The sequence below is a fragment of the Streptomyces sp. NPDC006430 genome, assembly GCF_040612395.1.
GTDB lineage: Bacteria > Actinomycetota > Actinomycetes > Streptomycetales > Streptomycetaceae > Streptomyces.
Map to the genome: position 1 here is coordinate 335799 of NZ_JBEXQA010000002.1, position 112881 is coordinate 448679.

Below are 112881 nucleotides of genomic sequence, written 5' to 3' on the forward strand. Positions count from 1 at the left end.
GCCTTGCTGCCGTACCCCACCCGGACGATGCCGAGTTCGGCGGAGTGCGCCACCGCCCAGTGGGCGATCTCCCAGCCGTGCCGCTCGTCGATCTCGCCCTTTTTGCCCGTCACCGACAGCGTGACCTCGGACTGGTCGGTCCCGCCCGCATGGAACGGAGACTTCGGCGGACCGGCCTTCGGCGTCGCCCCGGCCCCGAGCACCCTGACCAGCTCCGCCTTGACCTTCTCGGGGTCCCCGGTCCCCGGCCGGGGAACCGGACCCGTGCAGGTCAAGGTGCCCGGCGCGGCGCCGGTGAGGGCCGCCGTCACGACGGTCGCGTCCGGCTCGTGCTTCGCGTAGGCCTGCGGGAAGCCGCTGAGCTGCACCTGCTGCGCGGCCTCCGTCAGCGGAAGCCGCGAGTAGCCCTTGATCTCGGCCAGGCGGTCGTAGAAGATCCCGGCCGAGTACACCGGGTCCATGATCTGCGCCGGGGTGCCCCACCCCTGCGAGGGCCGCTGCTGGAACAGGCCGAGCGAATCCCGGTCGCCGTGGTCGAGGTTGCGCAGCGCCGATTCCTGCATGGCCGTCGCCAGCGCGATGGTCACCGCCCGCTCGGGCAGGCCCTTGGCGACCCCGACCGAGGCTATCGTCGCCGCGTTCGCCGCCTGTTCCGGCGACATGTCGTAGGACTGGCGGGTGCCCTCGTGGCCGGGGTCGGGGACCATCGTGGCAGTGCAGTGCGGAGCACCGGCACCGCCCGTCGAGTTGTACTGCACGGCGAAGTAGCCGATCAGTGCGAGCAGGACGAACACGCCGGCGGTCGTAAGCAGCGGCCGGCGACGGCGAGGGCGGGGGTGATCGCTCTGGGACACGCGGCCCACCGTACTTGAGCCATGCGACGCGTCCACCGGCCGGACGTGAAAGCTTCGTCGCAGTCCGGGGCGTTAGGGTCGGGGGCATGTCCGAATCCGAGCTGGACCTCACCCTGGACGCCGCCGAGCTGACCGCCCGGCTCGTCGACATTCCGTCCGTGAGCGGCGACGAGAAGGTCCTCGCCGATATGGTGGAACGCGCGCTGCGCGCCCTTCCCCACCTCACGGTCGACCGGTACGGCAACAACGTCGTGGCCCGCACGAACCTCGGCAGGGCCGAGCGCGTCGTGCTCGCCGGCCACCTCGACACCGTCCCGATCGCCGACAACGTCCCGTCCCGCCTCGACGAGAACGACGTCCTGTGGGGCTGCGGCACGACCGACATGAAGTCCGGCGTCGCCGTACAGCTGCGCATCGCCGCGACCGTGCCCGAGCCGAACCGCGACCTCACCTTCGTCTTCTACGACCAGGAAGAGGTCGCCGCCGACCTCAACGGCCTCGGCAAGGTTGCCGAGGCCCACCCGGACTGGCTGACCGGCGACTTCGCGGTCCTGCTGGAGCCGTCCAACGCGGAGGTCGAGGGCGGCTGCCAGGGCACCCTGCGCGTCCTGCTGCGCACCTTCGGCGAGCGGGCCCACTCCGCGCGCAGCTGGATGGGTTCCAACGCCATCCACGCGGCGAGCCCGATCCTCGCCAAACTGGCGGCGTACGAGCCCCGCAAGCCCGTCATCGACGGCCTGGAGTACCACGAGGGCCTCAACGCGGTCGCCATCGAGGGCGGCGTCGCCAACAACGTCATCCCCGACGCCTGCACGGTGACGGTCAACTTCCGCTTCGCCCCCGACCGCAGCATGGACGACGCGATCGCGCACGTCCGGGAAGTCTTCGCGGACTGCGACATCGACGAGTTCGTCATCGACGACTTCTCGGGCGGCGCCCTCCCCGGACTCTCCCACCCCGCGGCGGCGGCGTTCATGGAAGCCGTCGGCGGTCGCGCGATGCCGAAGTTCGGCTGGACGGACGTGTCCCGCTTCAGCGCGATCGGCGTCCCGGCGGTCAATTACGGCCCGGGCGACGCCCTGCTGGCCCACAAGGTGGACGAGCGGGTGGAGACGAAGGCGATCCTGCACTGCGAGGAACGACTCCGCGCCTGGCTGACCTCCTGAATTCCGCTTCCCGTCACCTTCGTGCGCCTACCCTGATGCAACGATCAGCAGGAGGGAGCACGTCATGGGCAACCACCGCAATCCCGAAGGGGACGCTCGCAGTCGGCCCGAGGAGCAGCAGCTCGGGCCGGTGCTGCGCAGGCGGGGCCAGGTGCAGGCGGGCAGTACGACGGACCAGCGGCTGCTGGATTCGGCCGGGCCCACCGAGTGGGTGCACACCGATCCCTGGCGGGTCCTGCGCATCCAGTCGGAGTTCATCGAGGGCTTCGGCACCCTCGCGGAGCTGCCCCCGGCGATCAGCGTCTTCGGCTCGGCCCGTACGTCCGTCGGCTCGCCGGAGTACGAGGCCGGCGTACGGATCGGCGGCGCCCTCGTCGAGGCGGGCTTCGCGGTGATCACCGGCGGCGGCCCCGGTGCGATGGAGGCGGCCAACAAGGGAGCCCGGGAAGCCAACGGCATCTCGGTGGGCCTGGGCATCGAGCTCCCCTTCGAGCAGGGGCTCAACCAGCACGTGGACCTCGGGCTGAACTTCCGGTACTTCTTCGTCCGCAAGACGATGTTCGTGAAGTACAGCCAGGGCTTCGTGGTCCTCCCGGGCGGACTCGGCACGCTGGACGAGATGTTCGAGGCCATGACCCTCGTCCAGACCCAGAAGATCACCCGGTTCCCGATCGTGCTGTTCGGCACGGAGTACTGGGCCGGACTGGTCGACTGGCTCAAGAACACGGTGGTCGCGCAGGGCAAAGCCTCGGAGCACGACCTGTACCTCTTCCACGTCACCGACGACGTGGACGAGGCCATCGCGCTGGTGACGAAGGAAGTCGGCAAGTAGCCCCGGGCGGGTCCCGGCGGGCGACCGCCGGGACCCGCCGGCGTCGGTCCCCGGGCCTCGGGCCGTACGGGGACCGGTCGTTGAAGGAGCCCGGGCCCGCGGCCCGGGCATGGCGCCTCAGGCCAGTCCGCGACGTGCGACCGCGGGCGGTCGCAGGCCCTGGATCGAGCGGACCATGTCCAGGACCTGCCGGGTCTCGGCGACCTCGTGGACGCGGTAGACCTGTGCGCCCAGCCAGGCCGAAACGGCCGTCGTCGCCAGGGTGCCCAACAGCCGCTCCTTGACCGGCTTGTCGAGGGTCTCGCCGACGAAGTCCTTGTTGGACAGGGAGACCAGGACCGGCCAGCCGGTGTCGGTCATCTCCGTGAGGCGTCGGGTGGCCTCCAGGGAGTGGCGGGTGTTCTTCCCGAAGTCGTGGCCCGGGTCGATCATGATCGCGTCGCGGCGGACCCCCAGCGCGGCCGCGCGCTCGGCCAGCCCCACCGTGACCCGCAGGATGTCGGCCATCACGTCCTCGTACGCGGTCCGGTGCGGCCGGGTACGGGGCTCGACGCCGCCCGCGTGCGTGCAGACCAGCCCCACGTCGTGGCGTGCGGCGACCTCGGCCAGCTTCGGATCCACGCCGCCCCAGGCATCGTTCAGCAGGTCGGCCCCGGCCTCGCAGACCGCCTCGCCGACCTCGTGCCGCCACGTGTCGACGCTGATCACCACGTCCGGGTGGCGGCGGCGCACCTCGGCCACGAAACCGACCGTGCGCCGGGCCTCCTCGTCCGCGTCCACGTGCTCGCCCGGGCCCGCCTTGACCCCGCCGATGTCGATGATCGCGGCGCCCTCGGCGACCGCCTGCTCGACCCGGTCCAGCGCGGGCTCGTCGCGGAACGTCGCACCCTGGTCGTAGAAGGAGTCCGGAGTCCGGTTCACGATGGCCATGATCACCGGCTCGTGGGTCTCGAACTCGCGCCTGCCCAGTCGCAGCATCCCGTTCTTTCCTCCTCCGGCGGCCCTCGCGCCTCGCTGCGACCTTAACCTGGTGACCGGACGGGCCCGCAGTCTCTCAGGGAGTTGATCGTGTTCTGGTTCTTGCTGATCGCGCTGGTCGTGGTCGTCGCCGCGGTCACCCTGGCCGTGGTGGGCGGTGGTTCCGAGGCCGTGCTGCCGGAGGCCGAGCCGGACCGGGTGGCCGACGGGCTGCCGGAGAGCCGCCCGGTCGTCCGGGCCGACATCGACGCGCTGCGGCTGCCCGTCGCCCCGCGCGGGTACCGGATGGCCGAGGTGGACGACGTACTGGAGCGGCTCGCGGCGGAGCTCGCGGAGCGGGACGCGCGGATCGCGGAGCTGTCGGCGGCGGCCCGGGGTCGCACCCGGCCGGCGGGCACGGTCGACCTGCACAAGGAGGGCCAGTGACCACGGTGGCCGGTCCGGACGGGGGCCTGCGCTGCCCGTGGGCGCTGGCCACCGAGGACTACATCGCGTACCACGACACGGAATGGGGCCGCACGCTCCACGGCGACGACGCCCTGTACGAGCGGCTCAGCCTGGAAGCCTTCCAGTCGGGCCTGTCCTGGCTGACGATCCTGCGCCGGCGGGAGGGCTTCCGCAAGGCCTTCGCGGAGTTCGAGATCGAGGCCGTCGCCCGCTTCGACGAGCGGGACGCGGAGCGACTGCTGGCCGACGAGGGGATCATCCGCAACCGGGCCAAGATCGAGGCGACGCTCGCCAACGCGAGGGTCCTGGCGGAGTGGGAGCCGGGCGAACTGGACGCGCTGATCTGGTCGCACGCCCCGGAACCGGGGCGCCCTGCGCCGCAGACGATCTCCGAGGTTCCGGCGGTGACCCCCGAGTCCACGGCGCTCGCCAAGGCGCTGAAGAAGGCCGGCATCCGTTTCGTCGGCCCCACGACGGCCTACGCCCTGATGCAGGCCTGCGGCCTGGTCAACGACCACCTGGCCGCCTGCACCGCCCGTACCCCGGCCTGAGCGGCGGCCGGGGTCGGCGGCGTCGGGTCAGCGGCCCAGGTACTTCGGCGGCTGCTTGGCGAGGAAGGCCTCGACGGCGATCGCGTGGTCCTCGGAGGCGCCCGCGCGGGTCTGGAGGATGTCCTCGTGCTCCAGGGTCTGCGCGAGCGAGTGGGAGGCCCCGTACGCCAGGGACTCCTTCAGAGCCGCGTAGGCGACCGTCGGGCCGGCCGCGAAGGTGCGGGCCACCGCCTCGGCCTCCGCGTGCAGGGAGTCCGAGGGGACCAGACGGTTCACGATGCCGAGCTCGTACGCCTCCTGCGCCTTCAGGGAGCGGGGGAAGAACAGCAGGTCGGCGGCGCGGGAGGCGCCGATCAGGCGGGGGAGGGTCCAGGAGACGCCCGAGTCCGCGGTCAGCGCCACCCCCGCGAAGGAGGTGTTGAAGGAAGCCGTGTCGGCGACGACCCGGTAGTCCGCCGCCAGCGCGAAGCCGAAGCCGGCCCCGGCCGCGACCCCGTTGACGCCCACCACCACGGGCTTCGGCATCTCGGTCAGGGCGCGCACGATCGGGTTGTAGTGCTCCGCGACCGTGTTCATCGTCAGCGAGGTGCCGGTGTTGCGGTCCGAGGCCAGGTTCCCGATGTGCTCCTTGAGGTCCTGGCCGACGCAGAAGGCCCGGTTGCCGGCCGCGGTCAGCAGCACCGCCCGGACGGCGGTGTCCGCGGCAGCCGCCTGGACCGCGTCGCGCAGCGCGACCTTGGCCTCGGTGTTCATGGCGTTCATGGCGTCGGGACGGTTGATCGTGATGGTGGCGAGTCCGTCGGTCACTTCGTAGAGCACGCTGTCGGCCATCGTGGGGGTCCCCCTTCGTCGCGGGCTTGGCTACCGGCCGGTACCGGCGGTGCAAGGGCCAGCATGGCGGACCAGCCGCCGCCGGGGTGTGTGATGTGCGTCAAAGAAAGCGGAGGCCGGTGGCGGGGCGCGGCGGCGAAGTATCGCAGGCACATCCCCGAAATGAGTGGTTTTGGCCGAGCGCGTTGCGCAAGCGTTCCCTGCCGATGTTGGTCATCGGGTCCTGACATGCGGGATAATGGCCAAGAAGCAATGTGTTCGATGCCGGGTTCCAGGCGCCTGAATGGGGCCGTCGGCTGACGATGAGCTGGTTTCAGGAAGGGGAACGAGCATGGCGGCCATGAAGCCGCGGACGGGCGACGGCCCGCTCGAGGTCACCAAGGAGGGGCGGGGCATCGTCATGCGCGTACCGCTCGAGGGCGGCGGTCGGCTCGTCGTCGAGCTGACTCCGGACGAAGCGGACGCCCTGGGTGACGCCCTGAAGAAGGTCGTCGGCTAACCAGTCGGCAGCACTTACTGCACCCTCTGCATTTCCTGCATTCTCTGCGCTGCCCCGATCCGCTCCCGCGGTCGGGGCAGCGTTGTTCTGTGCGGTCGGGTTTTCCGTGCGGTCGGGCCACTCCGGCGTACGGGATCAGCGCCGGACCGCGCACAGCAGGCCGTCACCCACCGGGAGCAGGGCCGCTTCCAGCGCCGGGCTCTCCCGCACGCTGCGCAGCAGCTCGCGCACGCGCAGCACCTCGACCTGCTGGGCCGCGGAGTCGACGGTGCGGCCGTCCGAGAAGACCCCTTCGAAGCACACCAGCCCGCCGGGCCGCAGCAGGCGCAACGATTCGGCGAGGTAGTCCAGGGACTCGGACGGGTCCCCGTCGCAGAAGACGAGGTCGTATCCGCCGTCGGCGAGCCGGGGTAGTACGTCGAGTGCGCGGCCGGGGATGAACCGGGCGCGGTTGCCCGCGAAGCCGGCGGCGCGGAAGGCCTGGCGGGCGAAGGCCTGCCGGTCGGCCTCGGGATCCACGGTGGTCAGCACCCCGTCGGGGCGCATGCCGTGGAGGAGGTGGATGCCGGAGACGCCGGTGCCGGTGCCGATCTCGGCGACCGCCTTGGCGTCCGCGGTGGCGGCGAGCAGGCGCAGCGCGGCCCCGGTGCCGGGGGAGACGGAGCGCAGGCCCGCTTCCCTGGCCCGGTCGCGGGCCCACCGCAGAGCGTCGTCCTCGGCGACAAACGCGTCGGCGAACGCCCAGCTCGTCTGCCGGTTGCCGGTAATGACCCTCTCCTGTCCCCATAGTTGGCGCAACGGTGACTGTATCCGCTGACGTCGGGAACCCGCAGATGGGACCGGGCGTTGGAGAGGGGGACGGCGAAAAGACCAGCGAGGCAAAAAGGACGTTCGGGCGGGGCGCGGGCGGGATAGATGGGACGGCATCGGGCAGATCGACGGCCCGACGGACCGAAAGCGCGTGCAAAGTTACTGCAAAAATGCTTATCCGGAGCTGACGGGAGGGGTGGCTATGGTAGGGACTCCACTGGACTCCACCAGAGCCGATAGGGGAGGTGCGGCTGCGCCTGTGGATCGTGGGGGCGTATTCAGACGCCTCTTCTGGTCGGCGGGTGAGCCGAAATCCGTGACCGACATTGCTGACCGCTTCCACACCGCTGCCGCAACCACCGCGACCTTTGCCGCCGATGCGGGCCCCCAGGCGTGGACCCCTCCCTCATGGGAGGAGATCGTCAGCACGCACAGCGCGCGGGTCTACCGCCTTGCCTACCGCCTGACGGGCAACCAGCACGACGCCGAGGACCTGACCCAGGAGGTCTTCGTCCGCGTCTTCCGCTCGCTGTCCACGTACACGCCGGGCACCTTCGAGGGCTGGCTGCACCGGATCACCACCAACCTGTTCCTGGACATGGTCCGCCGCAAGCAGCGGATCCGTTTCGACGCCCTCGGCGACGACGCCGCCGAGCGGCTGCCGAGCCGCGAGCCGTCCCCGCAGCAGGTGCTCCACGACACCCACTTCGACGCGGACGTGCAGCAGGCGCTGGACACCCTCGCGCCCGAGTTCCGCGCCGCCGTGGTCCTGTGTGACATCGAGGGCCTGTCGTACGAAGAGATCGCCGCCACGCTCGGCGTGAAGCTCGGTACCGTGCGCAGCCGTATCCACCGTGGCCGTTCGCACCTGCGCAAGGCGCTCAAGCACCGGTCCCCCAAGGCCCGTGCGGAGCAGCGTGCGCTGGCGGGCGTGGCAGTTGGGGCGCCGGGTACCGGGGGAGAGGGCGGAGCCGAGTGAGCGGAGTCAGTCCGTCCCCTGCCGAACAGCACCTGGGCGATCGTCTCGCCGCCCTGGTCGACGGGGAGCTGAACCATGACGCGCGCGAGCGGGTCCTGGCGCACCTGGCCACGTGCGCCAAGTGCAAGGCCGAGGCCGACGCGCAGCGCCGCGTGAAGAACCTGTTCGTCGAGAGTGCGCCGCCGCCGCTGTCAGCCGGGCTGCTCGCCCGGTTGCAGGGGCTGCCGGGCGACGGCCCCGACGGGCCCTCGGGACCGCCCGGGGCTGACCTCTTCGGGTACGTGGCTCCGAGCGCACCGCAGCAAGGTTTCCGCGTCCACGACGTGGGGCGGCCACGGCGCCGGCTCGCGTTCGTGGCGGCCGGCGCGGTCTCGCTGGCTGCGATCGCGCTCGGCGGCTCGCTGCCGGTGGACACCCTCGAACCGAACGTACGGGGCGAGGCCCCGGCGACGCGGCCCGGTCCAGCGGTGCCGGTGTCCGATGCGGTGGTCCGGGACCGGATGCCCACGCCCGGGTTCGCCGCCAGCCCGCGGCCCTCGGGCCCGCTCGCTCCGGTCCAGCCGTCCCTGTCCGCCTCCCCCCGCCCGGTCTCCCTGACCCGCTGACCCCGGTCGGCCCGGGGGATCGGGGGTGCAGCCCCCCGGCGGCCGGGGGACCTGGTTGAATCGGCGGCAGATGCGCCGCCCGGCGGTGCTACAGGTACCCCCGGGGAGCGCCCATGGCCGACCAGCAGCAGTCCGATCCGGCTCCGTCCTGGTGGAGCCGCCCCGCCGGCACGGCGGAAGCGGCGACGACAGCGGCGCAGCCGGGGACCGAGGCCGACCCGGCGACGGCGTCCGAGGTGCAGGAGCCGGGGGCCGCGGAGCAGCGGTACGACCCCTGGGCCGATGCGCCCCTCCACGTCACCGACCAGGGCAAGGCGTCGACCGGCCGCGGCGTCCGGCTGCGCCACGTCCTGGCCCTGTGCCTCGGGACCGCCCTCCTCGCCGGCGGCGTCGGCGGCTGGCTCGGGGTACTCGCCGAGCGGCAGAGCAGCACCCGCCTCGAACTCCCGCAGGCCGCCGTGGAGGGCAAGGGCCGCGCCCCCGAGAGCGTGGCCGGGATCGCCGCCACCGCGCTGCCCGGCGTCGTGACCCTGCACGTACGCGGCAGCGGGGGCGGCGGCACCGGCACCGGCTTCGTGCTCGACCCGCAGGGCCACATCCTCACCAACAACCACGTGGTCGCTGACGCCAAGGACATAACGGTCACCTTCAGTTCCGGTGAGAGCGTCACCGCCGCACTCGTCGGGCGCGACAGCGGGTACGACCTGGCGGTGGTCAAGGTCGAGGGAGTACGGGGCCTGCAGCCGCTGGCCCTCGGGAACTCCGAGAACGTGAAGGTCGGGGACCCGGTGGTCGCCATCGGCGCGCCCTTCGACCTCTCCAACACCGTCACTGCCGGCATCATCAGCGCCACCGGCCGGCCCATCACCGCGGGCGGCGACAAGGGTGACGGCAGCGACATCAGCTACGTCGACGCCCTCCAGACCGACGCCCCCATCAATCCCGGCAACTCCGGCGGGCCTCTCCTGGACGCCAAAGCCCGCGTGATCGGCATCAACAGCGCGATCCGCGGGGCAGACAAGCAGGACTCCGAGAAGCAGAGCGGCAGCATCGGGCTCGGCTTCGCCATCCCCGTCAACCAGGGCAAGCGCGTGGCCGAGGAGCTCATCCGTACCGGTCACGCCACCCACCCCGTCATCGGCGTCACCCTCGACATGGAGTACACGGGCGACGGGGCCCGCGTCGCGGCCAAGGGCGAGGACGGCAAGCCGGCCGTCACCCCCGACGGCCCCGGGGCCCGGGCCGGGATCCAGGGCGGCGACGTGATCACCAAGGTGGACGGCCGGCGGGTGCACGGCGGCGACGAGTTGATCATCAAGATCCGGGGGCACCGCCCGGGGGACCCGCTCGCCCTGACCGTGGTGCGCGACGGTCGGGAGCGCACGCTGGAGCTGGTGCTCGGCTCGGCGAACGGATCATGACCAGCAGGAGAAACCACGGCTGATGCGGCACCGATGTAGGGGTCGGCCGACGGGGCCGGGTACCGTGTGTCGTGGCCCGAAGTGAAGAGAGCCGAGGAGCGGCAAGGTGTTCAACGACATAGGCGCACTCGAACTGGTCACGATCGTGGTGCTCGCCATCCTCGTCTTCGGCCCGGACAAGCTGCCCAAGGTGATCCAGGACGTTACGGGCTTCATCCGGAAGATCCGCGCCTTCTCGGACAGCGCGAAGCAGGACATCCGCTCCGAACTCGGCCCCGAGTTCAAGGACTTCGAGTTCGAGGACCTGAACCCGAAGACCTTCATCCGCAAGCAGCTGACGGAGAACGAGGACCTCAAGGAGATCCGCAGCACGTTCGATCTCCGCAAGGAACTGAACGAGGTCACCGACGCCGTCAACAGCAGGGAAGCGGCCCCCACAGGCGCCTCCGCCGAGCCCGCCGCCTCCGGCCCGGACCTGCTGAAGAAGCCCGCCGCCCCGGCCGCCGACCAGCGCACGCCCTTCGACGTCGACGCCACCTGAGTTCGAGCCTTCCCGGCGATCCGGGGTCCGGTGGCTATCCTCCATGAGTCCGGACGCAGGCCGCCCGAGGGTTGGGGGTCCCCCCACCGGAGCGAGGGGGAGGGTCCCCCAGCGAAGTGGGGGAGGGCCGTTCCGGACCCGACGGAACGAGAGGCCGCTCAGATGGAGACGACGAGCAGTAGCCGGGTAGGGGTGCAGCCCGCCGAGGCGCCCGCTCCCGCTGGCGCACCAGCCGCACCGGTTGAACCAGCCGCTGCACCCCCGCAGCCACCCTCCGCACCGCCCCAGGACGCCGCCGCGCCCGTCCCGGCGGTCCGCCGGATGGTGGAGGGGTACCTGCGGGCAGACTTCCCCTGGTACGGGCTGGACGGGGCCTTCACGGGCCCCCGCTGGCTCATGCAGGTGGGCACCGGCGCCGACGGTACCGTCGAGCACGGTTCCACCGGCCACGGCGACGAGCCCTCCGCACGCGGCGAGATCGCCACCGGGGAGAAGGAGCGCTTCGCGGTGGTCGTCACCGTCGCGAGCAACCCGCTGCGCCGCAGCAGCGACGGCACCGGCGTCCTGGAGGCCACCTCGGTCTCCTCGGCGGCCTGGTTGGCCGGCTCCGGGCTGCTGGCGTACAGCTGGCCCGGCCAGATGGACCACAGCCTGCGCGACGACTGGTTGGAGCAGCAGACCGAGGCCGCGTGGGAGCTCGCCGACGACCTCGACGGCTCGGACTGGTCGACGCTCTCGCTCCCCGTCGACGGGGAGCCGACGCCGTTCCACTACCGCGAGTCCGAGTTCGGCTGGGTGCTCGCCGGCTCCACCCGGGGCGGGGTGCACCTGGGCGCCTACGGGCGGGGCATGAGCGCGTACGGGCTCGGCTTTTCGGTGATCGGGGACCTCGCCGCGTACGAGTAGACGTACGGGCGTACGGACGTACGGACGTACGGACGTAACGGTGCACGGGGAGACGTACGAGGAATACGGGAAAGGGCACCGCCGGCCGGCGGTGCCCTTCGTGCTGCGCGGCCCGGGCGCGGGCCGGCGGGCGTACCGCCCGCCCGCCACCGGGCGGATCAGAACTTGTTGCGCGGGGTGATGCCCAGCGACATGCCGGCCAGGCCGCGGGCCCGGCCGCCCAGCTTGCCCGCGATCGAGCGCAGCGCCGCACCGGCAGGGGAGTCCGGGTCCGACAGGACGACCGGCTTGCCCTCGTCGCCGCCCTCGCGCAGCCGGACGTCGATCGGGATGGAACCCAGCACCGGGACGGTCGCGCCGACCGTCTTGGTGAGGCCGTCGGCGACCTTCTGGCCACCGCCTGAGCCGAACACGTCGACCATCTCGTCGCAGTGCGGGCAGGGCAGCCCGGACATGTTCTCGACGACACCGACGATCTTCTGGTGGGTCTGCACGGCGATCGAGCCGGCCCGCTCCGCGACTTCCGCCGCGGCCTGCTGCGGGGTGGTGACGACCAGGATCTCCGCGTTCGGCACCAGCTGGGCCACGGAGATCGCGATGTCGCCGGTGCCCGGCGGGAGGTCCAGCAGCAGCACGTCCAGGTCGCCCCAGAACACGTCCGCCAGGAACTGCTGGAGCGCGCGGTGGAGCATCGGGCCCCGCCACACGACCGGCGCGTTGCCCGGGGTGAACATGCCGATGGAGATGACCTTCACGCCGTGCGCGGACGGCGGCATGATCATGTTCTCGACCTGGGTGGGGCGGCCGTCCACGCCCAGCATGCGCGGCACGCTGTGGCCGTAGATGTCCGCGTCGACGACGCCCACCTTCAGACCGTCGGCCGCCATCGCCGCGGCCAGGTTCACCGTCACCGACGACTTGCCGACGCCGCCCTTGCCGGACGCGACCGCGTAGACGCGGGTCAGCGAGCCCGGCTTGGCGAACGGAACCTCGCGCTCGGCGGTGCCGCCGCGCAGCGAGGCCGCCAGCTCCTTGCGCTGCTCGTCGCTCATCACGTCCAGCGTGACGGCGACCGAGGTGACGCCCGCGACCCGCTCGACGGCCTCGGTGACGTTCTTGGTGATGGTCTCGCGCATGGGGCAGCCCGACACCGTCAGGTAGACCGTGACGGCGACCGCGCCGCCCTCGCCGATCTCCACCGATTTGACCATGCCGAGCTCGGTGATCGGCCGGTGGATCTCGGGGTCGTTCACCGTCGCCAGCGCGTCCAGGATCGCGTCCTGCTCAGGCACGGCGGCGGAGCTTGTGTCGGTAGCCATGCACCGATGGTACGGCTCGGTAGCGTGCCTCAGGAAAGGCCGCTAGCGGTCGCCTTCGTCACTCTCGATCGGGAATAGGCGCCGCTCGTCCATCTCCTTGATCAGGTCCTGGAACTCGGAGCGGATCCAGTCGCGCGTCGCGACCTCGCCCAACCCCATCCGCAGGGCGGCGATCTCCCGGGTCAGGTATTCCGTGTCGGCGATGGAGCGCTCGTTCTGCTTGCGGTCCTGCTCCAGGTTGACCCGGTCTCGGTCGTCCTGCCGGTTCTGCGCGAGCAGGATCAGCGGAGCGGCGTAGGAGGCCTGCAACGACAGCATCAGCGTCAGGAAGATGAACGGGTACTCGTCGAACCGCAGGTGCTCGGGCGCGAAGATGTTCCACAGCACCCACAGCACGATGACCAGGGTCATCCAGACGATGAACCTGCCCGTGCCGAGGAACCGCGCCACCCGCTCCGACAGCCGCCCGAAGGCCTCCGGGTCGTACTCGGGCAGCAGCGACCGGCGCGGCGCCCGCGGCTGGTCGAGGCGCACGCGCGAGCGCGTCAACGCGCTCGACCCGGTCGTCTGGCCCATCCTGGCCCTCTCCGCCCGCTCGGCCGTCCGCTCGGCGGCCCGTTCGGAGGCCCGCTCCGCCGACCGCTCCGCCCGTTCCGACGCCTCGCGCAGCGCGTGCTCACGCGCGTGCTCACGCCGCTGGCGGATCTGCTCCCGGCGCCGCTCGCGCCCCTGCTCCCCGCGTCCCCGCTCAGTGGCCACGTACGGCCTCCTCGGAGGGGAAGTCCGTCTCCCGCCAGTCGTCCGGCAGCAAGTGGTCCAGTACGTCGTCCACGGTCACCGCGCCCAGCAGCGAACCGCTCTCGTCGACGACCGGCACCGCGACCATGTTGTATGCGGCCAGGTAGCTGGTCACCACCGGCAGCGAGGCGTCCGGCCGCAGCGGCGGCAGGCCCGCGTCCACGATCGAGCTGACCAGGGTGAACGGCGGGTCCCGCAGCAACCGCTGGAAGTGCACCGTGCCCAGGTACTTGCCCGTCGGCGTCTCGTCCGGCGGCCGGCACACGTACACCTGGGCGGCCAGCGCGGGCGACAGGTCCGCCTGCCGCACCCGGGCCAGGGCGTCCGCGACCGTCGCGTCCGGCCGCAACACGATCGGCTCCGTGGTCATCAGACCGCCCGCGGTGTTCTCCTCGTAGGACAGCAGACGGCGCACGTCGGCGGCGTCGTCCGGCTGCATCAGCGTCAGCAGCCGCTCCTTGTCGTCCTCCGGAAGCTCCGAAAGCAGGTCGGCCGCGTCGTCCGGGTCCATCGCCTCCAGGACGTCGGCGGCGCGCTCCTCCTTGAGCTTGCCGAGGATCTCGACCTGCTCGTCCTCGGGCAGCTCCTCCATGACATCGGCGAGCCGGTCGTCGTCGAGGGCGTTGGCCACCTCGGCGCGCCGCTTCGGCGTCAGGTGGTGCAGGACGTTCGCCACGTCGGCCGGGCGCATCTGCTCGAAGGTGGCCACCAGGTTCTCGGCGCCCTGGCCCTCCTCCTCCAGCGAGAAACCGGTCACCGCGGACCATTCCACGGTCACCGTCTCGCCGCGCCGGCGCAGCGCGCCGGCCTTGCCCTTGCGCACGAAGATCCGGTCGATCTCCCAGTCACGGCGGGCGGGCAGCTGCTGGATCGCCACGTCGAGGACGGTGACCTCCTCACCGGTGGCCACCAGCGTCACCCGACGGTCCAGCAGTTCGCCGAGGAGCAGCCGTTCGGTGGGGCGCTGCTCGAAGCGCCGCATGTTGACGACACCGGTGGTGATGACCTGTCCGGACTCCACGCCCGTCACCCGGGTCATCGGGAGGAAGATCTGCCGCCGGCTGACCACCTCGACCACCAGACCCAGCAGCCGCGGCGGCCGACCGCCGACGCGCAGCATCGCGACGAGGTCACGGACCCGGCCCACCTGGTCGCCGTTGGGGTCGAAGACGGGCACACCCGACAGATGCGAAACGAAGATCCGCGGGGCGCCACCAGCCATATGAGCGCCTCCTAGAGCGTCGGTCCACAGTCCTACCGCCCCTCAGGCTAGCCCGTGCCCCACGAAGGCGTCCTGGTGGGGCGGTCTGCTCGGGCACTCGTCCGACCCACCCGCCCGGTGCGCGAGCTACGGGCGGGTACGCTGCCTGCTGCTCGAAGACGTACGACGAGAGGCACCTGCCCGTGACCGCCCACCTCCCCGCCGCACGGCTGCGCCGGGCGGCCCTCGTCGGTGTCCTGTTCGCAGGCCTGGCCGTCACCGGCAGCGGCTGCGGGGCGGACCCCGACGAGGGCACCAACGGGGTCGGCAAACTCTCCGCCGACCAGATCGAGGACAAGGCGAAGGCCGCGGCCGGCGCCGCCGACTCGGTGCACCTGTCCGGGACGCTCGTCAGCGGCGGCACGTCCTTCACCCTGGACATGCGGCTCAAGAAGGACGGCGGCTCCGGCGAGGTGAAGTCCAAGGACGACACCTTCCAGGTGCTGCGCGTGGGGGAACAGCTCTACCTGAAGGCGAGCGCGGCCTTCTGGGGGAAGTCCGACTCGGCCGGCAAACTCGGCGACAAGTACGTGAAGGTGCCCCAGAGCGACCCCACCTACAAGCAGTTCCGCGGCTTCACCGACATGCACGTACTGCTCGACGGCCTGCTCGGACTCGACGGCAAGCTCGCCAAGGGCGACTACACCAAGGTCGGGCCCACCCGGGCGGTCCAGGTCACGGCGAACAAGGGCAAGGGCGGCAAGCTGTCGGTGTCCCTGGAAGGGACCCCGTACCCGCTGCGCCTGGAGCGCGCCGGAGGTGGCGGCCAGGTCGACCTCGCCGAGTGGGGCAAGGCCTTCCCGCTGGACCCGCCCGCGCAGGACCAGACCGTCGACTACGGGTCCCAGCTGCCGACGACCAAGGAGCAGGGCGGTGGCTCCGCCCCGGCTCCGAGCCCGAGCAAGGGCTCCGGCCAGGGCTCGAACCCGACGCAGTAGGCCCGGCCCAGCGCTGTGACCGGAAGGGTTCACCGGCGAACCCTTCCAGTCACAGCGTTAGCGGGCCGCCTTCTTCCGCTTGAGCAGGAGCTTCGGCAGGCCCGCCGGCACGGGACGGCGGGTGATCGCCGGTGAGTCCAGCGGGGCCGCGGCCAGCGATCCGCCCGGCAGATCGGTGCTCGCGGTCACCGGCTCCAGCCGCAGCAGCCGGCACTCGCGCGCCCACCGCTCGGTCATCTGCTCCGAGTCGGGCGCGTTCAGCCGCTTTCCCTTGAGTTCGGCGACCGCGGCCTGCCACTGCTCGCTGCGCGGCGCGAGCTCCCGCACGGTCGCCGTCCAGGCCACCAACCGGCCGCCCTTGTCCTTGCTGCGCACCGTCACCTCGGCACGCGTGCCGTCCGTGAGCCCCGGGAACGGCTGCTCCCCGGGCCCGTCGCCCAGCACGTGGGCCGCGCCGTCCACCCAGGCGTGCCACAGGGCCCGGTCGGCCCCGGAGCCGCGGACCCAGATCAGGCCGGACTTCTTGGTGGCCTCCTCGACGAGGGCCAGGTCGAGCGCACTGAGAGTCATGCGCAACAGGGTAAGGGGGTGCCGGTGCCGCGGGTGCCGGTGCGGGCGAAGGCCCCCTAGAGCCAGCCGTGGCGGCGCAGGGCCCGGTGGATGGTGAAGCAGATCCCGACGATCGTGGCCATCACCATCGGATAGCCGTAGCGCCACTGGAGCTCCGGCATGTGCTCGAAGTTCATCCCGTAGACCCCGCAGATCATCGTCGGCACGGCGATGATCGCAGCCCAGGAGGTGATCTTGCGCATGTCCTCGTTCTGGGCGACCGTGGCCTGCGCGAGATTGGCCTGGAGGATCGAGTTCAGCAGCTCGTCGAAGCCGACGACCTGCTCGTGCACCCGCGCCAGGTGGTCGGCCACGTCGCGGAAGTACTTCTGGATGTCCGGGTCCACCAGCCGCATCGGGCGCTCGCTCAGCAGCTCCATCGGCCGCAGCAGCGGGGCGACGGCCCGCTTGAACTCCAGGACCTCGCGCTTGAGCTGGTAGATGCGGCCCGCGTCGCCGCCGCGCGCACTTCCCTTGGCGGGGGCGGCGAAGACCGCGCTCTCCACCTCGTCGATGTCGTCCTGTACGGCTGCCGCGACCGCGATGTACCCGTCAACGACGTGGTCGGCGATCGAGTGCAGGACGGCCGAGGGCCCCTTGGCCAGCAGCTCGGGGTCGCCCTGGAGGCGGTGGCGCAGGCCCCGGAGGGAGCCCTGGCCGCCGTGCCGGACCGTGATGACGAAGTCCGTGCCGGTGAAGCACATCACCTCGCCGGTCTCCACCACCTCGCTGGTGGCCGTCAGTTCGGCGTGCTCCACGTAGTGGATGGTCTTGAAGACGGTGAAGAGCGTGTCGTCGTAGCGCTCCAGCTTCGGCCGCTGGTGTGCGTGCACCGCGTCCTCCACGGCGAGCGGGTGCAGCCCGAAGGTGGCGGCGATCCCCGCGAACTCGGCCCCGGTCGGCTCGTGCAGGCCGATCCAGGCGAACCCGCCACCCTCGCGGACCCGGCGCATCGCCTCGCGCGGCGTCAGGCACGGCGACCCCAACTCCCGTGCGTCGCGCCGGCCGTCGCGGTACACGGCGCAGTCGACGACCGCGCTGCTCGCGGACGGGTCGCGGGTGGCGTCGTAGCCGGGCTGGGCGGGAGTGGACCTGCGCAGGGCCGGACGTACGGCGGCACGCAGGTAGGGCAGCATCGACATGGCAGGCTCCTTCGCACGCACGGCTGCGGACCGTACGGGTGGGAGGTCCCTTCCGGGTGGCGCGCTCGTCGCCGGCGGGTCAGGCCCGGGCAGCCGGAAGGAAACAGGACGGGAGGACAAAGTTCTGCCGTCGCTCTTCAACTGATCAGATCGATCAAACGGGCCGGAACGTGCCCGTACAAGGAGTGGAAGAGCGGTTGGTACTGCACGATCGACTTCGATCCATTGCAGCCCCACCTCCTCCGGCCGGTCCCCCGTGGGAGACGTCCTGTCGCCGGATGCCCCGAAACGCCCCCAGCCACCGCTGGGAGGCCCTGTTCAAGAGTGTGGCCCCGACCAGCGGTCAACATTATCAGCCGACGGATGGTCAAGAGTCGTCCTTTACCCGGCTGATACGAGTTCTATGCTCGATCCATGGCAGAAATTCTGGCTCTCGTCGAAGCCCGGCTGCGCAGTGCGCTCGGCGAACCCGACGCCCGCGCCGCCGTCACCTTCCTGGGCACCGACCGCATCGAGGTGCTCCGTTTCGTCGAGGGTGACCTCGTGCGGTACGCGACCCTCGGCATGTCCGCTCATCCGATGACCGACCCGACCGCCGTGGTCGCCGACCCGCTGCGCGGGCCGCGCGCCGAGCTGCTGCTGACCGTACGGGCGGGGCTGGCGCCCACGGACAAGCTGCTCCGACCGCTTGCCGTGCTCGGGGCGTCACCCCAGGTGGAGGGGCTGGTCGTGGCCCCGGGCGCCTCGCTCGACGTCGGGGGACCGCTGTGGGACGGGGCGCCCTTCACCTCCGTACTCGTCGCGGAACCGGGCGGGCTGGTGGAGGACCTGGAACTCGACGAGCCGATGGACCCGGTGCACTTCCTCCCGCTCCTGCCGATGACGGCGAACGAGGCGGCCTGGAAGCGGGTGCACGGGGCCGCCGCACTTCAGGAGCGCTGGCTGTCGCACGGAACGGATCTGCGGGACCCTCTGCGTACCGCCGTGGCGCTGGACTGAGGCATCCGGACGGGTGATCGTGTCTTGACGGGGCGCCGGGCGGGGAGGAGCGTGGCATCTTATGAGGGGCGAACCAAGTTGCCCGAAGTGCGGTGGCCGGGTCAGGGCGCCCGGGCTCTTCTCCGACTCGTGGCAGTGCGCCGTGCACGGCACGGTGCACCCCTTGCAGCCAGTGATCCCACCCAGCGTCGAGGGCCTGGGCGTGGTGGTGAACCGGGCCAAGGTGCCGGTGTGGATGCCCTGGCCGCTGCCGGTGGGGTGGCTGTTCACCGGAGTGGCGGCGGCCGGTGACGACCGCAGCGGCGGCCGTGCGACCGCGGTGGCCTGTTCGGGCCCCGGACCCCTCGGCGGGATCGGGGAGCTACTGCTCGTCGCGGAGGAACTGGGCGTCGGCCTCGGCGCGCGGTACGCCGGGATGGACGGGCCCGACCCCGGTGCGCACATCGACGTCTCGTCCCCGCCCCACGCCAAGGTCGTCGCGGCGGGCCGCCCGACACCGCTGTGGCACGTCAACGGAGCACCGGACGACCGGGCCGTGTTCGCCGGCGAGGCGCGCGGACTGTGGCTGTGGGCCATCGTCTGGCCGGAGCAGTCGGGACTGCTGATGTACGACGAACTCGTGTTGACGGACCTGCGGGACGCCGGCGCCGAGGTCGAGCTCCTCCCGTGCGGTGCCCTGAGCCCCCGCGTCCTGGGCCTCTAGTGCCGTGCCGGGCGTCGCGGGCCGGTGAACCCCTCCGGTCGTCACGGCAGGAGACCCCGGCGGCGGGTGGACGTGCCGTCCGGGGGACGGGCGGACGGTATCCTGGGGTGTCCCCCCGTACCCGCGAACCCTGGAGCCCCGGCCGTGCGCATCGACCTGCACGCCCACTCCACGGCGTCCGACGGGACCGACACCCCCGCCGAGCTGGTCCGCAATGCGGCCGCCGCGGGGCTCGACGTGGTTGCGCTGACCGACCACGACACCGTCCGGGGATACGCCGAAGCCATCGCCGCGGTGCCGCAGGGGCTGACCCTGGTCACCGGTATGGAGCTGTCCTGCCGCCTCGACGGCATCGGGATGCACATGCTCGCGTACCTCTTCGACCCCGAGGAGCCCGACCTCGCGCGGGAGCGGGAACTCGTCCGCGACGACCGCACCCCCCGCGCCCACGCCATGATCGAGAAGCTCCGTGCGCTCGGCGTCGGCATCACCTGGGAGCGGGTGGCCCGGATCGCCGGCGGGGGCTCCGTCGGGCGGCCGCACCTCGCCACCGCGCTCGTCGAGCTGGGCGTCGTGCCCACCGTGTCGGACGCGTTCACGCCCGAGTGGCTGGCCGACGGCGGTCGCGCGTACGCGGAGAAGCACGAGCTCGACCCCTTCGACGCGATCCGCCTGGTCAAGGCGGCCGGTGGGGTCACCGTCTTCGCGCACCCCGGCGCCGCCAAGCGCGGCCGGTGCGTGCCCGAGACGGCGATCGCCGAGCTCGCGGCCGCAGGCCTGGACGGCATCGAGGTCGACCACATGGACCACGACGCCGAGACGCGCGGGCGGCTGCGCGCACTGGCCGGCGAGCTCGGTCTGCTGACGACCGGATCGAGCGACTACCACGGCAGCCGCAAGACCTGCCGCCTCGGCGAGTACACGACCGACCCCGAGATCTACGGCGAGATCACGCGCCGCGCGACGGGGGCCTTCCCCGTGCCCGGCGCCGGCGGAGCCAGCGGCGCGTAGCCGCCCCGCCCCCCTTCTTCCTTCGTCACACCCCTCTCTCCTGCAAGGCATCACTGTGTTTGACTTCGCCGTCTTCGGATCCCTATTTCTCACGCTTTTTGTGATTATGGACCCTCCGGGGATCACGCCGATCTTCCTCGCCCTGACCTCCGGTCGACCTGCCAAGGTGCAGCGCCGCATGGCCTGGCAGGCCGTCTGCGTGGCCTTCGGCGTCATCGCTGTCTTCGGTATCTGCGGCCAGCAGATCCTGGACTACCTGCACGTCTCCGTCCCGGCACTGATGATCGCCGGTGGTCTGCTGCTCCTGCTCATCGCGCTCGACCTGCTCACGGGCAAGACCGACGAGCCCAAGCAGACCAAGGACGTGAACGTCGCCCTCGTGCCCCTCGGCATGCCGCTGCTCGCCGGGCCCGGCGCGATCGTGTCCGTCATCCTGGCCGTGCAGAAGGCCGACGGGCTCAGCGGCCAGCTCTCGGTCTGGTCCGCGATCATCGTGATGCACGTGGTGCTGTGGATCACCATGCGCTACTCGCTCGTGATCATTCGGGTCATCAAGGACGGTGGCGTCGTCCTCGTGACGCGTCTCGCCGGCATGATGCTCTCCGCGATCGCCGTCCAGCAGATCATCAACGGCGTGCTCCAGGTCGTGCACGGCTCCTGACCGGCCGTAGGTGCGCGAACGCCCCCGTACCGGATCGGTACGGGGGCGTTCGCGCAACTCGGTGCAGAAGTGTCAGGAGGACGCACTCTCGGCCGGTCGGATCAGAATGCGCTGGCCTACGGAGGCCGCCTGCTGCACGATCCGGTTGACGGAGGCCGCGTCCACGACGGTGCTGTCCAGGGCGGACCCGTCGACATCGTCCAGGCGCAGAATCTCGAAGCGCATGGGGCTTCTCCCTTCGTCAGTGTTCTCCTTGCACTGTTCCAACGAAGTGTAAGAGTCGAACATTCCCTACGCTAAGGAAATTTTTTCACTGGCTAACTAATGGCGCTGCCGGGCGTCCCAGAACGTAGCCAGAGCACCAGCCGTGACCTGCGGATTCTCTGCATTGGGGGAGTGCTCGGTACCCGGCACCACCACCCGCTCCGCGCCCAGGCGATGTGTCATGTCGTCCATCAGCGGGACCGGCCACGCGTAGTCGACCTCGCCGGACAGCACCAGCTTGGGCAGGTCCACCGCATTCAGCTCGTCCACCCGGTCCGGCTCGGTGAGCAGGATCCGGCCCGTGGCGATCAACTGCTCGGGCACCGTGGCCAGCCACCGCTCGCGCAGGAACTCCGCCAGCTCGGGGGAGTCGGGCACGGCGTCCTCGGGGTCGTGCGCACGTATCGCCGTCCAGATCGCCGGCATGTCCTCGCGCATCGCCTCCAATGCCGCGACCAGCAGTTTCGTACGCTCCTGCTGCTCCTCGGAGATCGCGGCCGGCCCGCTGCTCATCAGCGTGAGCGAGGCGAAGGGCGCCGCGTCGCGCAGGACGGCGGCCCGCGCGATCAGCCCGCCCAGGGAGTGGCCGACCAGGTGGACCGGCCCCCCACCCAACGCGGCGACCTGGGCGAGGACGTCCTGCGCCAGCTCGTCCAGCCCGTACGCCGACTCCTCGCGCGGTCCGGGGCTCTCGTGCTGGCCACGGCCGTCGACCGCGACCACCCGGTAGCCGGCCGCGGCCAGCGGCTCCAGCAGGCCGATGAAGTCCTCCTTGCTGCCCGTGAAGCCGGGAACCAGCAGGGCGGTGCCGCGCACGGGCTCGCCGGCCTCGTGCACGGCGAAGGCGCCGCGGGCGGTGGACAGGCGGTACGTGCGGGCGTCGGACGGCAGCGTGAGGCGGGGCGGCTTGCTCATGGCCCGAGGTTACCGGCCCGTAGGGAGCTGTCCACCCTCCCCCGACCACCCCGGAGACCTCTCCCGGGCCCCAGGCGCGGCCCCCGGGTACGCCGATGGCCCCGGCCCCCTCGGAAGGGGAGCGGGGCCACCGGACGGTGGAGCGGGAGGGTCAGGCCTCCGGCGTCTGCACGGCGGCCTTGCGGGTCCGGGTGCGCTTCGGCTTGACCGGGGCCTCCTCGGCGGCCGGCGCGGCCGGAGCCTCGACGACGGCAGCCGCGGCCTTGCGGGTGCGGGTGCGCTTCGGCTTGACCGGAGCCTCCTCGGCGACCGCAGCGGACTCGACGACCGGGGCGGCTTCCGCGACCTTGCGGGGCCGGGTGGTGCGCCGCACCGTGGCGGGCTCGACCGGCGGGGCCACCTGGAAGTCCGGCTCCGGGGTCGCGTCCACGACCTTGCGGGTACGGGTCCGGCGGGGCTTGACCGGGGCCTCCTCGACCGGAGCCTCGAAGACCGGGGTCACCGCGGAGGCGAGCACGGACTTCTGGGTGGGCACGCGACGGGGCTTGACCGGTGCGGCGGGCGCAGCCGTCTGGGACTCCGGCTCCGCAGTGACCTGGGCCACCTCGGTGACCTGGGCCACCTCGACCACCTTGCGGGTCCGGGTCCGGCGGGCCCGGACGGGGGCCTGCTCGACGGCCGGAGTCACCGCAGTCACCTCAGCCACCGTGGACTCGGACACCGGTGCCGCCGCAGTCTCGGCCACCGCGGCGGCGGCCTCCGCCACCGTGGACACCGAACGGGTGCGTCGGCGGCGCGGCTTGCGCGACTCGTCGGCGCCCGGAGCCTCGGGAGCCTCCGCCACCGGGGTGGCCACTGCGGCCTCGGAGCCCACCTCGGCACCGCCGCGCGTACGGCGGCGCTGGCGCGGGGTGCGCGTACGGGCAGGACGCTCCTCGACCACCGCCGCGGCGGCCGGGCCGCGACCGCCACGGCCACCGCGGCCGCCGGTCTCGCCCAGGTCCTCAAGGTCCTCGGCCTTCAGGCCGGCCCGCGTGCGCTCGGCGCGCGGCAGGACGCCCTTGGTGCCGGCCGGGATGTTCATTTCCTCGAACAGGTGCGGGGACGTGGAGTACGTCTCGACCGGGTCGTGGAAGTCCAGCTCCAGCGCCTTGTTGATCAGCTGCCAGCGTGGGATGTCGTCCCAGTCGACCAGGGTGACGGCGATGCCCTTGTTACCCGCGCGGCCGGTGCGGCCCACGCGGTGCAGGAAGGTCTTCTCGTCCTCGGGCGTCTGGTAGTTGATGACGTGGGTCACGCCCTCGACATCGATGCCGCGCGCGGCGACGTCGGTGCACACCAGAACGTCGACCTTGCCGTTGCGGAACGCGCGCAGAGCCTGCTCGCGTGCACCCTGGCCCAGGTCGCCGTGGACGGCGCCGGACGCGAAGCCGCGCTTCTCCAGCTGCTCGGCGATGTCGGCCGCCGTGCGCTTGGTGCGGCAGAAGATCATGGCCAGCCCGCGGCCCTCGGCCTGCAGGATCCGGGAGACGAGCTCCGGCTTGTCCATGTTGTGCGCACGGAAGACGTGCTGCTTGATGTTGGCGACGGTCACGCCCTCGCCCTCCGGCGAGGTGGCGCGGATGTGCGTCGGCTGCGTCATGTACCGGCGGGCCAGGCCGATGACCGCGCCCGGCATCGTCGCCGAGAACAGCATGGTCTGACGCTTGGCCGGCAGGTAGTTGATGATCTTTTCGACGTCGGGCAGGAAGCCCAGGTCGAGCATTTCGTCGGCCTCGTCCAGGACGAGCGCCTTGACCTTCGACAGGTCGAGCTTGCGCTGACCGGCCAGGTCCAGGAGGCGGCCCGGCGTGCCGACGATCACGTCGACGCCCTTCTTGAGCGCCTCGACCTGGGGCTCGTACGCGCGACCGCCGTATATGGCGAGGACGCGGACGTTGCGGACCTTGCCCGCGGTCAGCAGGTCGTTGGTGACCTGGGTGCACAGCTCGCGCGTCGGGACGACGACGAGGGCCTGCGGGGAGTCGGTGAGCTGCTCGGGCGTGGCCCGGCCTGCCTCGACGTCCGCGGGAACGACGACCCGCTCCAGCAGCGGAAGGCCGAAACCGAGCGTCTTGCCGGTTCCGGTCTTGGCCTGGCCGATGACGTCCGTGCCGGAAAGGGCGACGGGGAGGGTCATCTCCTGGATCGGGAAGGGGGACACAATGCCGACGGCCTCAAGGGCTTCGGCCGTCTCGGGAAAGATCCCGAGGTCTCGGAACGTAGTCAGGGTGCTGCCTCTTCTGTGAGACGCGGCGCGAGGCGGCGAGGGGGGTCGTACCGTGCCTGGCTTGCAGTACTGCGCCCTCCCAAAGCTCGGGAGGGTCGTACGAAGCTGCGCGGGACCACTAGCCTTCGCTCAAGCGCTTGTGCCGCTGAGGGGGCCCCTCGTGGAGAGGCGGTACGCATGAACGTACGCATCAGCCGAGGGCGGTCGGGTGGAGCCGATCGGGCCACCGACCGGGCATCCTCATTCGGATGGCCCGCCGAGTATCCGGCAGGCGCATTACCACTGTACCCCGGAATCGCGCAGCTGTGTCGGGTGAATTCACCTGGTAGTCGCGTTTACACAGACCAGTAGTGACCGGATGCAGTGCCTTCGGGCGCCGTCCGGCGGGCTATTGTGCGGAGCATGTCGACCGTTGAAAACGCATCGCCCGCCGACGACAGCTCCGCCGCCGAGGCGACCGGGATCGCTGCCCAGGACTGGGCGACCGCCTCCGCCTCGCCGCAGTACCGGGCCGCCGTCGTGGACCTGCTGGGCGCACTCGCGTACGGAGAGCTCGCGGCCTTCGAGCGCCTCGCGGAGGACGCGAAGCTCGCGCCCACCCTCGACGACAAGGCCGAGCTCGCGAAGATGGCCTCCGCGGAGTTCCACCACTTCGAGCGGCTGCGCGACCGGCTGGCGGCGATCGACGCCGAGCCCACCGCCGCGATGGAGCCGTTCGCCAAGGGCGTCGACGACTTCCACCGTCAGACCGCTCCGTCGGACTGGCTGGAAGGCCTGGTCAAGGCGTACGTCGGCGACTCGATCGCCAGCGACTTCTACCGCGAGGTCGCCAGCCACCTGGACACCGACACCCGGGCGCTCGTCGTGAGCGTGCTGGACGACACCGGCCACGGCGGCTTCGCCGTCGAAAAGGTGCGGGCCGCCATCGAGGCCGATCCGCGCTGCGGCGGCCGGCTCGCGCTGTGGGCCCGCCGGCTGATGGGCGAGGCGCTCTCGCAGGCGCAGCGCGTGGTCGCCGAGCGCGACGCGCTCTCCACCATGCTGGTCGGCGGGGTGGACGGAATGGCGGCCGGCTTCGACCTGGCGGCCGTCGGCGAGATGTTCACGCGGATCACCAAGGCGCACACCAAGCGGATGGCGGCCCTGGGCCTCGCCGCGTAGCCCTGTACACCCTCGTACGTCCTGTACGTCCCGTACGTGCGCGTGCGTCGGCCCCGGCACGGAACCGTCCGCGCCGGGGCCGACGCACGTTTGCTGGAGGGCGGGCCGGCTCGATCAGCTCTGCGACGGAAGCGAAAACGGAGCCCGGTGGGATGAGCGCCGCGGTCCCGAGCCCGGGCGCAGCAGCAACGACAGCACCACCGCGGACACCAGCGTCGCGCCGACGAAGGTCGCGGGCAGCGTGTTGTGTCCCGGGCCGAGTGCGAACTGCGTGAGGTACGCCCCGAACAGCGCTCCCAACACCCCACTGACCAGTACGACCCTCGGGGACGGCAGCCGCTGCGCGAGCACCCGCACAGCCACTCCGGCAAGGGCGAGGCCCAGGAGAGCAGAGCCGAGCGCTTCCAACAGCAGCATGTGGGCCTCCCGCAGGTCAGGGGCAAACCGGTTCACTGCGGTCCTACCCGAAGCGGAAGAAAGGGAAACGGCCCGGTGGAATCAACCACCGGGCCGCCTCACCCAGTTCTCGCGCGCCGGTGCGACGCGTCAGAGCGCGCCGAAACCGACCTTGCGCAGGCTCGGCTCGCCCAGGTCGACGTACGACAGGCGGTCGGCCGGCACCAGGACCTTGCGGCCCTTGTTGTCGGTGAGGCTCAGCAGCGGCTCCGAACCGGTCAGCGCAGCGGTGACGATGCGCTCCAGCTCCTCGGCGCTCAAGTCGCTCTCCAGCACGATCTCCCGGGGTGCGTGCTGCACGCCGATCTTGACCTCCACGGCTTTGTCCCTCCGATGGTCGGTTGTGCGCGATCAGCCGCGCCGTACCCGGTCCACATTAGCCCGGAGAGGGGACGCGGATGAGGCGCTGTGGACATGCTCGCAGCGAACAGTGGCCGGTCGGACCGCCCGCGCCGGCAAGGCCGGGCCCGTCAGCCCTGCGCGGCCTGGCCCGCCGGTCCACCCTCGGTGCCGTGCAGCGGGAAGCCGGCGATGCCGCGCCAGGCCAGCGAGGTCAGCAGCCCCACCGCCGTGTCGCGGGCGACCGGGCTCTCGCTGGAGAGCCAGTAGCGCGCCACGACCTGCGAGACCCCGCCGAGGCCCACGGCCAGCAGCATCGACTCGTCCTTGGACAGGCCGGTGTCCTCGGCGATCACGTCGGAGATGGCCTCGGCGCACTGGAGCGAGACCCGGTCGACGCGCTCGCGCACCGCCGGTTCGTTGGTCAGGTCGGACTCGAAGACCAGCCGGAACGCGCCGCCCTCGTCCTCCACGTACGCGAAGTAGGCGTCCATGGTCGCGGCCACGCGCAGCTTGTTGTCCGTCGTCGACGCGAGCGCGGTGCGCACGGCGAGCAGCAGGGCCTCGCAGTGCTGGTCCAGCAGCGCCAGGTAGAGATCGAGCTTGCCGGGGAAGTGCTGGTAGAGCACGGGCTTGCTGACTCCGGCACGCTCGGCGATGTCGTCCATCGCCGCCGCGTGGTAACCCTGCGCGACGAAGACTTCCTGGGCCGCGCCCAGGAGTTGATTGCGTCGGGCTCGGCGCGGCAGTCGCGTGCCCCGGGGACGCGCTGCCTCCGTCTGCTCGATGGCTGTCACGCCGCCTCCCACTTTCTCTAAGAACACAGTGCGCTCTGCGCCGCGCCGCCATCGTACTTTTCGGTAACCGAATCTGTAGGGTCCAAGCCGAGTTTTCTCGCTCTACGGACCCGGTGACGCGCTGGTCAGCGGTGTTCGGCAGGGGTACTGGGCGGTAGCAGGCACAGGTCAGCGGTAGTCGTCCTCGTCCAGGGTCACCACCCGCGCCTGTTCGACGGCGTCCCCGTCCGCCGCCTCGTCACGGTCCACCCCGGTCACCCGGTCGTCGTCGTCCGGCACCAACTCAACCAGCTGTTCCGCCGCATCGGCCTCGGAGGCCTCGGCGTCGAGGGCTTCCCGCAACTGGTCCTGGAAGGTATCCGGCTCTGCGGGGTCGACGGTCATGTGACTCCCCTTCTTCCCTCACCCCTCGTGGGCCTGCCTCACCTATGAGCCTAGGAGGATCGCGGATGCCCCGCTACGCGGACCCCGTGCAGCTGTGATGTCGAACACAAGGTTCCGGACGTGATCGTCTCGTAACATTGCCCCCATGTCTTCGACCGAGCTGCCGGGTGTGCGAACCACGACCGGGCCGTCCTCCCAGGTGGGAGCCGTCCGCGTGGCCGAAGGGGAGCAGCTGCGCACCGCCGTGCTGCCCGGACTGGAACTCACCGTCCGCTCCCGCCCACCGTCGGGCCCCGGTCCGGCGCCCGCGCTGTTCGTCCACGGACTGGGCGGTTCGTCGACGAACTGGTCGGACCTCATGGTGCACCTGGAGGACGTCGTCGACGGCGAGGCGGTCGACCTGCCCGGCTTCGGCTGGTCCCCACCGCCCGCCGACCGGGACTACTCGGTCACGGCGATGGCCCGCGCGGTCATCCGTCACCTCGACGCCGCCGACCGCGGTCCCGTGCACCTGTTCGGGAACTCCCTCGGCGGCGCCGTCTCCACCCGCGTCGCGGCCGTCCGCCCCGACCTGGTGCGCACGCTCACGCTGGTCTCGCCCGCACTGCCGGAGCTGCGCGTGCAGAGGTCGGCCGTGCCGACCGCCCTGCTCGCCGTACCCGGGATGGCCGCCCTGTTCGGCCGGCTGACCCGCGGCCTGACCGCCGAGGAGCGCACCCGCGGGGTGACGGACCTCTGTTACGGAGACCCCTCGCGGGTGACGGCGGAGGGCTTCCGACACGCCGTCGAGGAGATGGAGCGGCGGATGGCCCTGCCGTACTTCTGGGAGGCCATGACCCGCTCCTCGCGCGGCATCGTCGACGCGTACACCCTCGGCGGGCAGCACGGTTTGTGGCGCCAGGCGCAGCGCGTGCTCGCCCCGACCCTTCTGGTCTACGGTGGCCGGGACCAACTGGTCTCGTACCGCATGGCACGGAAGGCCGGCGCGGCCTTCAGGGGTTCGCGGCTGCTGTGCCTGCCCGAGGCCGGGCACGTGGCGATGATGGAGTATCCCGAGGTGGTCGCGAACGCCTTCCGGGAGTTGCTGCACGACACCGACCGAGAAACCGAAGACGGCAGAGGCTGAGGACCGTGGGACGACATAGTCGCAAGGGCCCTGCCCCCGCACCCGCCCGCCCGGCGCCGGCGGCGGTGGAGCCCGCAGCACCGTTCCCGTACGGGGAGCAGCTCCCGTACGAGGAGCACCTTCCTCATGAGGGGCACGCCGGGTACTACGCGGAGCAGCTCCCGTACGAGGAGCACGCCGGGTACTACGAGGGGCAGCTCCCGTACGCGGAGCACCCTCCGTACCAGGACCACGTTCCTCACCCGGAGCAGCTTCCGCACCAGGAGCACCCCGCCTACGAGGGGCCGCCCGGGGGGCGCCGGCCAGAACCCCCCGCCGCCCACCAGGGGTACGCGTCTGCCCCCCGCCCCGAGCCCGACGCGCGGATCGGCGGCCACCCGCAGCAGCACGAGCCCGGTGGGGCGTGGGGTGCCGGTCCGGAGGCGGTGTACGGGGACTGGCGCGGTGTACCGCGCGCACGTCGGTCGACCGCGGCCGTCCTGGACACCGACACCCCGGCGGTCGGGTTCCCGCAGGTGACCTTCCCGGCGCCGCAGCAGCCCGCGGCTCCGTCGCCCGCACCCGACCCGTTCACCTCCACCGGCTCGCACCGCCGGGTGCCCGGACCCCGAGCGCCGATCACCCCGGCCGCCTCCGCCGCTCCCGTGGCGCCCGTCGCTCCCGTCGCGCCCGAGGTCCCCGACGAGGAGCCGGCCGCGCCCGGCCGCGGACGGAAGGCCCGCACGTACACCACCGTGGCCGCCGTCGCCGTCACCACCGCGATCGCCGTCGTCGTGGCCGTGCAGATGACCTCCGACGGCGACAAGGGGACCTTGCCCACCGCGCAGGCCGCGGGCGGTGCCACCAAGCGCGCCGATTCCGGCCAGTCCGCGGCCTCCCGCTCCGACGGGCGGGCGACCCCGCAGGCACCCGCCGCCGCGCCGGAGCTCTCGTACGAGCAGAAGATGGCCCAGCAGCTCCCCATCGACGAGAAGTTGAAGGGGCCGGGGACCTTCGACACCGTGCCCGGAGTCGCACCGGCGCCCGGCAAGGGCAAGGTGGTCCGCTACCGGGTCGATGTCGAGCAGGGGCTCGGCCTGGACCCGCAGCTGTTCGCCGAGGCCGTCCACCGCACCCTCAACGACGACCGCAGTTGGGGCCACGGCGGTACGAAGTCCTTCGAGCGGGTACCGGGCGGCGAAGCCGATTTCGTGATCACGCTGGCCAGCCCCGGAACCACCGGCGTGTGGTGTGCGAAGTCCGGCCTGGACACCACCGTCGACAACGTCAGCTGCGATTCGGCGTCCACGGAGCGCGTGATGATCAACGCCTTCCGCTGGGCGCAGGGCTCGCCGACCTTCGGTGCGGACCAGATGTTCGCGTACCGGCAGATGCTCATCAACCACGAGGTCGGGCACCGGCTCGGCCACGGGCACGTGAACTGCCAGACCCCGGGCGCGCTCGCCCCGATCATGCAGCAGCAGACGAAGTCCCTCGATATCGGCGGGATCCAGTGCAAGCCCAACCCGTGGGTGTTCCCCGGGAGTTGACGGGCAACGGCGGCGGCGCCCGGTGGGCGGCCCTGCCGCGCACGCGTCGCGGCAGTGTGCGAGGGCCGTAGGCCCTTTCTAGCGCGCTCGAACGCGAACCGTACGGGAAAGTTACGACTCTTCACCCCTTCCGGTGGCGCAACGGACAACCGTCCGTCGCGCCACCGGCATATCCGCTTGAGTTTCCCGCGGCGGGGTCACCGGACCGACGGCGACCGCCTGAACGGGAGATCGGGGGTGCCACTCGTGCGGATCGGACTGCTCACCGAAGGTGGTTATCCGTATGCGACGGGAGAGGCCAGGCTGTGGTGCGACCGGCTGGTGCGCGGTTTGCCCCAGCACGAGTTCGAGCTCTACGCGCTGAGCCGTAGCGCCGAGCAGGAGGAGCGCGGACGGGTCGTGCTGCCCGAGCACGTGACCCGTGTCTGGACCGCCCCGCTGTGGGCCCCCGCGGACGACGGGCGGACGTACTCCCGGCGCGAGCGCAGGCGGTTCGCCGACTGCTTCGGCGATCTGGTCCGCGGGATCTGCGCGGGCGAGTCCGGGCCCTTCGCCACCGGCCTGTACGGCCTGGCCGAACTCGCGAGGGAACAGGGCGGGTTGTACGCGGCCCTGCGCTCCGAGGCCGCGGTGCGTGCGGTCGAGTCCGCCTGCCGGGCCCCCGGCGCGCGCCGCCCCGTGCAGCGCGCCCAGGTGGCCGACCTGCTCGACTTCGTCGACGAACTGGAGCGACTGCTGCGGCCGTTGTCCCTCGACTGGTACGAGGACCTGCGCGAGGTCGACGTCTGTCACGCGGCAGCCGGCGGGATCGCTGCCCTCCCCGGCCTGCTGGCCAAACGCTTCTTCGGCGTCCCGCTGCTGGTCACCGAGTACGGGGTCCAGCTCCGGGCCCACTACCTGGAGCACGCCGCGGATGCTCCCCCCGGGACCGGCGGCCCGGGCGGCGCCCCCAGGCCGGCCGTCCGGGCCCTGCTCGCGGCCTTCCACATGCGGCTGGCCACCGAGATCTACGCACAGGCCGACCTGCTCACCCCCGGAAACGCGCACGCCCGGCGCTGGCAGGAGCGCTGCGGTGCCACCCGGGACCGGCTGCGGACCGTGTACCCCGGGATGGAGGCGGACCGATTCGCCACGGTCGGGGAGGACCCGGAGTGCGGGGACCCGGACACCCTGGTCTGGGTCGGCCGGATCGAGCCGGCCAAGGACCTGATCGCCTTGCTCCACGCCTTCGCCGAGGTCCGCAGGGCGGTACCGGACAGCAGGCTGCGGATCTTCGCGACGGCCGCGGTCCCCGACTACCTCGCCGACTGCCGCTCGCTCGCCGCGCAGCTCTTCCCCGACGAGGCCGCAGACGCGGTCACCGTAGGGGAGAACCCGGTCACCTTCGAGGAGATCGGTGGACCCGAGGCCCCCTCGTCGGCCGACGCCTACGGCTCCGGGCGGGTGGTCGTGCTGTCCTCGGTGATCGAGGGCTTCCCGATCAACCTCGCCGAGGCGATGTTCTGCGGCCGGGCCACCGTGTCCACCGACGTCGGCGCCGTGTGCGAGGTCATCGGCGGCACCGGCCTCGTCGTCCCGCCGCGCAATCCGCGGGCGCTGGCCGACGCCTGCCTGTCGCTTCTGCGGGACCCGGAGCGGGCCCTCCGACTCGGTGCCGCCGCCCGAGCCCGCGCGCAGGAGCTGTTCACCGTCGAGCAGAACGTGGCCGCGTTCCGGGAGATCTACCTCCGGCTGCTCGCCGGCGGATCGACCCGCCCCGAGGGCGGCGTCCCCTTTGAGCAGCCCCCGGAGGCGCGGGTCCCGGGCCACTGGACCAGCCCCACCTGGGCGTCCCCGACCACCGCCCCGACGGTCCCGAGCCCGACCGGGTTCCCGACCACGACCACGACCACGGAGGCGACGGTATGACCCTGGACGAAGCCGTCCCTGTCGCCCCGCTCTCGCCCCCCCGCCGCAGGGCCGCCGGGGATCCCGTCAAGACCCTGCTGCACCGCCACCGGGCGCTGTGCGAGCGGGCCGTGGACCCGCTGGACATCGCCGCAGGGCTGGAGGCGCAGGGCATCACCGACCGGACCGCCGCGCGCTTCCGGCACCGGGACGTCTTCTCGCTCGCCGAGGAGCTGTACGCCCGGACCCCGCGCGGGGACGAACCGGCCGCCCAGGCCACCGACCGCCCGTACGACGCCCGGGCTTTACGCGGCTACGGGTACTCCCTGCTCCCCGGGGCCCTCGCTCTCGGTGCGGCAGCCGCGGGGATGCCGCACGCCGGACCCCTCACCGTGCTCGTCACCGTCGCCGCGCTGGTCTGGCCCGCCAGGCCCGGTCGGGTCGCCGGGGGCCGCTTCCCCGCCGCCGTACACCTGCTCGCCGCAGCCGTCGTCGGCTGGACGGTGCACCGCCACGGCACCGACCTCGGGGTCGGCCTCGCACTCGCCGTGGCGCCCGGCCACCTGCTCGGCGCCGTGTTCGCCGCCCGTGCCCGGCGCCGGCTCGCCGGGAGCCGCGCCCTGGAGGACTTCGCCGACGGGGCCCGGCCGCTGCTCGCCGGGGCCGTCCTGGCCTTCACCGCGACCGCCGCGGGCGCCGCGGCGCTCGCCGGAACCCCGCTCGCGGTCGCCGTACCGCTCGCCGCGCTGCTCTTCCTCACCCGGCTGCTACTCGCCCACGGCGCTTCGCGCGGGCCGATCGCCGCAGCCCTGGCCCTGGCCCTGGTCCCGACCCCGATGGCGGTGCCCGCTGCTGCGGTATGGCTCCTCGTACACGCCGTCCTCGTGCTGTCCCGCGCGTCCGCGCACGCACGGTCCTGAACCGGCGCCCTGCGGAGCCGACGCCGAAGCGTCGTACCCCCTGACCCCCCGACCCCCGCTCCCCGACCCCCGACCCCCGACCACCTGCCCATCGACCAAGGAGACACAGGATGACCGGCCAGCCAACCAACCGAGGGGCCGCGCGATGAGGGTGCTGCTGATCGGAGCCAACGGATACCTCGGGCGCTACGTCGCCGACCGGCTGCTCGCCGACCCCGCGGTCCAGCTCACCGCGCTCGGCCGCGGCGACGACGCGGACGTCCGCTTCGACCTCGCCACCGGCAGCCCCGGCGCCCTCACCCGGTTCCTTGACGCCGTCCACCCGGGCGTCGTCATCAACTGTGCCGGCGCCACCCGCGGCGGGGCCCGGGAGCTGACCCGGCACAACACCGTCGCCGTGGCCACCATCTGCGAGTCCCTGCGCCGCAGCGGCTGCGGGGCCCGCCTCGTCCAGCTCGGCTGCTCCGCCGAGTACGGGCCCAGCCAGCCCGGATCGTCCACGGCCGAGGACGCCGTGCCCAGACCGGGAGGCCCGTACGGCGTCAGCAAGCTCGCAGCGACCGAGTTGGTGCTCGGGTCGGGGCTGGACGCCGTCGTCCTGCGGATCTTCTCGCCCGTCGGGCCCGGCACCCCCGCCGGCTCCCCGCTCGGCCGGCTCGCGGAGGCCATGCGGCGCGCGATGCAGTCCGGGGACGGGGAGCTCAAGCTCAGCGGGCTCGGCGTCCAGCGCGACTTCGTGGACGTACGGGACGTGGCGCGGGCGGTGCACGCCGCCTCGCTCTCCGCAGCCCAGGGCGTCGTCAACATCGGCACCGGCCGCGCGGTCCGGCTGCGCGACGCGGCGGTGATGCTCGCCCGGGTCGCCGGGTACGGAGGAGCCCTGCACGAGCTGGACGTACCGCAGCAGGGCCACGGGCCGGCGCACGGGCACGGACTCGGGCACCCGGGCCGTCCTCAGGCGCTCGCCGCCATCGGCTCCCCGCGCTCCGAGGCGACGCCCGAGCAGCTCGCCGGCGCCGTGCTGCCCCCGTACCCCTACCCCGACGGCTGCGGCGCCTGGCAGCAGGCCGATGTGCGCACCGCCCGGGACCGGCTCGGCTGGCGGCCCCGGATCAATCTGGAGGAGTCCCTCGCGGACATCTGGATGGAGGCGGCGTGCCGCATCTGACGACGGCTGCCGCGTCGGCCGCCGCGACCGAGGCCGGCAGCCTCGGCCTCGGCGTCCCCGGCTACGCCCACCCGCTGCTCGCCCCGGTCGAATGGGCCGAGCTGACCCGCCCCGGCACCCCGTTGCACTGGACCGTGCTGAACGTCACGGACGGGCCGGGCGGCCGGCCCGACCCGCACTGCACCGAGGCCGCGGCCAAGCTCCGGGAGGCCGGCGGCACCGTACTCGGCCATCTCTCGATGCGGAACGGATCGCGGTCCTTCGGGGAACTGGTCTCCGACGCCCACCGCTTCCTCGACTGGTACCGGGTGGGCGGCTTCTACCTGGCCGGGGCGCCGGCGGACAAGGACGAACTGGCCGCGGTGTGTCGGGTCGCCGACGCCCTGCGCGGTCTCGGTGACGGCGTCCGCATCGTGCTGGGACACGGCACGCACCCGTACGAGGGCTATGCGGAGGCCGCCGACCAACTGGTCACCTTCTCCGGGGCCTGGGCCGACTACCGCTGGTCGCAGGTGGCGGAGTGGACCGCCGAGTACGCTCCGGAGCGCTTCTGCCACCTGGTCCACGGGGTGCCGCGCACGCACCTGGGCGAGGCCGTCCGGATCGCCCGCTGGCAGGGTGCCGGCACCATCTGGTTCACCGACCGGCGGGGTGCGGGAGACCAGGACCCGTGGGCTTCGATGCCCGCGTACTGGGATGAAATCGTCTCGCGGATCGGGACGCGTGTCTCGGAATGAAGTGGGGCGTGGCAGTGTTACTGAACAGAACAACCCTTTGATGCTCCCCGCACCCGCGGGGATGACCCTGGAGTCCCCGTGTCGCTGCCACCCCTGGTTGAGCCGGCTGCCGAGCTCACCGTTGACGAGGTCCGTCGGTACTCCCGCCACCTGATCATCCCGGATGTGGGGATGGACGGGCAGAAGCGCCTGAAGAACGCCAAGGTGCTCGCGGTGGGTGCCGGCGGCCTCGGCTCGCCCGCTCTCATGTACCTGGCCGCGGCCGGCGTCGGCACGCTGGGCATCGTGGAGTTCGACGAGGTCGACGAGTCGAACCTGCAGCGCCAGATCATCCACAGCCAGGCGGACATCGGCCGTTCCAAGGCCGAGTCCGCGCGGGACAGCGTGCTGGGCATCAACCCGTACGTCAACGTGGTCCTTCACGAAGAGCGGCTAGAGGCCGACAACGTGATGGAGATCTTCAGCCAGTACGACCTCATCGTCGACGGCACGGACAACTTCGCCACGCGCTACCTGGTCAACGACGCCTGCGTGCTGCTGAACAAGCCGTACGTATGGGGCTCGATCTACCGCTTCGACGGCCAGGCCTCGGTGTTCTGGTCCGAGCACGGCCCCTGCTACCGCTGCCTGTACCCGGAGCCCCCGCCGCCGGGCATGGTCCCGAGCTGCGCCGAGGGCGGCGTGCTGGGCGTGCTCTGCGCGTCCATCGGGTCCATCCAGGTCACCGAGGCCATCAAGGTCCTCACGGGCGTGGGCGAGCCGCTGGTCGGCCGCCTGATGATCTACGACGCCCTGGAGATGCAGTACCGCCAGGTCAAGGTCCGCAAGGACCCCGACTGCGCGGTCTGCGGTCCGAACGCGACCGTCACCGAGCTCATCGACTACGAGGCCTTCTGCGGCGTCGTGTCGGAGGAGGCCCAGGAGGCGGCCGCCGGCTCGACGATCACTCCCAAGCAGCTCAAGGAGTGGATCGACGAGGGCGAACCGATCGAGATCATCGACGTCCGCGAGAAGAACGAGTACGAGATCGTCTCGATCCCCGGCGCGAAGCTGATCCCCAAGGGCGAGTTCCTGATGGGCTCCGCCCTCCAGGACCTCCCGCAGAACAAGCGCATCGTCTTGCATTGCAAGACGGGTGTCCGCAGTGCGGAAGTCCTCGCGGTCCTGAAGTCCGCGGGCTTCGCGGACGCGGTCCACGTCGGCGGCGGCGTGATCGGCTGGGTCCACCAGATCGAGCCCAGCAAGCCGGTCTACTAATCACACGTCCCGGAGGGGCCGTTCCGCAGGTGCGCGGAACGGCCCCTCCGGGTTTTTGCGTCTCCGCGTTCTCCGCGTTCCCTCAGGCCCCCTGGGGCGCTTCGGGTAGCACCGGGGTGGCGCTGGGCTTCTGCGTCGGGGTGCAGACGGTGTCGGCGGCGGGCACCTTCCCGTCCAGCAGGTACGCGTTCACCGCCTGCTGCACGCACGCATCGCCGCTGTTGTACGCGCCGTGCCCCTCGCCCTTGTACGTGAGCTCCACGCCGACTCCGGGGCCGAGCCGCTCGACCATCTTGCGGGCGCCCTCGTACGGGGTGGCCGGGTCACCGGTGTTGCCGATCACCAGGATCGGCGCCGAGCCGGGGGCGGAGACGTCCGGGGTCTCCCAGGCGCCGGGGACCGGCCAGTCGGTGCAGCTCATCAGGGCCCAGCCGAGGAAGTCCCCGAAGACGGCGGAGGCCGACCGGAACGCCGGAAGCTTCGCCTTCGTTTCGGCCAGCGTGAACCGGTCCTTGGAGTCGGCGCAGTTGATCGCCGTGTTGGCGGCGCCGATGTTGCTGTAGCGGCCCTGCTGGTCTCGACCGTTGAGCGAGTCGGACAGCGCCATCAGCAACTGCCCCTGGCCGCCCTGGGCCTCGTCCACGCCCTGCTCCAGCAGTGGCCACAACTCCTTGGAGTACAGGGCCTGGGCGATGCCGTTGGTCGCGGCGGAGTCGGTCAGCATGCGGCCGCCGATGCCGGGGATGGGCTTCTTGGCCAGGTCCTTCTGCAATTGGATGATGTTCGCCTCGACCTCCTTGGCGGTGCTGCCCTGGAGCCGGCACTCGTCGCCCCGGTTCACGCAGTCCTGCGCGAAGTTGCCGAGGGCCAACTGGAAGCCCTTGGCCTGACCGAGGGCGCCCTCCTCGGAGGTCTTGGTCGGGTCGACCACGGCGTCGAAGACGGCCCGGCCGACGTTCTTCGGGAAGAGGTGGGCGTAGACCCCGCCCAGCTCGGTGCCGTAGGAGATGCCGAAGTAGTGCAACTTGTCGGTGCCGAGGGCCTGGCGGATCCGGTCGAGGTCGCGGGCGGCGTTCTCCGTCCCGACGTACGGCAGTACCTCCCCGGAATTGGTCGTGCAGGCCTGCTGGTACTTCTTGATGCTGTCGACGAAGGCCTTCTCCTCCTGCGGGGTGTCGGGCGAGGAGTCCTGCGCGTAGTAGGCGTCGAGCTGCTTGTCGTCCTCGCACCGGACGGGGGCGCTGCGGCCGACCCCGCGGGGGTCGAAGCTGACGAGGTCGTAGCGGGAGCGCAGGGCCTCGTACTCCTTGGCGGCGCCGGGCAGCGTACTGATCCCGGACCCGCCGGGCCCGCCGAAGTTGAAGACGAGCGACCCGATCCGCTTGTCCTTGTCCCGGGCCCTGGCCCGGATCAGCGCGAGCGGAATGGTCTCCCCCTCGGGTTTGGCGTAGTCGAGGGGCACGTAGAGGGTGGCGCACTCCCAGTCCTTCGGCGGCGCCTGCCCGCCGCCCTGCGCGACGGTGGGGGCCTCGCACGCCCCCCACTTGAGCGGCGCGGCCCCCTTGGTCCCACCGGCCTTCGGCGTCCTGTCCGGTCCGCTGTCGGAACAGCCGCCGGTGCTCGCCGTCACGACGGCGACGGCGACGGCGGCGACGGCGCGCAGAACGTTTCTCGACATGCCCCCATCCTGCGTGGCCCGCCCCGACCCCGCCGCCGCACTGGTCCAATCGGGTAGGCCGCTCCGAACGCGACGGCGCGCGCAATGGCCGCCCCGCCTACGTCCCCTGGAGCTGTGACCGGAAGGGTTCACCGAAAACCTTCCCGATCACAGGACTAGATGGCCTCTTTGCGGGTGAGGAAGTTGAACGAGATCCAGCCCGGGAGGACCGGCAGCCAGAAGGTCATCAGGCGGAACAGGAGCACCGCCGAGATCGCGACCTCCTTGTCGAGGCCCGCCGCGATCAGACCGAGGGTCAGCGTGGTCTCCACCGCGCCGATGCCGCCGGGCGTCGGGGCCGCCGAACCGAGGGCGTTGCCCGCCAGGAAGACCACGGCGATGCTCGCGTAGCTGAGCGCCTGGCCGCCGCCGAAGGCCCGGATCGAGGCGTCCAGGCACATCACGAAGCAGCCGGTCAGCAGCAGCATGCCGCCGATGCCCGTCATCAGCTTCTGCGGTCGCTGGAGCACGTCCAGCATGCGCGGGACCACGCCCGCGAACAGGGCCCGCACCCGGGTGGCCACGAACTTGCGCAGGAACGGCACCGCCGTCGCCACCAGCACCAGTACCGCCACCGTCAGCAGACCCGCGATGACCGTCCGGGAAGGGGCCATCTCCGGGGTCTTCTCGGTGCCCGTCAGGTAGCCGAACGCCAGCAGCAACAGGATGTGGCTCGCCAGACCGAACAGCTGGGAGGCACCCACGCTCGCCACCGCCAGCCCCGGCCGGATCCCCGCCCGTTGCAGGAAGCGCGTGTTCAGCGCGACGCCACCGACTGCCGCCGGCGCCACGAGCTTCACGAAGGACCCCGCCACCTGTGCGACCACGGTCCGCAGGAACGGCACCCGCTCCGGTACGAAGCCCAGCAGGCTCATCGCCGCCGCGAAGTAGGTGAGCGCCGAGAAGGCCAGCGCGGCCCCCACCCAGCCCCACTCCGCCTCGCCGACGATCGTCGCGAAGTCCACGTGTGCCAGCTGCGTGAGCAGGAAGTACGCGCCGAACGCACCCGCGATGAACGACACCAGCGTTCGTGGCCGGATCCGCTCCAGCCGGGCCGGCTCCACCGGTGCCTGCGGGCGGATCAGCAGCACCTGCTGGCGGATCTGGCTCAGCAGGTCCTCCTCGCGGGCCCCTTCGAGGGCCTCGTCCAGCGCCCTCTTCTCGGCCTTCCGGTCCGCGGCCGAGGTCGCCGCCTTGGCGCCGTGCTTCGTCCCCGGCTCCGCCGCCGCGGCCTCGGCCGCCGCCTCGCGCGCCGCCTTCGCCGCCCGCGAGGACTCCAGTACGGCCTCCCGCTGCCGGTCGGCCCGCTCCCTGGCCAGCTTGCGCAGCGTCGCCCGGGTGGAGCGGCTCAGCGCGATCGGCTGGAGCAGCGGCAGACAGTCCGCCACCGCGTCCGGGCCGAGCACCGACACCGCCGAGGCGACCGCGCGCTCCGCACCCACCCGCAGGCCGAGGGTGGTCAGCAGCTGCGCGATGTCCATGCGGAGCACCAGGTCGCCGGCCGCGATCTCGCCGCCGCGCAGGTCGGTGAGGACGACGTTGCCGGAACGATCCACCACCAGTGCGTCCCCCGTGAGCCTGCGGTGCGCGATCCGTCGCGACTGGAGGGCCCGTACCTGCTTCCACGTGTTGCGGATCAGGCCGTCGGTGATCTCCTCGTCGGAGAGGGCGTCGAGGGTCCGGCCCTCCAGGTGTTCGTACACGAGCATCACGGCGTCCGGGCCGAGCTCGGAGGTCGCGATCAGTTTCGGGGCGTTGGCCCCGGCCGCGATGGCGGCGTACGCGAGGAGCGCCTCCTGTTCGAGCGCCTGGCGCAGCGACTGCAGGCTGCGCCTGGTCGTGATGCCGCGCAGGGTGAGCCGGCGCCAGACCCGGTAGAAGAAGCCGTGGGCCTGCTGCTCGCGGTCCACGACGGTCACGTCGAGCGGCGGACCGTCCTCCAGGGTGACGTGGTAGCGCCTGCCCCGGTCGGTGGCCTCGGAGGCGTCGGCGCCTTCGGGGAGTTCGGCGCGCCTCGCACTGACCGGCTGGAAGCCGACCCGGCGCAGGCCGGCGAGGAGGTTCTGCCCGGTGGGCCGGACGTTCGGCGAGCCGACGGCGTACAGGGTCCCGTAGGCGACGGTCCAACCGATCAGCACGGTCAGGATGATCGAGAACGGCGTGGTGTACCCGCTCACCAGCATCGCGAACGCGTCGAGCAGCAGGACCACCCACAGCGCGACCCGCCAGCGGGGCCTGCGGGTCATGCCGACGGCGGTCATGTACGCGATGACGGGCGCGAGGTAGCCGTGCACCGGGTCGGTGAGGGGGCCACCGGCGGTAGTGGCGCGGGTGAGGGCTTCCTGAATGGTGCCGGAGGCCGCCTGGGAGACCCACAGGTCGGTGGCCAGGGTGACGCCGTGGGCGAGGACGGCGGCCAGCACGCCGTCGGCGATGCGCAGCCCGTCCCGCTTGATCAGCCGCTCGATCGCGAAGGCGACGGGTACGAGGAGCACGGCGATGCTGGAGACCAGCCCGGCGACCTTGATCAGCAGGTCGGGCGCGGCGCCGGTGCCCTGGGAGATGTCGGCCTCCAGGCCGGCGGTGGTGCGGTGTGCGAAGGCGGCAATGCTGAGCACGACGGCGATGCCGAGGATGCCGACGAGGAGGCGTACGAGGTCGGACGGCCGGTGGACGCGGGCGGCGAGCAGCGGCTCGTCGACCTCAACCTGGTCGGCGGGCGCGGAGGGAAGGCCGTGCGGACCCTCGGCACCGGCACCGGCACCGGCACCGGGCTCGCCCTCGCCGGGGGGCTCTTCGGGGAGCTTCCCGGGCTGCGGGTCTGGGCGCGTGCCGTCGTCCTCAGCCGCGCCGTCCGGAGGGCTCACACCCTGCTCCTTCGTCGTCACTTCCATCTCTTCTTGATCACGTATCACCAGTCACCGCCCGGAAGATGGTGGCACGGACGGGCGGGCGGGCGGGGCATCAGGGTGCGCGCCGGTACGGAAGGAAACCTTCCGGGAACCTGTCCGTGACCTGCGGCACCATGGGCGGAATGAGCGAAGAACTGCCCGCATACGCGGAGCGGGTGTTGGAGGTGGCCGAGCGGATTCCGCCCGGCCGGGTGATGACCTACGGAGACGTCGCCGAATGGCTCGGCGAGGGCGGACCGCGCCAAGTGGGCCGGGTGATGGCCCTGTACGGGGCAGCCGTGCCCTGGTGGCGGGTGGTCCGGGCCGACGGGCGCCCCCTGCCCGGCAGCGAGCGCCGGGCCCTGGAGCACTACCGCACCGAGGCCACCCCGCTGCGGCTGACCGTCGAGGGCGAGGCCCGGTTGAACATGCCGCGGGCCCGCTGGGACGGACGGGAGGAACGCGCCGAACGGGACGAGGGTCACATCTGACAGCTTCGGCCATGCGGCGCCCGGGCGGGCGGTCGAGAGCCCGGACGAAGGCCTGTACGGGGGACCGGGCGCTGCCCCGGCCGTGCCCCGGGCGCCGTCCGGCGTCGGACTGCGCGGGACTGCGCGGGGCGCGCCGGTTGCCGTAGCGTTGCCTCTTCGGCAGGCGCAGCAGTGACCGCACCACCCGCAGACCCACCAGGACCGGCACCTCACGTGATCACCTCTCCATCCGACCGCCCCGAGCGGCGGCGTACGCGGACCCCTGACGCGTACCGCCTCGTGCGCACCGGGCCGGGACGGGTGGATCCCCCTGTCCTGGACGCAGCGCAGCAGGCAGTGGTTGACCACACCGACAGGCCGCTTCTCGTCCTGGCCGGACCGGGTACGGGAAAGACGACCACCCTGGTCGAGGCGGCTGCGGCCCGCGTCGCAGCCGGGGTGGACCCCGCCCGGATCCTGATCCTCACCTTCAGTCGCAAAGCAGCGGTCGAACTGCGCGACCGGGCCGCCCTGCGGCTCGGCGGGGCCCGTGCTCCGCAGGCCACCACCTTCCACTCCTTCTGTTACGGCCTGGTCCGCGCCCACCAGGACACCGACCTGTTCGCGGACCCGCTGCGGCTGCTGTCCGGCCCGGAGCAGGACGTGATGGTCCGCACCCTGCTGGAGGGACAGCGCCAGATCCGGTCCATCCGCTGGCCCGACGACCTGCGGGCCGCGCTGACCACCCGCGGCTTCGCCGACGAGGTCCGCGCGGTGCTCGCCCGCGCCCGCGAGCTGGGCCTCGGACCGGCCGCACTGGATTCCTTCGCCACCCGGATCGGCCGCCCGGACTGGAAGGCGGCAGCCTCCTTCCTCTCCGAGTACCTCGACGTCCTGGACATGCAGGGCACGCTCGATTACGCGGAGCTGCTGCACCGCGCCGTCCTGCTGGCCGAGCGCACCCCGTCGCTGTCCCTCGCGTACGACGCGATCTACGTGGACGAGTACCAGGACACGGACGCCTCCCAGCTGCGCCTGCTGCGGGCCCTGGCCGGCCCGGGCGGCACGCTGGTCGCCTTCGGCGACCCGGACCAGTCGATCTACGCCTTCCGCGGCGCCGACATCAACAACATCCTGGACTTCCAGAGCTCCTTCCCGGGCGCGGACGTCCGCGCCCTGACGGTGGGGCGCCGCTCGGCCGCGAACCTGCTCGCCGCCACCCGGCTCCTCACGACCCGCATGCCCGTCCCGCGGCTCCCCGCGGCCGAGGTCCGGGCGCACCGCAATCTGGAGCCGACCCGGGAGGGCGGCCGGGTCGAGGTGTTCACGTACCCGACGGCGGGCGCCGAGCTCGACAACATCGCCGACGTCCTGCGCCGCGCCCACCTGGAGGACGGCGTGCCCTGGCAGGACATGGCCGTCCTGGTCCGCTCCGGAGGCCGCACCCTCCCGGCGATGCGCCGCGCCCTGATCTCGGCGGGAGTGCCGGCGGAAACGGACGGTACGGACATCCCGCTCCGCCACGAACCGGCGGTCGCCCCCCTGCTGACAGCCCTGCGCGCAGTCGCCTCGTCAACCCCGTCCCCCGCGCCGGCGCCTGACCCGGACGCGGTGCCCGCCCCGGACGTGGCGACCGTGCCTGTGACCGCCCCGGCGGCTACCCCGGACGCGGCCAGCGCGCCGGCGACCGCCCCGGACGGGGCGACCGCTTCGGTTAGCGATCCGGACCTGTCCGGCCGACGGCAGGACCCGAGTTCGGCGGAACCGGGCGGCGCGCCGGACGCCGCCGCGGGCGAGGGCTCGGGGTGGATCGGGGTCGAGGCCGCGCTGACACTGCTCGCTTCGCCGCTCGGCGGGATGGACGCCGCCGACCTGCGCCGGCTCGGCCGCGCCCTGCGCGACGAGGAGCGGGCCGCGGGCATCAAGGTGCCCGCGCCGTCCGACGTGCTGCTCGCGCGCGCCCTCGCCGAGCCCGAACGGCTCGTCGCCCACGACCCCTCGTACGCCCGCGGAGCGCAGCGCCTCGGACTGCTCCTGCGCAAGGCCCGCGAGCTGCTCCAGGGCGGCGGCACCGCCGAAGAGGCCCTGTGGACCCTGTGGGACGGCACCCCCTGGCCCCAGCGGCTGGAGCGGCGCGCCCGCCGCGGCGGGGCCGGCGGCCGCAACGCCGACCGCGACCTCGACGCGGTCTGCGCGCTCTTCGACACCGCCGCCCGCGCCGAGGAGCGCACCGGCGGCCGGGGCGCCCTGAACTTCCTCGAACAGCTCGAAGCCGAGGACATCGCCGCCGACACGCTGACCCGCCGGGCCACCCGCTCCGAGGCCGTCCGCCTCATGACCGCCCACCGCTCCAAGGGACTGGAGTGGCGGCTCGTCGTCGTCGCCGGGGTGCAGGAGGGGCTCTGGCCCGACCTGCGGCGCCGCGGCTCCCTCCTCGAAGCCGACCGCATCGGCCGCGACGGCCTCGCCGAACCCCTCACCCCCGGTGCCCTCCTCGCCGAGGAGCGCCGCCTCTTCTACGTCGCCACCACCCGCGCCCGCGAGCGCCTCGTCGTCACCGCCGTGAAGGCCCCCGCCGAGGACGGCGACCAACCCTCCCGCTTCCTCACCGAGCTCGGGGTCACCCCGAAGGACGTCACCGGACGGCCCCGCCGCCCCCTCGCCGTACCGGCGCTCGTCGCCGAGCTGCGCGCCACCACCGTCGACCCCGACGCCTCCCCCGCGCTGCGCGAGGCCGCCGCCCGACGCCTGGCCCGCCTCGCCGCGCTCACCGACGAGGAGGACCGCCCCCTGGTGCCCGCCGCGCACCCGCAGCGCTGGTGGGGGCTGTACGAGCCCACCCGCAGCAGCGTTCCGCTGCGCGACCGGGACCGGCCCGTGGCCCTGTCCGGCAGCGCCCTCGACCAGCTCGCCAACACCTGCTCCCTCCAGTGGTTCCTGGGCCGCGAGGTCAAGGCCGACGCCCCCTCCACCGCGGCCCAGGGCTTCGGCAACGTCGTCCACGTCCTCGCCGACGAGGTCGCCTCCGGCCGCACCCCCGCCGACCTCGCCGTCCTCATGGAACGGCTCGACTCCGTCTGGGACGCCCTCGCCTTCGACGCTCCGTGGAAATCCCGCCAGGAGAAGGACAACGCCCGCGCCGCACTGGAGCGCTTCCTGCGCTGGCACACCACCGACCGCGGCGGCAGGGCGGCCGTGGCCACGGAGCACGCGTTCGACGTCACGCTCGAAGCGGGCGAGTACGCCGTCCGGATCCGGGGCTCCATGGACAGGGTCGAGGCGGACCCGCAGGGGCGTGCGTACGTCGTCGACTTCAAGACCGGCAAGGCCGCGCCCACGAAGGACGAGGTCGCACGGCATCCCCAGCTCGCGGTGTACCAGCTCGCCGTGCGCGAGGGCGCCGTCGACGAGGTCTTCGACGGGCTGCGTCCCGAACCGGGCGGTGCCGAGCTCGTGCAGCTGCGCCAGGGCGCCACCGTGCGCGACGGCGGCGAAACGGTCCCCAAGGTCCAGGCCCAGCAGCCGCTGAACGGTGAGTGGGTCGCGGACCTGCTGGCCACCGCCGCCGGACGGGTCCTCGACGAGCGGTTCGCGCCGGCCACCGGCAAGCACTGTGACCACTGCTCCTTCCGCAGCTCGTGCAGCGCGCGCCCGGAAGGCCGCCAGACCGTGGAGTGACCTCTGACCAGTAGCTGGCCCGGAGGTGCCCGGCGGGTGAGACGAGGACCGGGAGTGTCCGTGGGTCCGGCTAGCCTCTTCGTGTGCCCGCGCGTCCGTCCGTCCTCACCGACCCCGAGCAGCTCAAGGAGCTCCTCGGCATCCCCTTCACGCCCGAACAGCTGGCCTGCATCACCGCCCCGCCCGCCCCTCAGGTCATCGTCGCGGGCGCCGGCTCCGGCAAGACCACGGTCATGGCCGCCCGCGTGGTCTGGCTGGTGGGCACCGGAGCGGTCGCGCCCGAGCAGGTCCTCGGCCTGACCTTCACCAACAAGGCCGCCGGCGAGCTCTCCGAGCGCGTGCGCAAGGCCCTCGCGCGGGCCGGCATCAGCGACCCGGACCCCCTCCCCGGCTTCGCCGGCGGAGCCTCCCTGCCGGCCGGGGGCGATGCGGCCGGCGGCGAGCCGCGGATCTCCACCTACCACGCCTTCGCCGGCCAGCTCCTCAAGGACCACGGCCTGCGCATCGGTCTGGAGCCCAGCGCCCGGCTGCTCGCCGACGCCACCCGCTTCCAGCTCGCCGCCCGCGTACTGCGCGAGGCCCCCGGACCGTACCCGGCGCTCACCAAGTCCGTTCCCGACCTGGTCAGCGACCTGCTCGCGCTCGACGGGGAACTCTCCGAGCACTTGGTCGCGCCGGAGCAGCTGCGCGCGTACGACACCGAACTGCTGGACGTGCTCGCCGGCACCAAGCTCACCAACGACGACCTGCGCAAGGTCCCCGAGGCGGTGCGCGGCCGCCTCGAACTGCTGGAGCTGACCGAGCGCTACCGCGCCGCCAAACGCTCCCGCGACCTGCTCGACTTCAGCGATCAGATAGCCCTCTCCGCGCAGCTCGCGACCACCCGGCCCGAGGTGGGGGTGCTGCTGCGCGAGGAGTTCCGGGTGGTCCTGCTCGACGAGTACCAGGACACCTCGGTCGCCCAGCGGCTGCTGCTGTCCGGGATGTTCGGCGGGGGCAGCGGGCACGCCGTGACCGCCGTCGGCGACCCCTGCCAGGCGATCTACGGTTGGCGCGGCGCGTCCGTGGCCAACCTGGACGACTTTCCGCAGCACTTCCCGCACGCCGACGGCAGACCCGCCACCCGGTTCTCGCTCAGCGAGAACCGGCGCAGCGGCGGCCGTCTGCTCGACCTGGCCAACGGACTGGCCGCCCCGCTGCGGTCCCTGCACGAGGGCGTGGAAGCCCTGCGCGCGGCGCCGGGGGAGGAGCAGGCCGGATCCGTCCGCTGCGCCCTGCTGGAGACGCACGCCGAGGAGCTGGAGTGGCTCGCGGACTCGGTCGCGCACCTGGTCCGTACGGGGACGGAGCCGCGCGAGATCGCCGTCCTGTGCCGTTCCGCCCGGGACTTCGCGCAGATCCAGGCGGTGCTGGTGGCCCGGGACGTACCGGTGGAGGTCGTCGGCCTCTCGGGGCTGCTGCACCTGCCGGAGGTGGCGGACCTGGTCGCGGTGTGCGAGGTCCTCCAGGATCCGGGCGCCAACGCCTCGCTCGTCCGCCTCCTCATCGGTCCGCGCTGGCGGATCGGTGCCCGCGACCTGGCGCTGCTGGGCCGCCGGGCGCGCCAGTTGGTCGGCCGGGCGCCGGGCGAGGTCGATCCGGACGAACGCCTCGCGGCGGCCGTGGAGGGCGTGGACCCGGCGGAGATCGTCTCGCTGGCGGACGCGCTGGAGACGTTCCTCGACGGCTCGCAGGCGGCCGCGGACGACCTGCCGTTCTCTCCTGCTGCCCGGGTCCGCTTCGCGCACCTGGCGCAGGAGCTGCGCGACCTGCGGCGTTCGCTCGCCGACCCGCTGATGGACGTACTGCACCGGGTGCTGGCGGTCACCGGCCTGGAGGTGGAACTGTCGGCGTCGCCGCACGCGCTGGCGGCTCGGCGCCGCGAGTCGTTGTCGGGCTTCTTGGACGTGGCGGCCGGCTTCGCCTCCCTGGACGGCGAGGCCTCCCTGCTGGCCTTCCTCGGGTTCCTGCGTACAGCGGTCCAGTACGAGAAGGGCCTCGACCACGCACTGCCGGGCGGGGAGAACACGGTGAAGGTGCTCACCGCCCACAAGTCCAAGGGCCTGGAGTGGGACGTCGTGGTGGTCCCGGACCTGTGCGCGGGCTCGTTCCCGAAGGAGAAGCCCCCGGAGCCGTGGACCTCGTACGCCAAGGTCCTGCCCTACGCCCTGCGCGGCGACGCATCCACCCTCCCGGGGGATCCGACGTGGAACTCGGCCGGCCTGAAGTCCTTCAAGGCCGCCCTGAAGGAGCACAAGGCGGTGGAGGAGCTCCGCCTCGGCTATGTGACGTTCACCCGACCGCGCTCCCTGTTGCTGGCCTCGGCCCACTGGTGGGGCCCGACCCAGAAGAAGCCCCGCGGCCCGTCCGCGTTCCTTTCGGCGCTGTACGACCACTGCGTCGCGGGCAACGGCGAGATCGAAGCCTGGGCGGACGCACCGGAACCGGACGCGCAGAACCCGTCCCTGGCCACGGAGTCCGCGGGGGACCGGTCCTGGCCCCTGCCCCTGGACCCGCACTCCCTGACCCTGCGCCGCGAGGCGGCGGCCCTGGTCGAGTCCTACCTCGCCGGGTCCCGAACCGCGCCGGAGGACCCCTCCGGCAGGCCGCCCCACTGGATGGCGCCGGCTGACCCGGACGACCCCGCCGCGTGGGGCCCGGACGACCTCTGGGCCCCGGACGCCGCCCCGGGTCCCGCCCTGCCCGCCGCGCCGCAGGACGAGGACCTCTGGGCCCCGGACGCCGCCCCGGGTCCCGCCCTGCCCGCCGCGCCGCAGGACGAGGACCTCTGGGCCGCGGACCCGGCCCTGACCGCGCCGCAGCCCGGCAACACCGCGTCGGTGCCCCCGGCCCGCACCGGCGGCGCGCCCGCCGCCGCGCCGGGCTCCGGTGCGCAGGAGGCGCCGTACGACGACGACCTCTGGCCGGAATTCGACGACTGGTCCCACGACGAGGCCCCCCGCTCCGGCGGCTCCGGTGGGGTCCGCGGCCGGCTCAGCGGCGAGGAGGCGCGGACCGTGGCCTCCTGGGACCGGGACCTCGACGCCCTGGAGGGCGAGCTCCGCCGTGCCCGCACAGCAGTCCGCGACGTCGAGCTCCCGGCGGCCCTCTCCGCCAGCCAACTGCTGAGCCTCGCCGCGGACGAGCAGGGCTTCGCCCGTGACCTCGCCCGCCCCATGCCCCGGCCCCCCCAGCCCGCGGCACGTCAGGGCACCCGTTTCCACGCCTGGGTGGAGTCCCGCTTCGAGGAACTGCCGCTGCCGCTCCTCGACGTCCTCGACCCGGCCACCGAGCTGCCCGGCTCCGACCAGGAGATCGCCGACGAGGCCGACCTCGACTCCCTCAAGGCCGCCTTCGAGCGCAGCGAGTACGCCGAGCGCACTCCCCACCGCATGGAGGTTCCGGTCCAACTCACCCTCGCCGGCCGGGTGGTCCGCGGTCGGATCGACGCCGTCTACAAGAACGCCGACGGCGACGGCCCGTACGCGTACGAGATCGTCGACTGGAAGACCGGCCGCACCACCGAGGCCGACCCCCTCCAGCTCGCCGTCTACCGACTGGCCTGGGCGGAAGCCACCGGCACGCCCCTCGACCGGGTCGGCGCCAGCTTCCTGCACATCCGCAGCGGCCGCGTGATCCGGCCCCGCAACCTCCCCGACCGGGCCCGCCTTGAGCGGATCCTCCAAGGCGCATCGGACACGGACAGTGACCGGCAGGCTGGCAGATAGGCTCGTAGGCATGAGCGAAACCCCGGCGGACAGCGTCGTCCGCACGTACATCGACACCCACCGCGCGGCGTTCCTCGACGACCTCGCCGAGTGGCTGCGCATCCCTTCCGTCTCGGCACAGCCCGAACACGCGGACGACGTACGACGCAGCGCCGAATGGCTCGCCGCCAAGCTCAAGGAGACCGGCTTCCCGGTCACGGAGATCTGGCCGACCGCCGGCGCGCCCGCCGTCTTCGCCGAGTGGCCGAGCGCGGACCCGGACGCCCCGACCGTGCTCGTCTACGGGCACCACGACGTGCAGCCCGCCGCCGTCGCCGACGGCTGGCACACCGACCCGTTCGAGCCGGTCGTCAAGGACGGCCGGATGTACGCGCGGGGCGCCGCCGACGACAAGGGCCAGGTCTTCTTCCACACCCTCGGCATACGCGCCCACCTGGCCGCGACGGGCGCCGAGGCCCCCGCCGTGCACCTCAAGCTGATCGTCGAGGGCGAGGAGGAGTCGGGCTCCCCGCACTTCCGAGCCCTGGTCGAGCGCGAGGCGGAGCGCCTCGCCGCCGACGTCGTGATCGTTTCCGACACCGGCATGTGGTCCGAGACCACCCCCACGGTCTGCACCGGCATGCGGGGCGTCGCCGACTGCGAGATCGACCTCCACGGACCCGACCAGGACATCCACTCCGGTGCGTTCGGCGGAGCCGTGCCCAACCCGGCCGCCGTCGCCGCCCGCCTGGTCGCGGCGCTGCACGACGCCGACGAGCGCGTCACCATCCCCGGCTTCTACGACAACATCGCCGAGCTCACGGACGAGGAGCGGGCGCTGATCGCCGAGCTGCCGTTCGACGAGTCGGAGTGGCTGCGCACGGCCAAGTCGCACGCGGCGGCGGGCGAGAAGGGCTACTCGACCCTGGAGCGGGTCTGGGCCCGCCCGACCGCCGAGGTCAACGGCATCGGCGGCGGCTACCAGGGCCCCGGCGGAAAGACCATCGTGCCGGCTTCCGCCCATGTGAAGCTGTCGTTCCGCCTGGTGTCCGGGCAGGACCCGTACGAGGTCGAGGCTGCCGTCAGGGACTGGGTCGCGGCCCGGATCCCGGACGGGATCCGCCACTCCATCGTCTTCGGCGCTCCCACCCGACCGTGTCTGACGCCGCTGGACCACCCGGCGCTGCAGTCCGTCGTGCGGGCCATGGGCCGCGCCTTCGGCCAGAAGGTCCGGTTCACCCGCGAGGGCGGCTCGGGACCGGCGGCGGACCTCCAGGACGTCCTGGACGCACCCGTGCTGTTCCTGGGCATCTCCGTACCGTCCGACGGCTGGCACGCGCCGAACGAGAAGGTCGAGCTGGACCTGCTGCTCAAGGGCGTCGAGACGGCCGCCTACCTCTGGGGCGACCTGGCCGCCACCCACCGGAAGCCCGCCTGATGCACGCACCCACGCACCCGCCCGCCCGCCGTGCCGGGCCTGCGACCCACCGAATCACGAGTCACTGAGCCTGCCTGTCCCACCACCGGGGGAGTTGGAAGTACCTGTGAGCACCCATACCGAGCGTCCGATCTCGCTCGCCGCACCCAGCGGGATCGACCGCGCCGCGCACCACCGCCTCGACGAGGCCTGGCTCGCCGCAGCCTGGAGCCACCCGACGACCCGCGTGTTCGTGGTCTCCGGCGGCCAGGTCCTGATCGACGACACCCCCGACGGGGGCACCGAGATCGTGATGACCCCGGCCTTCGAGGCCCCGGTCACCGAGACGCACCGCTACTTCCTGGGCACCGACGAGGACGGCGTGCGGTACTTCGCGCTCCAGAAGGACTCCCTGCCGGGCCGGATGGACCAATCGGCCCGTGCGGCCGGCCTGCGCGAGGCCGGACTGCTGCTGTCCCCGCGCGACGCCGCGCTGATGGTGCACGCGGTGGCCCTGGAGAACTGGCAGCGGATGCACCGGTTCTGTTCCCGCTGCGGCGAGCGCACCGTGGTCGCGGCCGCCGGGCACATCCGCCGCTGTCCGGGCTGTGGCGCCGAGCACTACCCCCGCACCGACCCGGCCGTGATCATGCTCGTCACCGACGAGCACGACCGCGCGCTTCTGGGCCGCCAGGTGCACTGGCCCGAGGGGCGCTTCTCGACGCTGGCCGGATTCGTGGAGCCGGGCGAGTCGATCGAGCAGTCCGTGGTGCGCGAGGTGTGGGAGGAGGCCGGCGTCAAGGTCGGCGAGGTCGAGTACGTCGCCAGCCAGCCCTGGCCGTTCCCGTACAGCCTGATGCTGGGCTTCACGGCCCGCGCCGTCACCTCCGAGATCACGGTCGACGGCGAGGAGATCGAGGAGGCCCGCTGGTTCTCCCGCGAGGAACTGCGCGCGGCGTTCGAGACGGGCGAGGTGGTGCCCCCGTCGGGGATCTCCATCGCGGCCCGGCTGGTCGAGCGCTGGTACGGAGAGCCGCTGCCGCGGCCGGTCGCGTAACGCTCGTCACACGGCAGAGGGCCCCCGCCGTGGCGGGGGCCCTTCTGTCCACGCGGTGCGCTGCTGTCCGGATCAGACGGCGAGGGCCTGCTTGACCTGCGCGAGGCTCGGGTTCGTCATGACCGACTCGCTACCGGCGGGCGACACCACGAGCACGGTGGGAACCGTCTGGTTGCCGCCGTTCGCCTTCTCGACGAACGCCGCGGACTCGGGGTCCAGCTCGATGTTGATCTCGTTGTACGCGATGCCTTCCCGGTCCAGCTGGGTCTTCAGCCGGCGGCAGTAGCCGCACCAGGTGGTGCTGTACATCGTCACGGAACCCGTGTCCTGCATGCTGCGCTCCTCTGTGGGGTCTGGGTGGTCCGAGTTGTCGAACGTACGGGACCGCGGGCCCATTCCCGCACCCGCGGTACGACTGGTACGTCAAGTGCGTCAAGTACGACGGATGCGCGCACCCTGTGGACAAGTTTCCCGTCCGCCCCGGCAGACCTGGCAGCATGGCGGGGTGACAGCAGCAACGCACCCCTCATCCTTCCCCGCCGGCGCAGACTCGGCCGATGCGGTGCTCCTGGGCCTGGACCCGGAGCAGCGCGAGGTCGCGACGACCCTGCGTGGGCCGGTGTGCGTGCTGGCGGGCGCGGGGACGGGCAAGACCCGGGCCATCACCCACCGCATCGCCTACGGGGTGCGTTCCGGCCAGCTCATGCCGGCCAGCGTGCTGGCCGTCACGTTCACCAACCGCGCCGCCGGCGAGATGCGCGGTCGCCTGCGCTCCCTCGGCGCGGGCGGGGTACAGGCGCGGACCTTCCACTCCGCCGCCCTGCGTCAGCTCCAGTACTTCTGGCCCAGGGCGATCGGCGGCGAGGTGCCCCGGCTCCTCGAACGCAAGATCCAGCTGGTCGCCGAGGCAGGGGCGCGCTGCCGCATCCGGCTCGACCGGGGCGAGTTGCGCGACGTCACCGGCGAGATCGAGTGGGCGAAGGTCACCCAGACCGTGCCCTCCGACTATCCGGCGGCCGCCCTCAAGGCGGGCCGCGAAGCCCCCCGGGACATGGCGGAGATCGCCCAGGTCTACGGGACGTACGAGCAGCTCAAGCGCGACCGCGGCATGATCGACTTCGAGGACGTGCTGCTGCTCACCGTCGGCATCCTCCAGGACCGCCACGACATCGCCGAGCAGATCCGCACCCAGTACCAGCACTTCGTGGTGGACGAGTACCAGGACGTCAGCCCGCTCCAGCAGCGGCTGCTGGACCTGTGGCTCGGCGAGCGCGACAGCCTCTGCGTCGTCGGCGACGCCAGCCAGACGATCTACTCCTTCACCGGGGCCACCCCGGACCACCTGCTGAACTTCCGCACCCGCTACCCGCAGGCCACCGTGGTCAAGCTGGTCCGCGACTACCGCTCCACCCCCCAGGTGGTCCACCTCGCCAACGGTCTCCTTGGCCAGGCCAGGGGGCGCGCGGCCGAGCACCGCCTCGAACTGATCTCCCAGCGCGAGCCCGGCCCCGACCCGGTCTACGCCGAGTACGCCGACGAGCCCGCCGAGGCCGAAGGCGTCGCCCGGCGGATCCGGGACCTGATCGCGGCGGGCGTCCCGGCCGGCGAGATCGCCGTGCTCTACCGAATCAACGCCCAGTCCGAGGTCTACGAGCAGGCCCTCGCCGACGCCGGAGTCCCCTACCAGCTGCGCGGCGCCGAGCGCTTCTTCGAGCGCGGCGAGGTCCAGAAGGCGATCCTCGCCCTGCGCGGCGCCGCCCGCTCCGGGGGCAACGACCCGCTGCTCGACGACGTCGTCGAACTCGGCTCCCAGGTGCGGGCCGTGCTCAGCTCCACCGGCTGGACCAGCGAGCCGCCCGCCAGCTCCGGAGCCGTCCGCGACCAGTGGGAGTCGGTGGCCGCACTGGTCCGGCTCGCCGAGGACTTCGCCCGGACCCGGCCCGGGGCCACCCTCGCGGACCTCACCGTCGAACTGGACGAGCGCAGGGCCACCCAGCACGCACCGACCGTCCAGGGCGTCACCCTCGCCTCGCTGCACGCGGCGAAGGGCCTGGAGTGGGACGCCGTCTTCCTGGTCGGCCTCACCGACGGCATGATGCCGATCACGTACGCGAAGACCGACGAGCAGGTCGAGGAGGAACGACGGCTCCTCTACGTCGGCGTCACGCGCGCACGCCTGCACCTGACCCTCTCCTGGGCGCTCTCCCGCTCTCCGGGCGGGCGGGCCTCCCGAGGGCCCAGCCGCTTCCTGAACGGGCTGCGGCCGGGCCCCGCAGCCCCCGGCAACAAGGCGGGCGGCGCGGCCGAACCGGGGGCCCGCAAACGGGGCCGCCGTGGCCCGGTGCGCTGCCGGGTGTGCGGCAAGACCCTGACCGAGGCCGGCGAGCTGAAGCTGATGCGTTGTGAGGACTGCCCGTCCGACATGGACGAAGGTCTCTACGAGCGGCTGCGGGAGTGGCGCGCGGGCCAGTCACAGCAGCAGGGACTGCCCGCGTACTGCGTCTTCACGGACAAGACGCTCGTGGCGATCGCCGAGGCCGCGCCCTACGAGGCGGGCGAGCTCGCGATGATCTCAGGGGTGGGTGGACGCAAGCTTGAGCGCTACGGAGCCGACGTGCTCGCCATCTGCGCAGGTCAGGAGCCTGAGCGTGGGGATGCTGACGACGCGTAGAAACTCGTCGGAAAAATAGTTTGCACATGCCCAGCGAATCCCCATAGGTTCTTAGCAACGGAAACGGTGGCTTCTCCGAAGCTCCGGATCCGTGCTGTACTTATCCGAATACATGGGACAGGCCCCCGGGCCCCGTCCCCGAGACGCCGAGAGGAGGCGAGACCAGTGACCAGCTTCATCACCAGCACCAAAATGACCGATCGCTCGGTCGCCGCTTCCTGCACGCTCGGCTCCTCCTCCCTCCTCCCGCTCCTGGGTACCGGTCTGTCCGCGATTTCCGCCGACAGCCGCGCCCTGCTGGCTGCGCCCGCCGCGCTGCTCGTGAGCGAGCGGAATGAGCGACCGACCCAGGCACCGGTGGCAGTAGCGGAAGCCCAGGCGCATGGCGCCTATGGCTTTGAGGCCGCAGCCGGTGCCGGATCCCAGACGAAGCAGACGAAGCAGCAGCACCACCTGATGTGGGCCTTCCGTGGGCTCGAACCCTGGAGTGATCCAGCCTGATCTCAAGATCAGGCCGGCGCCTTCAGGGCCGCGGAACCCCACCCGGGATCCGCGGCCCTTCTGTTTGTCCCCGAACGGGGGCGACGGCACGAAGGAGCCTCGGGACTGGCAAGACCAGGTACCAGCCGCCCCCGGCCGAACCCGGCCGGAACGACTAGCCAACCAAGACGAGGAAGAAAACACCGTGCAACTCGAAGCGCACGCCCCGTCCGTACCGCAGACCCAGACGATCTCCCCGCCCGCAGTCCCGGAGGACTCCACCTTGACTCCCCTCACCGCGCTGACCGCGCTCGACGACGCCATCGAGAACCTCGGTGTGCCCGTCGCCTGCCGCACCTACGACCCCGAGGTCTTCTTCGCCGAGTCCCCGGCGGACGTCGAGTACGCCAAGTCCCTGTGCGCCACCTGCCCGCTGGTCGAGGCCTGCCTCGCCGGTGCGCTCGAGCGCCGCGAGCCCTGGGGCGTCTGGGGTGGCGAGCTGTTCGTCCAGGGTGTCGTCGTCGCCCGGAAGCGGCCCCGTGGCCGTCCGCGCAAGAACCCGGTTGTTGCGGCATGACCGCCAACGGAACCATCGACCGCCCCCTGACGCACGACCCCCTGAAGCAGGCCCTCATGACCGCCCACACGACGAGCGAGCAGCCGCACGGCTCCGCCACCGCAGACTTCATCACCGCCGGCGCGATCACCTCGCGTCAGAACAGGACCCGCGAAATGCAACTCATCCCAGAAGCCCTGGCCCGTGCCCATATGGACGACCGCATGCGCGAGGTCGACGCCGAGCGTCGCGCCCTGCGCCTGGTCGCCGCCCGCCGCATGCAGCGGCGAGCCGAGCGCGTCTCGCTGCGCGCCCGGCGTGCGCTGGCCATGGCCGTCATGCAGTAAGCAGCCGCTGAACCGCCGCTGACCAGCGGCGCAGCAGCGTACGGGGGGGACCGGTCCGAACGGACCGGTCCCCCTCGGTGCGTTGCCTACGGCTCTCACCCCGACGGGGATATCGTCTGGAGGTGGACCAGTCGAAACCCCACCCCACCCCGTCGGGACCCGATGCCCAGCCCGTCGTCTGCGCGCGCTGCGGCAAGAAGTCCCTTGACGGCGCCCCGCCCACCTGGACCTGCTCGGTGGAGAACGGGACCAGACAGTACTTCTGCGTCGAGTGCGCGCGGGCCAACCTCCGGGCGATCGAGGGCCGCCTCGACTCGTCCTGGTGGTGAGCGCGGGGCGCCGACCCCAGGTGCTCACCCCTCGGGCAGGAACCCCGGGAGCCAGGCCTCCAGTTCGTCCCTCAGTCGTACCGTCGCGCCCAGCTGGCACAGCACCCCGATGGTGCTCAGCGTCACCCGGTGGATCAGCAGGTACGAGGGCGGCAGATTGATCTGCCGGCCCAACTGGTGTGCGGGGGAGCGGGGATCGGCGATCCGGGCCGCCTGACCGCGAAGCCACGGCCGAGTGAAGGTGAACTCCTCGGCCTCGGCGGGCTCGATGATGGGTTTCAGGTAGTCCAGCACCGCGTCCGGGTCCAGTTCGATGGACTCCTTCACGAAGCCCTCGGCACACAGGTGCCCGTAGATCCCTTCGGCATCGCCCTCCAGCGTCATGCGCAGCGAGGTGCCGATGGGCTTGGGCAAGCCGCCGGGCAGCCGGTCGACGGTGCCGAAGTCCAGCACGCCCAGCCGCATCCGGCCGTCGGCCCCCGCTACCAGGCGGAAGTTGCCCGGGTGCGGATCCGCGTGCAGCAGCCCGGTGCGCGCGGGCCCCGAGAAGAGGAAGCGGGCCAGCAACTGCCCGGCGCGGTCGCGCTCCTCCTGGGTCCCGTCGGCTATGACCTCCGACAGCGGGGTGCCCTCCAACCACTCGGTCACCAGCACCTGGTCGCCCTGGTGCACGACGTCCGGTACGACCACGTCCTCGTCGCCCTCGAACGCGTCGGCGTGGGTCCGCTGGGCTTCGGCTTCCAGCTCGTAGTCCAGTTCCTCCGAGACCCGGTCGCGCAACTCCTTGATCAGCGGCTTGATGTCCATACCGGGGATCAGCGGCCCCAGCAGCCCTGCGAAGCGGCCCAGTTGTTTGAGGTCCGACAGCAGGGCCTCGCCGGCTCCCGGGTACTGGACCTTCACGGCGACCTGCCGGCCGTCGTGCCACACCGCCCGGTGCACCTGCCCGATCGAGGCGGCGGCGGCCGGCTTGTCCTCGAACTCCTCGAACAGGTCCCGCCAGTCGGCTCCCAGACGGTCCGCCAGCACCTGGTGCACCGTCTGGGCGGGCAACGGCGGGGCCGCCTCCTGAAGCTTGGTCAGCGCCGCCCGGTACGGGCCGGCGATCTCTTCGGGCAGGGCCGACTCGAAGACCGAGAGCGCCTGCCCGAACTTCATGGCACCGCCCTTCAGTTCCCCGAGCGTGCGGAACAGCTGCTCGGCGGTGCGCTGCTGGAGCTCGCGCGCCACGATCTCCGCCGACCTGCCGCCGATCCGCTTCCCCAGCCCCCAGGTGGCCCGGCCCGCGAAGCCGAGCGGCAGCGCGGCCAGCTTGACGGTGCGGGTGACCGCCTTCCGGGGAAGATCAGACATGTGCCCCTCCAGTGCCCAGACAGCTGTGCCGCAAGCGGCGGTTCAGAAATGACCACTCGGCCGAACGCATCCTGTCATGGCTCCCTCGGGCCGCCCCGGCCGAGGCGCCCGGCCCGAAACCGACGGGGAACGTGCCGTTGCCGGACAGTCTTCACCCCCCATGGGACAGCATGACCGGACAGCGGGTCGAGTGGTGGGCGCAAAGGACTGCGGATGCGGGGCAGGCGTCACGACGCCTTGACCGACAACGCCCGCGCCGAAGAGCTCGGACCCGACGATCCGGCGGTGCTCGCCCGCAAAGTCCCGTCGCGCCGTCGAGGAAGAACGCACGGAGATCCGCGACCGGCCCCTCATGACGGCACTGCCTGTTCCGTCGGGACCGTGGCCGCCGCGCACGGGCAGTCGGGATGGGGCCGCAGCGGTGCGTGCTCCCAGTGCAGGCCCGGCAGGGCCGTCTCCCACCGGGATGCCGTGGAGGCGGGGAGTTCGCCGTCGAGGAAGGACAGGGCGTGCGCCGCGGCGAGGCCGGCCACGGCCGTGGACAGTCCCAGGTCGCAGGCCGCCGTGGCCCGGCGGCGGTGCGCCGAACGCCACTGGACCAGCATCCGGGGCCAGGCCGGGTCCTCATCGACCCGGTCACGCTCCATGCAGCCCGCGCACGCCGTGGCGCCCGGCAGGACCAACGGCCCCACCAGCCCGGTGCCCTCCAGCACCCCGGCATACAGGTGGGGGGTGCCGGTGGCGATCCAGTCGGCCGCCAGCCCCGGATCCGGCGCCCAGGCCTGCAGGCCGTCCCGGGGTGCGACCACCACCAGGGACACTCCGGGCTCTGGTCCCTCGCGCTCGGCGGCCCGCGGAGCCCGCCCCGGGGCCGATTCCCGGACCAGCCCGGCCGCGGCTTCGGACCGCAGCCGGCCCACGCTGCCGGGCCCCAGACCGCCCGGCGCCACGTCCGCAGGCTCCACCCGGCCGCCGTCGAGCACCTCGACCCGGCCCACGCCTGCTCCTGCCAGAACCGCGGCGATCACCCCGCCTACCCTGCCGCTGCCGCGCACCTGGACCCGTACGGCCCGCCGCGCCGCGATGCCCCGCAAGTCGCCGCCCGGCTCGCGGTGGACCAGGGAGAGCGAGCCCAGATCGGGCCCGAGCCGCTCCAGGGTTTCCGGCCGCTTGCGCACGGCCTGGGCCCGCGGTCCGCCGGCGGTGACGTCGTCGAGCAGTCCGGCCGCCGCCAGCCGTCGCACCAGGGTGTCCACCTGCCCTTCCGGCATCCCCATGGCCGCGGCCTCCGCCCGCAACAGCTCCATCCCCCGCGTCCCGTCGATCCGGTCGATGAGCGATCCCGTCGCCGTGTCCACCGGGCCGAGCACCACCGCGTGCGCGGGCGTCACCCCGAACTGCACCGTCTGAAGATCCCGCCACGCCCTCGCCAGCGCAGGCTTCACCTTCGGATACATGACCTTCCCCCTCGTACGAACTCCGCCTCGTTCCTTCTCCCGCAGAGTGCCCGTCCGTCGCATTCCCTGCGCGCATTTGTCCACAGGCGCGGGCTATTAGGCATATGAGATGGAGAAAAAGGGTCTTTCCTGCACGGGCTTCGAATCGATCATGTTCGAACGGTGGAGCAGGAGGACTTCGGCCGTGACGAGCGGGTACGGTCTTGGGCGTGTCCGCCGACCCATCGCAGCGCGCCGTCGAAGTCCGCCGGAGCGCGCGCCGCCGCAGGACCGTGTCCGCCTACCGCGAGGGTGACCGTACGGTCGTCCTCATCCCTGCCCGGATGTCCGAGGCCGAGGAACAGCGCTGGGTGGGCGTCATGCTCGACAAACTGGCCGCCCAGGAGAGCAAACGCACCCTGGGGGACGCGGAACTCACCGAGCGTGCGGAGCGTTTGTCCGAGCAGTACTTCAGCGCCCGTGCCCGCCCCCGCTCGGTGCGCTGGGTCACCAACCAGAACACCCGCTGGGGCTCCTGCACCCCCGCCGAGGGCAGCATCCGGCTCTCGCACCGCCTCCAGGGGATGCCGGAGTACGTCGTCGACTACGTGCTGCTGCACGAGTTGGCGCACCTCCTCGTACCCGGACACGGCCCCCGCTTCTGGGAGCTGCTGGAGGCCTATCCGCGCACCGAGCGGGCCCGCGGCTACCTGGAGGGAGTGGTCGCCGCCGAGCGGCTCCCCCCGGTCCCCGCCGTCAGCGAAGACTGACCCGGCAGCCCGGGCCCGCCGGGACGTCCGCCCCCGGCGCGGACGCCTCGATATGTACCGGGTCGGTACCGGCTTGGCCGGATGTCGGCAGATGCAGCTAGCCTGAGCGGCACGCATTTCACTGTCGGGATGGGGGACGGTCGTTACGTATGGCCAGGGAATTCCAACGCGGCCACAAGGCCAAGATCAGCGATCTGACGGCGGGCACGGATCTGTACGTGGGCGTCCAGATCGCCGGGCCGGGACTTGCCATCGACATCAGCTGCTTCGGCCTCGACGCCAATGAGCAGTTGTCGGACGACCGGTACTTCGTCTTCTACAACCAGCCGAAGTCGCCGGAGGAGTCCATCCAGCAGCTCGGCCCGCAGGCCGGCGACACCGAATCCTTCCGGGTGACGCTGGACCGCATTCCGGCGAACATCCACAAGCTGTCCTTCACCGCCACGATCGACGGCGCCGGACAGATGTCGCAGATCGGTCCGGGCCACATCCGGATCGTCGCCGGCGGCGAAGAGGTCGTCCGGTACGCCTTCACGGGCGCGGAGTTCAGCACCGAGCGCGCGGTGATGCTCGGCGACTTCTACCTCAAGGACGTGTGGCGCTTCGCCGCGGTCGGGCAGGGCTTCGACGGCGGTCTCGCCGCGCTCCTGAAGAACTTCGGCGGCGAGGTCGCCGAGGAGGAGGAGCCGCAGACGCAGCAGCCGCAGGCCCCAGCCGCCCAGCCGCCGGCCGGCGCCGCACCGGGATTCGCCCCGCCGCCGCAAGCAGCCGCCCCGGCGCCGTCCTTCGGCGCGCCGGCGCAGGCCCAGCAGCCGCCCCACGCCCCGCAGCCCCAGGCCCCCGCCCCGCAGTACCAGCAGCCCGCCCCGCCCGCCCCGGTGCACTCGGCCCCCACCATGGTCGCCCCGCTGGCCCCGGCGCCCCCGCAGGCTCCCACCCCGTACGGCCAGCCGCCGCACCCTCCGCAGCAGCCAGGCCAGCCCGCGTACGGCCAGCAGCCGCAGCCCTCGTACGGTCAGGTGCCCGGATACGGCCAGGTCCCGCCGCCCGCCCCGGCCCCCGCGCCCTACGGCCAGCAGCCTCCCGGGCACGCCCAGATCCCCGGCCAGCAGCCGCCGTACGGCCAGATGCCGGGCCAGCAGCCCGGATACGGCCAGGGCGCCCCGCAAGCCGCCGGAGCGGGCCTCGCCGCCGCCCTGCAGCCGTACAAGGAAGTCCCCACCGGCGCCCGCTGGACGTCGCAGAACCAGCAACTCATGCGGGTCGACCTGGCGATGGGCGGTCAGCCCGTCCTCGCCCGCCAGGGCAGCATGGTCCTCTACCAGGGCAAGGTCGACTTCAGCTACAAGGGAGCGGGCTTCGCCGGCCGCATCGTCGGCAACGCCACCGGCCAGGAGATGCAGCTGATGCGCTGCAGCGGCCGCGGTCAGGTCTTCCTCGCCGAGAACGGTGCGCACCTGCACGCCATCGAGCTCCAGGGTGACGGGATCTGCGTCTCGGCCGAGAGCGTCCTCGCCTTCGACGAGTCGCTCCAGCACGAGGTCCGCCGCATCGAGGGCCACGGCATCCCCGGCGGCGCCCTGTTCACCATGCAGTTCCAGGGCTCCGGCACGGTGATCGTCAAGACGCACGGCACGCCGGTGGTGCTGCCGGTCACCCCGACCACCTTCGCCGACAGCAACGCCATCGTCGCGTGGTCGGCGGCTTCCCAGGTGATCGTCTCCAGCCAGGTGCGGCTGCGGCGCAACGCCTACCCCGGCCACAGCGGGGAGACCGTGAACCTCCAGTTCCGCGGTGCTCCCGGCAACTTCATCGTCGTCCAGCCGTACGAGGTCTGAGGGAGCCCGTCATGAACGCAATGAACCAGCAGCTCGCGGGCTACGCCCCCACCCCCGTCACGGCCCGCATGGAGAACCACGGCCGGGCCATGCTCAAGGTCGCCATGCAGAGCGGCCAGGACCTCTTCGCCCGCACCGGATCGATGGTCGCGTACGAGGGCTTCGTCCAGTACGAGCCCAACCCGCCGGCCCTGCGCCAGATGGCCTCGCAGTGGCTGACGGGCGAAGGCGCCCCGCTGATGAAGTGCACCGGTGACGGCCTGCTCTACCTGGCCGACTACGGCGCGGACGTCGTCGTGATCAACCTCAACAACGACGCGCTCTCGGTCAACGGCACCAACCTGCTCGCCTTCGACGCCCACCTCCAGTGGGGTGTCGAACGGGTCAAGGGCATGGCCAAGTTCGCCGGCCAGGGCCTGTTCAACGTGCAGGTCGCCGGCACCGGCTGGGTCGCGATCACCTCCCGGGGCACCCCGATCGTGGTCGACTGCGGCCGCGGCGAGGACGAGACGTACGTCGACCCGGACGCGCTCGTCGCCTGGTCCCCGAACCTCAAGGTGAAGGGCAAGCGCAGCTTCAAGGCCTCGTCGATGATCGGCCGGGGCAGCGGGGAGGCCTACCAGATGGCCTTCTCCGGTCAGGGCATCGTCGTCGTACAGCCCAGCGAGGACAGCACCGACCGGCTCCGGACCCGGGGCTGAGGGGGAGCGGACACATCATGCAGAGCGCACTTTTCGCCCACGCCGAGGCGCAGTCCCAGGAGCGGTACGCCGTCCAGAACCCGCAGCTGCTGCGGGTCACGCTGGCCGGCTCCGACGACGTCCTCGCCCGCAAGGGCGCGATGGTCGCCTACCAGGGGATCGTCGACTTCGACGGCGAGTACCAGAGCACCACCCAGCGCACCGCCCGCGCCCGCACCGGTGAGGGCCTCGACCTGATGCGCTGCTCCGGGCAGGGCACCGTCTACCTGGCCAACCTGGCCCAGTACGTCCACGTCGTGGACGTGGACCAGGACGGCCTCACCGTCGACAGCAGCTACGTGCTGGCCCTGGACTCCACCCTGCACACCGAGGCCATCGCGGTGGACAGCCAGTACGGGATCTCCGGCTCCGGCAAGTACCAGCTCAACATCACCGGCCGCGGCAAGGTCGCTCTGATGACCTCCGGGCAGCCGCTGATGCTCCAGGTGACCCCGGACAAGTACGTCAACGCCGACGCGGACGCGATCGTCGCCTGGTCCACCTCGCTGCGGGTGCAGATGCAGGCGCAGACGCATTCCACCGGCGTCTGGCGGCGGCGCGGCAACACCGGCGAGGGCTGGGAGCTCAGCTTCCTCGGCACCGGCTTCGCACTGGTGCAGCCGAGCGAGGTGCTGCCGCCGCAGAACGCCCAGCTCGGGCAGGGTATGGCAGCCCAGTACGGCATGGGCCAGCACGGCGCCCATGCCCAGAACCAGAACAACGCCTGGAACTAGCGGCGAGCGGCGAGCGGCGCGTCCGGCACGCACCGCGCGCCGCACGGACGCCACACGAAAGGGGCGGCTCCGCTTCCACGGATGCGGAGCCGCCCCTTTCGTCGTGCGCAGCGTCAGAGCCGCGCCCGCGTTGCCTCCACCAGCCGCACGACCGAGGTGTCGGCCACCGCCGCCACCTCCTCGTACGGGAACCAGCGCAGGTCCAGCGACTCCTCGCTGATCTGCGCCACCGCGTCGGCCGGAGCCAGCGCCGCGTACTGCACGTCCAGGTGCCAGTTGCACGGCTCCGGGATCGGGTGCCGGTCCAGCCGCACCGGGCCGCCGGGCAGCAGGGTCAGCCCGGACGCGATGCCCGACTCCTCGACGGCCTCGCGCAGCGCCGCCCCGGCGAGCGTGGCGTCGTCGGGCTCGCAGTGCCCGCCCATCTGCAACCACATGCCGAGCTTCTTGTGCAGGGTCAGCAACACGCGCCCCCGCGCAGGGTCGACCACCAGCGCGCTGCCGGTGATGTGCCCGGCCCGGCAGGGCTTGTACACCCCGTCCGGGTGCGCGGCCAGGTGTTCCAGGTAGACGTCCCGCAGCCGGTGCTGCTCCGGATCCGCCCCGTGGCCCTGGGCGCCGTACCCCTTCAGGACCAGGACCGCGTCCTCGTACAGGCTCACTTCGCTCCGTCGCCCTCGTCCTCGACGCCCTTGGCGTCGCCCTGCTCGCGCTCTCCCCGCTTCTCGGCGGCCTCGCCGAGCATCTTGTCGATCTCGGAGAAGTCGAGCTGCTCGCGGTGCACGAACCCGTCCGGGTCGTCCAGGTCGGAGGCCGTCGGCAGCATGTCCGGGTGCTCCCACAGCCCGTCGCGGCCGTCCACACCGCGGGCGTCCGTCAGCGAGGCCCAGAGCCGCGAGGCGTCCCGCAGCCGGCGCGGGCGCAGCTCCAGCCCGATCAGGGTCGCGAAGGTCTGCTCCGCCGGGCCGCCCGAGGCGCGCCGGCGGCGCATCGTCTCGCGCATGGCATCCGCCGAGGCCAGCCGCGGCTTCGCCGCCTCGTGCACGACCGCGTCGACCCAGCCCTCGACCAGCGCGAGCGCCGTCTCCAGCCGGGCCAGCGCGGCCTTCTGCTCGGGGGTGTCCTGCGGCTGGAACATGCCGCCCTGGAGCGCCTCCTGAAGCTGCTCCGGGCTCGACGGGTCGATCTGGCCGACCACGTCCTCCAGCTTCGAGGTGTCGACCTTGATGCCCCGGGCGTATCCCTCGACCGTGCCGAGCAGGTGCGAGCGCAGCCACGGCACGTGCGCGAAGAGCCGGGCGTGGGCCGCCTCGCGCAGGGCCAGGTACAGCCGTACCTCTTCGGAGGGGACGCCGAGGTCCTTGCCGAAGCCCTCGATGTTCAGCGGCAACAGGGCGGCCTTGCCGGCCGGTCCCAGCGGCAGTCCGATGTCGGTCGAGCCGACGACCTCGCCGGCCAGCACGCCCACGGCCTGGCCGATCTGCTGGCCGAACATGGCCCCGCCCATGGAGCGCATCATGCCGAGCAGCGGGCCCGCCATGGCCTGCATCTCCTCGGGCAGCACGCTGCCCATGGCCACGCCGACGCGCTCGGCGACCGGGTCCACGAGTTCCTTCCACACCGGGAGGGTCGCCTCGACCCACTCGGCGCGGCTCCACGCGACGGCCGTGGTGGCGCCCGAGGGCAGCGAGGTCACCCCGTCCAGCCAGTGGTCCGCGAGGCGCACGGCCTCCTCGACGGCAGACCTCTCCGCGATGCCGACGCTGGCGTCCTTCACCCCGTCCGCGGTGCCCTGGGCGACGGTCTGGCGGGCGATGTCCTTGGCCATGTCCCAGTTCACGGGACCGCCCTCGTAGCTGAGCATCTGGCCGAGCTGCTGGAAGGCCGCGCCCAGGTCGCCCGGGTTCATCGCACCGAACATCGCAGCGAACGGATTGTCCGCACCGCCCTGGCCGCCGGTGCCGCCAGGCAGGCCCATGCCCGGGAACCCGAACGGATTCGGGCCGCCCTGACCGCCCTGATTGCCCTTCTTCTTGCCTTCGTCGCCGTTCTCCGGCTCCTCCGGCGGAAGGCCGAATCCGAATGGGGTGTCGCTCACGGGTTTCCTCGGCTCGTAGGGCCGCCGGCAGGGCCGGCGGGAATGGGTCCGACAACACCACCCAGCGTAGACACCCCACCCGCTTGCGGGCTCGGTGCTCCGCCGGCTCCTGGGCTGCGGCAGGATGGACGTCACCTGGTAGGTACGCGTCACGACGCGTCCCTACTGAAGACAACCGCTGGAGACGCCTGGTGAGTTCCCCAGATCCGCACGCTTTGGACGAGCCCAGCTCGGATAAGCACGGCCGCGTGCCGCACGACGCCGGAAAAAGCCCTGGCCACGGCGACGGCGCCCAGGGCGTTCGCCAGCCGCGAAACCAGCGGGGCCCCGTCATCGCCGTGACCGGCGCCGCCTCCGGGGTCGGCGCGGCCCTGGTGACCCGCCTGGTCGCGTCCGACGAGGTCAAGCAGGTCGTGGCGATCGACGAGCGGCGCGGCGACTGCGCGACCGCGCAGTGGCACGTGCTGGACGTACGGGACCCTGCGATCGCCGAGAAGCTGCGCGGCGCGGACGTGGTCGTCCACCTCGCCCTCGACCTCGACCTCGAAACCGATCCGGCGGCCCGCACGGCGTACAACGTGCGCGGCACCCAGACCGTCCTGACGGCCGCTGCGGCGGCCGGGGTGCACCGGGTCGTGCTGTGCACCTCCGCCATGGTCTACGGGGCGCTGCCGGACAACGACATCCCGCTCTCGGAGGACTCCGAGCTGCGGGCCACGGCCGAGGCGACCGGCGTAGGCGACCTGCTGGAGATCGAGCGGCTGGGCCGTCGGGCGCCCCGCGCGCATCCCGGCCTGAACGTCACGGTCGTCCGCCCGGCCGTGCTGGTCGGCGGCACGGACACGGCCCTGACCCGTTACTTCGAGTCCCCCCGCCTGCTCGTGGTGGCCGGCTCCCGCCCGACCTGGCAGTTCTGCCACGTCGAGGACCTGGTCAGCGCGCTGGAGTACGCCGCCCTGGAGAAGGTCGAGGGCGAGCTGGCGGTGGGCTGCGAGGGCTGGCTGGAACAGGAGGAGGTCGAGGAGCTCAGCGGCATCCGCCGCATGGAGCTTCCGTCGGCGGTCGCGCTGGGAGCGGCGGCCCGGCTGCACCGGATCGGCCTGACGCCGTCCCCGGCCGGGGACCTCGCGTACACGATGCACCCGTGGGTGGTCAGCGTCAGCAGGCTGCACGCGGCGGGCTGGCGGCCACGCTGGACCAACGAGGAGGTGCTGGCCGAGCTCCTCCAGGAGGTCGCGGGCCGGCACACGGTCGTGGGCCGCCGGCTGGGCCGCAAGGACGCCACCGCGGCGGGTGCCGCGGGCGCGACGGTCGCGTTGCTGGGCGCCGCCGCCGTGGTCCGCCGGGCGCGCAGGCGGCGCGGCATCTGACCCGGGCACCCCGCGACGGGTCCCGACCCGACGGATCCCGGCGGCTGCCCCGGGGCGGGTCGCCGCTCCGGTCGTGCCCGGGGCGGCCGTCCGGAACCGCGCATCCTGTAGGAGGCTCCAAATTCCGGGGGTGCACAGACGGTCGAACCGGCTATTGGGCGATGTGAGAGCAGTGGTGCACGATGGCTGCATGGCACCGCACTTCGACCACCCCGGCGAGCAGGCCGCTCCGGACCCGATCCGGCTGCTCGAAATCCGCGAGACACCGCTCTCGATCGACGAGGTCTTCCAAGCCGTGGGCGACGACGCGACCGGAGGCACGACGCTCTTCGTCGGCACGGTGCGCAACCACGACGGAGGGGCGGATGTGGACTCGCTCGGCTACTCCTGCCACCCGACGGCCGAGGCGGAGATGCGCCGCATCGCCGAGCGCGTGGTGGCCAAGCATCCGGTCCGCGCCCTGGCCGCCGTCCACCGCGTGGGCGATCTGGCCGTGGGCGATCTCGCCGTGATCGTGGCAGTGTCCTGCCCGCACCGTGGTGAGGCCTTCGAGGCCTGCCGGATGCTGATCGACGACCTGAAGCACGAGGTTCCGATCTGGAAGCACCAGACCTTCTCGGACGGTACGGAGGAGTGGGTCGGCGCCTGTTGAGACCCCGGGTCCGCGGCGGTTTTCGCCAGGCGGTACTGTCCCACCCGTTCGGCCGCGCAACACGCCCTCGATTTGCGTAACCCCCCCTCGGGCACGAGCGTTGAAGCCACCAACGACACGTACTTTCGGGGCAGGGAGGCACGTCCATGGCGTCATTGGCGTGGTTGCTGATTCCGCTGTTCGCCGCCGTCGGAGCGGCGATATGGGGCAGCTGGGCGGCGCGCGACCGCACGCAGGGCGACATATCCGAACTCGCGGGATACGCGAGGTTCCGTGAAGCCATGGACAAGGCCGATCAGGCCAGGGCGAAGGCAGCGGCCCACTCCGGTTCCGACGCGGTCTGAAGCGTCCCGGGCGAGGTCCCTGAGGATCCACTGAGGGATTCCGTGTGCGGCCCCCTTACAGACCGGCCCCGGCGGCCGTGCGTCAGGGCCGTCCCGTACTGTCGATCCATGCCACGCCGCACTGCGACGATGCTCGCCTCCACCCTCATGCTGTTCGCGCTGCTCTGCGCAGGGGTCTTCATGAAGGTCCCGTACTCGGAAATGAGTCCGGGCCCGACGGTGAACACGCTCGGGGACTCGCACGGCGAGCCCGTCATCAACATCGCGGACCACAAGACCTACCCCGCCAGTGGGCACCTCAACATGACGACCGTCCGCGTCACCGGCGCGGACTACGACATGAACCTGCTGGAAGCGGTCTACGGCTGGCTGTCCGACGACAACATCGTGGTCCCGCACGAGAACCTCTACCCGAACGGCAAGACGGAAGAGCAGTCCACCCAGGAAAACGCCGAGGAGTTCAGCCAGTCCCAGGAGAGCGCCAAGGTGGCGGCCCTCAAGCAGCTGAACACGCCGGGGGTCAGCACCCGCGTCGTCGTCTCCACCGTGGTCAAGGGCAGCCCCGCCGAGGGCAAGCTGCACGCAGGCGACGTGGTCCAGGCCGTTGACGGAAGTCCGGTCAACGCCCCCGGGGACGTAGCCAAGATCGTCACCAAGCGCAAGCCCGGCGAGCCGGTCGAGTTCACGGTCGTGCCCGCGGCCGAGGCGGCCGAGGCCGAGAAGGCGCGCCGCGAGCCCACCGGGTCCACCAAGGTCACGATCACCACCGTGAAGGCGGAGGGCGACGGGCACGCCATCGTCGGCATCCGGGCGGGCACCGACCACACCTTCCCGTTCACGATCGACATCAAGCTCGCCGACGTCGGCGGTCCGAGCGCCGGCCTGATGTTCGCCCTCGGCATCGTCGACAAGCTCACCCCCGGCGACCTGACCGGCGGGAAGTTCGTCGCGGGCACCGGCACCATCGACGACACGGGCAAGGTCGGCCCCATCGGCGGCATCCAGATGAAGACGATCGGCGCCCGCCAGGCCGGCGCCGAGTTCTTCCTGACGCCCGCCGAGAACTGCGCCTCCGCCTCCCAGCACGTGCCCGACGGCCTGACCCTGGTCAAGGTGTCGACGATCGGCGATGCGACGAAGGCGCTGGAGAAGATCAGCAAGGGGGACACGGCCGGGCTGCCGAAGTGCGGCAAGCCCTGACCGGGTCCGTCCCGGGCCCCTCGGAGGACCGGGGCCCTAGGAGAAGGTTGCGGCCAGTGCCTCGGCCAGCCCGGGCACCAGGCCCCCGCCGGTGAGCACCTCGGTCGAAGAGTCCTTCTCGCGCAGGCGTACGGCCGACTCCCGCGAGCCGTCGCGCAGCACGGCCACGGTGAGGCGCACCTCCTGCCGCTCCGGGTGCCCGGCAACCCACTTCGCCAGCTGCTTGTCGTTGAGCCCCTCCGGTACGGAGGCCTCCGCGGACGGCGGCAGCATCAGCCGCTCCACGGTCAGGGCGCAGCCGACCACCGCGTCGGGCCAGGCGACGGTGCCCAGGAACTTGTCGAGCGGGGTGCCGGCCGGCAGCTCGTCCTGCTCGATCGGGGTGAGGGAGGACTTGCCGGCGTCGTCCTGGTCGAGGCCGAGCTGGCCCGCCAGGCGGGGCTCCTGCTTGCGGAGCTTGGCGGTGTCGACGAGCGCGAACAGGCGGGCGGGCTGGTCCCAGCCGAGGCCGGCCGCGTACTCGTCGATCTCAAGGCAGGCGCGGGTCAGCGGGCTGGCCGCCATCGGCGTGCCGGGGGAAGGCGAAAGGTTGGACATGGACAACATCCTGCCTCCTTTCCGCCGGATATCGGGAACTGACTAAAGCCTCAGTAAGTTGCATGGGTGGGGCCTACGATCGGGGCCCAGCTTTTTCCGAAGCTCAGTGACGAGACTCAGCGACTTTCGAGGTGCGCACCTTGGCTTTCCAGATGCCGGACCGCGGCGGAGGCCCTTCTGGGCCACGGATGAGAGTCGGCCGCCCCTCCCGGCGGTCCCGAACTCTTCTGATGACCTTGGGCGTACTGGCCGTCCTGGGCATGGCGTTCATCATGTTCGCGGGCTTCTGGACGGACTGGCTCTGGTTCCGCTCCGTGAAGTACTCCACGGTCTTCACCACCACCCTGTGGACCAAGATCGGCCTCTTCGCCGTCTTCGGCCTGCTGATGGCGGGCGCCGTCGGGCTGAACATCTGGCTGGCGTACCGGCTGCGGCCGCCGCTGTCCGCGATGTCGATGGAGCAGCAGAGCCTCGACCGCTACCGGATGAGCGTCGCGCCGTACAGGAAGTGGCTGCTCCTGGGCATCGCCGCGCTCGTCGGCATGATCGCGGGCGCCTCGGCGGCGGGCCAGTGGAAGACCTGGCTCATGTACGTCAACGGGGTGCCCTTCGGAGAGAAGGACCCCCAGTTCCACCTGGACGTGTCGTTCTACACCTTCGAGCTGCCCTGGTACCGGTTCCTGCTCGGCTTCGGCTTCGCCGCGGTCGTGCTGTCGGTGATCGCCGCGGTCGTCGTCCACTACCTGTACGGCGGACTGCGCGTGACCAGCCCGGGCGCCCGGGCCACCGCCGCGGCGACCGGACACCTGTCGGTGCTGCTGGGCCTCTTCGTCACGCTCAAGGCGGTCGCGTACTGGCTCGACCGGTACGGCCTCGCCGTGAAGTCCAGTGACTTCAAGGCGGCGGACAACTGGACCGGACTGCGCTACGTCGATGCGAACGCGTACCTGCCGGCGAAGACGATCCTCGTCGCCATCGCCGCCATCTGCGCCGTGCTCTTCTTCGCGACGCTGTGGCGCCGGACCTGGCAGCTGCCCGTCATCGGCTTCGGCCTGATGGTGCTCTCGGCGATCCTGATCGGCGGGCTGTACCCGGCGATCGTGCAGAAGTTCCAGGTCCAGCCGAACGAGCAGGCCAAGGAGTCGCAGTACGTCGAGAAGAACATCAAGGCGACGCGCGACGCGTACGGGATCGACCAGTCCGACGTCAAGGACTACCCGGGCGTCCCGCAGACCGACGACAAGACCAAACTGCGGCAGGCGGCCAACACCACGGCCAGCGTCCGGCTCCTCGACCCGAACATCGTCTCCCCGGCCTTCCAGCAGCTCCAGCAGGTCAAGGGCTACTACGCCTTCCCGTCCACGCTCGCCGTGGACCGGTACAAAGGCCAGGACACGGTCATCGGGCTGCGCGAGCTGAACATCGGCGGCATCCCGAAGAACAACTGGATCAACGACCACTTCAAGTACACGCACGGCTACGGCGTGGTCGCGGCCAAGGGCACCACGGTCGGAGACCAGGGCGCCCCCGACTTCACCCAGTCCGACCTCCCGTCCAAGGGGATGTTCGGCACGGACTTCGAGCAGCGCATCTACTACGGCGAGCAGACGAAGCAGTACTCGATCGTCGGCGGACCGCAGAAGGAACTCGACTACTCGGACGACAAGGGCGAGAAGGAGACGAGCTACCAGGGCGACTCCGGCGTCAACCTCGGCAGCCCGGTCAACCGGGCGGCGTACGCGCTCGCGTTCAACGAGCCGCAGATCCTCTACTCCGGAGCCATCGGCGACGGTTCGCGGATCCTCTACCACCGCACTCCCAAGGAGCGCGTCGAGGCCGTCGCGCCGTGGCTGACCATCGACGGTGCCCCGTACCCGGCGGTCATCGACGGTCGGATCAAGTGGATCGTCGACGCGTACACGACGACGAACGGTTACCCCTACGCCTCGCGCACCACCCTGGGGCAGAGCACGGCGGACTCGCTGACCAACAGCCAGCGCGCGGTGGTGGCGCAGGAGAACCAGGTCAACTACATCCGCAACTCGGTGAAGGCCACCGTCGACGCGTACGACGGCACGGTCGACCTGTACCAGTGGGACACCAAGGACCCGGTCCTGAAGACCTGGATGAAGGCGTTCCCGGGGACGGTCAAGCCCAAGAGCGAGATCGCCAAGCCGCTCATGGACCACCTGCGTTACCCGCAGGACCTGTTCAAGGTCCAGCGCGAGCTGCTCACCCGGTACCACGTCACGGACCCGCAGACCTTCCTCAGCGGCAGTGAGGCCTGGGCCGTCCCGGACGACCCGACGACCAAGGCCGGCACGGCGGTCCCGCCGTACTACCTGTCGATGAAGATGCCGGGCCAGCAGGAGAAGGAGCAGGTCTTCTCGCTCACCACGACGTTCACGCCGAACGAGCGGCCCAACCTGAGTGCCTTCATGGCGGTCAACGCCGATCCGGGGACCCCGGACTACGGCAAGATCAGCATCCTGAAGATGCCGACGAGCAAGCCGCCGGACGGCCCGGGCCAGGTGCAGAGCAAGTTCCAGTCCGAGCCCAAGATCGCCGAGTCGATCCGGCTGCTGCGCGGTGGCGACTCGGAGATCGAGTACGGCAACCTGCTCGCGGTTCCGCTCGACGGCGGAATGCTGTACGTGGAGCCGGTGTACGTGCGCAGTTCCGGGCTGAAGTACCCGCTGCTGCGCAAGGTGCTGGTGACCTACGGCGGCCAGACCGCCTTCGAGGACACCCTGGAGAAGGCGCTGAACGTGGTCTTCGGAGCCGAGGCGCCCACGGTGCCCACGACTCCGGTGACCCCGCCGGGCGAGGGCACCACCACGCCGCCGACCGCCCAGGACCCGACGGTCAAGGCGGCCCTCGACGATGCGAAGAAGGCGGTCGAGGCAGCCGAGAAGGCCCGCCAGGCAGGCGACTGGGCGGCCTTCGGCAAGGCGCAGGAGGACATCAAGGCGGCGCTCCAGCGGGCGATCGACGCGGAGGCGAAGCTGACGGCCCCGAAGGCCGGTGGTTAATCGGTAATGGCTCGGTCCCGCGTCGTGATACTGTGGTTTCACCGACGCGGGGTGGAGCAGCTCGGTAGCTCGCTGGGCTCATAACCCAGAGGTCGCAGGTTCAAATCCTGTCCCCGCTACTGAAGATGAAGGCCCGGATCCATGGGATCCGGGCCTTCGTCATGTCCCGGAGGGACGCGCGGGGGGGCATGAGATAGCTGGGACGGGTGAGTTGGGGTGGGGGCGTGTTTGACTTGTCTCTCTGTGGGCATGTCGACAAAACGCTGTAGTGACCTCACAGGCTGCGACATACCAGGTGTACGCGGGTAGCAGGTGATGCGACGATGGGATTTATGGGGGACAGGTCAACTCTGCTGGAGACAGGGCGGTTTGTGAGGGCGGAAGCCGAATCGGGGGCAGCAGCCAAAGAGGAGGCTCCGGTCGTTAACGCGCAGACCGCACTGACCGATGCGGATTTCGCGGAGGACGTGTTCGCCGAGACCGACGCGGCGAGCGACGCCGAGCTGGAAGCACGGCACCGGGTCGCGGCCGACCGGGGGGACCCGGGCGCGATGAGCGTGCTCGGGGCCCTGCTGCTGCGCCGTGGAGACCTGGACGGGGCGGAGCCGTACCTGCGGGGGGCCACGGCGGAGGGGGACCGCGCCGCCGCGAACAACCTGGGGGTGCTGCTGCTCCAGCGCGGGTACCCGGACGAGGCCGCCGACTGGTGGCGGGTCGCCGCTGTGGCCGGGTCCGCGCCGGCCGCGCACGCCCTGGGCCGCCATTTCCGCGAGCGCGGGGACGAGCCCGCAGCCGAGTACTGGCTGCGCCAAGCGGCGGAATCCGGCCACGCCCTGGGCGCGTACGGACTGGCCGACCTGCTGGAACACCGGGGGGACAAGGGTGTCGAGCGGTGGCTGCGGCAGGCCGCCGAGCAGGGGCACCGCGAGGCCGCCTACCGGCTGGCCCGGCACCTGCGCAAGGGTGACCCGGCCGAGGCCGAGCAGTGGTACCGGCAGGCCGCCGCGCGCGGGCACCGCCGTGCCGCCCTGCACCTGGGCGCGCTCCTGGAGGCGCGCGGGGAGCTCAAGGAGGCCGGGCGCTGGTACCTGACCTCCGCCAAGCAGGGCGAGGCGCGGGCTGCGTGCGCGCTCGGCTTCCTGCTGCGCGACGCGGGCGACGAGGAGAGCGCCGTCGCGTGGTGGAACCGGGCCGCCCAGGACGGCGACGGGAACGCCGCCAACGCGCTGGGCGCCCTGCACGCCGCGCGCGGGGAGACCCAGACCGCGGAGAAGTGGTACCGGACCGCCATGGACGCGGGCGACCAGAACGGGGCGTACAACCTCGCGCTGCTGTGCGCCGCGCAGGAGCGGACCGCGCAGGCCGAGCAGTGGTACCGGCGGGCGGCCTACGCCGGCCACCGGGAGGCCGCCAACGCGCTCGCCATCATGCTCCTCCAGGTCGGGGACGCCGCAGGGGCGGAGCCGTGGTTCTCGAAGGCGGCGGAGGCGGGCAGCGTGGACGCCGCCTTCAACCTCGGCATCCTGTTCGCGAGCCGGGACGACGACCGGACGGCGCTGAAGTGGTACGAGCGCGCCGCGTCGGCGGGACACACCGACGCGGCCCTCCAGGTCGGGATCGCGCTGGTCCGCGACGGCGAGGAGCGGGCGGCCGAACGCCACCTGCGGTGCGCGGCGGGCGGGGGGAGTGCGGAGGCGGCGTTCCGGCTGGCCGCGCTGTTGGAATCGCTGGCGCCACCGCCGGAGCCGGTGGCGCTGGGCGAGCCGGTCGGCGGGGCCGAGCGGAGCGAGAGCGAGGAGTGGTACGAGCGCGCCGCGGAGCTGGGGCACCGGCGCGCGCAGGTGCGCGTCGGGATGCTGGCCGCGGCCCGGGGCGACCTGGCGGTCGCGGCGCGGTGGTACCGGGAGGCGGCGGAGGCCGGTTCCCGCAACGGCGCGTTCAACCTCGGGCTGCTGCTGGCGCGCGAGGGCAACGAGCCCGAGGCCGCACTGTGGTGGACCAGGGCCGCGGTGGCCGGACACGGCCGGGCGGCCCTGCGGTTGGGGCTGCTCGCCGCCCGGCACGGGGACCTGGCCGAGGGGCAGAAGTGGTGCGTCCGGGCCATGGAGCTGGGGCCGACGGAGGTCTCCGAGCGGGCGGCCAGGCTCCGCCAGGCGCTCGCGGAAGAGCTCTCGGCCTGACCCCTGGCCGGGAAGGTTAAGCGATTTGCATCTGCCGGGGGGCCTCACGTAAAGTCGTGTTTACCGACGCGGGGTGGAGCAGCTCGGTAGCTCGCTGGGCTCATAACCCAGAGGTCGCAGGTTCAAATCCTGTCCCCGCTACTAAAGACTGAAGGCCCGGATCCTCTGGATCCGGGCCTTCAGCCGTTTGCGGGAATGAAGCGGAGGGCTCGGGAGCAGCGCTCCCGAGCCCTCCGCTTCATTCGTTGGTCACGCCCCCGCGCAGGACGGGCACACGCCGCGGTACGTCACCTCGACCGCCGACACCACGAAGCCGAAGCGCTCCGCGTCCGGCAGGTCGGCCAGCGGGTTGCCCGCCGGGTGCACGTCGCGGATGGCTCCGCACTGGGCGCAGACCAGGTGCTGGTGGGGCTCGTGGGCGTTCGGGTCGTACCGCTTGGCCCGGCGGTCCGTGGAGACCTCCAGGACCTCGCCGAGGGACACGAGCTCGCCCAGGGTGTTGTAGACGGTGGCGCGTGAGATCTCCGGCAGCTTGGCCACTGCGCGGGCATGTACCTCGTCGGCCGTCAGGTGAACGTGATCACCGTCGAGCACCTCGGCCACGACGCGCCGCTGTGCGGTCATGCGCCATCCGCGTCCGCGAAGTCGTTCCAGCAGGTCACTCATGGACCACAGCCTAACAGCGAGGGGATTCGGTGTAACTCCCGAACATGTGCGGATTTGGATGCTTACTTGACTTAGACAAAGTCCATCGTAGGATCGAGTACGGCAAACGCCCGGGACAGGGCACGGCAGGACGACGCAGGAGGCGCACGTGACGCAGGGACCGCTCACCACGGAAGCCGGGGCTCCGGTCGCCGACAACCAGAACAGCGAGACCGCTGGCGCCGGAGGCCCCGTCCTGGTCCAGGACCAGCTGCTGCTCGAAAAGCTCGCCCACTTCAACCGCGAGCGCATCCCGGAGCGCGTGGTGCACGCCCGCGGCGCCGGTGCGTACGGCACCTTCACGCTCACCCGTGACGTCTCGCAGTGGACCCGGGCGAAGTTCCTGTCCGAGGTCGGCAAGCAGACCGAGACCTTCCTGCGCTTCTCCACCGTCGCCGGCAACCTCGGTGCGGCCGACGCAGTGCGCGACCCCCGCGGCTGGGCGCTGAAGTTCTACACCGAAGAGGGCAACTACGACCTCGTCGGCAACAACACCCCGGTGTTCTTCGTCAAGGACGCCATCAAGTTCCCGGACTTCATCCACACCCAGAAGCGCGACCCGTACACCGGCTCGCAGGAGGCGGACAACGTCTGGGACTTCTGGGGTCTGTCGCCCGAGTCCACCCACCAGGTGACCTGGCTGTTCGGCGACCGCGGCATCCCGGCCTCCTACCGTCACATGAACGGCTACGGCTCGCACACGTTCCAGTGGAACAACGAGGCCGGCGAGGTCTTCTGGGTCAAGTACCACTTCAAGACCGACCAGGGCATCAAGAACCTCACCCAGGCCGAGGCCAACAAGCTCGCCGGCGAGGACCCGGACTCGCACCAGCGCGACCTGCGCGAGTCCATCGAGCGCGGCGAGTTCCCGACCTGGACCGTGCAGGTCCAGATCATGCCGGCTGCCGAGGCGGCCGAGTACCGCTTCAACCCGTTCGACCTCACCAAGGTGTGGCCGCACGAGGACTACCCGCCGATCGAGATCGGCAAGCTGGAGCTCAACCGCAACCCGGAGAACGTCTTCGCCGAGGTCGAGCAGTCGATCTTCTCCCCGGCGCATTTCGTCCCCGGCATCGGTCCGTCCCCGGACAAGATGCTCCAGGGCCGTCTCTTCGCGTACGGCGACGCCCACCGCTACCGCGTCGGCATCAACGCCGACCACCTGCCGGTGAACCGTCCGCACGCCACCGAGGCGCGTACCAACTCCCGCGACGGCTTCCTCTACGACGGCCGCCACAAGGGTGCCAAGAACTACGAGCCGAACAGCTTCGGCGGCCCGCACCAGACGGACCGGCCGCTGTGGCAGACCACCCAGGTGACCGGTGGCACGGGCAACCACGCCGCGCCGGTCCACCGTGAGGACAACGACTTCGTCCAGGCGGGGAGCCTCTACCGCCTGATGTCCGAGGACGAGAAGGCCCGGCTGATCGAGAACCTCTCCGGTTTCATTGCCAAGGTCTCCCGCGACGACATCGCCGAGCGCGCAATCAACAACTTCCGGCAGGCGGACGGTGACTTCGGCAAGCGACTGGAGGCCGCGGTCCAGGCCCTCCGCGGCTGACCTCCCCCGGTGGGCGACCGCCGCCGTTCCGGTGGCGGTGTACCGCCCACCGTAAGGGTGCATCGATCGATGGCTGCTCGCCGGAACGGGAGGGCCGGACCCCCGTCGAGGGGTCCGGCCCTCCTGCTTTCAGCTCGCCAGTTCCGCGGGCTGGCGCCGGCTCGGCACCCAGCAGCGGATGACGTCGCGCACGGACACGATGCCCACGGGGCCGCCGTCCTCCAGCACGATCAGATGCCGGAAGCCGCCGTGGACCATCGCCTCGGCAGCCTCCTGCACGGTGGCCTGCGGGGTGCAGAACACCACGTTGTTGGTCGTGTGCGCGCCCACGGCTTCCCGGTCGGGATCGTGGCCGGCGCCGAGGGAGTTGAGGATGTCGCGTTCGGTCAGGATGCCGATTCCGCTGTGGTCGGGGTCGAGGACGACTGCTGCGCCGACCCGTCGGCCGGACATCAGGCAGGCCGCTTGCCGGAGGGTGTGGGCGGGTCCGAGGGTGAGGATCACGGTGCTCATGGCGTCACGGACGAGCATGAAGAGAGCCACCTCCTGGGGGAGAGTTCCTCCGCTAGAGAAGAGCTTCACAAGCGCACAAGCGGAGGAGTTCCAGATTCCCATGAACACGGAGGGTCATCAAGAGGGCGCACCTGGTCGTCCGGGCGCAGACCTGCGAGCGCCTCAGCCGCGCGGGCGCAGGTAGCCGAGCATGTCCTCGTGCAGCAGCCCGTTCGAGGCCGCCGCGTTCCCGCCGTGTACCCCCTCCGCGCCGTCCAGGCTGGTGAACCGCCCGCCCGCCTCCTGGACCACGACCGCGATGGCCGCCATGTCCCACAGGTTCAGTTCCGGCTCGGCGCACAGGTCCAGCGAGCCCTCCGCGACCATCATGTACGGCCAGAAGTCGCCGTAGCCGCGGGTGCGCCAGCACTGCCGGGTCAGCTCCAGGAACCCGTCGAGCCGGCCCTGCTCCTCCCAGCCGCTCAGCGAGGAGTACGCGAAGGAGGCGTCGCCCAGGGCTCCCACCCGCGAGACGCCCAGCCGGACGGGGGTCCCGCCCAGCGCGCCGCCGGCGTACGCGCCCCCGCCCCGGGTCGCCCACCAGCGGCGACCCAGCGCCGGCGCCGAGACCACGCCGACCACGGGCCGGAAGACGTCGTCCGCGCCCTCCTCCATCAGCGAGATCAGGGTCGCCCAGACGGGGACGCCGCGCACGTAGTTCTTCGTTCCGTCGATCGGGTCGACGACCCAGCGGCGCGGGCCGCTGCCCTTGAGTCCGTACTCCTCGCCGAGGATGGCGTCGGCCGGCCGCGCGGCCTCGATCCCGGCCCGGACGATCTCCTCGGCGGCCTTGTCCGCCTCGCTCACCGGAGTCATGTCCGGCTTCGTCTCGACCACCAGGTCGAGGGCGCGGAAGCGCTGCATCGTGGCGGCGTCCGCCGCGTCGGCGAGCTCAAGGGCAAGGCGGAGGTCATCGTCATACTCGGGCATGGCCGAACAGTATCGGGACTCCCCGGACCCGGCGAACGCCGTCCACCGTGCGACCGGCAGGCGCCCTTGACAGGATCTGTCGGCCCGTCAACTCTGGCGGGGAGTCGAGCGGGGAGGCGCAGATGCCGGCAGCCCGGGAATCCTTGCTGGAAGCGGCGGGAGTGGCACTCTTGGCGCGTCCCTGGCCGTCCGTGCGGATGGTCGACGTCGCGGCGGCCGCCGGGGTGTCCCGGCAGACCCTCTACAACGAGTTCGGTGGAAAGGCCGGCCTGGGCCGAGCCCTGGTGCGCCGCGAGGCCGACTGGTACCTCGAAGGGGTCGACCGGGTCCTGCGCTCCTCGGCCGCGAGCGCCGAGCGCCTCGCCTCGGTCGCGGAGTGGACCGTACGTGCGGCCCGCGCCCGGCCCCTCGTACGAGCCCTGCTGACGGGGTGCTGGGACGGGACCCTGCCCGTGCCGCCGGGACGGGAAGCGCGGCCCGGGGTGCCGGCCCCCGGGCCCGGGGAACTGGCCCGGGCCGTCCGCGACCGAGCCTCGGTCGCACTCGCACCGGGGGAGGGCGCGCAGCGGTGCGAACTCGCCGTGCGCCTGGCGCTGTCGTACGTGATAGCCCCGGGCAAGGACCCGGGCGTCGGCGAGCTGATGCAGCTGCTGCGGTTGCTCAGTGAGCAGAACCGGACAGCTGGAGCCCGATGACGCCCAGGATGACCAGCGAGATCGAAACGAGTTTGAGGGTGGAGACCAGGTCACCAAGGAAGACCATCCCGTAGATGGCCGTGCCGGCGGCCCCGATTCCGGTCCACACCGCATAGGCCGGACCCACGTCCAACTTCCTCAGTGCCAGGGTGAGCAGGCCAAAGCTGCCCAGCGCGAAGGCGGCGAAGGCGATGGTCGGCCACAGCCGGGTGAATCCGTGGGACAGCTTGAGGCAGACCGCGAAACCGGTCTCCAGGAGTCCGGCGACCACGACCAACAGCCACGCCATGGCGAATGCCTCCCCGCGTCACGTGACGTCGCGTCACTCGATGCGAGTATGCATTTACCAGACGTCGCGGACGGCAAACCCCGCCGGACCCTCAGTCCCCTTCGCGACGCTCGCGGGTCTGCAACAACCGCCGCAGCGAGTACAGCCGTGCCGGATCCGCGTGCCCCTCCTCCACCCACTTGTCGAGCGCACAGTCCTGCTCGTCGTGGCTACAGGCCCGCGGGCACTCCTCCGTACCGGGGACCAGGTCCGGGAAGGCCAGGATCACCCGGGAGGGGTCCACGTGGTGCAGGCCGAAGGAGCGCACGCCCGGGGTGTCGATGACCCAGCCGTCGCCCGAGGGCAGCGGCAACGCGAGCGCGGAGGTGGTGGTGTGCCGGCCACGGCCGGTCACCGCGTTGACGTGGCCGGTGGCGCGCTGGCGGCCCTCGGCGACCAGCGAGTTCACCAGGGTGGTCTTGCCGACGCCCGAGTGGCCGACGAAGGCGGTGATCCGGCCGGTCAGGCGCTCGCGCACCCGGTCGGCGGCGTCGCCCGTCGCCAGTTCCTCGCGGTTGGTCACCACGTAGTTCAGGCCGAAGGTGGAGTAGATCTCCAGGATCTTGTCAGCGGAGGTCAGGTCCGACTTCGTGAGCACCAGCAGCGGCTCCAGCCCCGCGTCGTACGCGGCCACCAGACAGCGGTCGATCATCCGGGGCCGCGGCTCCGGGTCGGCCAACGCCGTGACGATCGCCAGCTGGTCGGCATTGGCGACGACCACCCGCTCGTACGGGTCGTCGTCGTCGGCGGTACGCCGCAGGACGGACTTGCGCTCCTCGATCCGCACGATCCGCGCGAGGGTGTCCTTCTTGCCGGACAGATCGCCGACGATCCAGACGCGGTCCCCGACCACCGCCGCCTTGCGGCCCAGTTCACGGGCCTTCATCGCGTGGATCGTGCGGCCTTCGACCAGGCAGGTCAGCCGGCCGCGGTCGACGGTCAGGACGAAGCCCTCGGCCGCGTCCTCGTGCTTGGGCCGGATCGTGGTCCGGGGCCGGTTGCCCTTGGGGTTGGGCCGCTGGCGGATGTCGTCCTCGTCGGTGTGCTTGCCGTACCTGCGCATGACGGGCCCTACGCTCCCGTGCCCGTCGACGCCCGGCCGGCCAGCATGTCGGCCCACATCCTCGGGAAGTCCGGCAGGGTCTTCGCGGTCGTGCCGACGTTCTCGATCTGCACGCCCTCCACCGCCAGGCCGATCACCGCACCCGCGGTGGCCATCCGGTGGTCGTCGTAGGTGTGGAAGACGCCGCCGTGCAGCGGACGGGGGCGGATGTGCAGACCGTCGGCGGTCTCGGTGACCTCGCCGCCCAGCCCGTTGATCTCCGCGGTCAGCGCCGCCAGCCGGTCCGTCTCGTGCAGCCGCAGGTGCGCCACCCCGCGCAGGGTGGACGGGGAGTCGGCCAGCGCCGCGACGGCCGCGATGCCGGGGGTGAGCTCGCCGACCTCGCCCAGGTCCACGTCGATGCCGTGGATCTTGCCGCTACCGGTGAAGACCAGGCCCGCATCGGTCAGCTCGCAGGAGCCGCCCATCTCCGTGAAGATCCGGCGCAGCTCGTCACCCGGCTGGGTGGTGCGGCGCGGCCAGTCCGGGATGGTGACCGTGCCGCCGGTGATCAGGGCCGCCGCCATGAACGGCTGGGCGTTCGACAGGTCCGGCTCCACGACCATGTCACGGCCGAGCAGGGCGCTGGGGGCGACCCGCCACACGTTCGGCTCGCCGCCCGCCTCGGGGGTGTCCACCTGGGCACCCGCAGCCCGCAGCATCTCCACCGTCATCCGGATGTGCGGCATCGACGGCAACCTGGTGCCGACGTGGCGGACCTCGACGCCCTGGTTGAAGCGCGGGCCGGAGAGCAGCAGCGCCGAGATGAACTGCGAGGAGTTCGAGGCGTCGATCTCGATCGTGCCGCCCTCCAAGGCCCCACCGCCCTGGACGGTCATGGGCAGTGCGCCCCGGCCGTCGTCCTCGATCCGGGCGCCGAGGGCGCGCAGGGCGCTGATGACCTGGCCGAGCGGACGCTCGTAGGAGCGCGGGTCACCGTCGAAGCGGATGTCGCCGGAGGCCAGGGTGGCGACGGGCGGCAGGAAGCGCATGACCGTGCCCGCGTTGCCGACGTCGATGGTGGCCGGGCCGTGCAGGGCCGCCGGGATGATCCGCCAGGCCTCGCCGCCGGCGCCGTCGCCGGAGCTGGACGAGGCCGTCTCCTCGATGCCGACGCCCAGCGCGCGCAGCGCGTCCGACATCAGCTGGGAGTCGCGCGAGCGCAGCGGGCGGCGGACCCAGCCCGGCTCGGCGGCGAGCGCGGCGAGGACGAGGGCCCGGTTGGTGACCGACTTCGACCCGGGCACCGTGACGGTGGCGTGGACGGTGCCGTCGGCGAGCGGAGCGGGCCAGAGGGCGGGGAGCGCGGGGGTCTCGGTCATGGCCCCCACTTTAGTGGCTCCCCCCGGGCCCAGATCTTGATCGCGCCTCCTGCCCGGGGTCGGTCTCAGAAGGTGAGAAGCCAGCGCCCGCCGCCGATCAGTGAGCACAGTGCCACGGCGTGGAACAGGAGGAGCCAGGCGACGGGGTGGACGTGGGTCAGCCGCCCCAGCTGGTCCGCGTCCGAATCGGGAGCCCCGCCGTGCCGGCGCTTGGCCCCCAGCTCGAAGACCGGCCGCACCCCGCCCAGCAGCAGGAACCACACTGCCCCGTACGCGAAGACCGCCTGGACCCCGGCCGGGGCGAGCCAGGAGATCAGTACGAACGTGCCGCCGGTCAGCACCACCGTCAGGGCGCCGTACGCGTTGCGGATCATCACCAGCATCGCCAGCAGCAGCGCGGTGGCCACCCACAGCAGCAGCGTGATCCGGTGGGCCGACAGCAGGGCCGCCCCGCCGAGTCCGAGCAGCGAGGGAGCGGTGTACCCGGCGGCGGCGGTCAGGATCATTCCGAGCCCGGTCGGCTTGCCACGGCTGACGGTGACCCCGCTGGTGTCGGAGTGCAGCCGGATCCCGTCGAGCCGCCGTCCGGTCAGCAGGGCCAGTAGCCCGTGGCCGCCCTCGTGGGCGATGGTCACCGCGTTGCGGGACAGCCGCCACAGCGGGCGCGGTCCTACGGCGGCCAGCGCGGCCACGCCCGTCACGATCACCAGCCACAGTGCCGGCGGGGTCTGTATACCGGTGAGGCGGTCCCACAGGCTGGCCGTCGTGGTGCTGTCCATAGAGTGGCGGACTCCTTGCGATTGGTGGTTCGGGGGACCTCCCAGCGCCGGCTGGGGGAGCCGTGGCAGTGTGGCAGCCATGTGCGGACGGTATGCAGCGAGTCGTGGGCCCGAGGACCTCGCCGGACTCTTCGGTGTCGAGAAGTGGGAGCCGCAGGAGACCCTGGCCCCCGACTGGAACGTGGCGCCGACGAAGGAGGTCTACGTCGTCCTCGACCGTCCCGTCAAAGACGCTGCGGACCCGCGTCCGGTTCGGCAGCTGCGCGCCCTGAAATGGGGTCTCGTCCCGTCCTGGGCCAAGAACCCCGACGGCGCCGCCAGGATGATCAATGCCCGGTCAGAGACCCTGGCCGAGAAGCCGTCCTTCCGTCGCCCCTTCGCGCAGCGCCGCTGCATCGTCCCCGCCGACGGCTACTACGAGTGGGTCACCGCCCACGACGAGCGGCAGCTGGAGGTCGAGGGGAAGAAGAAGCGGGCCCGCAAACAGCCCTACTTCGTGCTCCCGACCGACGGCTCCGTCTTCGCCATGGCCGGGATATACGAGTTCTGGCGCGACCGGACCCTGCCCGACGAGCACCCGCAGGCCTGGTGGGTGACCTGCTCGCTGATCACCACCGAGGCCGAGGCGGGACCGCTGGGCGTGGCACCCGCCGAGGGGCCCCGGTCGCTGGCCGACATCCACCCCCGGATGCCGCTCATGCTGACCCCGGACCGCTGGGACGCCTGGCTGGACCCGGCCCGCACCGACACCGACGAACTTCAGGCCCTGCTCGCCCCACCGCCCGGCGGCCTGATGCGCGCGTACCCGGTGTCCACCGCCGTGAGCAACGTGCGCAACAACGGGCCGGAGCTGCTCCAGGAGCTGGCCGCGCCGGAGGAGGGAACGCTCTTCTAGATGTGAGCGCGTGCAGGATGGGTTCATGACCACGCGTACCGAGAGCGTCGACACCCCGGCGGGCGAGGCCCGCATCACCTGGTATCCCGCCCCCGCCCGCACGGCCCGCCTCGTCCTCGCCCTCAGCCACGGTGCCGGCGGTGGGATCGAGGCCCGCGACCTGCGGGCGCTGGCGGCAGCCCTGCCCGCGCAGGGGGTCACCGTGGCGCTGGTCGAGCAGCCGTGGCGGGTCGCGGGGAAGAAGGTGGCCGCGGCGCCCAAGGTGCTGGACGCGGGCTGGCGGGGGCTGTGGCCCGCGCTGGAGAGGCCCGGACTGCCGGTGGTGGCGGGTGGCCGGAGCGCCGGAGCCCGGGTGGCCTGCCGGACCGCCGCCGAGCTCGGGGCCGCCGGGGTGCTGGCGCTGGCGTTCCCGCTGCACCCACCGGGCCGGCCCGAGAAGTCCCGGGCCGAGGAGCTCACCGGGGCCGGGCGGCCCACCCTGGTCGTCCAGGGCGGCCGGGACCCGTTCGGGCGTCCGCAGGAGTTCCCGCCGCCGGGCGCGCAGGTGGCGTACGAACTGGTGGAGGTCCCGCACGCCGATCACGCCTTCGCCGTGCCGAAGAAGGCGGGTCCGACCCAGGAGGAGACCCTGACGGTGATCACGGAAGCGGTCGCCGGATGGCTCGCCGGGCTTCCCCGCTGAGCGCGGCCGAGGCCTTCTGAGCCCGGCCGAGGCCTTCTACGCCCGGCCTACGCCCTCTACGCCCGCCCCCGTCCGGAGCGAGGACCCCGGGCGAGGACCCGGATGCCGTATTCCCGGAGGATCGTTCGAGAAGTGGTCGAGGCCCGCGTGCGGGCGACCACCGACGGTCACGTGCGGGGGACGCGGCGCGTACCGGGGCGCCCGGTGCGATCCCGCCCCATCCTCGCGGCGCCGATCCGGAAGGCGCCGAAACCCGGCCCCACCCGGGAATGCGCGGCCCGGCCCTCCTGTTGTGCGGGATGTCAGAACGTACGGGAAGCAGTCGGAGGAGAGGGAGCGCATGACCCGGGTCATCAGCCAGCACCGTCCGCAGGGCGCAGACCTGGGGGTACCTCCCAGTGGTAGTTGGGGCAGGACGGTCCTGCCCCAGCCCAAGCGCGGCCCGCTCCGGGCGGCGCAGGCCCAGGATGGTCGACTATTCTCCGATTCGAGCGGGTCCGCTTTCGGAGTCGCCACGCAGTCGGAGGAGGTGGGTCCTGTCGCTGGGACCGACGAAGGCCACGCGGAGGAGACGACCCCGGAGCGCAATGCGCGCTTCGAGAGGGACGCCCTCGGTTACCTCGACCAGATGTACTCGGCCGCGCTGCGCATGACGCGCAATCCGGCCGACGCCGAGGACCTGGTCCAGGAGACGTACGCAAAGGCGTACGCGTCCTTCCACCAGTTCCGCGAGGGCACCAACCTGAAGGCGTGGCTCTACCGCATTCTGACCAACACGTTCATCAACTCCTACCGCAAGAAGCAGCGTGAACCGCAGCGCAGTGCAGCGGAGGAGATCGAGGACTGGCAGCTGGCGCGCGCCGAATCGCACATGTCGACGGGACTGCGTTCCGCCGAGTCGCAGGCGCTCGACCACCTGCCCGATTCGGACGTGAAGGAAGCGCTCCAGGCCATTCCGGAGGAGTTCCGCATCGCGGTCTATCTTGCCGACGTAGAGGGCTTTGCGTACAAGGAGATCGCGGACATCATGGGTACACCCATCGGTACGGTCATGTCGCGACTGCACCGTGGCCGCCGTCAACTCCGCGGAATGCTGGAGGACTACGCCCGTGAACGCGGGCTGGTCCCCGCCGGCGCGGGAGAGTCGAACGACCTGAAAGGCTCGGGCTCATGAGCTGCGGAGAGCCGCACGAGACGGAGTGTTCCGAGGTCCTGGATCACCTGTACGAGTTCCTGGACCACGAGATGCCGGACAGCGACTGCACGAAGTTCGAGACGCACTTCGGCGAGTGCAATCCCTGCCTGGAGAAGTACGGCCTAGAGCAGGCCGTGAAGAAGCTGGTGAAACGCTGCTGCGGTTCGGACGACGTGCCGACCGACCTGCGCTCGAAGGTGATGGGACGGATCGAGCTGATCCGTTCGGGTCAGGCCGTTCCTGACCACGACGTCTCGGCGGATCCCGCCACCGGCTGATCGAACAACCGCCCCTGGACGTGCACTTCGTTCACCCGAAGGTGCTAATCCGGGGGCGCCCGTACAGCGCAATACGAAAATGTGGCCCACTTCACGAGGGGCCCCACCTATTCTCCCCAAACGGTGCCGGTTGGTTGCGGCGCCCGGCGTTCACGACGCAGGGGAGGAGAGCGCCATGCGGGTCCTTCCACCGGCGGCGCGCGCTTACGTCGTCTGCGCCGTCCTCGCCGCGTGCGCCTGCACCGCCCCGGCCCTCGCCGACTCCGGTACTCCCTGGCCCGCGGTCGGTTTGCTCGCGTTGCTCTACCTCGGCTGCGAACTCGTCACCCACTGCACGCTGCTGGACAGCCGGGCCCCGGAGGACATCGGCTCCTTTTTCCCCGTGGTGCTCGCCGCCGTCTTCCTGCTGCCGCCGGCCGCCGCGGCGCTCGTCGCCCTGCCCGGCGGGTTCGCCGGGACGGTGCTCCAGCGGCCGGTGCGGGTGCGCCGGGTGTGGCACGCGGCGCAACAGGGCCTTGCCGCCTGGGCCGCGGGGCAGACGTTCGGGCTGCTGGGCGGCGGCCCCTCCGGAGGGTCCGGACGGCCCGGCCCACCCGGACGGCTCGCGGACCTCCCGGACGCGATGCTCCCCGCGGTGGCCGTCGCCGCCGCCTTCTGCCTCGTCCTGACCGTCCTCGACGGGGGCGTCCGGGCCGCCGCGGAGCGCCGGCCCGCGCGGACCGCCTGGCGCGGACTGCTCACCCGGTCCCTGGCCCCGTACTGCGTGCACGGCCTCGCCGGGCTGATGATGGCCGTCATGTGGCGCAGTCCGTACGGGCTCCCCGCCGCACTGCTCGTCCTGCTGCCGATGTACGTCTCGTGCTGGGCCTTCGCCCAGTACCACCGCCAGCGGGCCGCCCACCAGGCGACGGTCCGGGCCCTCGTGCAGGCCGTCGACCTCAAGGACCGCTACACGCGCGGCCACGGCGAGCGGGTCGGCCAGGCTTCGGCGCTGATCGCCCGCGAGCTGGGCATGGCCGAGGACCGGCTCGAAGTCGTCCGCATCGCCGGGATCCTCCACGACGTCGGCAAGATCGGCGTCCCGACCCGGCTGCTGCGCAAGGACGGCCCGCTGACGCCCGAGGAACGCCGGATCATCGAGCTGCACCCCGAGTACGGGCACGAGATCGTGCGCGGCATCGGCTTCCTGGGGGAGGCCCGGTCCGCGATCCTGCACCACCACGAACGGGTCGACGGCTCGGGCTACCCGTACGGGCTGGCCGGAGAGCAGATCCCGGTACTGGCCCGGGTGGTGGCCGTCGCGGACGCCTTCGACGCGATGACCTCGACCCGCTCGTACAGCCGGGCCAGGCCGGTGCCCACCGCCCTGGCCGAGCTGGAGCGGTGCGCGGGGGCCCAATTCGACCCGGCGATGGTGCACGCGCTGGTGAACGCGATCGGCCGCAACGGCTGGCACCCGGTGGAGACCGCGGACGAGGACGTCCAGGTGATCCCGAGCGCCGCACCCACCAGTGCGCCCGCCGCTGCGCCGGTTCCGGATCCCGCCGACCCCGCACTGTCCGCGCTCCCGGCGCAGGGCGCCCGGGCGGTCGTACGGAGCGTGCGTCCGCAGACCGGCCGGACCGGGCCGTCCGGGCCGACCGGTTCCGCCGGGCCGGAGTCCGGCGACGGGGGCGGTACGTGAGGGGCGGGGCCGCCGTCCCGGCGGTGCGCGCAGCCGCCGTGCTGCTCACGCTGACCGGACTCGGCCACACCCTGTGGAACGGCGTCGTCGAGCCCGGCACCGCCCTGGCCTTCGGCACCGTGATCGCCTGCGGCGAGCTCGCCCGCCGTGACACCGGGGCCGGCCGCGACCCCCGGGCTGCCGAGAACACGGCCGGCGACCACCGGCCCGCGCCCCTCGGCTCCGCCGGCGCCCTCGGGTACGCCCTCCTCGGTCAGAACGCCGCGCAGTCCACCCACCACGGAGTGCTCCAGATCGTCGCGGTCGCCGGCGCCGCGGCGCTCGCCGGGATCGTCCCGCACGTCGCCCGGGGGCACGGGCCCGCCGCCGACCACCTGGCCCGCCGGGTCCTCACCGTCGCCTTCGCCGCCGTCTGCTTCCAGCCGCTCTACCACTCCGGCCGGCTCGACCGCTGGCTCGGCCAGAGCCCGTACCTGGTCCTCTTCCTGCTCCTCCTGCTGGGCCTCACCGCCCTGTGCGACGCGGTGCTCGCCGCGGCCGTGACCCGGGCCCGTACGGGCTGGCCGTACGGGCCCCTGCTCCGCGACGAGCTGCGCGCCCAGGTCGGCATCGGTTCGGCGATCTGCGCCACCGGGGTCGTCATGGCCCTCGGGGTGGCCGTCGCGGGCCTGTGGGCGCTGCCCGTCATCTGCGTGCCCCTGCTGCTGACGCAGATGTCCTTCCATCGGATCGCCGCGATCCGCACCACCTACCGGCAGACCATCACCTCCCTGGCCCGGGCCACCGAGATCGCCGGCCACACCCCGCCGGGACACGCCCGCCGGGTCGCCGCGCTGAGCTGCGCCGTCGGCCGGGAGCTCGGCCTGTCGCAGCGGGAGCTCACGGTGCTGGAGTACGCCGCCCTGATGCACGACATCGGCCAGCTCTCCCTCGTCGACCCGGTCCGCGCCGGGGCCACCGCCGGGCTGCCCGCCGCCGAAGCCCGCCGGATCGCCGAGCTCGGCGGGGAGGTGGCCCGCCAGACCGGGGTGCCCGCCGAGGTGGCGGTGGTCGTGGAACGGCAGGCCGACCCGTACCGGGAGCAGCCCGTCGCCGCGCGCATCGTGCGCGCGGTGAACGCGTACGACGACCTGCTCGGCGGGACCCGTCACCCGGGCGGCTCACTGGAGGCCCTGGAACAGCTCCGGCTGGGGACCGGGCACGACTACCAGCCCGAGGTCGTGGAGTGCCTGGCAAGGGTTCTGGCCAGGGGCGGACGTGACAGAGTTGTTCGCGTCCCACCTGGGTAACCCATGGGTAATGAGCGGCCGTCCGAGTGGGCATGGTTGGATGCCAGTAGGAGTGTCCGTGAGGGTGTCCGCAAGGCTGCACCGTCGTCCCCCAGCCACCGCTGGGGGTGCCCCCAAGCAGGCGGGAATCGTGAGGATCTTCGGGAAGGTACGGCATCGGCCCTCCGCCTCGTGGCGGCAGGCCACCGACCGCGCGTTCACGCTGATCGGCGACGGTCGGTACGAGGACGCGGGCGCACTGCTGACCAGAGCCGCCGACCTGGAGCCCTGGCTCTCCGAGTCGTGGTTCAACCTCGCCCTGCTGCACAAGTTCCGGCACGACTGGGAGCAGGCACGGTCCGCCGGGCTGCGCGCCGTGGCCCTGCTCGACCGCGAGACCGGTGCCCCGGACTGGTGGAACGTCGGGATCGCCGCGACCGCGCTCCAGGACTGGCCGCTGGCCCGCCGGGCCTGGCAGGCGTACGGGCTGAAGGTGCCCGGGGACCCGCACGGCACGGGCGGCAACGGCGAACCGGTCGGCATGGAACTCGGCAGCGCCGCCGTGCGGCTGTCCCCCGAGGGTGAGGCCGAGGTGGTCTGGGGCCGGCGACTGGACCCGGCCCGCATGGAGGTCCTGTCGATCCCGCTGCCCTCCTCGGGGCGGCGCTGGGGCGAGGTCGTCCTGCACGACGGGGTTCCGCACGGCGAGCGGGTCACCGCTGCCGGCCCCTCGTACCCCGTCTTCGACGAGATCGAACTGTGGGCGCCCTCGCCGGTGCCGACCTGGGTGGTGCTGCTGGAGGCGGCCACCGAGGCGGACCGCGACGCCCTGGAGCAGCTGGCCTCGGACGCGGGCTTCGCCGCCGAGGACTGGTCGTCCTCGGTACGGCTGCTGTGCCGGACCTGCTCGGAGAGCGTGATGCCCAGCGGCGAGGGAGACGGAGAGCACCTGGACCCGCACGACCACAGCGAACCGGGGCACCCCGGACCGCTGGGGCACCGTACGGCCGGCTCCGGCTCGCTGTGGGTGCCCGAGCGCGAATGCGGCATCGCGGCACCCGCCGGCCTGGTGCGCGGGCTGCTCGACGGCTGGGTCGCGGACAGCCCGGACACCCGGGAGTGGCGGGATCTCGAAGAAGTCTGCTGACTCGGCACCGTAGGCTGTACCGGCACATTGGTGAACGGGTGGACTTACGGAAGGCGTACGGCGGACATGGCGCAGCAGGAGAACGAGGTCGTCAGCGGTGTCGGGGTCGTGAACGACGGGTACGTCGTAGACACCGAGGACTGTGAGGCGCGCGAGCTCGCCCACCGCGAGCGGGGCACAGCCCGCCCGATCACGGTCGTCGGCAACCCGGTCCTGCACCGCGAGTGCAAGGACGTCACCGAGTTCGGCGACGAACTGGCGCAGCTGATCGACGACATGTTCGCGAGCCAGAAGGCCGCCGAGGGCGTGGGTCTCGCCGCGAACCAGATCGGCGTGGACGCCAAGGTCTTCGTCTACGACTGCCCGGACGACGACGGCGTGCGGCACACCGGCGTCGTGATCAACCCGAAGCTGGTGGAGCTGCCGGCCGGCTCCCGCGTCCTCGACGACTCCAACGAGGGCTGCCTGTCGGTCCCGACCGCCTACGCCTCGCTGGCCCGCCCGGACTACGCCGAGGTGACCGGTCAGGACGCCCAGGGCAACCCGATCAAGGTGCGCGGCACGGGCTACTTCGCGCGCTGCCTGCAGCACGAGACGGACCACCTGTACGGGTACCTGTACATCGACCGGCTCTCGAAGCGGGACCGCAAGGACGCCCTGCGCCAGATGGAAGAGGGCACCCCGCGCTACGAGACGGTCCCGAACGCCTAGCAGCGGGCCACAAGCAGCGGGCGAGCCCCTGCGCCGAAGCGTCCCCGCCCGGGAACCGGTGGGCGGGGACGCCGTAGAGCCGTACGGGCCGTGACCGGAGGGGACTTAGAAGTCCTCGTCCAGGTCGACCGTGCCCTCGACCGCCACCTGGTAGGCCGACGGACGACGCTCGAAGAAGTTCGTCAGCTCCTGGACGCCCTGGAGTTCCATGAACGAGAACGGGTTCTGCGAGCCGTAGACGGCCGGGAAGCCGAGGCGGACCAGGCGCTGGTCCGCGACGCACTCCAGGTACTCGCGCATCGACTCGGTGTTCATGCCCGGCAGCCCGTCACCGCACAGGTCGCGGCCGAACTGCAGCTCCGCCTCCACCGCCTCCTTCAGCATGTCGGTGACCTGCTGCTGGAGGGTGTCGTCGAAGAGCTCGGGCTCCTCCTTGCGGACCGTGTCCACGACCTCGAACGCGAAGTTCATGTGCATGGTCTCGTCGCGGAAGACCCAGTTGGTGCCGGTGGCCAGGCCGTGCAGCAGGCCGCGGGAGCGGAACCAGTACACGTACGCGAAGGCGCCGTAGAAGAACAGGCCCTCGATGCACGCCGCGAAGCAGATCAGGTTGAGCAGGAAGCGACGGCGGTCGGCCTGCGTCTCCAACCGCTCGATCTTCTCGACCGAGTCCATCCACTTGAAGCAGAACTGCGCCTTCTCGCGGATCGACGGGATCTCCTCGACCGCGTCGAAGGCGGCAGCACGGTCGTCCGGGTCGGGCAGGTAGGTGTCGAGCAGCGTCAGGTAGAACTGGACGTGCACGGCCTCCTCGAACAGCTGGCGCGACAGGTACAGGCGCGCCTCCGGGGAGTTGATGTGCTTGTACAGCGTCAGCACCAGGTTGTTCGAGACGATCGAGTCACCCGTGGCGAAGAACGCGACGAGACGGCCGATCATGTGCTGCTCGGCGGGCGTCAGCTTCGCGAGATCGGCGACGTCCGAGTGGAGGTCGACCTCCTCGACGGTCCAGGTGTTCTTGATCGCGTCCCGGTAGCGCTCGTAGAAGTCCGGGTAGCGCATGGGACGCAGGGTCAGCTCGAAGCCCGGGTCGAGCAGGTTCTTGTCGGTTGAGCTCATTACTGGCAGGCCTCGCAGGACTCGGGGTTCTCAAGGGAGCAGGCGAGCGCTTCCGCGTCGGCGACCGCCTGGGGCAGCGCGACGGGGGCGGCAGCCTGGGCGGCGCGGGCGATCTTCGTCGCCGGGCGCGAGCGCAGGTAGTACGTGGTCTTCAGGCCCTGCTTCCAGGCGTACGCGTACATCGAGGACAGCTTCCCGATGGTCGGCGTCTCCAGGAACAGGTTCAGCGACTGCGACTGGTCGAGGTACGGGGTACGGGCCGCGGCCATGTCGATCAGGCCGCGCTGCGGGATCTCCCACGCCGTGCGGTACAGCTCCCGGACCTCGGCCGGGATCCAGCCGAAGCCCTGGACCGAGCCGGAGGAATCGCGCAGGGCCTCGCGGGTCTGGGCGTCCCAGACGCCGAGCTTCTTCAGCTCCTCCACCAGGTAGCCGTTGACCTGGAGGAACTCCCCGCTGAGCGTCTCGCGCTTGAAGAGGTTGGAGACCTGCGGCTCGATGCACTCGTACACGCCCGCGATCGAGGCGATCGTCGCCGTCGGGGCGATGGCGAGGAGCAGCGAGTTGCGCATGCCGGTCTCGGCGACGCGGGCGCGCAGCGCGTCCCAGCGCTCAGGCCAGGCGCGCTCGGTCTCGTAGTGATCCGGGTGCAGGACACCGCGGGCCGTACGGGTCTGCGACCAGGCCGGAAGCGGGCCGTGGCGCTCGGCCAGGTCGCAGGAGGCCTCGTACGCCGCGAGCATGATGCGCTCGGCGATCTTGGTGGAGAGTGCCTTCGCCGCGGCGGAGTCGAAGGGCAGGCGCAGCTTGAAGAAGACGTCCTGGAGGCCCATCGCGCCCAGACCCACGGGGCGCCAGCGGGAGTTGGAGCGCCCGGCCTGCTCGGTCGGGTAGAAGTTGATGTCCACGACGCGGTCGAGGAAGGTCACCGCGGTGCGCACGGTCTCGTCGAGGCGCTCCCAGTCCATCTCACCCGTCTCGGTGAGGACGAAGGCGCCCAGGTTGACCGAGCCGAGGTTGCAGACGGCGGTCTCGCCGTCGTTGGTGACCTCCAGGATCTCGGTGCACAGGTTCGAGGAGTGCACCACCTTGCCCGGCTCGGCGGTCTGGTTCGCCGTGCGGTTGGAGGCGTCCTTGAAGGTCATCCAGCCCTGGCCGGTCTGCGCGAGAGTGCGCATCATCCGGCCGTACAGGTCGCGGGCGGGCATGGTCTTGCGTGCCAGGCCGTCCGCCTCGGCCTTGCGGTAGGCGGCGTCGAACTCGTCACCCCACAGGTCGACCAGCTCGGGTACGTCGGCCGGGGAGAACAGCGACCAGTCGGCGTCGGCGTTCACGCGGCGCATGAACTCGTCCGGCACCCAGTGCGCCAGGTTCAGGTTGTGCGTACGGCGCTGGTCCTCACCGGTGTTGTCGCGGAGCTCCAGGAACTCCTCGATGTCCGCGTGCCAGGTCTCCAGGTAGACGGCGGCGGCACCCTTGCGGCGGCCACCCTGGTTCACGGCGGCGACGGAGGCGTCGAGGGTCTTCAGGAACGGCACGATGCCGTTGGAGTGGCCGTTGGTGCCGCGGATCAGCGAACCGCGGGCGCGGATGCGCGAGTACGAGAGGCCGATGCCGCCGGCGTGCTTCGACAGGCGCGCGACCTGGTGGTAGCGGTCGTAGATCGAGTCGAGCTCGTCCAGCGGGGAGTCCAGCAGGTAGCAGGAGGACATCTGCGGGTGCCGGGTGCCGGAGTTGAAGAGCGTGGGGGAGGACGGCAGGTAGTCGAGGCGGCTCATCAGCCGGTACAGCGAGGCCACTTCCTCCACGGCCGGGATGCTGTCGTTCTCGGCGAGGCCGCAGGCCACGCGCAGCATGAAGTGCTGCGGGGTCTCGATGACCTGGCGGGTGATCGGGTGGCGCAGCAGGTAGCGGCTGTGCAGGGTGCGCAGGCCGAAGAAGCCGAAGCGGTCGTCGGCCCCCTCGGCGAGGGCGTGCTCGACCAGCGCGTTCAGACGGGTGGCGTGGGTGGCGACGAACTCGGCGGTGCGGTCGGCGATCAGCCCCTCGCGGTGGCCCACGGCGACGGACTCGGCGAACGAGGTGGCGCCCTGACCCGCGGCCTCGTCGGCCACGGCCAGCGTCAACAACCGGGCGGCGAGCCGGGAGTACGCAGGGTCCTCGGAGATCAGCCCGGCGGCGGCCTCGGTGGCCAGCCCGCGCAGCTCGGCCTCGTCCGCGGCGGCGCTGCGGCCGCGCAGCGCGGCGGCGGCGACCCGGCCGGGGTCGGTGTCGGGGAGGTCGGCGGTCAGCTCGGTGAGAGTACGCAGCAGCGCGGCCCCCGGGCCTTCGGTGGTGTCGCCAGAAGCGGACTCGGCGCGCGGTGCGGAAGGCGCGATGGTCACGGCGGGAGCTCTCCCTCGCTCGGCCCGGCCATCGGCGGAACGGGGCGCGGGCGGGCGCATGCGGGCGCGCGGGAACGCGACGTGCCACATGGCGTCCACCGGCCCAACCGCGAGGCCCGGACGTGTCTCCACCCGGTTCGGTCGAGCCGGGCGCACTGTCGGCAGGTCCTCGGACTTGCGGTGACACCGATCGGTGTACTTCATACCGTTGCGGGACAGTTCCGGATTCGCACCGGATTCCCCTGCGGCGAACAGCGAGCATGAGCATACATGTGGGGGCGGCCCGATGCGTGACCCCCCACATGTTGTGTCGGCCCCTTGCTGAGCGTGTCGTTACAGCTCCAGTCGGTACGTGAGCAGGGTCAACGCCGGGATCGGCGCCCAGTCCAGCTCCGGAGTGCGTACGAACCCCAGGCGGGCATATATCCGCTGGGCGCCGAGCATGGCGGGCTGGGTGGACAGCACCAGCGCCGTGACCCCGTCCAGGGCCCGCGCCCGGTCGATGCAGGCCCGCACCAGAGCCTCACCCACCCCTGCCCCGCGTGCCTCAGGAGACACCGCCAGCATGCGGAACTCGGCCTCGCCGGGGACTTGGGTGCGCTGAGAACGCCCGAGGGCCCCGCCGGTCGGCGGGGCCCTCGGGTGCGTCCGGGGCTCAACAGCAGCGGAAGCCCTCGCGGGGGTCCGCCTCGCGGGCGTCCGTGCGGGCGCGCTCGAAGGCGCGCCTCGTCAGGACCTCGGCCTCGGGGTCGTGTGCCCGGGCGTGGGCGACGTACCGGTCGTACGCCGCCTCGCCCGAGAACTCCCGTACGAAGAACCGCGCCTTCGTCAGCGCGGCGCGGACCGCGCTCACGCCACCGGCTCCTTCGTACGGCCGCCACCCGAGTCGAGTCCGGCGGCGGCGAGCTCCTCGCGCTCCTCGGGCGTCGGGATGAGTCCGGCCGGGGCGATGATCTTCGACTCGGTCCACGGGACCTCGGAGAGCCTGACCGACTCCGGGCTGCCGATCGCCTTGAAGCAGGTCCGGGCCGCGTCCAGCAGCACGACGATGATCAGGGCCGCGAACAGCGCCGACAGCACACCGTCGACCGTGGCGTTGGTGACGATGGTGTGCATCTCGCCCATGTTCTTGGCGGGCTTGAGCACCTTCCCGGCGTCGATGCCCTCCTGGTACTTGTCGCGCTGCGCGAAGAAGCCGACCTTCACGTCCTCGGAGAACACCTTCTGGTAGCTCGCCGTGAGCGTGACGGCCACGTCCCAGGCCAGCGGAACACCGGTCACCCAGGCCCACTTGAGCCGACCGGACTTCACGAGCAGCGTGGTGCAGACGGCCAGGGCCACCGCAGCGAGCAACTGGTTCGCGATCCCGAACAGCGGGAACAGCTGGTTGATGCCGCCCAGCGGGTCCTTGATGCCGACCCACAGGAAGTAGCCCCAGCCGCCGACGACGAGCGCGCTCGCCAGCCACACGCCCGGCTTCCAGCTGACGTCCTTGAAGGACTTGTGCACGTTGCCCAGGGTGTCCTGGAGCATGAACCGGCCGACCCGGGTGCCCGCGTCGAGGGTGGTCAGGATGAACAACGCCTCGAACATGATCGCGAAGTGGTACCAGAAGGCCTTCATCCCGGCCCCGCCGAGCACGGACGAGAAGATCTCCGACATTCCGAGTGCGAAGGTCGGAGCGCCACCCGTACGGGAGAGCAGACTGGCCTCCTCGACGTCCTTCGCGGCCTGCGTGAGGAACTCGGGCGAGATGGCGAAACCGAAGTTCGTCACCGCCTGCGAGGCCGTCTCGACCGTGGTGCCGATGACGCCGGCGGGGGAGTTGACCGCGAAGAACAGGCCGGGCTCGATGATGGTGGCCGCGATGATCGCCATGACGGCGACGAAGGACTCGGTCAGCATGGCGCCGTAGCCGATGACCCGGACCTGGGTCTCCTTCTGGATCATCTTCGGGGTGGTGCCCGAGGAGACCAGCGCGTGGAAGCCGGACAGTGCGCCGCAGGCGATCGTGATGAAGACGAAGGGGAACATCGACCCGGCGAAGACCGGGCCGTCCCCGCGGGCGGCGAAGTCGGTGACCGCGGGCATCTTCAGGGTCGGCATGGCGATGACCACGCCCAGGGCGAGCAGGGCGATGGTGCCCACCTTCATGAAGGTGGAGAGGTAGTCGCGGGGTGCGAGGAGCATCCACACCGGCAGCACCGAGGCGATGAACCCGTACGCGACCATCCAGAGGACCAGCGTCTCCTTCTCCAGGGTGAAGGTGCTCGCCAGAGAGGACTGCGCGACCCAGCCGCCCGCCACGATGGCGAGCAGCAGCAGCGCGACGCCGATGACGGAGATCTCGGTGACCCGGCCCGGTCGCAGCACGCGCAGGTAGAAGCCCATGAAGAGGGCGATCGGGATGGTCATGCCGATGGAGAAGACGCCCCAGGGGGAGTGCGCCAGCGCGTTGACGATGACCAGTGCGAGCACCGCCAGCAGGATGATCATGATGGCGAACACGGCGACCAGGGCGGCGGCTCCGCCGACGGGGCCGATCTCGTCCCGGGCCATCTGGCCGAGGGAACGCCCGTCGCGGCGGGTCGAGAAGAAGAGGGTGACCATGTCCTGGACGGCGCCCGCGAAGATGACGCCCGCGACGATCCAGATGGTGCCCGGCAGGTAGCCCATCTGGGCGGCGAGCACGGGACCGACCAGCGGGCCGGCGCCGGCGACGGCGGCGAAGTGGTGGCCGAAGAGCACCCGACGGTCGGTCGGGTGGAAGTCGACACCGTTGTCGAGGCGTTCGGCGGGGGTGGCCCGGGTCTTGTCGACCTTCAGGACCCGTTGGGCGATGAAGCGCGCGTAGAAGCGGTAGCCGATGGCGTACGAGCCCAGCGAGGCGGCGAGCAGCCAGGCGGCCGAGATCTCCTCACCGCGGGAGAGCGCCAGGATGCCCCAGCCGAGGGCCCCGATCAGGGCGACGAGCACCCAGACGGCAACGGACTTCGGGCTCATGCTCCCCGACACGGGTGGCGAGCCCGGCTCCGTGCCCGGACTCGCCGCGTTCCGTTCTGCGCCTGTTGCTTCCGGTTCCGGCATGATCCTCGTCCCCTCGTTGATCATCTGCGCGAGCGCAGGGAATCTACGGGGGCTACCCGGTGAACGTAAGCCCCCGTCCGTATAGCGGAACGAGAGTCAACTACGAATCAGACGGCGGGGCGCTGGAGTCGGGCGACGAACTTGTAACGATCGCCGCGGTACACCGACCGCACCCACTCGACGGGTTCGCCGTCGGCGTCCAGCGAGTGCCGCGAGAGCATCAGCATCGGCAGGCCGACGTCGGTGCCGAGCAGGCCGGCCTCGCGCGGGGTGGCCAGGGAGGTCTCGATCGTCTCCTCGGCCTCGGCGAGCCGGACGTCGTACACCTCGGCGAGGGCGGTGTAGAGGGACGTGTACTTGGCCAGCGACCGGCGCAGCGCGGGGAAGCGCTTGGCCGACAGGTGGGTGGTCTCGATGGCCATGGGCTCGCCGCTGGCCAGCCGCAGCCGCTCGATGCGCAGGACCCTCCCGCCCGTAGCGATCTTGAGTAGTCCGGCCAGGGTGTCGTCGGCCGTCACGTAGCCGATGTCGAGGAGCTGGGAGGTCGGTTCCAGCCCCTGGGCCCGCATGTCCTCGGTGTACGAGGAGAGTTGGAGCGGCTGGGAGACCTTCGGTTTCGCGACGAAGGTTCCCTTGCCCTGGATGCGCTCCAGCCGGCCCTCGACGACGAGCTCCTGGAGCGCTTGGCGCACGGTGGTCCGCGAGGTGTCGAATTCGGCCGCGAGCGTGCGCTCCGGCGGCACCGGGGTGCCGGGGGGGAGTGTTTCGGTCATGTCGAGCAAGTGCCGCTTGAGTCGGTAGTACTTGGGCACGCGCGCCGTGCGAGTTGCTGCCCCGCCTTCCGGCTCCGTGGTCGCCCCTTCGGTGGACATCGCCGCCCGCCTTCCCGACTCCAGTTTCGCTGCCGTCACCGGCTCCTCCGATATGTGCGGTCACATCGTGACACGGGTGGGAGGACAGGCCTCCTCCCTCCCCCAGGTGTCGGTCCGATAACGGACCGATCGCCCGCTCATTAGACCCTTGACACCCCTAAAGGTCTAGGCCAAGCTCCCGCTTACTGGTCTACACCAATATGGATCAGATCCCGGCCCCACGGGCAGTACTTGGTGCATGTCACCGCGGCGGGCGAGGGAAGTTGCAGGCAGCATCCCTGAGGAGGGTGGCGTGAAGCGCAAGCTCATCGCGGCGGTCAGTGTCGCGGGCATGATGGTCGGAGTCGCGGCGTGCGGCAACGGCAGCGACGACAAGGCGAAGACCGACGCGGGCGGCGCCAAGGAGATCACCGTCTGGGTGATGGACGGTTCCGCGCCGAAGACCTGGATCGACGAGGTCAACAAGGAGTTTTCGGCCAAGCACCCCGGTGTCACGGTCAAGGTCGAGGTGCAGGCGTGGAAGGGCATCCAGGAGAAGGTCACCACGGCGCTCTCCGAGAACACCCCGCCGGACGTCCTGGAGCTCGGCAACACCCAGACCGCTGGCTACGCGGTCACCGGCGGCCTCGCCGACCTCACCAAGGACAAGGGCAAGCTCGGCGCCGACGCCTGGCAGAAGAGCATGCTCGCCTCGGCCGAGTACGACGGCAAGCTCTACTCCGCTCCGTGGTACGCGGCCAACCGCGTCGTCGTCTACGACAAGAAGGCCTTCGCCAAGGCCGGCGTCACTGTGCCGACCACCCGTGACGAGTGGATAGCCGGCCTCGAAAAGCTGAAGGCCGCGGACCCCTCCACGCAGCCGATCTACCTCCCCGGTCAGAGCTGGTACGTCCTCGCCGGCTTCATCTGGGACGAGGGCGGCGAGCTCGCCGTCAAGGACGGCGGCAAGTGGAAGGGCGGTCTCGGCACCCCCCAGGCCGCCTCCGCGATGGACTTCTACAAGAAGCTCCAGGGCTACTCCACCGCCCCCAAGGACAAGGACGAGGCCACCCCGCAGCAGTCCACCGACATCGTTCCCAAGGGTGGCATCGCCTCCTGGATCGGTCTCGGCTGGGAGGCCGGCGGTGCGGAGAAGGCCCTGAAGGACGCCGGCAAGGAAGCCGACTTCGGCTACTTCCCGATCCCGGGCAAGACCGCCGACAAGCCGGGCACCGTCTTCCTCGGCGGCTCGAACCTCGCCGTCGCCGAACGCTCCAAGAACAAGGACCTCGCCAAGGAGTGGCTCGCCCTCGCCGCCGGCAAGGACCAGATGACGAAGTACGCCGCCGAGGTCAAGGGCGCGCTGCTCCCGAACCAGGCCGCCGCGAACTTCACCCCCGCCGCGGGCTCCTTCGCCGAGGCGATGGGCAAAGCCGGCGTCAACGGCAAGATCACCCCGGTCACCCCGGGCTGGGCGAACGTCGAGACCGAGCCCAACCCGCTCAAGGAGTTCATGACCAAGGTCCTCAAGGGTGAGGACGCCGCCAAGGCGGGCGCGGACGCGGACAAGGAAATCGCGAACCGCATCAACAAGTAGCACCCCGCAGCGCCAGCAGTGAGCGCACCGGGGGGTGCGGCGGGCGCCCGGCGGCGCCCGCCGCACCCCCGGTCGCGCAGTGACAGACGCATGCGCCGCCGCCCGCTGCCGACTCGGGTGCGCCGGTCGCCGGTCTCCACAGTCAACCGCGAGGAAACCAAGACATGACCGTGCATTCCCAGGGAGCGGCGACCGCTCCACAGGACGCACCACAGAAGTCCGGTGGGCCGCAGACGCCGCAGAAGCCGCAGGAGCTGCATACGTCGCGGCCCACCGGAGCCAAGGGAACGGCCCCGTCTCCTCGCGGGGGCAGAAAGTCGCTCCCCTCGGGGTGGCTGCCGTACCTGCTGATCGGGCCGGCCGTACTGAGTCTGGCCACGCTGCTGCTTTACCCGCTGACCAAGAACGTGGTCCTGTCGTTCCAGAAGGTCGACAAGATCGAGTTCATCCAGCGGAAGGCGCCCTTCAACGGCGTCGAGAACTACACCCAGCTGCTGGGCGACTCGCACTTCTGGACCGTCGTCGTCCGCACCTTCGCCTTCACCGCGGCCAACGTCGCACTGATCATGGTGATCGGCAGCCTCATCGGCATCCTGCTGAACCGGCTGGGCACGTGGATGCGCCTGGTCCTGTCGATGGCCCTCGTGATGGCCTGGGCGATGCCGATCGTCGCATCGGTGACCGTCTTCCAGTGGCTGTTCGAAGAGCAGTTCGGCGTCATGAACTGGGTCATGCGCACGCTCGGCTTCTCCGGCTACGAGCAGCACAACTGGTTCGAGACCGGCCTGTCCACGCTGACGATCTGCACGGTCCTGGTGGTCTGGGGCTCCGTCCCCTTCGTCGCCCTCAACATGTACGCCGGTCTGACCACCGTCAGCAGCGAGCTGTACGAGGCCGCGCGGATGGACGGCGCGAACGGCTGGCAGACGTTCTGGCAGGTCGTCTTCCCGAACCTCAAGCCGTTCTTCCTCGTCACCACGTTCCTTGAGGTGATCTGGGTCTTCAAGGCCTTCACCCAGGTCTACGCGATGAACCGCGGCGGCCCCGACCGCGCCTCCGAGACCCTGCCGGTCTTCGCCTTCGTCGAGGGCCAGAGCCAGGGCCACTACGCGCTCGCGGCAGCGATCTCCGTCCTGACGATCGTGATGCTCGTGATCGTCATGTCCTTCTACTTCCGCCTGATCCTGAAGCAGGAGGAGGAGCAGTGAGCACCACCACCGCGCCGAAGCCCGCGGCCACCGCCGCCCCGAAGCCCGCGCAACAGCTGCGCACGCGCCCCCCGCTCCGCCCCGGAGTCGTGGCGAGGAACCTGGGCGCCCTGGCCCTGGCCGTGGTCTTCGTCTTCCCCGTCTACTGGATGTTCTCCTCGGCCTTCAAGCCGTCCGGGCAGATCCTCTCCAAGGACCCCGTCTTCGTCTTCACCCCGACGTTGGACAACTTCACCAAGGCCACCGGCGTCGAGTTGTTCTGGACGTACGTGCAGAACAGCCTGCTGGTCACCGTCGGCGCCGTCGTCCTGGCCCTGGTCGTGGCCCTCGCCGCGAGTTTCGCCATCGCCCGCATGAAGTTCAAGGGCCGCAAGGGCCTCGTCCTCGGCGTGATGATGGCGCAGATGGCCCCCTGGGAGGTGATGGTCATCGCGATGTACATGATCGCCCGCGATGCGGAGATGCTGAACAGCCTCCCGCTGCTGACCGCGATCTACTTCGTGATGGTCCTGCCCTTCACCATCTGGACCCTGCGCGGCTTCATCGCGGCCGTCCCGGTGACGCTGGAGGAGGCTGCCCAGATCGACGGCTGCACCCGCGGCCAGGCCTTCCGCAAGGTGATCTTCCCGCTGCTGGCCCCCGGTCTGATGTCCACCTCGCTCTTCGGCTTCATCACCGCCTGGAACGAGTTCGCGATGGTGCTGATCCTGAACAAGGACAAGACCGCGCAGACCCTGCCCCTGTGGCTGACCCAGTTCCAGACCGCCTTCGGCAACGACTGGGGTGCCACCATGGCCGCGTCCTCGCTCTTCGCGGTCCCGGTCCTGGTCATCTTCATCTTCCTCCAGCGCAAGGCCGTCGGCGGGATGACCGCCGGCGCCGTGAAGGGATAACGGCCCGTGACTGTCCTTGCGCACCGCCCCACCCGCAGCGATGCGAACGACCAGCTGACCCGTGACGCGCTCGCCGTCCTCCAGCCCGGCTTCGAGGGGACCACCGCCCCCGCCTGGCTGCTCCGCCAGATCGGCGAAGGACTCACCGCCGTCGGCCTCTTCGGCCGCAACATCGCCTCGCCCGACCAGCTGGCCGCGCTCACCGCGCAGTTGCGCGCCGAACGTGAGGACGTCCTCGTCGCGATCGACGAGGAGGGCGGCGACGTGACCCGCCTGGAGGTCCGCGGCGGCTCGTCCTTCCCCGGCAACCTGGCCCTCGGAGCCGTCGACGACACCGCACTCACCCGGGACGTCGCCCACGAACTGGGCCGTCGCCTCGCCGATTGCGGGGTCAACCTCAACTGGGCGCCGTCCGCGGACGTCAACTCCAACCCGGACAATCCCGTCATCGGTGTCCGGTCCTTCGGCGCGGACACCCACCTCGCCGCCCGGCACACCGCCGCCTACGTCGAGGGACTCCAGAGCGCCGGTGTCGCCGCCTGCACCAAGCACTTCCCGGGCCACGGCGACACCAACGTCGACTCGCACCACGCCCTGCCGCGGATCGACGTGGACCTCGACACGCTCCAGGCCCGTGAGTTGATCCCGTTCAAGGCGGCCATCGAGGCCGGCACCAAGGCCGTGATGAGCGCGCACATCCTGGTGCCCGCCCTCGACCCGACCCGGCCGGCCACGCTCAGCCCGCAGATCCTGACCGCTCTGTTGCGCAAGGAGCTCGGCTACGAGGGCCTGATCGTCACCGACGGCATGGAGATGAACGCCATCGCCGGGACGTACGGCATCGAGCGCGGCTCGGTCCTCGCCATCGCGGCCGGCGCCGACGCGATCTGCGTCGGCGGCGGGCTCGCCGACGAGGCCACCGTGCTCCGGCTGCGCGATGCCCTGGTCGCGGCCGTGCGGGAGGGCGCGCTCCCCCAGGAGCGGCTCGCCGACGCCGCCGCCCGGGTCCGGGCACTGGCCTCGTGGACCCGGCAGGCCCGGGCCGCCGTCGTGCCGGGCGCGCTGGAGGGGAGCGCGCCCGGCATCGGTCTGGAGGCCGCCCGCCGTGCGGTGGTCGTCTCCGGTACCGCGGCGCCCGTGTCGGTCCCGTACGTCGCGACGCTCGCGCCCGTCGCGAACATCGCGGTGGGGGACGAGACCCCGTGGGGCGTGGCGGGCGAACTGGCCGCGCTGGTACCGGGAACCGGGTCCGGCGTGTACCCGGAGGGCGCCACGGCCGGGGACGTCCTGGCAGCGGCCGGCGAGCGCACCGTCGTCGCGGTGGTGCGCGACGCGCACCGGCACCCGTGGATGACCGAGGTCCTGGACGCGCTGGTCGCGGCCCGCCCGGACACCGTCGTGGTGGAGATGGGCGTACCGCGGGCGGAGCCGCGCGGCGCGCTGCACATCGCGACGCACGGCGCCTCGCGCGTCTGCGGCAGGGCGGCGGCGGAGGTCATCGCCGGGGTCTGACCACCTCCGGCCCGGCCCTCCCGGTCCGCCCTGTCCCGTGCCCCCGGCCGCCCGCCCGGGGGCACGGGCATGTCGGGGACGTAGGGGCGGCTGGTGTGGCGGTGCCGCGATGGGGGGCGTGGACGTGGGCCGGGCCGAAGGGGAAGGCCGACGGGCCGGGCCGGGCCCCCGAGGGGGCCCGGCCCGTCGTGCGCGGTCGTGGCCCGGCCTACAGGCCCTGCCACGCAGGCTTGTTGGCGTACGTGTGGCGGAAGTAGTCCGCCAGCTTCAGCTTGGAGGCGGCGGCCTCGTCCACGACCACGGTCGCGTGCCGGTGCAGCTGGAGCGCGGAGGCCGGGACCAGCGCGGACAGCGGGCCCTCCACGGTCTGCGCGACGGCTTCGGCCTTGCCCTCGCCGGTGGCGAGCAGGACGAGGTGGCGGGCGTCGAGGATGGTGCCGATGCCCTGGGTGATGACGTGGTGCGGGACCTGGTCCAAGTCGTGGTCGAAGAAGCGCGCGTTGTCGACGCGGGTCTGCTCCGTCAGCGTCTTGATCCGGGTGCGGGAGGCGAGCGAGGAGCACGGCTCGTTGAAACCGATGTGCCCGTCCGTGCCGATGCCGAGCAGTTGGAGGTCCACGCCGCCGGCCTCGGCGAGGGCGCGGTCGTACGCCTCGCACGCGGCGACGATGTCGGCGGCGGAACCGTCGGGGCCCATGAAGGAGGACTCGGACAGGCCGAGTGGCTCGACGACCTCGCGGAGCACGACGGCGCGGTAGGACTCCGGATGTCCGGCCGGCAGGCCGACGTACTCGTCCAGCTGGCAGACGCGGGCCCGGGAGGCGTCGACCTCACCGGCCTTCACCTTGGCGGCGAGGGCCGCGTAGATGGGCAGCGGGGTAGAGCCGGTCGCCACGCCGAGCAGGGCGTCGGGCTTGCGGCGGACCAGGGCGGCCATGGCCTCCGCGATGAGCTCGCCGCCTGCCTTGGCGTCCGGGACGATGACAACTTCCACGCGGGGCCTGCCGATCTGGAGGTGGGACGATGTGGTATAGACCAATCTAGCAGAGGTGGGGCGCCTCCGGTCGGTCTCCGCCCGCTCCCATGGTGATCCTGGTCCCCGCAGCCGACCTCCCGGCCTCTCCGGGGGCGGATGCGCGACGTGCGGCGGCCCGGCAACCGGGCGAGACTGGGACGCGGAGGTGGACGCATGCCCGAGGTGGAGCGGGCCGGGAGCATCATGGCCGCCGAGATCGGGCAGCAGCCCGGGGTGTGGCGGCGGATCCTCGCCGACGGGGCGGCCGGCATCGCGCAGACGGCCCGGGCGATCGCCGAGCGGCGGCCGAGGTTCGTCCTGCTCGCCGCGCGGGGGAGTTCCGACCACGCCGCGCTCTACGGGAAGTACCTGCTCGAAGTCGGGCACGGACTGCCCTGCGGGCTCAGTTCCATGTCCACCATCACCGCGTACGACGCCAAGCCCCGGCTCGACGACGTCCTCGTGGTCACCGTGAGCCAGTCCGGCGGCTCACCCGACCTGATCGCCTCCACCCTGGCCGCCCGCACCGCCGGAGCGATCACGCTCGCCGTCACCAACAACCCCGACTCGGGCCTCGCCGCCGTCGCCGAATACCAGATCGACGTCCTCGCCGGGCCCGAGAAGGCCCTGCCCGCCACCAAGACCTACACCGCCGCGCTGCTCGCGCTCTTCCTGTTCGGCGAGGGCCTGCGGGGGGCGGACGGGACCCGCGCCGCAGCGGGGCTGCCGGGGCTCGCCGAAGAGGTGCTCGCGCGGGGCGAGGAGGTGCGGGACCTGGCCGCGCGGTACCGCTTCGCCGAGCGGATGGTGGTCACCTCCCGCGGCTTCGGCTATCCGACCGCCCGCGAGGCGGCCCTCAAGCTCATGGAGACCAGCTACATCCCCGCCCTCGCCTACTCCGGCGCCGACCTCCTGCACGGTCCGCTGGCCATGGTCGACAACGTCTCCCCGGTGATCGCGGTCGTCCCCGACGGTCGCGGCGGCGAGGCCCTGCAGCCCGTGCTCGACCGGCTGCGCGGACGGGGTGCCGACCTGTTCGCCGTCGGTCCGAAGGAACAGGTCGAGCAGGCGACGACCGGGTTCGCGCTGCCCATCGACGGCGTACCCGAGGAGCTGCAGCCCCTGCTGGAGATCCTTCCGCTCCAGCTCCTCGCGTACGAGGTGACCATCGCCCGGGGGCAGGACCCGGACGCCCCGCGGGCCCTGGCCAAGGTGACGGAGACCCGCTGAGCGGATCCGGGCCCGGCCGCTCAGAGCAGCGAGAGCTGGAGCCCGCCCGTCGCGTCCACGTGCTGGCCGGTCACCCAGCGGGAGTCCGCCGAGGCCAGGAAGGCCACCACGTCGGCGACCTCGTCCACCGTGCCCACCCGCCCGAACACGGAGCGGGAGGAGGCGTGCGCGCGTGTCGCGGGGTCCGCCAGCAAGGCCGCGTTGAGTTCGGTGTCGGTGATGCCGGGGCCCACCGAGTTCACGGTGATCCCGCGCGGGGCCAGTTCGGCGGCCAGGGACCGGGTCAGGGCGTTCACCGCCCCCTTGGCCGTGATCGTGGCCAGGATCGCCGGCAGGGCGATGTCCGGGGTTCCGGTCACGTTCACGATCCGGCCCCCGTCCCGCAGCCGCCCGAGCCCGTGCTTGATCACGAAGAACGGCGCCTTCGCGTTGAGCGCGTGCACCCGGTCGTAGGTGTCCTCGTCGGTGTCCGCGATGCCGGCGAACGTCGCGCCGCCCGCGTTGTTCACCAGGATGTCGACCCCCTCGGTGTGCAGCGGGTGCGCGCCGTACGCCGCCCACAGCGCCTGCGCGTCGCCCGGGACCCCGAGCTCGGCCCCGATCGCGAACGCCCGCCCGCCGGCCGCCTCGATGGCCGCCACCGTCTCCTTCGCCGCCGCCTCGTTCCGTCCGTAGTGCACGGCGACCAGGGCCCCGTCGCGGGCCAGCCGCTGCGCGATCGCCCGTCCGATCCCCCGGCTGCCGCCCGTGACCAGTGCCGTCTTCCCCTTGAGCACGCCCATGACGCGCCCCCCTTCAGAATTTGCTAGTGGTCGCTACAGAAATGAACCGTACCAGATTCCATAACGGCCGCTATAGAATGAGCGCATGGTGACCGGACAGCGCGGCAGGCCCCGCTCCTTCGACCGCGACGCCGCCCTCGACCGGGCGCTGCTCGCCTTCTGGGAGCACGGCTACGAAGGGACCTCGATCTCCGACCTGACGTCCTCGCTCGGCATCAGCGCGCCCAGCCTGTACGCGGCGTTCGGGGACAAGCGCAAGCTCTTCGACGAGGTCGTGGTGGTGTACGGCGGCCGGTACGCGGATTTCGCCGCCGCGGCCCTCGTCGAGGAGCCCACCGCCCGGGCCGGTCTGGAGCGCGTGTTGCGGGAGGCCGCCGCGATCTACACCGACCCGGCCCACCCTCCGGGCTGTCTGGTGCTCAGTGCGGCCGTCAACACCACCTCGCAGGAGGTCGCGCAGGCCCTGCGCGAGCGGCGCAACGCCCACCTGGAGGTGTTCGGGCGCAGGATCCGGGCGGACGTCGCCGCCGGCGTCCTACCCGCCGACACGGACGTGCAGGCGCTGGCCCGCTATGCGCTGGCAGTGCTCGTGGGGATGTCCCAGCAGTCGCGCGACGGGGCGAGTCGGGAGGAGCTGGAGGCGGTGGCGGAGCTGGCGATGGGCGCCTGGCCGTACTAGCTCGCACGCGGTCGCACCGGGGGGAGAACCACCCCGAAATTTCCACCCCGAAAATTCCTCTGGGCCACGGTGCAGGACGGGACCCTCAACCCGCCCGGCACCGTAGCCCGGAGTACTTACGGCCGGCGGGTGTGCGGTTCCCGGCGGCCGGTGGGAGGTGCCTGCGCGGTCAGGGCAGAGCGCGCGGCTTACCTCGATCCGTCCTCCTGTGCGGGGAGGGCGGAAGTTTAGTCAATTGTGGACTAGACCATTCTGTTCTGTCCATCCAATATCGGGTTCTCGTACCCGGTCACTTCCTCCAACAGTACGCGGACTCCGCCCTTCCTGGATACTCCCGGGTACCGTCGTGGGGAAAGTCATGGTCCGTACCCGGGGTACGCTCGCCACGTGCCCTCCATGAACGACCTCGTACGCCAGCACACCGCTCTCAGTGAAACCGACCTGGAGTGGCTCCACCTGCTGGTCTCGGAGTGGCAGCTGCTCTCCGACCTGTCCTTCGCCGACCTCGTGCTCTGGGTGCCCACCCTCGACGGCAGCCGGTACGTCTCGGTCGCGCAGATGCGCCCCAACACTGGTCCCACCTCGTACCAGGACGACATGGTCGGCCACCTGGTGCCGCGCGGCCGGCGCCCGCTGCTGGACGCCGCGCTCGACGAGGGCCGGATCGTGCGCGAGGGCGACCCGGAGTGGCGCGAGGAGGTGCCCGTCCGCGTCGAGTCCATCCCGGTGCGCCGCGAGGGCCGGGTGTTGGGCGTGATCGCGCGCAACACCAACCTGCTCACCGTGCGCACCCCCAGCCGACTGGAGCTCACCTACCTCCAGTCCGCCTCCGACCTGGCGCAGATGATCGCGGCCGGCTCCTTCCCGTTCCCCGGTCAGCAGGTCGACATGGACGCCTCGCCGCGCGCCGGGGACGGCCTGATGCGGCTCGACGCGGACGGCGTGGTCACGTACGCCTCGCCGAACGCCCTTTCCGCCTACCACCGGCTGGGACTCGCCTCCGACCTCGTCGGCCAGCACCTGGGCACCACCACCGCCGAACTCGCCCCCTCCCGCGGCCCCGTGGACGAGGCGATCGCGAAGCTCGCCAGCGGCTGGGCTCCCCGGGAGACCGAGGTCGAAGGCAACGGCGGGGTCATCCAACTGCGCGCGATCCCGCTCAAGCCGAAGGGCACCCGGATCGGTTCCCTGGTCCTGTGCCGCGACGTCACGGAACTCCGCCGTCGCGAACGCGAATTGATCACCAAGGACGCGACCATCCGGGAGATCCACCACCGGGTCAAGAACAACCTGCAGACGGTGGCCGCGCTACTGCGGTTGCAGGCCCGTCGGATGGATTCCCCCCAGGGTCGCGAGGCGCTCAACGAGGCCGTCCGCCGCGTCGGTTCGATCGCGATCGTGCACGAGACGCTGTCTCAGAACCTGGATGAGCGCGTCGAGTTCGACGAGATCGCCGACCGGGTGATCGCGATGGTCTCGGAGATCTCGCCGGGCAGGGTGGACTGCCGGCGCACCGGCCGGTTCGGGATCCTGGACGCGGAGGTCGCCACCCCGTTGTCGATGGTGCTGACCGAGATCCTTCAGAACGCCCTGGAGCACGCCTTCGGTCAGGGGGAGGGCGGCACCGTGGAGGTGTCCGCGATCCGTACCGGCTCCGGTCGCGCGGACGGTCGGCTGCTGATCACGGTGCTCGACGACGGCTCCGGTCTGCCCGAGGGCTTCGACCCGCAGCGGGCGGGCAACCTCGGGCTGCAGATCGTACGGACCCTCGTGGAGGGTGAACTCGGCGGTACGTTCGACATGCTCCGGGCCGAGCCGCGCGGGACCAAGGTCGTCCTCGACATCCCGGCCAGCCCGCAGAAGTAGCGTAAGCGACAGGGCGACAGGAGGGACGTCACCCAGAGTGACGGACCCTGCCCCGGACAGCACTGAGCCCCGGACCGAAGGTTCTCGGTCCGGGGCTCAAGAGCACGTTGCTGAGCGCTTGTCAGGTGTTGCTACGCGCTGCGGCTCGAGGCTCGAAAGTCGATGTCAGGCGGTGGCGTTGCGCGCCCGATTGCGAGCGGCGCGGCGCTTCATCGCGCGGCGCTCGTCCTCGCTGAGACCGCCCCAGACGCCGGAGTCCTGACCGGACTCAAGCGCCCACTGCAGGCACTGCTCCATGACGGGGCAGCGGCGGCAGACGGCCTTGGCTTCCTCGATCTGCAGCAGCGCAGGACCGGTGTTGCCGATGGGGAAGAAGAGTTCCGGGTCTTCCTCGCGGCAAACGGCGTTGTGACGCCAGTCCATGGCTGCTCCATCTCCTTGTATTGCGGGCAGGTTGCTTGTGAATGTGAACGCTTTCACGAATCCCCCCGTGAGGGAAGGGCGACCAGCCAGTTACCTGGAAGGTCAGTCAGGGACTCGTGGAGGGGTTCTGGCGGTCTGTGTGGGTGCCGGGTGCTGCGGGCTGTCCCGATCGCCATGAAGAGATTCGCAAACCTCGGACGGGGATACAACCCCTTCCGGAAAGTTTTTTTTGATTCGTCGGTGTCTACTAGGTCACAGCCCTACATCTTGAGGGTGGACCGGCGTGTAAACGTTCGAGTGAAAGGACTTTGGGGCCTTCCACTCACACAATCACACGCAGTGCACGGCGTACGCCTGTGAACCGAACGCTGGTCCGTAGACCGAGGTGGTCTCCGTCCATCTGGAACGGAAGCGGAACCTTCGAATGCAAGGTGAAGTCGGTCAGATCGTGCAGAGACAGCGCGTGCTTGCCGCGCGGACCGCGCTCAGGAGTCGAGGTCAGGAGCTGTGTGGCGTAGCGGGCGACGGCCGGAGTTGACAAACGGTTGAGTGCCAATACGTCAAGCGCAGTATCGAACGACGCGTCCGGAGAGGCATAAAGCGGACGGTTGCCCAGATATGTCCACGGCGAGGTGTTGCAGACTATCGACAGCACGAGGCCGGTGACGGGATCCGCGCCGGGGCGCTCCAGGGTCACGGTGCCGTGGCGCCGGTTCGGCTCATCCCAGAACTGGCGCATCAGCTGTCGTACGTACAGCGCGTGCGTCGAACGCTTGCCCCGCTCCCGCTGCTGCTCGACCCGCCCCACCACTCCCGCATCGAAGCCGAAGCCCGCGCAGAACGTGAACCAGCGCGCCGGAACCGACTCGTCCTCCGTGCCCGGGGTGCCGGCCGCCAGTCCCAGGCCCACCGTCCGCTCGCGCCGCTCGCGCAGCGCGTCCAGCAGGGCACCGGTCGCCTCGACCGCATCGTTGGGCAGTCCGAGCGCGCGGGCGAAGACATTGGTGGAGCCGCCGGGGACCACCGCGAGTCGGGGCAGCCGGTCCGGATCGGGCCCGTCGTGCAGGAGTCCGTTGACCACCTCGTTGACCGTGCCGTCGCCGCCCAGGGCCACGACGAGGTCGATGCCGTTCTCGACCGCCTTGCGCCCCAGGTCCCTGGCGTGGCCGCGGTACTCGGTGGTCACCGCCTCCAGCTTCATCTCGCTGGCCAGGGCGTGGGTGAGGACGTCGCGCGTGCGCGCACTGGTGGTCGTCGCTGCTGGGTTGGCCACGAGGAGTGCACGCATGAACGTCAGCCTACCGACCCGTTCATATGCAGCCCATACTGCCCGCCCCCTCCGGGCGTGCGGGCCCGCGGCTACCCTGCTGGGGTGAGTACGAAGCCCACCCTCGCCGCAGCCCAGCCCACCGCCCCGCTGCCCGGACGGCTCACCGCCGCCGCGGCGCTGACCGCCCTGGAGGGGTTGGCGCTGACCGGCCTCGGCCTCTACATGCTGTTCGTGGGCATCGCCGGCGACCCCGACTCGCCGCAGCAGGCCGAGACCGGTGGCGTCACCCTGCTCCTGCTCGCCGCCCTGCCGCTGATCGCGGCCCGCGGGCTGCGCCTGCGCCGCCGCTGGAGCCGCGGGCCCGCGCTGATCACCCAGCTGATGGCGCTGCCGGTGGCGTGGACCCTGTACACCGCGGGCGGCGCGATGATCGCCGCCGCCGTGGCGCTGGCTGTGGCCGCGGTGGCCGTCGTGGCCCTCCTGGTGAACCCGACGGCGACCGAGGCGCTGGGGATCGGGCCCGGCGAGCAGGCCCGATAGCCCCGTACGGCCGGCCCCTCCGGCCGCACTCCCGATCCTTGCCTGCTCCTGCTCCTGCTCCTGCTCCTACTCCTCGACCAGGAGCTTCTCGCGCAGCTGGGCCAGGGTGCGGGCCAGCAGGCGGGAGACGTGCATCTGGGAGATGCCGACCTCCTGCGCGATCTGCGACTGGGTCATGTTGCCGAAGAACCGCAGCAGCAGGATCCGCTTCTCCCGCGGAGGTAGCCCCTCCAGCAGCGGTTTGAGTGACTCGCGGTATTCGACGCCCTCCAGGGCTTCGTCCTCCGCGCCCAGGGTGTCCGCGACCGCCGGCGACTCGTCGTCGGTGTCCGGGACGTCCAGCGACAGCGTGCTGTAGGCATTGGCCGATTCCAGCCCCTCCAGTACCTCCTCCTCGGAAATCCCGAGCCGTTCCGCCAACTCGTGGACCGTGGGGGAGCGGCCGTGCTGCTGGGACAGTTCGGCCGTGGCCGTGGTCAGCGAGAGCCGTAGCTCCTGGAGCCGCCGCGGCACGCGCACCGCCCAGCCCTTGTCGCGGAAGTGGCGCTTGATCTCGCCGACCACGGTGGGGGTCGCGTACGTGGAGAACTCGACCCCGCGGTCCGGGTCGAACCGGTCCACCGACTTGATCAGGCCGATCGTGGCGACCTGGGTCAGGTCGTCCAGCGGTTCGCCGCGGTTGCGGAACCGCCGGGCGAGGTGCTCGACCAGGGGCAGGTGCATCCGCACCAGCCGGTTGCGCAGCTCGGCCTTCTCCGTCGAGCCGTCGGGCAGCGCCCGCAGCTCGATGAATAGGGCCCGCGCGCCGCTGCGGTCGCGCGGATCGGGCAGCGCCGGAGGCGCCGGGGCCGCCGGCGCCCGTTCCGGCTCCGGGGCCGTGGCAGCGGCCCCGGGTGGCTGTGAAGATCGTGGTTCTTCGTGCTGGTTCTCGCTCATAGGGCCCGCCCGTCGCTCCGCCGAGTCCAAAAAGCCGTCTTCCGCATCCGCGTCAGCCGGGTGCGGCCGGGCGTGCTGCTGCTCCGGGATGCCGCCGACCTCGTGTAGTGCCCGGGGCCGATCCCCGCCCCGCACCGGGATCTCCCCGCCGTTCACGCCGGGCCTGGACCCGCGCCGCGCTGTTTGTAGAGGCTGATGCTCACCGTCCGGTCCTCTTCGACCGTGGACTCGACCTTGCCGGCCAGTGCCGACAGCACGGTCCAGGCGAACGTGTCGCGCTCCGGCGCACGTCCGTCCGTGGTCGGCGCCGAGACCGTCACCTCCAGCGAGTCGTCGACCAACCGGAAGACGCAGCTGAGGACGGAGCCCGGCACGGCCTGTTGGAGCAGGATCGCGCAGGCCTCATCCACCGCGATGCGGAGGTCCTCGATCTCGTCGAGGGTGAAGTCCAAACGTGCCGCGAGGCCGGCCGTGGCCGTTCGCAGCACCGACAGGTAGGCACCCGCAGCGGGCAGCCGGACTTCCACGAAGTCCTGGGTCCCGGGCTCGCCTGCGATCTGGGACACCCTCACCTCCAAGGTGGTACGAGCTCTGTTCGCCGGTGACGCTATCGCGATCCGGGCGATCGTGTCGCGGCACCCCTCATGGCGCCCGTTTCTGGCACCCCCGCCCACGGCCAGTGACTGATGGTAAGTCCATGGGTACGCACAGTGGCTAGGGGTCTGCGGGCCCAAATCAGGGGAACCGGCGGAGGGTTGACCTACCCCGCTTCAGACGATCGAACCGTCGACAAAACACCACCGCCACGTCTCGCCCGGCTCGAAGCTCCGCATGACCGGATGGCCGGTGCTCTGGTAGTGCGCGGTGGCGTGTCGGTGCGGGGACGAGTCGCAGCACGCCACGTGCCCGCACCCCAAGCACATCCGCAGCTGCACCGGATGGCTGCCGAGCACCTGGCATTCGGTGCAGGTCAGCGCAGTCGGGACGGGCTCGGGGCGCGGCAGTTCGGCAACATGGCTGCACTCGCTCATCGCACTCTCCTCGTACGGAAACGCCGGCCTTCAGTTTCGGGGCGGACGGCGTCCACGGGCCGGAAATGCGAAGCAGCGGGGTGTCGTTGCGTAACGCTTTCACCTGGCCTTGATTCCCTCCACAATACGTCCCTACGGTGTGCGCGATGCGGGCCTCCTCCGTCGAGCGGGCGTGCCCGGACGCGGCCGGACGCTCGTTCCCGCTCCGGTTCCTGCTCATCTTCCTGCGCCTCTTCCCCGAGGCGCGTGCCCCGGCGTCCGGGAGTGGACGTGCGGCAACTACCGGGCGTTTCATGACCGGGACGTGAACGGGAGGGCGGGGTCTTCCTCCCGTCGGGCAGGAAAGCACGCCATGATGGGCGGCGTACGGGCGGCCGAGGAATGAGGATCGATCTTCGTGGAGGTATTGCCGCTGGTGGCGCTGGTGGCGGGCAGCGCGATCGTCGCGGGCGCCGCACGCTGGACCCCGGTTCCCGCCCCGCTGCTGCTGGTCGCCGCCGGTCTGCTCGCCTCGTACGTCCCGGGCGTGCCCTCGTACACCCTCGACCCGCACATCGTGCTGCCGCTGCTGCTCCCGCCCCTGCTGTACACGGCCGCCGTGGACAGCTCGTACCTGGACCTGCGGGCGAACGTACGGCCCGTGGCGCTGCTGTCGGTGGGGTACGTGCTCTTCGCGACGCTCGCCGTCGGGTACGCGGCGTACCTGGTGGTACCGGGCCTCTCGCTGCCCGTGGCGCTGGTGCTGGGCGCGGTGATCGCGCCGCCCGACGCGGTGGCGGCCACCGCCATCGCCCGCAAGCTCGGGCTGCCGAACCGGATCACGACCATCCTCCAGGGCGAGTCCCTCGTCA

105 protein-coding genes, 2 tRNA genes, 2 pseudogenes and 1 riboswitch (2 of these 110 running past the window's edge) are annotated in these 112881 nt (G+C 71.6%); of the genes and pseudogenes, 65 read left to right on the plus strand and 44 right to left on the minus strand.

All coding sequences use genetic code 11. The annotated features are described in order from the left end of the window. On the minus strand, positions 1 to 854 hold the 5' portion of the coding sequence (locus ABZZ20_RS04675; RefSeq protein ID WP_356866688.1) for a hypothetical protein. It extends 115 nt beyond the left edge of the window; 854 of the gene's 969 nt are visible here — the first part of the coding sequence; the start codon lies at positions 852 to 854; its stop codon lies off the left edge, out of view. Positions 855 to 940: 86 nt separating this feature from the next. On the opposite strand from ABZZ20_RS04675, the gene dapE reads away from it, so the two are divergent. Next, the gene (dapE, locus tag ABZZ20_RS04680; protein ID WP_356866690.1) at positions 941 to 2020 is read left to right on the plus strand and encodes a succinyl-diaminopimelate desuccinylase; all 1080 of its coding nucleotides are present in this window, start codon (positions 941 to 943) and stop codon (positions 2018 to 2020) included. A 64-nt stretch (positions 2021 to 2084) separates the two neighbouring features. Then, entirely contained in the window at positions 2085 to 2852 is a 768-nt protein-coding gene (locus ABZZ20_RS04685; RefSeq protein WP_356866692.1) for a TIGR00730 family Rossman fold protein, read from the plus strand. 117 nt (positions 2853 to 2969) lie between these two features. On the opposite strand, the gene folP is transcribed toward ABZZ20_RS04685, so the two are convergent. Then, the gene (gene folP / locus ABZZ20_RS04690; RefSeq protein WP_356866694.1) at positions 2970 to 3830 is read right to left on the minus strand and encodes a dihydropteroate synthase; all 861 of its coding nucleotides are present in this window, start codon (positions 3828 to 3830) and stop codon (positions 2970 to 2972) included. Between the two features lie 84 nt (positions 3831 to 3914). Between folP and ABZZ20_RS04695 the strand changes: the two are divergent. Then, a pseudogene (locus ABZZ20_RS04695) lies at positions 3915 to 4199 on the plus strand (DivIVA domain-containing protein); the annotation flags it as partial. Positions 4200 to 4252: 53 nt separating this feature from the next. Continuing rightward, the gene (locus ABZZ20_RS04700; RefSeq protein ID WP_356866696.1) at positions 4253 to 4828 is read left to right on the plus strand and encodes a DNA-3-methyladenine glycosylase I; all 576 of its coding nucleotides are present in this window, start codon (positions 4253 to 4255) and stop codon (positions 4826 to 4828) included. Between the two features lie 27 nt (positions 4829 to 4855). Here the strand turns inward: ABZZ20_RS04700 and ABZZ20_RS04705 are convergent, their stop codons facing one another. After that, positions 4856 to 5659 carry an enoyl-CoA hydratase-related protein gene (locus ABZZ20_RS04705; protein WP_356866698.1) on the minus strand — a complete coding sequence of 268 codons (804 nt, stop codon included), beginning with the start codon at positions 5657 to 5659 and terminating at the stop codon, positions 4856 to 4858. A gap of 331 nt (positions 5660 to 5990) precedes the next feature. Here ABZZ20_RS04705 and ABZZ20_RS04710 point away from each other — a divergent pair, with 331 nt between their 5' ends. Continuing rightward, the gene (locus ABZZ20_RS04710; protein ID WP_003966491.1) at positions 5991 to 6158 is read left to right on the plus strand and encodes a DUF3117 domain-containing protein; all 168 of its coding nucleotides are present in this window, start codon (positions 5991 to 5993) and stop codon (positions 6156 to 6158) included. A gap of 135 nt (positions 6159 to 6293) precedes the next feature. Here the strand turns inward: ABZZ20_RS04710 and ABZZ20_RS04715 are convergent, their stop codons facing one another. After that, positions 6294 to 6956 (minus strand): class I SAM-dependent methyltransferase, encoded by a 663-nt coding sequence (locus ABZZ20_RS04715; protein ID WP_356866699.1) that lies wholly within the window; start codon positions 6954 to 6956, stop codon positions 6294 to 6296. A 214-nt stretch (positions 6957 to 7170) separates the two neighbouring features. Here ABZZ20_RS04715 and sigE point away from each other — a divergent pair, with 214 nt between their 5' ends. The 5 genes from sigE (at position 7171) to ABZZ20_RS04740 (ending at position 11420) form a co-directional block, all read left to right on the plus strand. Further along, a complete protein-coding gene (sigE, locus tag ABZZ20_RS04720; RefSeq protein WP_356866701.1) occupies positions 7171 to 7947 on the plus strand; it encodes an RNA polymerase sigma factor SigE in 777 nt (258 codons plus the stop codon). Then, entirely contained in the window at positions 7944 to 8552 is a 609-nt protein-coding gene (locus ABZZ20_RS04725; protein WP_356866703.1) for a zf-HC2 domain-containing protein, read from the plus strand. The genes sigE and ABZZ20_RS04725 overlap by 4 nt, the downstream gene beginning before the upstream one ends. A gap of 113 nt (positions 8553 to 8665) precedes the next feature. Beyond that, positions 8666 to 9973 (plus strand): trypsin-like peptidase domain-containing protein, encoded by a 1308-nt coding sequence (locus ABZZ20_RS04730; RefSeq protein ID WP_356866705.1) that lies wholly within the window; start codon positions 8666 to 8668, stop codon positions 9971 to 9973. A 106-nt stretch (positions 9974 to 10079) separates the two neighbouring features. Then, positions 10080 to 10514, plus strand: a complete 435-nt coding sequence (locus ABZZ20_RS04735) for a sec-independent translocase (RefSeq protein ID WP_356866707.1) — start codon at positions 10080 to 10082, stop codon at positions 10512 to 10514. A gap of 321 nt (positions 10515 to 10835) precedes the next feature. Continuing rightward, on the plus strand, positions 10836 to 11420 hold the full coding sequence (locus tag ABZZ20_RS04740; RefSeq protein ID WP_356866709.1) for a hypothetical protein: 585 nt from the start codon (positions 10836 to 10838) through the stop codon (positions 11418 to 11420). A gap of 158 nt (positions 11421 to 11578) precedes the next feature. On the opposite strand, the gene ABZZ20_RS04745 is transcribed toward ABZZ20_RS04740, so the two are convergent. From ABZZ20_RS04745 to ABZZ20_RS04755, 3 genes are all read right to left on the minus strand, one after another. Further along, positions 11579 to 12739, minus strand: a complete 1161-nt coding sequence (locus ABZZ20_RS04745) for an Mrp/NBP35 family ATP-binding protein (protein WP_356866711.1) — start codon at positions 12737 to 12739, stop codon at positions 11579 to 11581. 42 nt (positions 12740 to 12781) lie between these two features. After that, the gene (locus tag ABZZ20_RS04750; RefSeq protein WP_356867223.1) at positions 12782 to 13315 is read right to left on the minus strand and encodes a DUF1003 domain-containing protein; all 534 of its coding nucleotides are present in this window, start codon (positions 13313 to 13315) and stop codon (positions 12782 to 12784) included. A 172-nt stretch (positions 13316 to 13487) separates the two neighbouring features. After that, positions 13488 to 14759 (minus strand): CBS domain-containing protein, encoded by a 1272-nt coding sequence (locus ABZZ20_RS04755; RefSeq protein WP_356866713.1) that lies wholly within the window; start codon positions 14757 to 14759, stop codon positions 13488 to 13490. Positions 14760 to 14941: 182 nt separating this feature from the next. Between ABZZ20_RS04755 and ABZZ20_RS04760 the strand changes: the two genes are divergently transcribed. Then, positions 14942 to 15736 carry a hypothetical protein gene (locus ABZZ20_RS04760; protein WP_356866715.1) on the plus strand — a complete coding sequence of 265 codons (795 nt, stop codon included), beginning with the start codon at positions 14942 to 14944 and terminating at the stop codon, positions 15734 to 15736. 57 nt (positions 15737 to 15793) lie between these two features. Here the strand turns inward: ABZZ20_RS04760 and ABZZ20_RS04765 are convergent, their stop codons facing one another. Further along, complete coding sequence (locus ABZZ20_RS04765) at positions 15794 to 16306, minus strand: hypothetical protein (RefSeq protein WP_356866717.1); 513 nt, start codon at positions 16304 to 16306, stop codon at positions 15794 to 15796. A gap of 56 nt (positions 16307 to 16362) precedes the next feature. Then, positions 16363 to 17487, minus strand: coding sequence for a magnesium and cobalt transport protein CorA (locus ABZZ20_RS04770; RefSeq protein ID WP_356866719.1), 1125 nt, complete (start codon positions 17485 to 17487; stop codon positions 16363 to 16365). Between the two features lie 414 nt (positions 17488 to 17901). On the opposite strand from ABZZ20_RS04770, the gene ABZZ20_RS04775 reads away from it, so the two are divergent. The 4 genes from ABZZ20_RS04775 (at position 17902) to ABZZ20_RS04790 (ending at position 20861) form a co-directional block, all read left to right on the plus strand. Next, positions 17902 to 18486, plus strand: a complete 585-nt coding sequence (locus ABZZ20_RS04775; RefSeq protein WP_356866721.1) for a suppressor of fused domain protein — start codon at positions 17902 to 17904, stop codon at positions 18484 to 18486. 61 nt (positions 18487 to 18547) lie between these two features. Next, positions 18548 to 19189 carry a DUF6758 family protein gene (locus tag ABZZ20_RS04780; protein ID WP_356866723.1) on the plus strand — a complete coding sequence of 214 codons (642 nt, stop codon included), beginning with the start codon at positions 18548 to 18550 and terminating at the stop codon, positions 19187 to 19189. 144 nt (positions 19190 to 19333) lie between these two features. Continuing rightward, a complete protein-coding gene (locus ABZZ20_RS04785; protein WP_356866725.1) occupies positions 19334 to 20200 on the plus strand; it encodes a PHP domain-containing protein in 867 nt (288 codons plus the stop codon). A 55-nt stretch (positions 20201 to 20255) separates the two neighbouring features. Further along, the gene (locus ABZZ20_RS04790; protein WP_356866727.1) at positions 20256 to 20861 is read left to right on the plus strand and encodes a MarC family protein; all 606 of its coding nucleotides are present in this window, start codon (positions 20256 to 20258) and stop codon (positions 20859 to 20861) included. Positions 20862 to 20933: 72 nt separating this feature from the next. Here the strand turns inward: ABZZ20_RS04790 and ABZZ20_RS04795 are convergent, their stop codons facing one another. The 3 genes from ABZZ20_RS04795 to ABZZ20_RS04805 all read right to left on the minus strand — a co-directional run bounded on the left by ABZZ20_RS04795 (position 20934) and on the right by ABZZ20_RS04805 (position 24219). Next, complete coding sequence (locus ABZZ20_RS04795) at positions 20934 to 21086, minus strand: hypothetical protein (RefSeq protein ID WP_356866729.1); 153 nt, start codon at positions 21084 to 21086, stop codon at positions 20934 to 20936. Positions 21087 to 21182: 96 nt separating this feature from the next. Further along, on the minus strand, positions 21183 to 22040 hold the full coding sequence (locus ABZZ20_RS04800; RefSeq protein ID WP_356866731.1) for an alpha/beta hydrolase: 858 nt from the start codon (positions 22038 to 22040) through the stop codon (positions 21183 to 21185). Between the two features lie 151 nt (positions 22041 to 22191). Further along, on the minus strand, positions 22192 to 24219 hold the full coding sequence (locus ABZZ20_RS04805) for a DEAD/DEAH box helicase (protein WP_356866733.1): 2028 nt from the start codon (positions 24217 to 24219) through the stop codon (positions 22192 to 22194). A 492-nt stretch (positions 24220 to 24711) separates the two neighbouring features. Here ABZZ20_RS04805 and ABZZ20_RS04810 point away from each other — a divergent pair, with 492 nt between their 5' ends. Beyond that, on the plus strand, positions 24712 to 25470 hold the full coding sequence (locus tag ABZZ20_RS04810) for a ferritin-like fold-containing protein (RefSeq protein ID WP_356866735.1): 759 nt from the start codon (positions 24712 to 24714) through the stop codon (positions 25468 to 25470). A 114-nt stretch (positions 25471 to 25584) separates the two neighbouring features. On the opposite strand, the gene ABZZ20_RS04815 is transcribed toward ABZZ20_RS04810, so the two are convergent. The 4 genes from ABZZ20_RS04815 to ABZZ20_RS04830 form a co-directional block, all read right to left on the minus strand. Further along, positions 25585 to 25887: a hypothetical protein gene (locus ABZZ20_RS04815; protein ID WP_356866737.1), complete on the minus strand. Its 303-nt coding sequence runs from the start codon at positions 25885 to 25887 to the stop codon at positions 25585 to 25587. A 129-nt stretch (positions 25888 to 26016) separates the two neighbouring features. After that, the gene (locus ABZZ20_RS04820; protein ID WP_356866739.1) at positions 26017 to 26244 is read right to left on the minus strand and encodes a DUF3107 domain-containing protein; all 228 of its coding nucleotides are present in this window, start codon (positions 26242 to 26244) and stop codon (positions 26017 to 26019) included. A 152-nt stretch (positions 26245 to 26396) separates the two neighbouring features. Then, positions 26397 to 27062 carry a TetR/AcrR family transcriptional regulator gene (locus tag ABZZ20_RS04825; RefSeq protein ID WP_356866740.1) on the minus strand — a complete coding sequence of 222 codons (666 nt, stop codon included), beginning with the start codon at positions 27060 to 27062 and terminating at the stop codon, positions 26397 to 26399. Between the two features lie 168 nt (positions 27063 to 27230). Then, positions 27231 to 27446 carry a hypothetical protein gene (locus tag ABZZ20_RS04830; protein ID WP_356866742.1) on the minus strand — a complete coding sequence of 72 codons (216 nt, stop codon included), beginning with the start codon at positions 27444 to 27446 and terminating at the stop codon, positions 27231 to 27233. Positions 27447 to 27591: 145 nt separating this feature from the next. On the opposite strand from ABZZ20_RS04830, the gene ABZZ20_RS04835 reads away from it, so the two are divergent. The 7 genes from ABZZ20_RS04835 (at position 27592) to moeZ (ending at position 36070) form a co-directional block, all read left to right on the plus strand. Next, a complete protein-coding gene (locus ABZZ20_RS04835; RefSeq protein WP_356866744.1) occupies positions 27592 to 28572 on the plus strand; it encodes an alpha/beta hydrolase in 981 nt (326 codons plus the stop codon). Between the two features lie 5 nt (positions 28573 to 28577). Continuing rightward, entirely contained in the window at positions 28578 to 30101 is a 1524-nt protein-coding gene (locus tag ABZZ20_RS04840) for a DUF3152 domain-containing protein (RefSeq protein WP_356866746.1), read from the plus strand. Between the two features lie 246 nt (positions 30102 to 30347). Then, the gene (gene pelF, locus ABZZ20_RS04845; RefSeq protein WP_356866748.1) at positions 30348 to 32009 is read left to right on the plus strand and encodes a GT4 family glycosyltransferase PelF; all 1662 of its coding nucleotides are present in this window, start codon (positions 30348 to 30350) and stop codon (positions 32007 to 32009) included. Continuing rightward, complete coding sequence (locus ABZZ20_RS04850; protein WP_356866750.1) at positions 32006 to 32908, plus strand: hypothetical protein; 903 nt, start codon at positions 32006 to 32008, stop codon at positions 32906 to 32908. The genes pelF and ABZZ20_RS04850 overlap by 4 nt, the downstream gene beginning before the upstream one ends. A 145-nt stretch (positions 32909 to 33053) precedes the next feature. Continuing rightward, the gene (locus ABZZ20_RS04855) at positions 33054 to 34076 is read left to right on the plus strand and encodes an NAD-dependent epimerase/dehydratase (protein WP_356866752.1); all 1023 of its coding nucleotides are present in this window, start codon (positions 33054 to 33056) and stop codon (positions 34074 to 34076) included. Beyond that, positions 34064 to 34813: a spherulation-specific family 4 protein gene (locus ABZZ20_RS04860; RefSeq protein WP_356866754.1), complete on the plus strand. Its 750-nt coding sequence runs from the start codon at positions 34064 to 34066 to the stop codon at positions 34811 to 34813. Before ABZZ20_RS04855 ends, ABZZ20_RS04860 begins: the two co-directional genes overlap by 13 nt. Before the next feature lie 78 nt (positions 34814 to 34891). Next, positions 34892 to 36070, plus strand: coding sequence for an adenylyltransferase/sulfurtransferase MoeZ (gene moeZ, locus ABZZ20_RS04865; protein WP_356866755.1), 1179 nt, complete (start codon positions 34892 to 34894; stop codon positions 36068 to 36070). An 82-nt stretch (positions 36071 to 36152) separates the two neighbouring features. Here the strand turns inward: moeZ and ABZZ20_RS04870 are convergent, their stop codons facing one another. Beyond that, positions 36153 to 37748, minus strand: coding sequence for an alpha/beta hydrolase (locus ABZZ20_RS04870; protein ID WP_356866757.1), 1596 nt, complete (start codon positions 37746 to 37748; stop codon positions 36153 to 36155). Between the two features lie 155 nt (positions 37749 to 37903). Further along, the gene (locus ABZZ20_RS04875; RefSeq protein WP_356866759.1) at positions 37904 to 40702 is read right to left on the minus strand and encodes a lysylphosphatidylglycerol synthase transmembrane domain-containing protein; all 2799 of its coding nucleotides are present in this window, start codon (positions 40700 to 40702) and stop codon (positions 37904 to 37906) included. A 110-nt stretch (positions 40703 to 40812) separates the two neighbouring features. Here ABZZ20_RS04875 and ABZZ20_RS04880 point away from each other — a divergent pair, with 110 nt between their 5' ends. From ABZZ20_RS04880 to nudC, 5 genes are all read left to right on the plus strand, one after another. Beyond that, a complete protein-coding gene (locus ABZZ20_RS04880; protein ID WP_356867225.1) occupies positions 40813 to 41169 on the plus strand; it encodes an MGMT family protein in 357 nt (118 codons plus the stop codon). 216 nt (positions 41170 to 41385) lie between these two features. Further along, positions 41386 to 44826 carry an ATP-dependent DNA helicase gene (locus tag ABZZ20_RS04885; protein ID WP_356867227.1) on the plus strand — a complete coding sequence of 1147 codons (3441 nt, stop codon included), beginning with the start codon at positions 41386 to 41388 and terminating at the stop codon, positions 44824 to 44826. An 83-nt stretch (positions 44827 to 44909) separates the two neighbouring features. After that, the gene (locus ABZZ20_RS04890) at positions 44910 to 48593 is read left to right on the plus strand and encodes an ATP-dependent DNA helicase (RefSeq protein WP_356866761.1); all 3684 of its coding nucleotides are present in this window, start codon (positions 44910 to 44912) and stop codon (positions 48591 to 48593) included. A gap of 10 nt (positions 48594 to 48603) precedes the next feature. Next, entirely contained in the window at positions 48604 to 50010 is a 1407-nt protein-coding gene (locus tag ABZZ20_RS04895; RefSeq protein ID WP_356866763.1) for a dipeptidase, read from the plus strand. A gap of 94 nt (positions 50011 to 50104) precedes the next feature. After that, complete coding sequence (nudC, locus tag ABZZ20_RS04900; protein ID WP_356866765.1) at positions 50105 to 51046, plus strand: NAD(+) diphosphatase; 942 nt, start codon at positions 50105 to 50107, stop codon at positions 51044 to 51046. A 72-nt stretch (positions 51047 to 51118) separates the two neighbouring features. Here the strand turns inward: nudC and ABZZ20_RS04905 are convergent, their stop codons facing one another. Beyond that, positions 51119 to 51379, minus strand: a complete 261-nt coding sequence (locus ABZZ20_RS04905) for a mycoredoxin (RefSeq protein WP_352211709.1) — start codon at positions 51377 to 51379, stop codon at positions 51119 to 51121. Between the two features lie 112 nt (positions 51380 to 51491). On the opposite strand from ABZZ20_RS04905, the gene ABZZ20_RS04910 reads away from it, so the two are divergent. The 5 genes from ABZZ20_RS04910 to ABZZ20_RS04930 all read left to right on the plus strand — a co-directional run bounded on the left by ABZZ20_RS04910 (position 51492) and on the right by ABZZ20_RS04930 (position 55429). Next, positions 51492 to 53717 (plus strand): ATP-dependent DNA helicase UvrD2, encoded by a 2226-nt coding sequence (locus ABZZ20_RS04910; RefSeq protein ID WP_356866767.1) that lies wholly within the window; start codon positions 51492 to 51494, stop codon positions 53715 to 53717. Positions 53718 to 53882: 165 nt separating this feature from the next. Beyond that, the gene (locus tag ABZZ20_RS04915) at positions 53883 to 54218 is read left to right on the plus strand and encodes a hypothetical protein (protein ID WP_356866769.1); all 336 of its coding nucleotides are present in this window, start codon (positions 53883 to 53885) and stop codon (positions 54216 to 54218) included. 184 nt (positions 54219 to 54402) lie between these two features. Next, the gene (locus tag ABZZ20_RS04920) at positions 54403 to 54774 is read left to right on the plus strand and encodes a WhiB family transcriptional regulator (protein ID WP_030153506.1); all 372 of its coding nucleotides are present in this window, start codon (positions 54403 to 54405) and stop codon (positions 54772 to 54774) included. After that, on the plus strand, positions 54771 to 55100 hold the full coding sequence (locus ABZZ20_RS04925; RefSeq protein WP_356866771.1) for a hypothetical protein: 330 nt from the start codon (positions 54771 to 54773) through the stop codon (positions 55098 to 55100). The genes ABZZ20_RS04920 and ABZZ20_RS04925 overlap by 4 nt, the downstream gene beginning before the upstream one ends. 122 nt (positions 55101 to 55222) lie before the next feature. Then, positions 55223 to 55429: a hypothetical protein gene (locus ABZZ20_RS04930; protein ID WP_356866773.1), complete on the plus strand. Its 207-nt coding sequence runs from the start codon at positions 55223 to 55225 to the stop codon at positions 55427 to 55429. Positions 55430 to 55453: 24 nt separating this feature from the next. On the opposite strand, the gene ABZZ20_RS04935 is transcribed toward ABZZ20_RS04930, so the two are convergent. Further along, positions 55454 to 56782, minus strand: a complete 1329-nt coding sequence (locus ABZZ20_RS04935) for an AarF/ABC1/UbiB kinase family protein (RefSeq protein ID WP_356866775.1) — start codon at positions 56780 to 56782, stop codon at positions 55454 to 55456. Positions 56783 to 57132: 350 nt separating this feature from the next. Beyond that, positions 57133 to 58239, minus strand: a complete 1107-nt coding sequence (locus ABZZ20_RS04940; protein ID WP_356866777.1) for a ThiF family adenylyltransferase — start codon at positions 58237 to 58239, stop codon at positions 57133 to 57135. Positions 58240 to 58448: 209 nt separating this feature from the next. Here ABZZ20_RS04940 and ABZZ20_RS04945 point away from each other — a divergent pair, with 209 nt between their 5' ends. The 4 genes from ABZZ20_RS04945 (at position 58449) to ABZZ20_RS04960 (ending at position 62300) form a co-directional block, all read left to right on the plus strand. Continuing rightward, entirely contained in the window at positions 58449 to 58988 is a 540-nt protein-coding gene (locus tag ABZZ20_RS04945) for a M48 family metallopeptidase (RefSeq protein ID WP_356866779.1), read from the plus strand. A gap of 149 nt (positions 58989 to 59137) precedes the next feature. Then, complete coding sequence (locus ABZZ20_RS04950) at positions 59138 to 60826, plus strand: TerD family protein (protein WP_356866781.1); 1689 nt, start codon at positions 59138 to 59140, stop codon at positions 60824 to 60826. Between the two features lie 20 nt (positions 60827 to 60846). Further along, positions 60847 to 61527 (plus strand): AIM24 family protein, encoded by a 681-nt coding sequence (locus tag ABZZ20_RS04955; RefSeq protein WP_030291234.1) that lies wholly within the window; start codon positions 60847 to 60849, stop codon positions 61525 to 61527. A gap of 17 nt (positions 61528 to 61544) precedes the next feature. Further along, positions 61545 to 62300, plus strand: a complete 756-nt coding sequence (locus tag ABZZ20_RS04960; protein WP_356866783.1) for an AIM24 family protein — start codon at positions 61545 to 61547, stop codon at positions 62298 to 62300. A 113-nt stretch (positions 62301 to 62413) separates the two neighbouring features. Here ABZZ20_RS04960 and ABZZ20_RS04965 read toward each other — a convergent pair whose 3' ends face one another. Together ABZZ20_RS04965 and ABZZ20_RS04970 are read right to left on the minus strand one after the other, a co-directional pair. Further along, the gene (locus ABZZ20_RS04965) at positions 62414 to 62962 is read right to left on the minus strand and encodes an NUDIX hydrolase (RefSeq protein WP_356866785.1); all 549 of its coding nucleotides are present in this window, start codon (positions 62960 to 62962) and stop codon (positions 62414 to 62416) included. Next, positions 62959 to 64398, minus strand: coding sequence for a zinc-dependent metalloprotease (locus ABZZ20_RS04970; RefSeq protein ID WP_356866786.1), 1440 nt, complete (start codon positions 64396 to 64398; stop codon positions 62959 to 62961). Before ABZZ20_RS04970 ends, ABZZ20_RS04965 begins: the two co-directional genes overlap by 4 nt. Positions 64399 to 64730: 332 nt before the next feature. Between ABZZ20_RS04970 and ABZZ20_RS04975 the strand changes: the two genes are divergently transcribed. From ABZZ20_RS04975 to ABZZ20_RS04990, 4 genes are all read left to right on the plus strand, one after another. Further along, positions 64731 to 65768 (plus strand): SDR family oxidoreductase, encoded by a 1038-nt coding sequence (locus ABZZ20_RS04975; protein WP_356867230.1) that lies wholly within the window; start codon positions 64731 to 64733, stop codon positions 65766 to 65768. 190 nt (positions 65769 to 65958) lie between these two features. Further along, entirely contained in the window at positions 65959 to 66420 is a 462-nt protein-coding gene (locus tag ABZZ20_RS04980) for a molybdenum cofactor biosynthesis protein MoaE (RefSeq protein ID WP_356866788.1), read from the plus strand. Between the two features lie 146 nt (positions 66421 to 66566). After that, positions 66567 to 66764: a hypothetical protein gene (locus ABZZ20_RS04985; RefSeq protein ID WP_356866790.1), complete on the plus strand. Its 198-nt coding sequence runs from the start codon at positions 66567 to 66569 to the stop codon at positions 66762 to 66764. A gap of 108 nt (positions 66765 to 66872) precedes the next feature. Further along, positions 66873 to 67964, plus strand: a complete 1092-nt coding sequence (locus ABZZ20_RS04990; RefSeq protein ID WP_356866792.1) for a S16 family serine protease — start codon at positions 66873 to 66875, stop codon at positions 67962 to 67964. 36 nt (positions 67965 to 68000) lie between these two features. Here ABZZ20_RS04990 and ABZZ20_RS04995 read toward each other — a convergent pair whose 3' ends face one another. Next, positions 68001 to 68561: a PPA1309 family protein gene (locus ABZZ20_RS04995; protein WP_356866794.1), complete on the minus strand. Its 561-nt coding sequence runs from the start codon at positions 68559 to 68561 to the stop codon at positions 68001 to 68003. Between the two features lie 152 nt (positions 68562 to 68713). Between ABZZ20_RS04995 and ABZZ20_RS05000 the strand changes: the two genes are divergently transcribed. From ABZZ20_RS05000 to ABZZ20_RS05015, 4 genes are all read left to right on the plus strand, one after another. Next, positions 68714 to 71593, plus strand: a complete 2880-nt coding sequence (locus ABZZ20_RS05000; protein ID WP_356867231.1) for a UPF0182 family protein — start codon at positions 68714 to 68716, stop codon at positions 71591 to 71593. A gap of 45 nt (positions 71594 to 71638) precedes the next feature. Beyond that, positions 71639 to 71712 (plus strand) — tRNA-Met (locus tag ABZZ20_RS05005). Positions 71713 to 71916: 204 nt separating this feature from the next. Next, positions 71917 to 73773, plus strand: a complete 1857-nt coding sequence (locus ABZZ20_RS05010) for a tetratricopeptide repeat protein (RefSeq protein ID WP_356866796.1) — start codon at positions 71917 to 71919, stop codon at positions 73771 to 73773. Between the two features lie 67 nt (positions 73774 to 73840). After that, positions 73841 to 73914: transfer RNA gene (locus tag ABZZ20_RS05015), tRNA-Met, on the plus strand. A gap of 108 nt (positions 73915 to 74022) precedes the next feature. On the opposite strand, the gene ABZZ20_RS05020 is transcribed toward ABZZ20_RS05015, so the two are convergent. Continuing rightward, a complete protein-coding gene (locus ABZZ20_RS05020; RefSeq protein ID WP_356866798.1) occupies positions 74023 to 74439 on the minus strand; it encodes a Fur family transcriptional regulator in 417 nt (138 codons plus the stop codon). A 148-nt stretch (positions 74440 to 74587) separates the two neighbouring features. Between ABZZ20_RS05020 and ABZZ20_RS05025 the strand changes: the two genes are divergently transcribed. Then, positions 74588 to 76039, plus strand: a complete 1452-nt coding sequence (locus ABZZ20_RS05025) for a catalase (protein WP_356866800.1) — start codon at positions 74588 to 74590, stop codon at positions 76037 to 76039. Positions 76040 to 76168: 129 nt separating this feature from the next. On the opposite strand, the gene ABZZ20_RS05030 is transcribed toward ABZZ20_RS05025, so the two are convergent. Further along, positions 76169 to 76570, minus strand: coding sequence for a CBS domain-containing protein (locus ABZZ20_RS05030; RefSeq protein WP_356866802.1), 402 nt, complete (start codon positions 76568 to 76570; stop codon positions 76169 to 76171). Between the two features lie 144 nt (positions 76571 to 76714). After that, a complete protein-coding gene (hisN, locus tag ABZZ20_RS05035; protein WP_356866804.1) occupies positions 76715 to 77521 on the minus strand; it encodes a histidinol-phosphatase in 807 nt (268 codons plus the stop codon). Positions 77522 to 77643: 122 nt separating this feature from the next. Here hisN and ABZZ20_RS05040 point away from each other — a divergent pair, with 122 nt between their 5' ends. Beyond that, positions 77644 to 78216, plus strand: coding sequence for a TetR/AcrR family transcriptional regulator (locus ABZZ20_RS05040; protein ID WP_356866806.1), 573 nt, complete (start codon positions 77644 to 77646; stop codon positions 78214 to 78216). Here ABZZ20_RS05040 and ABZZ20_RS05045 read toward each other — a convergent pair. From ABZZ20_RS05045 to ABZZ20_RS05060, 4 genes are all read right to left on the minus strand, one after another. Continuing rightward, the gene (locus ABZZ20_RS05045) at positions 78182 to 78505 is read right to left on the minus strand and encodes a multidrug efflux SMR transporter (RefSeq protein WP_356866808.1); all 324 of its coding nucleotides are present in this window, start codon (positions 78503 to 78505) and stop codon (positions 78182 to 78184) included. The two genes, ABZZ20_RS05040 and ABZZ20_RS05045, sit on opposite strands and share 35 nt — an antisense overlap. Before the next feature lie 91 nt (positions 78506 to 78596). Next, a complete protein-coding gene (gene rsgA / locus ABZZ20_RS05050) occupies positions 78597 to 79607 on the minus strand; it encodes a ribosome small subunit-dependent GTPase A (RefSeq protein ID WP_356866810.1) in 1011 nt (336 codons plus the stop codon). 8 nt (positions 79608 to 79615) lie between these two features. Continuing rightward, positions 79616 to 80968 (minus strand): 3-phosphoshikimate 1-carboxyvinyltransferase, encoded by a 1353-nt coding sequence (gene aroA, locus ABZZ20_RS05055; protein WP_356866812.1) that lies wholly within the window; start codon positions 80966 to 80968, stop codon positions 79616 to 79618. 65 nt (positions 80969 to 81033) lie between these two features. Beyond that, complete coding sequence (locus ABZZ20_RS05060) at positions 81034 to 81747, minus strand: M50 family metallopeptidase (protein WP_356866814.1); 714 nt, start codon at positions 81745 to 81747, stop codon at positions 81034 to 81036. 79 nt (positions 81748 to 81826) lie between these two features. On the opposite strand from ABZZ20_RS05060, the gene ABZZ20_RS05065 reads away from it, so the two are divergent. The 8 genes from ABZZ20_RS05065 (at position 81827) to def (ending at position 89607) form a co-directional block, all read left to right on the plus strand. Then, positions 81827 to 82642 (plus strand): SOS response-associated peptidase, encoded by an 816-nt coding sequence (locus ABZZ20_RS05065; protein WP_356866816.1) that lies wholly within the window; start codon positions 81827 to 81829, stop codon positions 82640 to 82642. 25 nt (positions 82643 to 82667) lie between these two features. Then, positions 82668 to 83324: an alpha/beta family hydrolase gene (locus ABZZ20_RS05070; RefSeq protein ID WP_356866817.1), complete on the plus strand. Its 657-nt coding sequence runs from the start codon at positions 82668 to 82670 to the stop codon at positions 83322 to 83324. A gap of 529 nt (positions 83325 to 83853) precedes the next feature. After that, positions 83854 to 84498, plus strand: coding sequence for a sigma-70 family RNA polymerase sigma factor (locus tag ABZZ20_RS05075; RefSeq protein WP_008741505.1), 645 nt, complete (start codon positions 83854 to 83856; stop codon positions 84496 to 84498). Further along, a complete protein-coding gene (gene rsrA / locus ABZZ20_RS05080; RefSeq protein ID WP_356866819.1) occupies positions 84495 to 84797 on the plus strand; it encodes a mycothiol system anti-sigma-R factor in 303 nt (100 codons plus the stop codon). Before ABZZ20_RS05075 ends, rsrA begins: the two co-directional genes overlap by 4 nt. Before the next feature lie 175 nt (positions 84798 to 84972). Then, positions 84973 to 86481: an HD-GYP domain-containing protein gene (locus ABZZ20_RS05085; protein WP_356866821.1), complete on the plus strand. Its 1509-nt coding sequence runs from the start codon at positions 84973 to 84975 to the stop codon at positions 86479 to 86481. Between the two features lie 23 nt (positions 86482 to 86504). Next, on the plus strand, positions 86505 to 87770 hold the full coding sequence (locus ABZZ20_RS05090) for an HD domain-containing protein (protein ID WP_356866823.1): 1266 nt from the start codon (positions 86505 to 86507) through the stop codon (positions 87768 to 87770). 130 nt (positions 87771 to 87900) lie between these two features. Continuing rightward, positions 87901 to 88896, plus strand: coding sequence for a hypothetical protein (locus ABZZ20_RS05095; protein WP_356866825.1), 996 nt, complete (start codon positions 87901 to 87903; stop codon positions 88894 to 88896). Between the two features lie 66 nt (positions 88897 to 88962). Next, on the plus strand, positions 88963 to 89607 hold the full coding sequence (gene def / locus ABZZ20_RS05100; RefSeq protein ID WP_356866827.1) for a peptide deformylase: 645 nt from the start codon (positions 88963 to 88965) through the stop codon (positions 89605 to 89607). A 105-nt stretch (positions 89608 to 89712) separates the two neighbouring features. Here the strand turns inward: def and ABZZ20_RS05105 are convergent, their stop codons facing one another. The 6 genes and pseudogenes from ABZZ20_RS05105 to ABZZ20_RS05130 all read right to left on the minus strand — a co-directional run bounded on the left by ABZZ20_RS05105 (position 89713) and on the right by ABZZ20_RS05130 (position 97069). Next, positions 89713 to 90726 carry a ribonucleotide-diphosphate reductase subunit beta gene (locus ABZZ20_RS05105; protein WP_356866829.1) on the minus strand — a complete coding sequence of 338 codons (1014 nt, stop codon included), beginning with the start codon at positions 90724 to 90726 and terminating at the stop codon, positions 89713 to 89715. Further along, positions 90726 to 93110 carry a ribonucleoside-diphosphate reductase subunit alpha gene (locus ABZZ20_RS05110; protein ID WP_356866831.1) on the minus strand — a complete coding sequence of 795 codons (2385 nt, stop codon included), beginning with the start codon at positions 93108 to 93110 and terminating at the stop codon, positions 90726 to 90728. Before ABZZ20_RS05110 ends, ABZZ20_RS05105 begins: the two co-directional genes overlap by 1 nt. Before the next feature lie 142 nt (positions 93111 to 93252). Beyond that, a riboswitch (cobalamin riboswitch) is annotated at positions 93253 to 93385 on the minus strand. A 58-nt stretch (positions 93386 to 93443) separates the two neighbouring features. Beyond that, positions 93444 to 93698, minus strand: a pseudogene (locus tag ABZZ20_RS05115) (GNAT family N-acetyltransferase); the annotation flags it as partial. Positions 93699 to 93765: 67 nt separating this feature from the next. Then, positions 93766 to 93963 carry a YbdD/YjiX family protein gene (locus tag ABZZ20_RS05120; protein ID WP_356866833.1) on the minus strand — a complete coding sequence of 66 codons (198 nt, stop codon included), beginning with the start codon at positions 93961 to 93963 and terminating at the stop codon, positions 93766 to 93768. Next, positions 93960 to 96113, minus strand: a complete 2154-nt coding sequence (locus ABZZ20_RS05125; protein WP_356866835.1) for a carbon starvation CstA family protein — start codon at positions 96111 to 96113, stop codon at positions 93960 to 93962. The genes ABZZ20_RS05120 and ABZZ20_RS05125 overlap by 4 nt, the downstream gene beginning before the upstream one ends. Before the next feature lie 191 nt (positions 96114 to 96304). After that, complete coding sequence (locus ABZZ20_RS05130; protein WP_030153577.1) at positions 96305 to 97069, minus strand: GntR family transcriptional regulator; 765 nt, start codon at positions 97067 to 97069, stop codon at positions 96305 to 96307. 292 nt (positions 97070 to 97361) lie between these two features. On the opposite strand from ABZZ20_RS05130, the gene ABZZ20_RS05135 reads away from it, so the two are divergent. The 4 genes from ABZZ20_RS05135 to ABZZ20_RS05150 all read left to right on the plus strand — a co-directional run bounded on the left by ABZZ20_RS05135 (position 97362) and on the right by ABZZ20_RS05150 (position 102258). Continuing rightward, on the plus strand, positions 97362 to 98645 hold the full coding sequence (locus ABZZ20_RS05135) for an extracellular solute-binding protein (protein ID WP_356866837.1): 1284 nt from the start codon (positions 97362 to 97364) through the stop codon (positions 98643 to 98645). 164 nt (positions 98646 to 98809) lie between these two features. Further along, entirely contained in the window at positions 98810 to 99853 is a 1044-nt protein-coding gene (locus ABZZ20_RS05140; protein ID WP_356866839.1) for a sugar ABC transporter permease, read from the plus strand. Between the two features lie 56 nt (positions 99854 to 99909). Continuing rightward, positions 99910 to 100746, plus strand: coding sequence for a carbohydrate ABC transporter permease (locus ABZZ20_RS05145; RefSeq protein ID WP_356867233.1), 837 nt, complete (start codon positions 99910 to 99912; stop codon positions 100744 to 100746). Between the two features lie 6 nt (positions 100747 to 100752). Then, positions 100753 to 102258 carry a glycoside hydrolase family 3 protein gene (locus ABZZ20_RS05150; protein ID WP_356866841.1) on the plus strand — a complete coding sequence of 502 codons (1506 nt, stop codon included), beginning with the start codon at positions 100753 to 100755 and terminating at the stop codon, positions 102256 to 102258. Between the two features lie 208 nt (positions 102259 to 102466). Here the strand turns inward: ABZZ20_RS05150 and nagB are convergent, their stop codons facing one another. Further along, positions 102467 to 103252 carry a glucosamine-6-phosphate deaminase gene (gene nagB, locus ABZZ20_RS05155; protein ID WP_356866843.1) on the minus strand — a complete coding sequence of 262 codons (786 nt, stop codon included), beginning with the start codon at positions 103250 to 103252 and terminating at the stop codon, positions 102467 to 102469. Between the two features lie 195 nt (positions 103253 to 103447). Here nagB and ABZZ20_RS05160 point away from each other — a divergent pair, with 195 nt between their 5' ends. After that, a complete protein-coding gene (locus ABZZ20_RS05160) occupies positions 103448 to 104503 on the plus strand; it encodes an SIS domain-containing protein (RefSeq protein WP_356866845.1) in 1056 nt (351 codons plus the stop codon). A 20-nt stretch (positions 104504 to 104523) separates the two neighbouring features. Here the strand turns inward: ABZZ20_RS05160 and ABZZ20_RS05165 are convergent, their stop codons facing one another. After that, positions 104524 to 105285, minus strand: coding sequence for an SDR family oxidoreductase (locus tag ABZZ20_RS05165; protein WP_356866846.1), 762 nt, complete (start codon positions 105283 to 105285; stop codon positions 104524 to 104526). Positions 105286 to 105370: 85 nt separating this feature from the next. Here ABZZ20_RS05165 and ABZZ20_RS05170 point away from each other — a divergent pair, with 85 nt between their 5' ends. Beyond that, positions 105371 to 105964 carry a TetR/AcrR family transcriptional regulator gene (locus tag ABZZ20_RS05170; protein ID WP_356866848.1) on the plus strand — a complete coding sequence of 198 codons (594 nt, stop codon included), beginning with the start codon at positions 105371 to 105373 and terminating at the stop codon, positions 105962 to 105964. A gap of 396 nt (positions 105965 to 106360) precedes the next feature. After that, entirely contained in the window at positions 106361 to 107830 is a 1470-nt protein-coding gene (locus ABZZ20_RS05175; RefSeq protein ID WP_356867235.1) for a PAS domain-containing sensor histidine kinase, read from the plus strand. A 165-nt stretch (positions 107831 to 107995) separates the two neighbouring features. Here the strand turns inward: ABZZ20_RS05175 and ABZZ20_RS05180 are convergent, their stop codons facing one another. Together ABZZ20_RS05180 and ABZZ20_RS05185 are read right to left on the minus strand one after the other, a co-directional pair. Next, the gene (locus ABZZ20_RS05180; RefSeq protein WP_004937597.1) at positions 107996 to 108253 is read right to left on the minus strand and encodes a WhiB family transcriptional regulator; all 258 of its coding nucleotides are present in this window, start codon (positions 108251 to 108253) and stop codon (positions 107996 to 107998) included. A gap of 322 nt (positions 108254 to 108575) precedes the next feature. Beyond that, on the minus strand, positions 108576 to 109541 hold the full coding sequence (locus tag ABZZ20_RS05185) for a diacylglycerol kinase family protein (RefSeq protein ID WP_356866850.1): 966 nt from the start codon (positions 109539 to 109541) through the stop codon (positions 108576 to 108578). Between the two features lie 84 nt (positions 109542 to 109625). On the opposite strand from ABZZ20_RS05185, the gene ABZZ20_RS05190 reads away from it, so the two are divergent. Then, on the plus strand, positions 109626 to 110063 hold the full coding sequence (locus ABZZ20_RS05190) for a hypothetical protein (protein ID WP_356866852.1): 438 nt from the start codon (positions 109626 to 109628) through the stop codon (positions 110061 to 110063). A gap of 66 nt (positions 110064 to 110129) precedes the next feature. Here the strand turns inward: ABZZ20_RS05190 and ABZZ20_RS05195 are convergent, their stop codons facing one another. The 3 genes from ABZZ20_RS05195 to ABZZ20_RS05205 form a co-directional block, all read right to left on the minus strand. Beyond that, positions 110130 to 111155, minus strand: coding sequence for an RNA polymerase sigma factor SigF (locus tag ABZZ20_RS05195; RefSeq protein WP_356866854.1), 1026 nt, complete (start codon positions 111153 to 111155; stop codon positions 110130 to 110132). Continuing rightward, positions 111152 to 111565, minus strand: coding sequence for an anti-sigma regulatory factor (locus ABZZ20_RS05200; RefSeq protein ID WP_030153599.1), 414 nt, complete (start codon positions 111563 to 111565; stop codon positions 111152 to 111154). Before ABZZ20_RS05200 ends, ABZZ20_RS05195 begins: the two co-directional genes overlap by 4 nt. Positions 111566 to 111769: 204 nt before the next feature. Then, positions 111770 to 112030, minus strand: a complete 261-nt coding sequence (locus ABZZ20_RS05205; RefSeq protein ID WP_356866856.1) for a UBP-type zinc finger domain-containing protein — start codon at positions 112028 to 112030, stop codon at positions 111770 to 111772. Positions 112031 to 112176: 146 nt separating this feature from the next. Here ABZZ20_RS05205 and ABZZ20_RS05210 point away from each other — a divergent pair, with 146 nt between their 5' ends. After that, on the plus strand, positions 112177 to 112338 hold the full coding sequence (locus tag ABZZ20_RS05210; RefSeq protein WP_356866858.1) for a hypothetical protein: 162 nt from the start codon (positions 112177 to 112179) through the stop codon (positions 112336 to 112338). 89 nt (positions 112339 to 112427) lie between these two features. Beyond that, positions 112428 to 112881, plus strand: the start of a protein-coding gene (locus ABZZ20_RS05215) for a Na+/H+ antiporter (protein WP_356866860.1). The gene runs 1124 nt beyond the window's last position; the window shows 454 of its 1578 coding nt (coding positions 1-454); it begins with the start codon at positions 112428 to 112430; its stop codon lies off the right edge, out of view.

Coding starts and splice junctions, on each gene's coding strand:
- dapE (WP_356866690.1), top strand. CDS start 941: ATGTCCGAATCCGAGCTGGACCTCACCCTGGACGCCGCCGAGCTGACC.
- ABZZ20_RS04685 (WP_356866692.1), top strand. CDS start 2,085: ATGGGCAACCACCGCAATCCCGAAGGGGACGCTCGCAGTCGGCCCGAG.
- folP (WP_356866694.1), bottom strand. CDS start 3,830: ATGCTGCGACTGGGCAGGCGCGAGTTCGAGACCCACGAGCCGGTGATC.
- ABZZ20_RS04705 (WP_356866698.1), bottom strand. CDS start 5,659: ATGGCCGACAGCGTGCTCTACGAAGTGACCGACGGACTCGCCACCATC.
- ABZZ20_RS04710 (WP_003966491.1), top strand. CDS start 5,991: ATGGCGGCCATGAAGCCGCGGACGGGCGACGGCCCGCTCGAGGTCACC.
- sigE (WP_356866701.1), top strand. CDS start 7,171: ATGGTAGGGACTCCACTGGACTCCACCAGAGCCGATAGGGGAGGTGCG.
- ABZZ20_RS04730 (WP_356866705.1), top strand. CDS start 8,666: ATGGCCGACCAGCAGCAGTCCGATCCGGCTCCGTCCTGGTGGAGCCGC.
- ABZZ20_RS04740 (WP_356866709.1), top strand. CDS start 10,836: ATGGTGGAGGGGTACCTGCGGGCAGACTTCCCCTGGTACGGGCTGGAC.
- ABZZ20_RS04745 (WP_356866711.1), bottom strand. CDS start 12,739: ATGGCTACCGACACAAGCTCCGCCGCCGTGCCTGAGCAGGACGCGATC.
- ABZZ20_RS04750 (WP_356867223.1), bottom strand. CDS start 13,315: ATGGGCCAGACGACCGGGTCGAGCGCGTTGACGCGCTCGCGCGTGCGC.
- ABZZ20_RS04755 (WP_356866713.1), bottom strand. CDS start 14,759: ATGGCTGGTGGCGCCCCGCGGATCTTCGTTTCGCATCTGTCGGGTGTG.
- ABZZ20_RS04765 (WP_356866717.1), bottom strand. CDS start 16,306: ATGACTCTCAGTGCGCTCGACCTGGCCCTCGTCGAGGAGGCCACCAAG.
- ABZZ20_RS04770 (WP_356866719.1), bottom strand. CDS start 17,487: ATGTCGATGCTGCCCTACCTGCGTGCCGCCGTACGTCCGGCCCTGCGC.
- ABZZ20_RS04775 (WP_356866721.1), top strand. CDS start 17,902: ATGGCAGAAATTCTGGCTCTCGTCGAAGCCCGGCTGCGCAGTGCGCTC.
- ABZZ20_RS04780 (WP_356866723.1), top strand. CDS start 18,548: ATGAGGGGCGAACCAAGTTGCCCGAAGTGCGGTGGCCGGGTCAGGGCG.
- ABZZ20_RS04795 (WP_356866729.1), bottom strand. CDS start 21,086: ATGCGCTTCGAGATTCTGCGCCTGGACGATGTCGACGGGTCCGCCCTG.
- ABZZ20_RS04800 (WP_356866731.1), bottom strand. CDS start 22,040: ATGAGCAAGCCGCCCCGCCTCACGCTGCCGTCCGACGCCCGCACGTAC.
- ABZZ20_RS04805 (WP_356866733.1), bottom strand. CDS start 24,219: ATGACCCTCCCCGTCGCCCTTTCCGGCACGGACGTCATCGGCCAGGCC.
- ABZZ20_RS04810 (WP_356866735.1), top strand. CDS start 24,712: ATGTCGACCGTTGAAAACGCATCGCCCGCCGACGACAGCTCCGCCGCC.
- ABZZ20_RS04815 (WP_356866737.1), bottom strand. CDS start 25,887: ATGCTGCTGTTGGAAGCGCTCGGCTCTGCTCTCCTGGGCCTCGCCCTT.
- ABZZ20_RS04830 (WP_356866742.1), bottom strand. CDS start 27,446: ATGACCGTCGACCCCGCAGAGCCGGATACCTTCCAGGACCAGTTGCGG.
- ABZZ20_RS04835 (WP_356866744.1), top strand. CDS start 27,592: ATGTCTTCGACCGAGCTGCCGGGTGTGCGAACCACGACCGGGCCGTCC.
- ABZZ20_RS04850 (WP_356866750.1), top strand. CDS start 32,006: ATGACCCTGGACGAAGCCGTCCCTGTCGCCCCGCTCTCGCCCCCCCGC.
- ABZZ20_RS04855 (WP_356866752.1), top strand. CDS start 33,054: ATGAGGGTGCTGCTGATCGGAGCCAACGGATACCTCGGGCGCTACGTC.
- ABZZ20_RS04870 (WP_356866757.1), bottom strand. CDS start 37,748: ATGTCGAGAAACGTTCTGCGCGCCGTCGCCGCCGTCGCCGTCGCCGTC.
- ABZZ20_RS04880 (WP_356867225.1), top strand. CDS start 40,813: ATGGGCGGAATGAGCGAAGAACTGCCCGCATACGCGGAGCGGGTGTTG.
- ABZZ20_RS04895 (WP_356866763.1), top strand. CDS start 48,604: ATGAGCGAAACCCCGGCGGACAGCGTCGTCCGCACGTACATCGACACC.
- ABZZ20_RS04905 (WP_352211709.1), bottom strand. CDS start 51,379: ATGCAGGACACGGGTTCCGTGACGATGTACAGCACCACCTGGTGCGGC.
- ABZZ20_RS04910 (WP_356866767.1), top strand. CDS start 51,492: ATGCGCGCACCCTGTGGACAAGTTTCCCGTCCGCCCCGGCAGACCTGG.
- ABZZ20_RS04925 (WP_356866771.1), top strand. CDS start 54,771: ATGACCGCCAACGGAACCATCGACCGCCCCCTGACGCACGACCCCCTG.
- ABZZ20_RS04935 (WP_356866775.1), bottom strand. CDS start 56,782: ATGTCTGATCTTCCCCGGAAGGCGGTCACCCGCACCGTCAAGCTGGCC.
- ABZZ20_RS04940 (WP_356866777.1), bottom strand. CDS start 58,239: ATGTATCCGAAGGTGAAGCCTGCGCTGGCGAGGGCGTGGCGGGATCTT.
- ABZZ20_RS04950 (WP_356866781.1), top strand. CDS start 59,138: ATGGCCAGGGAATTCCAACGCGGCCACAAGGCCAAGATCAGCGATCTG.
- ABZZ20_RS04955 (WP_030291234.1), top strand. CDS start 60,847: ATGAACCAGCAGCTCGCGGGCTACGCCCCCACCCCCGTCACGGCCCGC.
- ABZZ20_RS04960 (WP_356866783.1), top strand. CDS start 61,545: ATGCAGAGCGCACTTTTCGCCCACGCCGAGGCGCAGTCCCAGGAGCGG.
- ABZZ20_RS04980 (WP_356866788.1), top strand. CDS start 65,959: ATGGCACCGCACTTCGACCACCCCGGCGAGCAGGCCGCTCCGGACCCG.
- ABZZ20_RS04985 (WP_356866790.1), top strand. CDS start 66,567: ATGGCGTCATTGGCGTGGTTGCTGATTCCGCTGTTCGCCGCCGTCGGA.
- ABZZ20_RS04990 (WP_356866792.1), top strand. CDS start 66,873: ATGCCACGCCGCACTGCGACGATGCTCGCCTCCACCCTCATGCTGTTC.
- ABZZ20_RS04995 (WP_356866794.1), bottom strand. CDS start 68,561: ATGTCCAACCTTTCGCCTTCCCCCGGCACGCCGATGGCGGCCAGCCCG.
- ABZZ20_RS05000 (WP_356867231.1), top strand. CDS start 68,714: ATGCCGGACCGCGGCGGAGGCCCTTCTGGGCCACGGATGAGAGTCGGC.
- ABZZ20_RS05010 (WP_356866796.1), top strand. CDS start 71,917: ATGGGATTTATGGGGGACAGGTCAACTCTGCTGGAGACAGGGCGGTTT.
- ABZZ20_RS05020 (WP_356866798.1), bottom strand. CDS start 74,439: ATGAGTGACCTGCTGGAACGACTTCGCGGACGCGGATGGCGCATGACC.
- ABZZ20_RS05030 (WP_356866802.1), bottom strand. CDS start 76,570: ATGCTCGTCCGTGACGCCATGAGCACCGTGATCCTCACCCTCGGACCC.
- hisN (WP_356866804.1), bottom strand. CDS start 77,521: ATGCCCGAGTATGACGATGACCTCCGCCTTGCCCTTGAGCTCGCCGAC.
- ABZZ20_RS05040 (WP_356866806.1), top strand. CDS start 77,644: ATGCCGGCAGCCCGGGAATCCTTGCTGGAAGCGGCGGGAGTGGCACTC.
- ABZZ20_RS05045 (WP_356866808.1), bottom strand. CDS start 78,505: ATGGCGTGGCTGTTGGTCGTGGTCGCCGGACTCCTGGAGACCGGTTTC.
- rsgA (WP_356866810.1), bottom strand. CDS start 79,607: ATGCGCAGGTACGGCAAGCACACCGACGAGGACGACATCCGCCAGCGG.
- aroA (WP_356866812.1), bottom strand. CDS start 80,968: ATGACCGAGACCCCCGCGCTCCCCGCCCTCTGGCCCGCTCCGCTCGCC.
- ABZZ20_RS05060 (WP_356866814.1), bottom strand. CDS start 81,747: ATGGACAGCACCACGACGGCCAGCCTGTGGGACCGCCTCACCGGTATA.
- ABZZ20_RS05065 (WP_356866816.1), top strand. CDS start 81,827: ATGTGCGGACGGTATGCAGCGAGTCGTGGGCCCGAGGACCTCGCCGGA.
- ABZZ20_RS05070 (WP_356866817.1), top strand. CDS start 82,668: ATGACCACGCGTACCGAGAGCGTCGACACCCCGGCGGGCGAGGCCCGC.
- rsrA (WP_356866819.1), top strand. CDS start 84,495: ATGAGCTGCGGAGAGCCGCACGAGACGGAGTGTTCCGAGGTCCTGGAT.
- ABZZ20_RS05085 (WP_356866821.1), top strand. CDS start 84,973: ATGCGGGTCCTTCCACCGGCGGCGCGCGCTTACGTCGTCTGCGCCGTC.
- def (WP_356866827.1), top strand. CDS start 88,963: ATGGCGCAGCAGGAGAACGAGGTCGTCAGCGGTGTCGGGGTCGTGAAC.
- ABZZ20_RS05105 (WP_356866829.1), bottom strand. CDS start 90,726: ATGAGCTCAACCGACAAGAACCTGCTCGACCCGGGCTTCGAGCTGACC.
- ABZZ20_RS05125 (WP_356866835.1), bottom strand. CDS start 96,113: ATGAGCCCGAAGTCCGTTGCCGTCTGGGTGCTCGTCGCCCTGATCGGG.
- ABZZ20_RS05130 (WP_030153577.1), bottom strand. CDS start 97,069: ATGTCCACCGAAGGGGCGACCACGGAGCCGGAAGGCGGGGCAGCAACT.
- ABZZ20_RS05140 (WP_356866839.1), top strand. CDS start 98,810: ATGACCGTGCATTCCCAGGGAGCGGCGACCGCTCCACAGGACGCACCA.
- ABZZ20_RS05160 (WP_356866845.1), top strand. CDS start 103,448: ATGCCCGAGGTGGAGCGGGCCGGGAGCATCATGGCCGCCGAGATCGGG.
- ABZZ20_RS05165 (WP_356866846.1), bottom strand. CDS start 105,285: ATGGGCGTGCTCAAGGGGAAGACGGCACTGGTCACGGGCGGCAGCCGG.
- ABZZ20_RS05170 (WP_356866848.1), top strand. CDS start 105,371: ATGGTGACCGGACAGCGCGGCAGGCCCCGCTCCTTCGACCGCGACGCC.
- ABZZ20_RS05175 (WP_356867235.1), top strand. CDS start 106,361: ATGAACGACCTCGTACGCCAGCACACCGCTCTCAGTGAAACCGACCTG.
- ABZZ20_RS05180 (WP_004937597.1), bottom strand. CDS start 108,253: ATGGACTGGCGTCACAACGCCGTTTGCCGCGAGGAAGACCCGGAACTC.
- ABZZ20_RS05185 (WP_356866850.1), bottom strand. CDS start 109,541: ATGCGTGCACTCCTCGTGGCCAACCCAGCAGCGACGACCACCAGTGCG.
- ABZZ20_RS05205 (WP_356866856.1), bottom strand. CDS start 112,030: ATGAGCGAGTGCAGCCATGTTGCCGAACTGCCGCGCCCCGAGCCCGTC.
- ABZZ20_RS05210 (WP_356866858.1), top strand. CDS start 112,177: ATGCGGGCCTCCTCCGTCGAGCGGGCGTGCCCGGACGCGGCCGGACGC.